Annotated in this window: 111 protein-coding genes, 2 tRNA genes and 8 pseudogenes (1 of these 121 only partly in view); 56 read left to right on the top strand and 65 right to left on the bottom strand. The window is 34.0% G+C overall.

Going from position 1 to position 113,582, the window contains the following annotated elements:
• The first annotated feature begins 3 nt into the window (after window positions 1-3).
• On the top strand, window positions 4-1,032 hold the full coding sequence (gene srlE / locus A9G12_RS10375; RefSeq protein ID WP_065565023.1) for a PTS glucitol/sorbitol transporter subunit IIB: 1,029 nt from the start codon (window positions 4-6) through the stop codon (window positions 1,030-1,032).
• 196 nt (window positions 1,033-1,228) lie between these two features.
• Here the strand turns inward: srlE and A9G12_RS10370 are convergent, their stop codons facing one another.
• From A9G12_RS10370 to rimO, 3 genes are all read right to left on the bottom strand, one after another.
• Complete coding sequence (locus A9G12_RS10370; protein ID WP_065565774.1) at window positions 1,229-2,791, bottom strand: phosphoethanolamine transferase; 1,563 nt, start codon at window positions 2,789-2,791, stop codon at window positions 1,229-1,231.
• Between the two features lie 179 nt (window positions 2,792-2,970).
• Complete coding sequence (locus tag A9G12_RS10365) at window positions 2,971-4,353, bottom strand: MATE family efflux transporter (RefSeq protein ID WP_065565786.1); 1,383 nt, start codon at window positions 4,351-4,353, stop codon at window positions 2,971-2,973.
• A gap of 15 nt (window positions 4,354-4,368) precedes the next feature.
• Entirely contained in the window at window positions 4,369-5,685 is a 1,317-nt protein-coding gene (gene rimO / locus A9G12_RS10360; RefSeq protein WP_218056633.1) for a 30S ribosomal protein S12 methylthiotransferase RimO, read from the bottom strand.
• A 203-nt stretch (window positions 5,686-5,888) separates the two neighbouring features.
• On the opposite strand from rimO, the gene A9G12_RS10355 reads away from it, so the two are divergent.
• Window positions 5,889-6,974 carry an SEL1-like repeat protein gene (locus A9G12_RS10355; protein ID WP_065565772.1) on the top strand — a complete coding sequence of 362 codons (1,086 nt, stop codon included), beginning with the start codon at window positions 5,889-5,891 and terminating at the stop codon, window positions 6,972-6,974.
• A gap of 92 nt (window positions 6,975-7,066) precedes the next feature.
• On the opposite strand, the gene A9G12_RS10350 is transcribed toward A9G12_RS10355, so the two are convergent.
• Window positions 7,067-7,993, bottom strand: coding sequence for a siderophore ABC transporter substrate-binding protein (locus A9G12_RS10350; RefSeq protein WP_065565771.1), 927 nt, complete (start codon window positions 7,991-7,993; stop codon window positions 7,067-7,069).
• A gap of 172 nt (window positions 7,994-8,165) precedes the next feature.
• Between A9G12_RS10350 and A9G12_RS10345 the strand changes: the two genes are divergently transcribed.
• Window positions 8,166-10,139, top strand: a complete 1,974-nt coding sequence (locus A9G12_RS10345) for a TonB-dependent receptor domain-containing protein (RefSeq protein WP_065565770.1) — start codon at window positions 8,166-8,168, stop codon at window positions 10,137-10,139.
• Between the two features lie 859 nt (window positions 10,140-10,998).
• Window positions 10,999-11,736 (top strand): GntR family transcriptional regulator, encoded by a 738-nt coding sequence (locus A9G12_RS10340; RefSeq protein WP_065565769.1) that lies wholly within the window; start codon window positions 10,999-11,001, stop codon window positions 11,734-11,736.
• 236 nt (window positions 11,737-11,972) lie between these two features.
• Here A9G12_RS10340 and A9G12_RS10335 read toward each other — a convergent pair whose 3' ends face one another.
• From A9G12_RS10335 to A9G12_RS10320, 4 genes are all read right to left on the bottom strand, one after another.
• Complete coding sequence (locus A9G12_RS10335; protein ID WP_065565768.1) at window positions 11,973-12,947, bottom strand: PfkB family carbohydrate kinase; 975 nt, start codon at window positions 12,945-12,947, stop codon at window positions 11,973-11,975.
• Window positions 12,925-13,959 carry an ADP-ribosylglycohydrolase family protein gene (locus A9G12_RS10330; protein ID WP_065565767.1) on the bottom strand — a complete coding sequence of 345 codons (1,035 nt, stop codon included), beginning with the start codon at window positions 13,957-13,959 and terminating at the stop codon, window positions 12,925-12,927. The genes A9G12_RS10335 and A9G12_RS10330 overlap by 23 nt, the downstream gene beginning before the upstream one ends.
• Window positions 13,960-14,041: 82 nt before the next feature.
• Window positions 14,042-15,286, bottom strand: coding sequence for a nucleoside permease (locus tag A9G12_RS10325; RefSeq protein ID WP_065565766.1), 1,245 nt, complete (start codon window positions 15,284-15,286; stop codon window positions 14,042-14,044).
• 273 nt (window positions 15,287-15,559) lie between these two features.
• A tRNA-Val gene (locus tag A9G12_RS10320) sits at window positions 15,560-15,636 on the bottom strand.
• Window positions 15,637-15,923: 287 nt separating this feature from the next.
• Between A9G12_RS10320 and recQ the strand changes: the two genes are divergently transcribed.
• The 9 genes from recQ to ruvB all read left to right on the top strand — a co-directional run bounded on the left by recQ (window position 15,924) and on the right by ruvB (window position 27,517).
• Complete coding sequence (recQ, locus tag A9G12_RS10315) at window positions 15,924-17,753, top strand: DNA helicase RecQ (protein ID WP_065565765.1); 1,830 nt, start codon at window positions 15,924-15,926, stop codon at window positions 17,751-17,753.
• A 116-nt stretch (window positions 17,754-17,869) separates the two neighbouring features.
• Entirely contained in the window at window positions 17,870-19,102 is a 1,233-nt protein-coding gene (locus A9G12_RS10310; RefSeq protein WP_065565785.1) for a hypothetical protein, read from the top strand.
• 39 nt (window positions 19,103-19,141) lie between these two features.
• Window positions 19,142-20,320, top strand: a complete 1,179-nt coding sequence (locus A9G12_RS10305; protein WP_065565764.1) for a M20 family metallopeptidase — start codon at window positions 19,142-19,144, stop codon at window positions 20,318-20,320.
• A 370-nt stretch (window positions 20,321-20,690) separates the two neighbouring features.
• Window positions 20,691-22,283: a hypothetical protein gene (locus A9G12_RS10300; protein WP_065565763.1), complete on the top strand. Its 1,593-nt coding sequence runs from the start codon at window positions 20,691-20,693 to the stop codon at window positions 22,281-22,283.
• A 168-nt stretch (window positions 22,284-22,451) separates the two neighbouring features.
• Window positions 22,452-22,946: a hypothetical protein gene (locus A9G12_RS10295; protein ID WP_065565762.1), complete on the top strand. Its 495-nt coding sequence runs from the start codon at window positions 22,452-22,454 to the stop codon at window positions 22,944-22,946.
• Window positions 22,947-23,156: 210 nt separating this feature from the next.
• A complete protein-coding gene (gene dnaX / locus A9G12_RS10290; protein ID WP_065565761.1) occupies window positions 23,157-25,259 on the top strand; it encodes a DNA polymerase III subunit gamma/tau in 2,103 nt (700 codons plus the stop codon).
• A 33-nt stretch (window positions 25,260-25,292) separates the two neighbouring features.
• Window positions 25,293-25,631 (top strand): YbaB/EbfC family nucleoid-associated protein, encoded by a 339-nt coding sequence (locus A9G12_RS10285; RefSeq protein WP_065565760.1) that lies wholly within the window; start codon window positions 25,293-25,295, stop codon window positions 25,629-25,631.
• 258 nt (window positions 25,632-25,889) lie between these two features.
• Complete coding sequence (gene ruvA / locus A9G12_RS10280; protein WP_065565759.1) at window positions 25,890-26,495, top strand: Holliday junction branch migration protein RuvA; 606 nt, start codon at window positions 25,890-25,892, stop codon at window positions 26,493-26,495.
• Window positions 26,496-26,509: 14 nt separating this feature from the next.
• Complete coding sequence (gene ruvB / locus A9G12_RS10275) at window positions 26,510-27,517, top strand: Holliday junction branch migration DNA helicase RuvB (RefSeq protein ID WP_065565758.1); 1,008 nt, start codon at window positions 26,510-26,512, stop codon at window positions 27,515-27,517.
• Between the two features lie 270 nt (window positions 27,518-27,787).
• Here ruvB and A9G12_RS10270 read toward each other — a convergent pair whose 3' ends face one another.
• The 34 genes and pseudogenes from A9G12_RS10270 to yfbV all read right to left on the bottom strand — a co-directional run bounded on the left by A9G12_RS10270 (window position 27,788) and on the right by yfbV (window position 44,644).
• Window positions 27,788-28,108 (bottom strand): hypothetical protein, encoded by a 321-nt coding sequence (locus A9G12_RS10270; RefSeq protein WP_065565757.1) that lies wholly within the window; start codon window positions 28,106-28,108, stop codon window positions 27,788-27,790.
• Window positions 28,109-28,565: 457 nt separating this feature from the next.
• Window positions 28,566-28,847, bottom strand: a complete 282-nt coding sequence (locus A9G12_RS10265; protein ID WP_065565756.1) for a hypothetical protein — start codon at window positions 28,845-28,847, stop codon at window positions 28,566-28,568.
• A 136-nt stretch (window positions 28,848-28,983) separates the two neighbouring features.
• Window positions 28,984-29,079: pseudogene (locus A9G12_RS12740) on the bottom strand (RHS repeat-associated core domain-containing protein); the annotation flags it as partial.
• A 163-nt stretch (window positions 29,080-29,242) separates the two neighbouring features.
• Window positions 29,243-29,635, bottom strand: coding sequence for a hypothetical protein (locus tag A9G12_RS10260; RefSeq protein ID WP_065565755.1), 393 nt, complete (start codon window positions 29,633-29,635; stop codon window positions 29,243-29,245).
• 230 nt (window positions 29,636-29,865) lie between these two features.
• Window positions 29,866-30,339 carry a hypothetical protein gene (locus A9G12_RS10255; RefSeq protein WP_065565754.1) on the bottom strand — a complete coding sequence of 158 codons (474 nt, stop codon included), beginning with the start codon at window positions 30,337-30,339 and terminating at the stop codon, window positions 29,866-29,868.
• Window positions 30,340-30,459: 120 nt separating this feature from the next.
• Window positions 30,460-30,582, bottom strand: a complete 123-nt coding sequence (locus tag A9G12_RS12145; protein ID WP_081299745.1) for a hypothetical protein — start codon at window positions 30,580-30,582, stop codon at window positions 30,460-30,462.
• Window positions 30,583-30,657: 75 nt separating this feature from the next.
• Entirely contained in the window at window positions 30,658-30,753 is a 96-nt protein-coding gene (locus tag A9G12_RS12735) for a hypothetical protein (protein WP_141674152.1), read from the bottom strand.
• Between the two features lie 67 nt (window positions 30,754-30,820).
• Window positions 30,821-31,204, bottom strand: coding sequence for an Imm50 family immunity protein (locus A9G12_RS10250; protein WP_065565753.1), 384 nt, complete (start codon window positions 31,202-31,204; stop codon window positions 30,821-30,823).
• A 12-nt stretch (window positions 31,205-31,216) separates the two neighbouring features.
• Window positions 31,217-31,441 carry an HNH/endonuclease VII fold putative polymorphic toxin gene (locus A9G12_RS12730; RefSeq protein WP_081299744.1) on the bottom strand — a complete coding sequence of 75 codons (225 nt, stop codon included), beginning with the start codon at window positions 31,439-31,441 and terminating at the stop codon, window positions 31,217-31,219.
• A 93-nt stretch (window positions 31,442-31,534) separates the two neighbouring features.
• Window positions 31,535-31,684 carry a hypothetical protein gene (locus tag A9G12_RS12365; protein ID WP_176701760.1) on the bottom strand — a complete coding sequence of 50 codons (150 nt, stop codon included), beginning with the start codon at window positions 31,682-31,684 and terminating at the stop codon, window positions 31,535-31,537.
• Between the two features lie 182 nt (window positions 31,685-31,866).
• Window positions 31,867-32,097: a hypothetical protein gene (locus A9G12_RS10245; protein ID WP_065565752.1), complete on the bottom strand. Its 231-nt coding sequence runs from the start codon at window positions 32,095-32,097 to the stop codon at window positions 31,867-31,869.
• Between the two features lie 315 nt (window positions 32,098-32,412).
• Window positions 32,413-32,889: a hypothetical protein gene (locus A9G12_RS10240; RefSeq protein ID WP_065565751.1), complete on the bottom strand. Its 477-nt coding sequence runs from the start codon at window positions 32,887-32,889 to the stop codon at window positions 32,413-32,415.
• 20 nt (window positions 32,890-32,909) lie between these two features.
• Window positions 32,910-33,065: a deaminase domain-containing protein gene (locus A9G12_RS12725; protein WP_442903485.1), complete on the bottom strand. Its 156-nt coding sequence runs from the start codon at window positions 33,063-33,065 to the stop codon at window positions 32,910-32,912.
• Between the two features lie 64 nt (window positions 33,066-33,129).
• Window positions 33,130-33,276, bottom strand: a pseudogene (locus A9G12_RS12720) (RHS repeat-associated core domain-containing protein); the annotation flags it as partial.
• A 90-nt stretch (window positions 33,277-33,366) separates the two neighbouring features.
• On the bottom strand, window positions 33,367-33,705 hold the full coding sequence (locus A9G12_RS10235; RefSeq protein WP_065565750.1) for a hypothetical protein: 339 nt from the start codon (window positions 33,703-33,705) through the stop codon (window positions 33,367-33,369).
• Window positions 33,706-34,051: 346 nt separating this feature from the next.
• The gene (locus tag A9G12_RS10230) at window positions 34,052-34,519 is read right to left on the bottom strand and encodes a hypothetical protein (RefSeq protein WP_065565749.1); all 468 of its coding nucleotides are present in this window, start codon (window positions 34,517-34,519) and stop codon (window positions 34,052-34,054) included.
• Between the two features lie 322 nt (window positions 34,520-34,841).
• Window positions 34,842-35,090, bottom strand: a pseudogene (locus A9G12_RS12715) (RHS repeat-associated core domain-containing protein); the annotation flags it as partial.
• 169 nt (window positions 35,091-35,259) lie between these two features.
• Window positions 35,260-35,553 (bottom strand): hypothetical protein, encoded by a 294-nt coding sequence (locus A9G12_RS10225; RefSeq protein ID WP_065565748.1) that lies wholly within the window; start codon window positions 35,551-35,553, stop codon window positions 35,260-35,262.
• 403 nt (window positions 35,554-35,956) lie between these two features.
• Window positions 35,957-36,373 (bottom strand): annotated as a pseudogene (locus tag A9G12_RS12710) (RHS repeat-associated core domain-containing protein); the annotation flags it as partial.
• Between the two features lie 236 nt (window positions 36,374-36,609).
• On the bottom strand, window positions 36,610-36,744 hold the full coding sequence (locus A9G12_RS12540; RefSeq protein ID WP_255306627.1) for a hypothetical protein: 135 nt from the start codon (window positions 36,742-36,744) through the stop codon (window positions 36,610-36,612).
• A gap of 221 nt (window positions 36,745-36,965) precedes the next feature.
• Window positions 36,966-37,526, bottom strand: a complete 561-nt coding sequence (locus tag A9G12_RS10220; protein WP_065565747.1) for a hypothetical protein — start codon at window positions 37,524-37,526, stop codon at window positions 36,966-36,968.
• Between the two features lie 353 nt (window positions 37,527-37,879).
• Window positions 37,880-38,145: pseudogene (locus A9G12_RS12705) on the bottom strand (RHS repeat-associated core domain-containing protein); the annotation flags it as partial.
• 109 nt (window positions 38,146-38,254) lie between these two features.
• Window positions 38,255-38,395: pseudogene (locus A9G12_RS12700) on the bottom strand (DUF7660 family protein); the annotation flags it as partial.
• Window positions 38,396-38,856: 461 nt separating this feature from the next.
• Window positions 38,857-39,342: a hypothetical protein gene (locus A9G12_RS10205; protein WP_065565746.1), complete on the bottom strand. Its 486-nt coding sequence runs from the start codon at window positions 39,340-39,342 to the stop codon at window positions 38,857-38,859.
• Between the two features lie 353 nt (window positions 39,343-39,695).
• Window positions 39,696-39,857, bottom strand: a pseudogene (locus tag A9G12_RS12695) (RHS repeat-associated core domain-containing protein); the annotation flags it as partial.
• 23 nt (window positions 39,858-39,880) lie between these two features.
• Entirely contained in the window at window positions 39,881-40,096 is a 216-nt protein-coding gene (locus A9G12_RS10195) for a hypothetical protein (protein WP_065565744.1), read from the bottom strand.
• A gap of 169 nt (window positions 40,097-40,265) precedes the next feature.
• Entirely contained in the window at window positions 40,266-40,667 is a 402-nt protein-coding gene (locus A9G12_RS10190) for a hypothetical protein (RefSeq protein ID WP_065565743.1), read from the bottom strand.
• A 4-nt stretch (window positions 40,668-40,671) separates the two neighbouring features.
• Window positions 40,672-41,001, bottom strand: a complete 330-nt coding sequence (locus A9G12_RS12535; RefSeq protein ID WP_065565784.1) for a hypothetical protein — start codon at window positions 40,999-41,001, stop codon at window positions 40,672-40,674.
• Window positions 40,993-41,181, bottom strand: a pseudogene (locus A9G12_RS12530) (RHS repeat-associated core domain-containing protein); the annotation flags it as partial. The gene A9G12_RS12535 and the pseudogene A9G12_RS12530, both read right to left, overlap by 9 nt.
• A 100-nt stretch (window positions 41,182-41,281) precedes the next feature.
• Window positions 41,282-41,743 (bottom strand): hypothetical protein, encoded by a 462-nt coding sequence (locus A9G12_RS12110; protein ID WP_081299742.1) that lies wholly within the window; start codon window positions 41,741-41,743, stop codon window positions 41,282-41,284.
• Between the two features lie 14 nt (window positions 41,744-41,757).
• Window positions 41,758-42,003: a hypothetical protein gene (locus A9G12_RS12525; protein ID WP_065565742.1), complete on the bottom strand. Its 246-nt coding sequence runs from the start codon at window positions 42,001-42,003 to the stop codon at window positions 41,758-41,760.
• 478 nt (window positions 42,004-42,481) lie between these two features.
• Window positions 42,482-43,447 (bottom strand): cysteine synthase A, encoded by a 966-nt coding sequence (gene cysK, locus A9G12_RS10170; RefSeq protein ID WP_065565741.1) that lies wholly within the window; start codon window positions 43,445-43,447, stop codon window positions 42,482-42,484.
• Between the two features lie 208 nt (window positions 43,448-43,655).
• A complete protein-coding gene (gene priC / locus A9G12_RS10165) occupies window positions 43,656-44,174 on the bottom strand; it encodes a primosomal replication protein PriC (RefSeq protein ID WP_065565740.1) in 519 nt (172 codons plus the stop codon).
• A 5-nt stretch (window positions 44,175-44,179) separates the two neighbouring features.
• On the bottom strand, window positions 44,180-44,644 hold the full coding sequence (yfbV, locus tag A9G12_RS10160) for a terminus macrodomain insulation protein YfbV (RefSeq protein ID WP_065565739.1): 465 nt from the start codon (window positions 44,642-44,644) through the stop codon (window positions 44,180-44,182).
• A gap of 194 nt (window positions 44,645-44,838) precedes the next feature.
• On the opposite strand from yfbV, the gene A9G12_RS10155 reads away from it, so the two are divergent.
• The 6 genes from A9G12_RS10155 (at window position 44,839) to A9G12_RS10130 (ending at window position 51,355) form a co-directional block, all read left to right on the top strand.
• Complete coding sequence (locus tag A9G12_RS10155) at window positions 44,839-46,044, top strand: acetate kinase (protein WP_065565738.1); 1,206 nt, start codon at window positions 44,839-44,841, stop codon at window positions 46,042-46,044.
• Window positions 46,045-46,111: 67 nt separating this feature from the next.
• Window positions 46,112-48,262, top strand: coding sequence for a phosphate acetyltransferase (gene pta / locus A9G12_RS10150; RefSeq protein ID WP_065565737.1), 2,151 nt, complete (start codon window positions 46,112-46,114; stop codon window positions 48,260-48,262).
• Window positions 48,263-48,350: 88 nt separating this feature from the next.
• Window positions 48,351-49,934: a glutamine-hydrolyzing GMP synthase gene (gene guaA, locus A9G12_RS10145; RefSeq protein WP_065565736.1), complete on the top strand. Its 1,584-nt coding sequence runs from the start codon at window positions 48,351-48,353 to the stop codon at window positions 49,932-49,934.
• A gap of 164 nt (window positions 49,935-50,098) precedes the next feature.
• Complete coding sequence (locus A9G12_RS10140; RefSeq protein ID WP_065565735.1) at window positions 50,099-50,563, top strand: hypothetical protein; 465 nt, start codon at window positions 50,099-50,101, stop codon at window positions 50,561-50,563.
• A gap of 64 nt (window positions 50,564-50,627) precedes the next feature.
• Window positions 50,628-50,936, top strand: a complete 309-nt coding sequence (locus A9G12_RS10135; RefSeq protein ID WP_065565734.1) for a DUF6694 family lipoprotein — start codon at window positions 50,628-50,630, stop codon at window positions 50,934-50,936.
• Window positions 50,937-51,142: 206 nt separating this feature from the next.
• Window positions 51,143-51,355: a hypothetical protein gene (locus A9G12_RS10130; protein WP_065565733.1), complete on the top strand. Its 213-nt coding sequence runs from the start codon at window positions 51,143-51,145 to the stop codon at window positions 51,353-51,355.
• Here the strand turns inward: A9G12_RS10130 and A9G12_RS10125 are convergent, their stop codons facing one another.
• The 4 genes from A9G12_RS10125 to crcB form a co-directional block, all read right to left on the bottom strand.
• Window positions 51,356-51,814, bottom strand: a complete 459-nt coding sequence (locus A9G12_RS10125; protein WP_065565732.1) for a MarR family winged helix-turn-helix transcriptional regulator — start codon at window positions 51,812-51,814, stop codon at window positions 51,356-51,358.
• A gap of 3 nt (window positions 51,815-51,817) precedes the next feature.
• Entirely contained in the window at window positions 51,818-52,249 is a 432-nt protein-coding gene (locus A9G12_RS10120; protein WP_065565731.1) for a hypothetical protein, read from the bottom strand.
• Between the two features lie 506 nt (window positions 52,250-52,755).
• On the bottom strand, window positions 52,756-53,145 hold the full coding sequence (locus A9G12_RS10115) for a cell division inhibitor SulA (RefSeq protein WP_065555964.1): 390 nt from the start codon (window positions 53,143-53,145) through the stop codon (window positions 52,756-52,758).
• Between the two features lie 106 nt (window positions 53,146-53,251).
• Window positions 53,252-53,629, bottom strand: a complete 378-nt coding sequence (gene crcB / locus A9G12_RS10110; protein ID WP_065565730.1) for a fluoride efflux transporter CrcB — start codon at window positions 53,627-53,629, stop codon at window positions 53,252-53,254.
• A 296-nt stretch (window positions 53,630-53,925) separates the two neighbouring features.
• On the opposite strand from crcB, the gene A9G12_RS10105 reads away from it, so the two are divergent.
• From A9G12_RS10105 to A9G12_RS10095, 3 genes are all read left to right on the top strand, one after another.
• Window positions 53,926-54,537: a riboflavin synthase gene (locus tag A9G12_RS10105; protein WP_065565729.1), complete on the top strand. Its 612-nt coding sequence runs from the start codon at window positions 53,926-53,928 to the stop codon at window positions 54,535-54,537.
• 94 nt (window positions 54,538-54,631) lie between these two features.
• A complete protein-coding gene (locus tag A9G12_RS10100; RefSeq protein ID WP_081299739.1) occupies window positions 54,632-55,192 on the top strand; it encodes a YbhB/YbcL family Raf kinase inhibitor-like protein in 561 nt (186 codons plus the stop codon).
• 31 nt (window positions 55,193-55,223) lie between these two features.
• On the top strand, window positions 55,224-56,021 hold the full coding sequence (locus A9G12_RS10095; protein ID WP_065565728.1) for an AraC family transcriptional regulator: 798 nt from the start codon (window positions 55,224-55,226) through the stop codon (window positions 56,019-56,021).
• Window positions 56,022-56,491: 470 nt separating this feature from the next.
• On the opposite strand, the gene mmuM is transcribed toward A9G12_RS10095, so the two are convergent.
• The 6 genes from mmuM to mfd form a co-directional block, all read right to left on the bottom strand.
• Window positions 56,492-57,436 (bottom strand): homocysteine S-methyltransferase, encoded by a 945-nt coding sequence (gene mmuM / locus A9G12_RS10090; protein ID WP_065565727.1) that lies wholly within the window; start codon window positions 57,434-57,436, stop codon window positions 56,492-56,494.
• Window positions 57,423-58,829 carry an S-methylmethionine permease gene (gene mmuP / locus A9G12_RS10085; RefSeq protein ID WP_065565726.1) on the bottom strand — a complete coding sequence of 469 codons (1,407 nt, stop codon included), beginning with the start codon at window positions 58,827-58,829 and terminating at the stop codon, window positions 57,423-57,425. Before mmuP ends, mmuM begins: the two co-directional genes overlap by 14 nt.
• Window positions 58,830-58,923: 94 nt before the next feature.
• Entirely contained in the window at window positions 58,924-60,441 is a 1,518-nt protein-coding gene (locus tag A9G12_RS10080; RefSeq protein ID WP_065565725.1) for a YdgA family protein, read from the bottom strand.
• Window positions 60,442-60,841: 400 nt separating this feature from the next.
• Window positions 60,842-62,356: a YdgA family protein gene (locus A9G12_RS10075; RefSeq protein WP_065565724.1), complete on the bottom strand. Its 1,515-nt coding sequence runs from the start codon at window positions 62,354-62,356 to the stop codon at window positions 60,842-60,844.
• A gap of 358 nt (window positions 62,357-62,714) precedes the next feature.
• Window positions 62,715-64,214, bottom strand: coding sequence for a YdgA family protein (locus A9G12_RS10070; protein ID WP_065565723.1), 1,500 nt, complete (start codon window positions 64,212-64,214; stop codon window positions 62,715-62,717).
• A 33-nt stretch (window positions 64,215-64,247) separates the two neighbouring features.
• Entirely contained in the window at window positions 64,248-67,709 is a 3,462-nt protein-coding gene (gene mfd / locus A9G12_RS10065) for a transcription-repair coupling factor (RefSeq protein WP_065565722.1), read from the bottom strand.
• A gap of 160 nt (window positions 67,710-67,869) precedes the next feature.
• Here mfd and lolC point away from each other — a divergent pair, with 160 nt between their 5' ends.
• From lolC to cfa, 4 genes are all read left to right on the top strand, one after another.
• Complete coding sequence (gene lolC, locus A9G12_RS10060; protein WP_065565781.1) at window positions 67,870-69,072, top strand: lipoprotein-releasing ABC transporter permease subunit LolC; 1,203 nt, start codon at window positions 67,870-67,872, stop codon at window positions 69,070-69,072.
• Entirely contained in the window at window positions 69,065-69,781 is a 717-nt protein-coding gene (gene lolD / locus A9G12_RS10055; protein ID WP_065565721.1) for a lipoprotein-releasing ABC transporter ATP-binding protein LolD, read from the top strand. Before lolC ends, lolD begins: the two co-directional genes overlap by 8 nt.
• A gap of 1 nt (window position 69,782) precedes the next feature.
• Window positions 69,783-71,021, top strand: a complete 1,239-nt coding sequence (gene lolE / locus A9G12_RS10050) for a lipoprotein-releasing ABC transporter permease subunit LolE (protein WP_218056628.1) — start codon at window positions 69,783-69,785, stop codon at window positions 71,019-71,021.
• Between the two features lie 147 nt (window positions 71,022-71,168).
• On the top strand, window positions 71,169-72,278 hold the full coding sequence (cfa, locus tag A9G12_RS10045) for a cyclopropane fatty acyl phospholipid synthase (protein WP_065565719.1): 1,110 nt from the start codon (window positions 71,169-71,171) through the stop codon (window positions 72,276-72,278).
• Between the two features lie 24 nt (window positions 72,279-72,302).
• Here the strand turns inward: cfa and A9G12_RS10040 are convergent, their stop codons facing one another.
• Together A9G12_RS10040 and A9G12_RS10035 are read right to left on the bottom strand one after the other, a co-directional pair.
• The gene (locus A9G12_RS10040; RefSeq protein ID WP_065565718.1) at window positions 72,303-72,797 is read right to left on the bottom strand and encodes a GNAT family N-acetyltransferase; all 495 of its coding nucleotides are present in this window, start codon (window positions 72,795-72,797) and stop codon (window positions 72,303-72,305) included.
• Window positions 72,798-72,925: 128 nt separating this feature from the next.
• Window positions 72,926-73,507, bottom strand: a complete 582-nt coding sequence (locus A9G12_RS10035) for an IMPACT family protein (RefSeq protein ID WP_065565717.1) — start codon at window positions 73,505-73,507, stop codon at window positions 72,926-72,928.
• Window positions 73,508-73,561: 54 nt separating this feature from the next.
• On the opposite strand from A9G12_RS10035, the gene nfi reads away from it, so the two are divergent.
• Together nfi and A9G12_RS10025 are read left to right on the top strand one after the other, a co-directional pair.
• Window positions 73,562-74,233, top strand: coding sequence for a deoxyribonuclease V (gene nfi, locus A9G12_RS10030; protein ID WP_065565716.1), 672 nt, complete (start codon window positions 73,562-73,564; stop codon window positions 74,231-74,233).
• Window positions 74,223-74,969 (top strand): tRNA1(Val) (adenine(37)-N6)-methyltransferase, encoded by a 747-nt coding sequence (locus A9G12_RS10025; protein ID WP_065565715.1) that lies wholly within the window; start codon window positions 74,223-74,225, stop codon window positions 74,967-74,969. The genes nfi and A9G12_RS10025 overlap by 11 nt, the downstream gene beginning before the upstream one ends.
• A 77-nt stretch (window positions 74,970-75,046) precedes the next feature.
• On the opposite strand, the gene apt is transcribed toward A9G12_RS10025, so the two are convergent.
• Window positions 75,047-75,598, bottom strand: coding sequence for an adenine phosphoribosyltransferase (gene apt / locus A9G12_RS10020; RefSeq protein WP_065565714.1), 552 nt, complete (start codon window positions 75,596-75,598; stop codon window positions 75,047-75,049).
• A 301-nt stretch (window positions 75,599-75,899) separates the two neighbouring features.
• Here apt and A9G12_RS10015 point away from each other — a divergent pair, with 301 nt between their 5' ends.
• The 5 genes from A9G12_RS10015 to A9G12_RS09995 all read left to right on the top strand — a co-directional run bounded on the left by A9G12_RS10015 (window position 75,900) and on the right by A9G12_RS09995 (window position 81,178).
• A complete protein-coding gene (locus tag A9G12_RS10015; protein ID WP_065565713.1) occupies window positions 75,900-77,243 on the top strand; it encodes a vWA domain-containing protein in 1,344 nt (447 codons plus the stop codon).
• A gap of 3 nt (window positions 77,244-77,246) precedes the next feature.
• The gene (locus A9G12_RS12260; protein WP_065565712.1) at window positions 77,247-78,692 is read left to right on the top strand and encodes a sensor histidine kinase; all 1,446 of its coding nucleotides are present in this window, start codon (window positions 77,247-77,249) and stop codon (window positions 78,690-78,692) included.
• 3 nt (window positions 78,693-78,695) lie between these two features.
• A complete protein-coding gene (locus A9G12_RS10005) occupies window positions 78,696-79,379 on the top strand; it encodes a response regulator transcription factor (RefSeq protein ID WP_065565711.1) in 684 nt (227 codons plus the stop codon).
• A 228-nt stretch (window positions 79,380-79,607) separates the two neighbouring features.
• Window positions 79,608-80,375, top strand: a complete 768-nt coding sequence (locus A9G12_RS10000) for a transporter substrate-binding domain-containing protein (protein WP_065565710.1) — start codon at window positions 79,608-79,610, stop codon at window positions 80,373-80,375.
• 155 nt (window positions 80,376-80,530) lie between these two features.
• On the top strand, window positions 80,531-81,178 hold the full coding sequence (locus tag A9G12_RS09995; RefSeq protein WP_065565709.1) for a DUF421 domain-containing protein: 648 nt from the start codon (window positions 80,531-80,533) through the stop codon (window positions 81,176-81,178).
• A gap of 93 nt (window positions 81,179-81,271) precedes the next feature.
• On the opposite strand, the gene ispE is transcribed toward A9G12_RS09995, so the two are convergent.
• Together ispE and lolB are read right to left on the bottom strand one after the other, a co-directional pair.
• Window positions 81,272-82,111 carry a 4-(cytidine 5'-diphospho)-2-C-methyl-D-erythritol kinase gene (gene ispE / locus A9G12_RS09990; RefSeq protein WP_065565708.1) on the bottom strand — a complete coding sequence of 280 codons (840 nt, stop codon included), beginning with the start codon at window positions 82,109-82,111 and terminating at the stop codon, window positions 81,272-81,274.
• Window positions 82,112-82,123: 12 nt separating this feature from the next.
• The gene (gene lolB / locus A9G12_RS09985) at window positions 82,124-82,744 is read right to left on the bottom strand and encodes a lipoprotein insertase outer membrane protein LolB (protein WP_065565707.1); all 621 of its coding nucleotides are present in this window, start codon (window positions 82,742-82,744) and stop codon (window positions 82,124-82,126) included.
• Between the two features lie 176 nt (window positions 82,745-82,920).
• Between lolB and hemA the strand changes: the two genes are divergently transcribed.
• The 6 genes from hemA (at window position 82,921) to A9G12_RS09955 (ending at window position 88,541) form a co-directional block, all read left to right on the top strand.
• Window positions 82,921-84,192 (top strand): glutamyl-tRNA reductase, encoded by a 1,272-nt coding sequence (hemA, locus tag A9G12_RS09980; protein WP_065565706.1) that lies wholly within the window; start codon window positions 82,921-82,923, stop codon window positions 84,190-84,192.
• Window positions 84,193-84,226: 34 nt separating this feature from the next.
• Window positions 84,227-84,478 carry a DUF1289 domain-containing protein gene (locus A9G12_RS09975; RefSeq protein ID WP_065565705.1) on the top strand — a complete coding sequence of 84 codons (252 nt, stop codon included), beginning with the start codon at window positions 84,227-84,229 and terminating at the stop codon, window positions 84,476-84,478.
• A gap of 154 nt (window positions 84,479-84,632) precedes the next feature.
• Window positions 84,633-84,875, top strand: coding sequence for a zinc ribbon domain-containing protein (locus A9G12_RS09970; protein WP_065565704.1), 243 nt, complete (start codon window positions 84,633-84,635; stop codon window positions 84,873-84,875).
• A 98-nt stretch (window positions 84,876-84,973) separates the two neighbouring features.
• Window positions 84,974-85,060 (top strand) — tRNA-Leu (locus tag A9G12_RS09965).
• 522 nt (window positions 85,061-85,582) lie between these two features.
• Entirely contained in the window at window positions 85,583-86,452 is an 870-nt protein-coding gene (locus A9G12_RS09960; protein ID WP_065565703.1) for a hypothetical protein, read from the top strand.
• A gap of 550 nt (window positions 86,453-87,002) precedes the next feature.
• Window positions 87,003-88,541 (top strand): hypothetical protein, encoded by a 1,539-nt coding sequence (locus A9G12_RS09955; RefSeq protein ID WP_065565702.1) that lies wholly within the window; start codon window positions 87,003-87,005, stop codon window positions 88,539-88,541.
• A 216-nt stretch (window positions 88,542-88,757) separates the two neighbouring features.
• On the opposite strand, the gene A9G12_RS09950 is transcribed toward A9G12_RS09955, so the two are convergent.
• Both A9G12_RS09950 and A9G12_RS09945 read right to left on the bottom strand, forming a co-directional pair.
• Window positions 88,758-89,540 carry a hypothetical protein gene (locus A9G12_RS09950; RefSeq protein ID WP_065565701.1) on the bottom strand — a complete coding sequence of 261 codons (783 nt, stop codon included), beginning with the start codon at window positions 89,538-89,540 and terminating at the stop codon, window positions 88,758-88,760.
• Window positions 89,541-89,554: 14 nt separating this feature from the next.
• Entirely contained in the window at window positions 89,555-90,322 is a 768-nt protein-coding gene (locus A9G12_RS09945; protein WP_065565700.1) for a hypothetical protein, read from the bottom strand.
• A gap of 385 nt (window positions 90,323-90,707) precedes the next feature.
• On the opposite strand from A9G12_RS09945, the gene A9G12_RS09940 reads away from it, so the two are divergent.
• The 5 genes from A9G12_RS09940 to prfH all read left to right on the top strand — a co-directional run bounded on the left by A9G12_RS09940 (window position 90,708) and on the right by prfH (window position 95,862).
• A complete protein-coding gene (locus tag A9G12_RS09940; protein WP_141674150.1) occupies window positions 90,708-91,499 on the top strand; it encodes an acid phosphatase in 792 nt (263 codons plus the stop codon).
• 365 nt (window positions 91,500-91,864) lie between these two features.
• The gene (locus A9G12_RS09935) at window positions 91,865-92,695 is read left to right on the top strand and encodes a MetQ/NlpA family ABC transporter substrate-binding protein (protein ID WP_065565699.1); all 831 of its coding nucleotides are present in this window, start codon (window positions 91,865-91,867) and stop codon (window positions 92,693-92,695) included.
• Window positions 92,696-92,888: 193 nt separating this feature from the next.
• Window positions 92,889-93,545 (top strand): hypothetical protein, encoded by a 657-nt coding sequence (locus tag A9G12_RS09930; protein WP_065565698.1) that lies wholly within the window; start codon window positions 92,889-92,891, stop codon window positions 93,543-93,545.
• Between the two features lie 608 nt (window positions 93,546-94,153).
• Window positions 94,154-95,242 (top strand): RNA ligase RtcB family protein, encoded by a 1,089-nt coding sequence (locus A9G12_RS09925; protein ID WP_065565697.1) that lies wholly within the window; start codon window positions 94,154-94,156, stop codon window positions 95,240-95,242.
• Window positions 95,242-95,862 (top strand): peptide chain release factor H, encoded by a 621-nt coding sequence (gene prfH / locus A9G12_RS09920; RefSeq protein ID WP_065565696.1) that lies wholly within the window; start codon window positions 95,242-95,244, stop codon window positions 95,860-95,862. The genes A9G12_RS09925 and prfH overlap by 1 nt, the downstream gene beginning before the upstream one ends.
• Window positions 95,863-95,880: 18 nt before the next feature.
• Here prfH and clcA read toward each other — a convergent pair whose 3' ends face one another.
• On the bottom strand, window positions 95,881-97,263 hold the full coding sequence (gene clcA, locus A9G12_RS09915; RefSeq protein ID WP_065565695.1) for a H(+)/Cl(-) exchange transporter ClcA: 1,383 nt from the start codon (window positions 97,261-97,263) through the stop codon (window positions 95,881-95,883).
• Window positions 97,264-97,351: 88 nt separating this feature from the next.
• Between clcA and A9G12_RS09910 the strand changes: the two genes are divergently transcribed.
• The 7 genes from A9G12_RS09910 to A9G12_RS09880 all read left to right on the top strand — a co-directional run bounded on the left by A9G12_RS09910 (window position 97,352) and on the right by A9G12_RS09880 (window position 104,648).
• Window positions 97,352-97,705 (top strand): hypothetical protein, encoded by a 354-nt coding sequence (locus tag A9G12_RS09910; protein ID WP_065565694.1) that lies wholly within the window; start codon window positions 97,352-97,354, stop codon window positions 97,703-97,705.
• Between the two features lie 207 nt (window positions 97,706-97,912).
• Window positions 97,913-100,240 carry a TonB-dependent hemoglobin/transferrin/lactoferrin family receptor gene (locus A9G12_RS09905; RefSeq protein WP_065565693.1) on the top strand — a complete coding sequence of 776 codons (2,328 nt, stop codon included), beginning with the start codon at window positions 97,913-97,915 and terminating at the stop codon, window positions 100,238-100,240.
• Window positions 100,241-100,359: 119 nt separating this feature from the next.
• On the top strand, window positions 100,360-100,809 hold the full coding sequence (locus A9G12_RS09900; protein ID WP_065565692.1) for a DUF4234 domain-containing protein: 450 nt from the start codon (window positions 100,360-100,362) through the stop codon (window positions 100,807-100,809).
• A 236-nt stretch (window positions 100,810-101,045) separates the two neighbouring features.
• A complete protein-coding gene (locus A9G12_RS09895) occupies window positions 101,046-102,377 on the top strand; it encodes a DEAD/DEAH box helicase (protein WP_065565691.1) in 1,332 nt (443 codons plus the stop codon).
• A 15-nt stretch (window positions 102,378-102,392) separates the two neighbouring features.
• Window positions 102,393-102,731, top strand: coding sequence for a YggL family protein (locus tag A9G12_RS09890; RefSeq protein ID WP_141674149.1), 339 nt, complete (start codon window positions 102,393-102,395; stop codon window positions 102,729-102,731).
• Between the two features lie 303 nt (window positions 102,732-103,034).
• Window positions 103,035-103,709: a hypothetical protein gene (locus tag A9G12_RS09885; RefSeq protein WP_065565689.1), complete on the top strand. Its 675-nt coding sequence runs from the start codon at window positions 103,035-103,037 to the stop codon at window positions 103,707-103,709.
• A gap of 78 nt (window positions 103,710-103,787) precedes the next feature.
• Window positions 103,788-104,648: a carboxylate/amino acid/amine transporter gene (locus tag A9G12_RS09880; protein ID WP_065565688.1), complete on the top strand. Its 861-nt coding sequence runs from the start codon at window positions 103,788-103,790 to the stop codon at window positions 104,646-104,648.
• 3 nt (window positions 104,649-104,651) lie between these two features.
• Here A9G12_RS09880 and A9G12_RS09875 read toward each other — a convergent pair whose 3' ends face one another.
• The gene (locus A9G12_RS09875; protein ID WP_065565687.1) at window positions 104,652-105,617 is read right to left on the bottom strand and encodes an AEC family transporter; all 966 of its coding nucleotides are present in this window, start codon (window positions 105,615-105,617) and stop codon (window positions 104,652-104,654) included.
• 19 nt (window positions 105,618-105,636) lie between these two features.
• Window positions 105,637-106,407 carry a peroxide stress protein YaaA gene (gene yaaA / locus A9G12_RS09870; RefSeq protein WP_065565686.1) on the bottom strand — a complete coding sequence of 257 codons (771 nt, stop codon included), beginning with the start codon at window positions 106,405-106,407 and terminating at the stop codon, window positions 105,637-105,639.
• A 75-nt stretch (window positions 106,408-106,482) separates the two neighbouring features.
• On the opposite strand from yaaA, the gene A9G12_RS09865 reads away from it, so the two are divergent.
• Window positions 106,483-106,710 (top strand): YccJ family protein, encoded by a 228-nt coding sequence (locus A9G12_RS09865; RefSeq protein ID WP_065565685.1) that lies wholly within the window; start codon window positions 106,483-106,485, stop codon window positions 106,708-106,710.
• A gap of 6 nt (window positions 106,711-106,716) precedes the next feature.
• The gene (rnz, locus tag A9G12_RS09860; RefSeq protein ID WP_065565684.1) at window positions 106,717-107,634 is read left to right on the top strand and encodes a ribonuclease Z; all 918 of its coding nucleotides are present in this window, start codon (window positions 106,717-106,719) and stop codon (window positions 107,632-107,634) included.
• 39 nt (window positions 107,635-107,673) lie between these two features.
• Here the strand turns inward: rnz and argE are convergent, their stop codons facing one another.
• Window positions 107,674-108,831 carry an acetylornithine deacetylase gene (argE, locus tag A9G12_RS09855; protein ID WP_065565683.1) on the bottom strand — a complete coding sequence of 386 codons (1,158 nt, stop codon included), beginning with the start codon at window positions 108,829-108,831 and terminating at the stop codon, window positions 107,674-107,676.
• Between the two features lie 204 nt (window positions 108,832-109,035).
• On the opposite strand from argE, the gene A9G12_RS09850 reads away from it, so the two are divergent.
• Window positions 109,036-109,440, top strand: coding sequence for a hypothetical protein (locus tag A9G12_RS09850; RefSeq protein WP_065565682.1), 405 nt, complete (start codon window positions 109,036-109,038; stop codon window positions 109,438-109,440).
• Between the two features lie 63 nt (window positions 109,441-109,503).
• On the opposite strand, the gene A9G12_RS09845 is transcribed toward A9G12_RS09850, so the two are convergent.
• Both A9G12_RS09845 and A9G12_RS09840 read right to left on the bottom strand, forming a co-directional pair.
• A complete protein-coding gene (locus A9G12_RS09845; protein WP_065565681.1) occupies window positions 109,504-110,769 on the bottom strand; it encodes a Y-family DNA polymerase in 1,266 nt (421 codons plus the stop codon).
• 8 nt (window positions 110,770-110,777) lie between these two features.
• Window positions 110,778-111,212 (bottom strand): LexA family protein, encoded by a 435-nt coding sequence (locus A9G12_RS09840; RefSeq protein WP_065565680.1) that lies wholly within the window; start codon window positions 111,210-111,212, stop codon window positions 110,778-110,780.
• A 393-nt stretch (window positions 111,213-111,605) separates the two neighbouring features.
• Here A9G12_RS09840 and A9G12_RS09835 point away from each other — a divergent pair, with 393 nt between their 5' ends.
• Together A9G12_RS09835 and rbbA are read left to right on the top strand one after the other, a co-directional pair.
• Entirely contained in the window at window positions 111,606-112,679 is a 1,074-nt protein-coding gene (locus A9G12_RS09835; RefSeq protein WP_065565679.1) for an HlyD family secretion protein, read from the top strand.
• 13 nt (window positions 112,680-112,692) lie between these two features.
• Window positions 112,693-113,582, top strand: partial view of a ribosome-associated ATPase/putative transporter RbbA gene (rbbA, locus tag A9G12_RS09830; RefSeq protein ID WP_081299735.1) — the 5' end (the start) only. It continues 1,909 nt past the right edge of the window; only the first 890 of its 2,799 coding nucleotides appear in the window; the start codon lies at window positions 112,693-112,695; its stop codon lies beyond the right edge, outside the window.

Raw genomic sequence — 113,582 nt, 5'->3', positions numbered from 1 at the left:
ATTATGTATAAAACAATTTTTATTGAAAAAGGTCAAGGTGGCTGGGGTACGGGTTTTAGATTAACACCGACAACAGAAAGACATAAAGTTCTGTCAGTGACAGGTGGAGGGATCCATCCGGTAGCCAGTAAAATAGCTGAATTGTCTGGAGGTGAAGCGGTAGATGGATTTAAAAATGCCATTCCAGAAAATGAAATTATGTGTGCTATTATCGATTGTGGTGGTACAGCTAGAATTGGTGTTTATCCAATGAAAAAAATTCCGACTATTGATGTTATTCCGTCAGCACCAAGTGGACCATTAGCAAAACATATTACAGAAGATATATTTGTTTCTGGTGTAAAACCGGAAAATATTACACTTATTGAAGATAATAATGAACAATCAGCAACATATTCGCAAAGTGACGAACAACCGACACAGGCGGTTGAAGATCCACTTTTGGATCGTCAAAAATTCAAAGAAAAATATGCGCAAATAAAGGAAGAACATAAAGCAAATCAAAAAGAAGGATTTTTAATTAAATTATCCCGAGGCATAGGTAAGGCGATGGGGATTTTTTATCAAGCGGGCCGAGATTCAACCGATATGTTGATAAAAAATATAATTCCATTTATGGCCTTTATTAGTATGTTAATAGGTATTATTAACTATACAGGGATAGGAAATATTATCGCGACAACATTATCCCCTTTAGCCGGTTCATTATGGGGAATGATGATAATAGCCTTTATTTGTAGCTTACCATTTTTATCACCGATATTAGGTCCGGGAGCAGTTATTGCCCAAGTAATAGGCGTATTGATTGGTTCTCAAATTGCGATAGGGGCGATTCCGGTAGCTTATGCATTACCGGCTTTATTTGCGATAAATGCTCAAGCAGGGTGTGATTTTATACCGGTAGGTTTATCTTTGGGTGAGGCCAAACCAAAAACCGTGCAGTATGGAGTTCCGGCGGTATTATATAGTCGCATGATAACAGGGATATTAGCCGTTATTATTGCCTGGTTATTTAGTTTTGGAATGTATTAGTTAATCAAAGGAGTAGTCGAATATGGCTAAAAGTATAATTACTGAAATTGGTTCAATTGTTCCAGAATTCTAATCAGACATCAAAGCGGGTGATAATATTTGTTTTTAGATTTATAAAAATCAATCATTCCCTAAGGTTTTTAGGGAATGATTGTAATAATCACCTAATTCTTTATCTGATAACTAATAATCGTCCTTAAAAAGGATTAGGATCATCCTTCAATTTATCAAATAGAAATAACTCATTACGCCAATCTTTTACTTTTATATCTTTTTGCTCAGTTATATCATTGAGTTCATGTTGCATGTAATCATGCTTCACATCTAATTCAATTCCCATCCAATGACTTAATAAATATACTAATTGAAATCCAGATATTTGCTTATTTATTTTTTGTTGTTCTGTATTATTAGAATCGAAAAAGATAAAAGGAACTTGATAGCTATTTTGATATTCCCAATTATGTCTCAAGTCTTGGTATTGCTCAATATGCGCCAGCCCATGATCAGCAAAATATACAAGTGAATAATCTTGGTGGTGCTTTTGTAATATATTGATAGCTGAGCTCATAAGATCATCAGTTTCTTTAATACTACTCACATAACATGAAATATTTTCATTATTAAGATCAAATTGAACATCAAATTGTAATCTTTTACAAAAATGTGGGTGAGATCCAATAAGATGCATTACAATAAGTCTAGGTTTATCAGATTGTAAAGATACTATATTTTCTAATTCAGGAAGTAATAAAGTATCATTTTTATCTCGGGTCGATTTACCATTGTATTCTCCTTTCTTCGTATAAAAGGAGTTTTGAGCATAAGAAGCTATACGTGGTATGGTTATCTCCATTTTGCCTAATTTTCCTTGATTTGATAACCAATAAGTCTCAAATCCAGCTTCATTAGCAATACTAATAATATTATTATTTAATTGTGCATTAACAAGTTTGTTGTCTTCTGTAAAAATAGATTGACTAATCAAATGAGGAATCGATGCTTGAGTATTAGATGCTGGAGCAATTAAACCATCCCAAATGATACTAGCATATTGCTTGGTAAACGGAGTATTATCATATTTGAATCCATAAACACTCATATAATCTTTACGCACGCTTTCACCAATAATAATGAGGAAAGTTTTATGTTTTGGTTTAACTTTAACTATTGGAATATTATTTAATTGTTGTGCTTGTTTTTGTTGTTCTTGCTTTTCAGTAAGATAAATTTTGTTACTTGTATATAAATCAAAATAAAATTCAAAAAATGGGTATTTAAAACTATCTACTAAAATGTAAGGTATATTACTAAAATTACTTTTAATAATTATTTTGGCTGGTTTGTAGCAACTTACTATTAATGCACAAATTATTAGATATTTATTATTAATTTTTGGGAAATTACATTTGGAAAAAATGAAGATAAAACCTATAACTAATAATATAGTTATAACATAAAGATAAATCGGTAATTGGGTTAGATATTCACTGATCTCGTCAGTATCAGTTTCAGCGATAGAACTGATCACTGCAATATTTGGTGAACCATAATAGAAAGAAGTTGGGAAGTATAAAGCAGCTACAATAAATGATATACAAAATATCATGCGGCAAATAGTAAATCGTGCTAAAAAAATTAGTGAAAAATAGGTTAATAATATGCGATCAAATCTTTGCGGATAACCTAATAAATAGACCACTAATACTGATAAACCAAGGCAGATGAAATGTGATAGTAAATTTTCTTTTTTTATCATTGAATATTATTTTTATAGTATAATTATTATTTTAAAATAATTATAAAGTTAGCTAGATTATAAGCAATTAATTTTTTTGTATTTGTATACAGCATATCAATGTGGCTTCTATTTTACCTATTAGTCCATACTAAAACACTAGTCTGACCTGAAACATCTTTACAAAATATAAAAATATATTATTTCGAGGCACGTTTTAATATGGTGTTAGTTGGTTGTTTTTGTATATAGATCATACGGCTAATTAGTAGTAATGCCGCAATAGATAATCCCGTAATAAATCCAACCCAGAAACCGGCTACACCAATAGGTTTAATAATAATGTCTGTTAATCCAAGTATGTAACCAACAGGTAATCCGACAATCCAGTAAGACAGTAACGTAATAAACAAAATACTTTGAGTGTCTTTATAACCTCGAAGTACATTACTAGCAACGACCTGTAAGTAATCTGAGACCTGATAAATTGCCAGTAGAATGATAAGTTGTATGCAGATGGTAATTACGGGACTTTCACTGGTAAATAATCCAATTATAGGTGATTTAAAAACTACTAATATTAAGGCCACAATTACAGCCAAAGTTAAAGAAATTGCTAAACTAATATAAGCTGTTTGTTTGGCTAGAATTGGTTTGTTATTACCTAATGAGTAACCAACACGAATGCTGGTTGCTACCCCTAGTGATAATGGAATAGCAAAAGTCATGCTGCTAATGGTAAAAATAATTTGATGGGCTGCAACTGTGGTTTGCCCCAGAGGTGAAATTAATAAAGCAACTATAGCAAATAGGCTAACCTCAAAAAAGTAAGCTAGAGCAAGTGGTATACCTAATACAATTATTTTTTTGATGATAATAAAATTGATAAATTTGGTTACTGGTGTTTTACGCACATCACGTTGGCTGGCTGCAGTTAAAGTGTATAGTCTCATTAAAATAAACATTAACCAGAAAATAATTGCTGCGGTAATCCCACATCCCACACCACCAAAAGCGGGCAAACCTAATTTACCGTAAATGGTAATATAGTTAATAGGAATATTCGCTAGTAAGGCAATGAACATAATTACCATTGCTGGCTTGGTATTAGATAAACCTTCACACTGATTACGATAGACGAAAAATAACAAGAAAGCTGGCACTCCCCACATAATGGCGCGTAAAAAAGATACCGCGACGGCAACCATATCCGGATCAATTGGATGCTCAGCAGTACTTCTTAAGGTAATTAATATATCTGCATGATACAAAAACAGCATCATAATAGCCGATAAAATAACTGCTATTACTACCCCTTGCCGGGTATGTTCAGCTATTTGTTCTCGCTTAGCTGCGCCATTTAGGTTAGCAATAATCGGGGTTAAAACTGTAAGCAATCCTTGCCCAAATAAAATAGTAGGTAACCAGATTGATACCGCGATAGCCACTCCCGATAAAGCTGTAGCACTATAGTGCCCAGCCATCATGGTGTCGACAAAGGTAATTGCTGTCTGTGATATCTGAGCAATTAACACTGGTATAGCTAATTTAATAATGTTTTTAACTTCACGCCGATAATGCATTTTCATTAATTTTGTTTACTGTTGCACAGTACCCCATAAATCATATTCATCTGAATGTTCAATGTTGACTGGAACGATATCACCAACATTAACATTTTTTTCATCATTTAAATAAACTACTCCATCAATTTCAGGAGCATCGGCCATACTACGACCAATAGCTCCTTCTTCATCAACTTCATCAATAATCACATCTAAGGTTTGTCCAATTTTAGCTTGTAATTTTTGGGTAGAAATAGTTTGCTGTAATTGCATAAACCGATCAAAACGTTGTTGTTTGACTGCATCCGGTATTTGGTTAGCTAGTTCATTGGCTGCTGCGCCTTCAACTGGACTATATGGGAAACAACCAACTCGATCTAATTGTGCTTGCATTAAAAAGTCGAGTAATATTTCAAAATCCTTTTCAGTTTCACCTGGATAACCCACAATAAAGGTGGAGCGCAGGGTTATATCCGGGCAAATATCTCGCCATTTATGGATGCGTTCTAGGGTTTTATCAATTGTACCTGGGCGTTTCATTGATTTTAATACTGAAGGACTAGCATGTTGTAGTGGCACATCTAAATAAGGCAGAATTTTACCATCCGTCATTAAAGGTATTAAATCATCAACACTTGGGTATGGGTACATATAATGTAATCTTATCCAAATACCTAAACTAGCTAATTGTTCACACAAGGTTTGTATGTTAGTTTTTAATGGCATACCATTCCAAAAGTTGGTGCGATTGTTAATATCAACACCATAAGCAGAAGTATCTTGGGCAATAACTAATAGTTCTTTCACGCCACTGTCAGCTAAGCGTTTAGCTTCATCTAGCACATTACCGATAGGACGACTAGACATATCACCACGAAGTGAGGGAATAATACAGAAAGTACAACGATGATTGCAACCTTCGGAGATTTTTAAATAGGCATAGTGTTTTGGCGTTAATTTAACTCCTTGCTCGGGCACCAAACTAGTAAAAGGATTATATGCAGGTTTAGGTGCATATTTATTTACATGCGTAAGCACCGCTTCATAGCTGTGAGGCCCAGAAATTTCAAGCACTTTGGGATGTACTTTACGGATTTGATCTTGCTTAGCACCAAGACAGCCAGTCACAATTACTTTACCATTTTCATGTAATGCTTCGCCAATTGCTTCTAGCGATTCTTGTACGGCACTATCGATAAAACCGCAAGTATTAACAATGACTAGATCTGCATTGTCATAACTTGGTACTACTTGATAACCTTGAGTCCGAAGTTCAGTTAAAATACGCTCAGAGTCTACTAAATTTTTAGGACAACCAAGGCTCACAAATCCAATTGTTGGTGATGACATATTCATATTATTTATAATAGTGTTTTATTGTTATTGAGGTATTATTTGAGAAATCAATATAATTTATTCAGTTAAGATGTTAAATTAACAGAAATATTTTATCACATTTAAAATTAGATAAGATATAGATTTTGTATTTCTTTCCTTGTGAAATATGACTTTTACTCATTAACATTTTAATTCATCTACAATTAATTATTTTTATGATGCGACAGATTATTTATGCTATTCAGAAGTGTAAGGAAATTTATACTAACTTTGTACAACAATTAGTTAAATCAAAAAACAATAAAATATTATCACATGTAGATTTGGCTGATGATTATGTAAAAAAAAATAATTATCAATTAGCCTTTAAATATTATGATAAAGCAGCTAGAAAGGGCAATATTTATTCCCAAGTCCAATTAGGGCATTTCTATTACGATGGTAATAGTGCTATCGCAAAAGATTTTGATTTAGCTATTTATTGGTATAAAAAAGCTGCTGAGCAAGATGATATTGGAGCTCAAATTAATTTAGTCGATCTTTATCGTCATAAAAATCAACCTATAGATTCGGCTTATTGGTGTTTAAAAGTAGCAAATAAGGGGAATATTGATTTTCAATATAAAATGGCATGCTTTTTCGAGGAAGGCTATGGTGTTGATAAAAATATCGAAAAGTCATTTTATTGGAAAGAAGTGAGTGCTGAAAGAGGGAATGTTGATGCGCAAATTGATCTCGGAATACTATATTGGGATGGAAATGATTTTTTAGAACCTGATTTAACAAAAGCATTTTATTGGTTTGAACAAGCAGCACAACAAAATAGTTCTCAAGCACAGTTTTTATTGGGAGCAAATTTTTATGCAAAGGGACTTGGTGGTATTAATATAAATATAAAAATGGCTATTTATTGGATAAAACAATCAGCCAACAATGGTAATTCGTTAGCACAGTGTTATTTATCTCGTTCTTATATGATTGGTCATGGTGTTGAAGAAAATGCGGAACAAGCATTATATTGGGCAAAACTTGCAGCAGAACAAGGTGATAAAAAAGGGCAATTATATTTAGCTGAAGTTTATTATCATTGCTTTGAAGACTTTACTCAAGCATTTAATATCTTTAAAGAGTTGGCTCAACAAGGTGATGTTGAATCTCAGAGTTGGTTGGGTTATTTATATTTAAATGGTGAAGGTGTCGCTAAAGATATTGAACAAGCAAATTATTGGTATAAACTTGCAGCAGAACAAGGTAACGAAGAAGCAATTGAATATCTATCAGAGGTTTCTGAAAATTTCTAACAATTTAGTTTCAAATTCGGATGATAATAATAAAAGCCCTTATTAATAAGGGCAAAAATAGGAATTTATAATTTTATATTGTAACAACTAAGCTATTTTAAAGAACTAATCACTTCATCAATTTGGAGATCTAAACTTTCAGCTCCCCCTCCAGATAAATACCAAAGATCTGGTGTTAAATAAACTACATGTGTTTTATTTTTCTTTAACAGTTTTTGATCAAAATAATTAGTAGCCATAGCTTGCTGACCAATGGCCTTGCTACGGTCAACAACATAAATAATATCAGGTTTAACTTTACTGATAAATTGGCTATCAATGAACACTGGTTTAGGTCTTACTTTTGGATCAGGATTTGTTGTTGCTACTACTGGTACAGCCCGTTTTACTTTTAAAACATCATGAATAAGTGTCGCTGAAGAACTAGTATTAATCAGGATCATCTTGCCATCATTATGAATAGCGACAATTGCTTTTTTATGACTTGCCTGAGTAACAGATTGAGCATTATTGATCTTAGTATCAAGTGATTGAATCAAATTAGAAGCAGTTTTCTCTGTTCCTGTGATATTTGCCAACACATTAATATGATTTTTAGTTGATTCAAGATAATTTTTTCCATCAACACTTAAATTAATTACTGGAGCAATTTTAGAAAATTCTTCTGCTCTTTTGGCTTGTCGACCATCAATAATAATTAATTCAGGTTTAGCTTGTTTTATGGCATCAATATTAGGTTCTTTCATGTTCCCTGTATCGGTAATATGAGCATTACTATATTGCTGTAAATATGAAGGAATAACAGATAATGGAGTACCTACAACTATCGAGCCTTTTCCTAATGCATCTAACGTATCCAATGCACCATAGTTCATGACGACAACTTTTTTCGGCGATTTTGGTACTACAACGGTTTGACTTTCTGTGGTTACTGTCAGCGTATTAGTTGACTGGCATCCAGTTAAAACCAATATCAGTGCAGCAACGCCAGTTAACAGTAATTTTCTCTGTTTATTCATCTTTTACCCTCTATTCGCTATTAAGAATGATAATTATTATTATTTAACTTTTAATGTTTGTCTATAAATAAATAATATTCCGTAAAGATATTGATAATTATTCTCATATAGTGTACTGTTCTTCAGCCCATTAATTTGATAAATATCAATATAAATAATAAGGTTATAGGAAATGATACAAAATAGAAAATTAAAATTAGCAAAACATATGCTTAATTCAAGCATTCTACTTTCGTTATCTACGACAGCGATGGCTGCAACTAATCCCGATATTGATACCATGGTAGTAACTGCTTCAGGATTTTCACAACAAATTAAAGAAGCTCCGGCTACAATTTCAGTAATTACCCCAGAAGAAATTAGCAATAAGCCTTATCGGGATGTGACTGATGCACTAAAAGATATACCTGGTGTGACTATTACTGGTGGTGGTGATGCAACAGATATTAGTATTCGAGGTATGGATGCTAAATATACAATGATTTTAGTAGATGGCAAAAAAATTAGTACTCGTGAAACTCGCCCAAATGGCGATAATTCAGGATTTGAACAAGGTTGGTTACCGCCTTTGACAGCGATAGAGCGTATTGAAGTGGTGCGAGGACCAATGTCATCTTTATATGGATCAGATGCGATGGGCGGGGTTATTAATATCATCACCAAAAAAGTATCAAACAATTGGCATGCAGGATTACGACTAGAATCGGTAATGCCTTATCACTCTGACGAAAAAAATACTTATACTAGCAGTTTTTCAACGATGGGCCCAATTATAGATGATATTTTAGGTATTCAACTTTATGGGCAATATTCTAATCGTCACGAAGATAGGTTTTTGAACGGTCATGCAGAACAAAAATTGCGCAGTTTAAATGGTAAATTAACGTTAAATGCCACAGAAACACAAACATTTGATTTTGACTTCGGACGCGCTCTGCAAAATAGTAAGGCTAGCCCGAATAAAACACGTACAGTTAAGCAAGGAGTTTTCGAGCGTGATAATCATCGTAATTCATTTGCTTTAACGCATAATGGGTTATTTAACGATGTGTCTACTACCTCCTTTGTTGCATATGAGGAAAATAATAATCCAGACCGTAAAATGAAGATTAGAAATACTGATTTAGATAGCCGAGTAACCATTCCATTTAGTATCAATATGCTTACTGTTGGGGGAAAATATAATTATCAAGAATTACATGATAAAGGTAATAAACTGGAAGGTGGTATAACTAAAATTGATCGTTGGAACTATGCATTATTTAGCGAAGATGAATTGAGTATTTTGGAAAATTGGAATTTGACTTTAGGTTTACGTTATAACAAAGATGAAAATTATGGAAGTAACTGGAATCCAAGAGTTTATAGTGTATGGAATATCGATGATAACTTTACTTTAAAAGGTGGTTACTCAACTGGTTATGCGACGCCAAATTTACGTTCAGTAGTATCAGATTGGGGCCAAGGTACTGGGGGATGGAAGTATGATGGTATAGTTCTGGGAAATCCAAATTTAAAACCAGAAAAATCTAATAATTTCGAAATAGGTATTGGTTATACTAATGACTATGGTATTGATGCTTCTGCTACCGCATTTTATACTAAATATAAGGATAAAATTCAAACTCAAACAATTTGTCAGGGTGATGCTGGCAGTAAAAAATGTGGAATTGCAGGTGTTAAAAGAAAATATGATTTAGTTCAAACCCGAGAAAATGTCGATAAAGCCGATCTTAAAGGTCTTGAACTTTCATTCAAAACTCCTTTATTTACCAATTTTTCATTAAGTTCTAATTATTCATGGACTAAGACTGAACAAAAAAGTGGAGTTAATAAAGGTAAACCTTTAAATCGCACCCCTAAGCAAAAGTTCAATACTCAACTTGATTGGTATATTACTAACCAATGGGATTTATGGACGAAAGTGGCTTATTATGGTATAGAAACAACAACCAACCGTGATGGCAAAAAAACAGAGTATCCGGGCTATACTTTCTGGGATGTAGGTGCATCTTATAATATTAATAAGCAGGCAAAAATTTATGCAGGTGTTTATAACTTATTTGACAAAGATGTAAGTAACGAGGATTTTGGTAAAACCCTTGAAGGTCGGCGTTACTTTGTCGGTACTGAAATTAATTTCTAATCATTTTGGCTTTAACGTTTAATTATAATTAATTAAAGGTATTGTTTTTTTAGTTAAGGTGATAGTTACAACTGTTACCTTTTTTATAATTTGGTTATTAATTTAGATACTTACTTATGGTAATATTTAAGTCCTTTAAAATTGGAAAAGAATATAAATCAGATAATCATTATCAATTTCATATTAGGATATTTTTTGAATATTCCAAACATTTTAAAATATAGCTATTTGAACTCAAAAATCTATAGGAAGTAATTGATAGATGACTACGATTTTATGATGAAAACCGATTTTTAGAATGGTACATCAGGGTGGATTCGAACCACTGATCCCCACCTAAATTACGATTTGAGCGTGAGGCACATATACCCTTTAGTATAAACTTTAGTTGATTCTTCATAAATGAGCAGATAATGTAAGTATTTCGTGAAAGGTTGGTCGGTATTCAATCAGAAAATTACTCATGATACCTATTTCATCCCTGATAGCAGAAAAGACTTACTTAAATAACCGGCATCAACTTGTGTAAAGTGAACGACGCTTTTATTCTGCTTAGTCGCTTTTTCCGGTATTCTGTGAACAATATATGGGCTTAAAACATGATCACGACTATCTTGCCTCTCTTCATACTAATAATATTTTATTATCTTAATTATCATAAATATAATGTCAGTTTTCTTTAAAAAAACGCTGTAATATCACTATGGTAGATTATCACTAATGTAAAATGGTGTTTATAGCTTTTATTCGTTTTCATCTGTATGATAATACCTATCTAAGACCGGTTATTCTGATAGTAAAAAATCACTGATAAAAAAACAAAAATATAAATAAGTGTTATAAAGGTATTGAGAACAAAATGAGTAATAATTTAATTTCTTGTTTACAAAGACATTTAGACAAAAATACTAAATTGCCCTTGTACCAACAATTTGTTGATATTATTAAAAAACAAATCACTATAGGTATCTTAAAGAAAGGAGACTTTTTGCCAAGTGAAAGAGAATTTACTGAACAACTAGATATTTCACGTATTACTATTCGTAAAGCATTAGCACAATTAGAAAAGGAAAGTGTTATAGTCCGAACTCGAGGTTATGGTACATATGTTAAAGGTTCATTTGAATACTCACTTAAAACCCTTAAAGGATTTTCTCAGCAAATTCATATACGTGGACAAAAGCCTAATACTATATGGGTCAATAAACAGTTGATTAAAGCTTCTCCAGAAGTGGCAAAGTATCTTAATATTCGTAGTAATGAAGATGTTTTTATGTTAAAGCGTATTCGTTATATTGACGATTATCCGGTATCGATAGAGGAATCATTTGTACCTAAAACGTTTATTGATAATATTGATGATATTCAATTATCTCTGTATAGCTTCTTTCACAGCCGAAACATTATTCCCATGCATGCTAAAAACTGGGTATGTGCGAGTATGCCCGATGACGAATTTAAACAAGTTATGTCATTAAAAGAGTTAGTTCCTGTTTTGGTTATAAAACAACAAGTATTTGATGTAAATAATAATCCTATTGAATATAGTATCAATCATTGTCGTAGCGATATGTATGTATTCACATCGGAAGAATAAAGATAGTTATTAGTGTTATTGTAATATGAATTTTCTAATTAGCTGATTAAGACAATACTAATGTTTTTTATAGCTAGTTGAAAGAAGAAATAATAGAATAGATAAGGTGAATTGATTGCAAAATAGTGATATTAAAAGGGGGAATCCCCCCCTTTGGTTTAGGATTGTCGTGTTTAGTAATAAATGAATAACTTCTTTTAAATATAATTATAAATAATGTACTACAATTAAATAGATTAATGTCTAATGTGTTTAATCAGTTGTTCTTTAGTTGGTGAACAATCAGCACCTGATTGACCGACGACGTAAGAGGCTACAGCGTTACCTAATAATACCGCATCCGCTAGAGACCAATTAGCAGATAATGCAGCTAAAACACCACCTGCATGGTTATCTCCTGCGCCTATAGTATCGATCACTTTGACAGGAAATATATCGGTCCATGTTTGTTCTTCTTTTTCATAGCAATAGGCACCTAAACAATCTAATCGAACTATGATTGGAGTTTCATACATATCGAACCACATTTTAGCAAAATTTTGTACAGAAAGTTTAAGATCTGATGATTGAGTATTTAATCCAAGAAATTGAGCTTCCTGGCGATTAACCGATAAAATAGGTTTAAATGCGAATAATCGAGTTAATATTTCTTTATTTAGCTTGGAGATTCTTGGCCCAAAATCAATAAATAATGTAAAAGGTATCGTTAATGATTCTAACCAATCTAGAATGGTTTCGCCCGTATTACTAGTTAACTGATAACCAGATAAATAGATTAGAGCATCTTTTTCAATTTTAAGTTGATTAAGTATTTCCCAATTCCATGTATTTTCAACTCCTTCTATTGTTAAAAATGTTCTTTCGCCAGAAGGCTCTACTAAAGCCAGACACCAACCATTATCACCATCAGGATTAGATAAAACGGATGATATATTATGATATCCCATCATTTGACTCACTTCATTTGCCCAAACACCATTACCAATTGGTAATGCGTTATATGAATTCAACTCTAGCCTTTTTAACATTAAAGCAATATTAAAAGCACATCCACCGATATGTCTTTCATGTTGAGACAATGAAATATCTTCACCTGAGTGAGGTAATCTTGGTGTTTTCATGACTAAATCGATAATGGCAGCACCAAGAACGCAAATTTGCCTTTTAGTTTGTAATGCACCAATTTGACTAATCAGTTGACGGGTGATCATCAGTTAACTCCTTTAGCTGTCTTAATCGAGAAAGTTGTTTGCTGTAATGAGTAAAATCAAGTTGATTAGCCTCGTCTAATTGTTTTTTCCAGTGTGGATTGATACTTTCAATTCCATTTAAAGCTCCGCAAATTGCTGTTGCCATTGCACCAATAGTGTCGGTATCTCCACCTAAGTTAGCACACAATATTGCGCATTGATTAGGATCAGTTTGTGCAATTTCAACCATAGCTATTGCAGCAGGTACAGACTCTATCGTATTTGTTCCTGCTCCAATAATGTTATAAATGTCGGATAAACGAGATTCAATACCAATCGGCTTTTGAGCTATATCTAATCCAAGTTGGATTCGTGATGACATAGAAGGACTAAATGTTGTGATTTTTTGCTGTTGAGCAATATTAGCAACAGTTGAAATACCTAATTTAATTTGTTGCCAAGTACAATTATCAATAGCTTTAGAAATGGCCCATGCAATTGCTACAGCACCTGCAATGGCGATGTCTGATTTATGGGTAGGGCTTGAAGCTAGAGCTATTTGTTTAATAAAATGATCCAAATTCTTAGTTGATAGAAGACAACCTAATGGTGAAACACGCATCGCTGCACCATTAGTTGTTCCATTATTTTCCAATGATTCAATTGATCTACCTTTTATTATTTCATTAAGTGCAATTTTAGAGGTTGGACCTAGAACATTCTTATTAAAAGCATCGAATTCTTGCGCCCATTTCATTATATTTCGAGCAATGATGGTGGGGGAAATTTCACCATTACATTCGATAACCGCATCAGCTAAAGCGAGAGCCATTGAAGTGTCATCGGTAAATTCGGCCTGTTTGAAATAACATGCAGCGTTATTTTCTTTAGGTCCTGGCAAAAAAGTTTCAATCCAACCGAAATAGGATTGGACCTTAGCTCTTGGCCATAACTCTGACGGCATTCCCATTGCGTCGCCAAGCGCTTGTCCATATAACGTACCTAATATTCGATCTTCTTTTGAAATTGACATGATATCCTCTTGTTTCGTAATCTATATAAAAAGTGTTTAAATTAGTTTAATTTTGGTTTGAATCTACTAATTATTAATATTATTAATTATTATTTTTTATAGGTTCAATGTCGCGTTTTTCTCTAAAGAAAAGTAAGAAAATTAAGGTGATGATAACAATCATTATTGCACCAAATCCCCACATTCCGCCCCAATTGAAAGTCAAACCTTTTTGTGGTGTGTCATATTTAAAGAAATATTCCATCATGGTTCCACCTAGATTATATCCAACTAAACTACCGAAACCTTGACAGCAAAGTGTAATTAAACCTTGAGCCGCCGTTCTAATTTCTGGTGGTGCTTTTTTATCAACATAGACATAAGCTGTGACAAAGTAAAAATCGTAGCTAACACCGTGCAGTAAAATCCCAATGAATAAAAGGCTATAGATAAAGTAATTATCAACACCACCATAGATAAAGAATCCATAACGAATTGCTGCGGTGGTTAATCCGAGTAATAATACATTTTTTATTCCATATCGTTTCATAAATAACGGTAAACAAAGCATAAATAATATTTCGGAAACCTGACCTAGTGATAGCCATCCAGTCGCATTTTTCATTCCAATCTCAGAAAGATAGCCATTAGAAAAGGTATAATAAAAAGCTAATGGAATGCAAAATAGGAATGAACAAAAAGCAAAGGTTCGAAAGTTTTTGTCTTTAAGTAGGATAATAGCATCTAAACCTAAAATCACTTTTAAGCTAATTTTTCCTGTACTTTTTGGAGGTGTATTTGGCAAACATAATGCAAATATGCCTAGCAATGCTGAACTTAACGCGGTAATAATGAGTGGAATATTGGAGGCAGATATATCGCCAAAACCAAGCCAACCAGGTAAAAAACCACACGCAATCCCTGATGCGATCCAACCAATTGTACCTAATACTCGGATACGAGGAAAATAACGTTCTACATCACTCACATTTGAAAATGCTATTGTGTTAGTTAAAGCGATTGTTGGCATATAAGTTAAAGTATATAACAGCAACAGAGGGAAAAAGAGTGTAAATGTTGTTTGTTGAGCAGCAATGTACATAAACAGAGCACCAACTAGACATAACACTGAGAGTACTTTTTGTGCTGCAAAATAACGGTCTGTAATTGACCCAACAATAATGGGAGAAAAGATAGCTGCGATGGCAGTACTTGCATAACATAAACCTATTTGTGATGCAGAAAAGTTATGAAAACTTAAAAATTGCCATAAAGGGACAAACCATGCTCCCCAAATAAACCATTCTATAAACATCATAGAAGAAAGTTTGATATTTATTTTATTCATATAACCCTCATTTGTTTGTTATAGTTATATATAGGTTATATAAAGGTATTATGTTTGCAATGAAATTAATGCAAGAATGTGATCTAAGTAACATTTCTTAGATGATTTAATGACCTGAAAGTTTGCCAACAAAAAATATTTTGCATCATCGAAAATCGTGGATATTTTTTTGAATATTCCAAACATTTTAAAACATAGCTATTTGAATTTAAAAATCTATAGGAAGTAATTGATAGATGATTATGATTTTATGATGAAAACCGATTTTTAGAATGGTACGCCCGGGTGGACTCGAACCACTGACCCCCACCATGTCAAGGTGATGCTCTAACCAACTGAGCTACGGGCGTATATTTGAAACACGCAAATATTAGCTGTCAAATGATATTCTATCAAGTAAAAAAATCAAAAATAGCCTGTTTTTTAATCTGTCGCACAAAATTGATTACAAAATAAACATTATGGGGAGTAAAAATTAGTTGTATTTTATTATTACCTTCCATCTTTATGAATAATTGTAGCTTAAGTGCATTATATTTTTATTTAGAATATAAAATAAATATACGCTCACAGTGGTTTGTTAGGGGTAATTTAGCTATACTCACCGCTTACATTGAGAGTTACGTGTTAGGTAGGTATGTCAATAAAAGATCAGATTGACGATGTTTTGCATAATGTTTTTGGTTATAAATCATTTCGTAACCAACAAAAGGAAATTATAGAAGCCATCATTGATGGTCACGATACATTAACGATTATTCCCACAGGAGGAGGTAAGTCATTATGTTATCAAATTCCTGCAGTTTTATTGCCTAAAACAGCACTAGTAATATCACCACTAATTTCATTAATGAAAGATCAGGTTGATCAATTATTGGCTAATGGTATAACTGCTGCTTACCTTAATGGAACTCAGTCACCATCTCAACAACAACAAGTTATTGAACAATACTTAGATCATAGTATCAAGCTTCTATATATTTCACCGGAACGATTAGCTGTTTCATCTTTCTTTAAATTAATTGAACAGACGCCACCTTCACTAATTGCCATTGATGAAGCCCATTGCATTTCACAATGGGGGCACGATTTTAGGCCTGATTATCGCCAACTAGGGCAACTTTCTACTCGTTTCCCTAATGTTCCTATTGTTGCCTTAACCGCCACCGCCGATAAAATGACTCAGGCTGATATTATTACTCAACTAAACTTAGTTGATCCTTTAGTCGTAGTCCGTAGTTTTGATCGTCCCAATATTCGTTATACCGTGGTGGAAAAATTCAATCTTACTGAGCAAGTGGTATCTTTTATTGAAACTCAAAAAGGTAATAGTGGTATTGTGTATTGTTCAAGTCGTTCTAAAGTTGAAGATATGACTACCCGATTAGCTGCACGGGGATTTTCGGTAATCGCATATCATGCCGGATTAACCATTAATGAACGTCAGCAAGCACAGGAAGCATTTTTAAAAGATAATATTCAAATTATTGTTGCAACAGTGGCTTTCGGCATGGGAATTAATAAACCTAATGTTCGTTTTGTTATTCATGCTGATTGCCCGCGCACTATTGAAGCTTATTATCAAGAAACCGGGCGAGCAGGGCGTGATGGTGTGCCAGCTGAAGCTGTATTATTGTTTAATAGCAAAGATCTTAATTGGTATCATCGGCAAATAGACAACAAAATCGAAAGTAATCATAAACAAGTTGAATTGCATAAGATTAATGCCATGGAAGCATTTGCACAAAGCTTAACGTGTAGACGTATAGTATTACTTAATTATTTCGGTGAAAATCACACCGAACCTTGTAATAACTGTGATATTTGTCTTTATCCTCCTGAATATTACGATGGTTTGGTTGATGCCCAAAAAGTTTTGTCATGTATTTACCGGGTAGAACAACGCTATGGCTCGCAATATATTGTCGATGTTTTACGTGGTTCCTCACGTTCACAAATTAAAGAGAATGGTCATAATAAATTATCTGTTTATGGTATTGGTAAACAACATGCAACTGATTACTGGCTCAGTGTAATAAGGCAATTGATTCATTTAGGTTATATAAGTCAAAATATATCAACATACACTACGTTGCAATTAACAGAAAAAGCTCGACCATTGCTTAGAGGAGAGATCTCTTTATCACTTTCTAAACCACGTTTGGAAATTGTCAAAAAGAGCCGCTTAAATCGTTATGCAAGGGCAATTAATATGACCACCATATTATCTTACGAGGAACGTATCTTATTTAATAATCTAAAACGATTACGTAAAGATATTGCAGATGTAGAAGATGTAGCCCCGTATATTATCTTTAGTGATGCGACTCTCCTTGAAATGGTGCAAACCATGCCAGAAAACAAAAAAGAATTACTTAATGTTACAGGTATTGGTACGAAAAAACTCGAAAAATATGGCACCTTATTTTTAGATGAAATTAATAATTTCATGATTAAAAATAGTTAATTTCAAAAAAATAATCTAAAACATTAGCTTTTGTAAGCAAAATAGTATAATTTTTTAAGTCCACAAATAATTAACAATTATAAATATGGAGTTTTTTTATGTCACCAATGACCGACATGCCACAAATGCTAGCATTAGTTATACTACTAATTATCCTCTTTCTTGGCGATGTTGTATCTACTCGTACTAAAGCTTGGATCCCATCAATGTTTGTGTGTGCGGTGCTCTTCCTTTTTGGGTACTGGACTTTTTTCCCAAAAGATATTGTAGCTAGATCAGGTATTCCCGACGTTGTAGCTGTGATGTTTATGTATTTATTAATTGTTAACATGGGGACTTTGTTATCAGTAAAAGAGTTATTGCGTCAATGGAAGACTATTTTAATATCATTAATGGGTATTATTGGCATAATTTTGATAACGATTGTCATTGGTTATTTATTCTTTGATTATAATATGGTGATTGTGGCTATTCCACCGTTAGTTGGTGGTATTGTTTCGGCAATTATTATGGCTCAAGGTGCAACTGATGCTGGATTAAATAATTTGGCAGTGTTTGCAATTATTATCTACGTAATGCAAGGATTTATTGGCTACCCACTAACTTCAATAATGCTGAAGCGTGAAGGTCGTAAAGTGCTGCAAAAATACCGTGCCGGTACTTGGTCATCAGCTGAGGATGACCAAGCTAATATAAAAAGCAAAGCAGAAGTTGTAACTGACGAAAACCCGATGCCACAGTTATTTGCTAAAATTCCTGCTAGTTATAACTCAACATATTTTATTTTTTTACGCATTGCAATTATGGGATTTTTAGCCTATTTATGCTCAACAATTCTAAAACCAATTGTAAATATTAGTCCATTTGTATTGTGCTTATTATTCGGGGTAATTGCCTCATCAGTTGGTTTTTTGGAACGGCATCCGTTGAAGAAAGCTGGTGGTTTTGGTATTGCGGTCATGGGACTAATGCTCTTTGTTTTTAATACTCTTAGCAAAGCAACACCACAAATGGTTGTTGAACTTATTATTCCACTAATTGTATTTATTTTAGCCGCTGTGGTGGGGATGTTTATTTTTTCTGTTATAGTAGGAATGGCTCTGAAAGTAAGTAAAGAAATGGCATTTTCCATTGCTTTGACTGCATTATATGGATTCCCTGCCGATTATATTATTACCACTGAAGTCATTAATAATTTAACCAAAGATCAGGCTGAAAAAGAGGTACTTACCAGCCACATGTTACCGCCAATGTTGATTGGTGGATTCATCTCAGTAACCATTGTATCGGTAGTGCTTGCTGGGATAATGGTTAATATGATTGTCGGTCCTTTAACACCAGTTCATTAAATGGATGATTTCGCCAATTAGAATTAAAAAGGTATTAAAATGATAAATCAAAATATTAAAACACTAATTAAGCAGAATATTGCTGATATGGTTACTTTTCGTCGTGACTTACATCGTCACCCTGAATTACCATGGGAAGAGTTTAGAACCACAGATAAAATCGCTGAACAACTAGATAAAATTGGGATTCCTTATCGTCGTACAGAACCCACTGGTCTTATTGCTGAAATTCAAGGTGGTAAACCAGGTAAAAGAATATTATTACGTGCTGATATTGACGCATTACCAGTACAAGAATTAAATAATAATATAGATTACAAATCCACGATTGATGGCAAAATGCATGCTTGTGGACATGACACCCATGCCTCAATGTTACTCACTGCAGCGAAAGCGTTATATGCTATTCGTGACCAATTAAAAGGTAATGTTAGATTAGTGTTCCAACCCGCAGAAGAAATCGCGCAAGGAGCCAAAGGCATGATCAAGCAAGGTGTGCTTGAAGGTGTTGATAGTGCTTTTGGTATGCATATTTGGTCGTTAATGCCAGTTGGCAAAGTTTCTTGTGTGGTTGGATCTAGTTTTGCTTCCGCTGACTTATTAACTGTGCGCTTTAAAGGTAAGGGCGGTCATGGTTCAATGCCGCATGATACTATTGATGCCGTAATGGTTGCATCCGCGTTTGTAATGAACGTACAAGCGATCGTCTCTCGCGAAATTGCTCCCCTTGATCCAGCCGTTGTTACTATTGGACGCATGGATGTAGGAACTCGTTTTAATGTTATTGCGGAAAATGCAGTTCTTGAAGGCACAGTGCGTTGTTTTAATGTTGCTGTCCGTGACAAAATCGAAGCTGCAATTCGTCGTTATGCGAATCAAGTTGCTTCAATGTATCGTGCTACTGCCGAAGTTGAATATATTTATGGTACTTTACCGGTACTAAATGATAAAGAAAGCGCTTTATTAGCTCAAAAAGTAATTGTTGAATCCTTTGGTGAAGATACTCTTTATTTTGAACCTCCGACTACTGGTGGTGAGGATTTTAGTTACTACACTGAAAACATTCCCGGTGCATTTGCGTTAGTGGGTTCGGGTAATCCAGATAAAGACACCCAATGGCCTCATCATCATGGTTGTTTTAATGTTGATGAAGATGGCATGAGTTTAGGTGCCGAATTATATGCACAATATGCGTGGGCTTATTTAAATCAAGATTAACTATTAATTAGGCTACGTTATAAGCAATACAACTAACCTCATTTTATGTTACAATGTCGCATGATTTATGTGATGTTGTAACAATAGTTTACTAGAATAGTGTCAAGTTATAAGCAAAAATTTTATTAGTTGCAATACTATAATAATATACTTAATTTAAAATACTTAATCTACAAGCCTCTAAAGTTAATGCTAAATAAAAATACTATGCATTACCGTTAATTCTTTACATTTCTTAACAAATTTCCATAAGCTTATATTTGCATAATCTACTTAATTTATTTATACTTTTCAAAAATTCGAGTTAAATTTTTTTACAATAAAACAATCATATATCAAGACAAAGGACTGATAATATGTTAAAATACAATTGTTTAGAGGCCAGCCAGCCAGCCAGCCAGCCAGCCAGCCAGCCAGCCAGCCAGCCAGCCATAAATTAGGGATAATTTCCAGACAAAATTTTTTAAAAATATTCATTAACTATTTAAGGTTTCTTTGTGATTTAGTACCCAATTCAATTTTAAGTACCAAGTTTTTAAAATCATTATTGACCGTAAATTTATTTTTCGTAGCAGGTTATGCATACGGTTTAAATGCTCATACCGCCAATATAATTTATGGTACAGTCCCATTTTTAACTTTTGACGGTGGTCTTACCGAATCAAATAGCGTTACACCTTTGTTATCAATTACTTTGCCAGATGGTCAACAACTGGACTCATCAACAGATACTTCAAGTAAATCAGATCCTGTTAATATTGCTAATACCACTCCGGTCAAATTTTCAGATATCAAAACATATGTACAATTACCATCCTCAAATAAAAATTACCCGGAAAGGTCATTAAATGATACCGTTGTAAGCGAGAGTTTTTGGCAAGATCTAGACGGGGATCATACTCCTACAATAACAGGGAAGTTAACAGTAAAATGGCAGGATGTCGAGAATACTGACATAACTAAAGAAGTAAAAGAAGATGAGGATAAAAAACTCAATGGTTGTAACGCACCTTATCAAATAACGGTTGAAGCGACAGGGGGAACGTTATCGACGAAGTATGGCATACCGAATAAAACAGACTTTACTGGTGGTAAACACACCTATAATATCAATCCCAAAATAGAGCCAGCAGAGTTGTGTTATGCAAAACCGAACCTAGTCTATGAAAGCCAAGAAGGTGTTACTAAGGATGAGACTGAATGGAATAAAGATAAGGGTTTTTATAAAATTGATTTAGAACATCCGGAAAAAAACTTTCCTACGACGGGCTCAAATAATTTGTTTTTCGATATGAAAATAGTAGGCAAGACGCCAAAGGATATTATTCGTATTAATGGTGAACGAGTGGTCGCGGTAAGTGGTGTTGGCGTAGAGCTTGCATTAAGTGAGCATGACGGCTCGCTAAGAGTTACTTTAAAAGGCCCCTCATCTGCAACGTCAGGTGGTGATTTTAGTCCGTCAACTTTTAGACTGTATAGCGATGAAAATAAAAAGCAGTTACTTTATGGTTTTATAATTCAGCGTTGGTACATAGCCCAGGGTGGTACGGCAAGTCTACCTGTTGCAGACAATTATTGTCGCAACACCCTTAAGGGTAATTATCAAGTGCCACGTCGTGCAGATTATACTAACAGCAACTATTGGCTTGCAGGGACACCCGGTGCAGGTAGGGCAGCTATGCATAAAATTAGTTATAAACAAGAAAATGAATGGATAGGGGGATTATTTAATGAATGGGGCGCTGTAACTAAAGGTTTTTATCCGGATTCTGACTGGACACGCTTTGCGTCGGTGGCTCCGGGATGGATTAGTGAACCAAACGTAACTTTCTATTGGACACGAGAGTATCATGAAAGTAAATGGTTTAAAGAGCATTATTTTGTTGTTGCAGCGAATTCAGGTGCCATAGGTGATGGTCCTTCTGATAATGGTACCTATGGAATAGCCTGTGTTAGTGAATAAAATTATTATAAGTAAATTTAAAATTAGCTTGTAGTGCAAGGCACAGCAAGCGCAGGTTATTTGAATGCGTGAACCTTATTGTGCAAAGCACGGTAAGGTTCACGCATTTTAATCGAACAAAAAATAATCAAAAATAAATTTGAAGTACAATACAGATATAAAATAGCAATGGATACTTACCAAAAGATACAATTAACAAAAAATACTTCCGGAATTTGTTTTATAAAAGATAGTGGATTTTTTTGTCGGCTCTATAATCAATCAGCTTACATTGTTACGAAGTTATTTAACCATCCATTAAAATTACATGTAAAAACAATCAAAAAATTAAATAATGAAATTATTATTAACTGTGGTTTACCCGTAAAAAGCGTTTTAACTTACTTCCCTAATGCATTAGAAACTGAATGGGGTTTTGTATTAAATGGTAAGTTTGATTTAACTGATTACTTGATTTGGCGAACTCACATTATAAATAATGCGAAACAAATGGAATATTATTATATTGATCTAGCTAAACACTTCCATTTAACCCCAAAACAAATAGCATTTTTATTAACATGGGAACAAGCAAGTTCCCATATTAAAACTGATAATGATTTTTTAGCAGAATTGGCTTTTAATATAAAAAAATTTAAAGTTGGTTATCCGAAATCTATTTAAATTGGTTTTATTTCATTTGGAATAAAATAAAAACATGGGCGTGTAAAGATGTTTCAGGAGTGCTATACGTTTAAGTATATTCATATGGATAATTTATTTATTTAATTGTCAATATATTTAAGTTAAGTAGCTTATATGCGGTTTAAAGACTATTAAACCAGTTTATGATATGATTACTAGCAAATTGATTAGTAATATGTAATGGCGAATATGAGTTATCAAGTTCTGGCGCGCAAATGGCGGCCAAAATCATTTTCTGAAGTTGTTGGGCAAGAGCATGTCCTAAAAATTCTATCCAATGCGCTTTCACTTGGGCGAGTTCATCATGCTTATTTATTTTCTGGCACCCGTGGTGTCGGCAAAACTTCAATAGCGCGTTTATTAGCAAAAGGGCTCAATTGTGAAAGCGGTATTACTGCTACACCCTGTGGCGAGTGTGATAATTGCCGTGATATTGAGCAAGGTCGGTTTGTTGATTTACTCGAAATTGATGCGGCTTCACGCACTAAAGTTGAAGACACGCGGGAAATTCTCGACAATATTCAATACTTGCCAACTAAAGGTCGCTTTAAAGTTTACCTTATTGATGAAGTACATATGTTGTCACGGAGTAGTTTTAATGCATTGCTAAAAACATTAGAAGAACCACCAGAACATGTTAAATTTTTACTTGCCACGACTGATCCGCAAAAATTACCTATCACGATTTTATCGCGTTGTTTACATTTGCACTTAAATGTTTTGGACGCATCATTGATTAGTCAACAGCTGACTAATATTTTACAAATCGAACAAGTAGACAGCGAAGCTAAAGCCATCCAACTATTAGCTAAAGCGGCTAACGGTAGTATGCGCGATGCATTAAGTCTTACTGATCAAGCAATCGCCCTAGGTAATGGCAAAGTCGATACGGCCTCGGTAGCGGTGATGTTAGGTACGTTGGATAGTGCTATCCCGTTTTCATTGATTGAAGCACTTCATCAAGGAAATGGCAATGCACTTATGCAACAAATTGAGATGGCTGCTAAACAAGGAGCCGATTGGGATAATTTACTTGGTCAAACCATTACCTTATTGCATCAAATCGCTTTATTGCAAGTGGTACCTACGGCTATAGGGGATTACACTGATAATGAAGAACGTATCCGTTCTTTAGCACAGTATATGGCACCAAATGATGTTCAGTTATTCTATCAAATTCTATTAATGGGTCGTAAAGAACTGGCATTTGTACCAGATAAAAAAATCGGGGTGGAGATGAGTTTTTTACGCGCCTTAGCTTTTATACCCAAAAACATCGATTCAGTTACTCCGCCATCGGCACCACAAATAAAGTCTCCATTACCACAGGGGCAAGGGGCAAAAACGCATTCAATAGTAAGCAATGCTTCAACTTGTGATAAAACGTCTGTTGCACCCCGGTTAAAGCCAGCTGAACCAATTTCAATGCCAATCAATGCCACTGACTCCGAGGTTAAAGCAGTAGCGCAACCAATACCTGCTGTTAATCAAGCACAACAATCCGACCAAACACTAATGTTGGCCAGCGATGCAACTGTTGATAATCCAACAATACAAGTTCCTGATGATGCATCATCGCTAACCAAAAACATATTAGAAATGCGCATGCAATTGCTACAAGGGGAACACAATCCAAAAAAGTCTGAAGCGGTTGTTCATAATCAACCAAAAATCCCCACAGTAAGCGCAAAATTAGCACCTAAAACCGATTTGGATATGGTTAATAAGGTAGCTGAAGTAAGTAATGATGAAGAGGAAGAAATAACAGCCGAAAATTATCAATGGCAATCTTTGGGTTTGGTTGACGTTAAAAAAGATGAATTAATCATTGATACTAAGACTTTTCGAGAATCATTAAATGGTGATAAAACGCCGGAAATGACTCAAAAATTAATTGCTGAAATGGCGGAAAAAGATCCATGGTGTGCCGAAATTGAACAACTGAATTTAGCACCATTAATTAAACAAATCGCTATTAATTCTTTTATTGAACAGGTTGATGCTGAAAACCTAGTGCTACATATGCGATCGCCACTAAAGCACTTAATTAAGTCATCTATTAATTGCAATAAATTAGAGAGCGCCTTAGCCAATCATCGGCAACAATCGTTGAAACTACAAATTATTATCGATGATGATCAAAGTAATAAAACGCCATTAGAAATGCGTGAGCAACTATACCAACAAAAACTGGAACAGGCTAAGCAAATTATTAATGCAGATCCTAAGGTCGCGATGATTTGTCAATCTTTTGAAGCTAAGATTGATGAAGCTAGTATTCGTCCTGTATAATGACGAGTTAAATATTATTAACGAGGAATAATTATGTTTTCAGGTGGAAAAGGCGGTTTGGGCAACTTAATGAAACAAGCCCAACAAATGCAAGCAAAAATGCAACAAGCTCAGGAAGAGATCGCCAAATTAGAAGTAACCGGTGAATCAGGTGCTGGTTTAGTTAAGGTTACAGTCAATGGTGCGCATAGTTGTAAACGCGTTGAAATTGATCCTTCTTTAGTCACTGATGATGATAAAGAAATGTTAGAAGATTTGATTGCCGCAGCATTTAATGATGCAACTCGTCGTTTAGAAGATGCACAAAAAGAAAGAATGGCACAAGTAACTGGTGGTATGCAATTACCACCTGGTTTTAAAATGCCATTTTAAGTTAATTTTCTTTCCTATCCTAGATTTTGCCGATTTAGTCGGCAAAATCCCTTGATTATTGCCTGTCTATTTATACAGTTTTTCTTTATTATTTGTTAGCTATCAGGTAAACTACTGCTAATTATAATCTTAATATATCTTCATTAGTAACTGCATATTTGTTAATTATATTTAGTAGTTGCTTAGTTATTGATATTAGGTAATTGCTGGTCAAGACAATTTTCTTTTGATATAGCGCTAATAAATTAAGGATGAATTGTGATAGGTCGTTTACGTGGAACCATTATTGAAAAACAACCGCCAAAAGTGTTAATTGAAGTTGGTGGTGTTGGTTATGAAGTTTTTATGCCGATGACCTGTTTTTATGAATTACCCGACAATAATCAAGAAGTAATTGTATTAACTCATTTTGTGGTGCGCGAAGATGCACAAATCCTTTATGGCTTTAATCATGAGCAAGAGCGGGAATTATTTCGCGAGCTGATTAAAGTTAATGGTGTTGGTCCTAAATTGGCATTAGCTATCTTGTCGGGAATGTCAGCACAACAATTTATTAATGCAGTAGAACAGGGCGAAATCAAAACCTTGGTTAAATTGCCAGGTGTAGGTACTAAAACAGCCGAACGTTTAATTGTGGAAATGAAAGATCGTGTTAAACGTTTTGGTGAAGAACTAACCAGTACTAATGTTGTGATAACTGGTAATGTTAAAAAATCATCCAATCAGATTGAAAGTGAGGCTGTGGCGGCATTAATTGCTTTAGGTTATAAACCACAAGAAGCCAGCCGCATCATCAGTAAAGTCATTAAACCTGAGATGGATAGTGAAACGCTCATTCGTGAAGCATTAAAATCGGCATTGTAGAATAGGGATTAGTTATGATTGAAGCTGATCGTTTGATTGCACCTCAAGTTCAAAAAGAAGAAGAGTCATTAGATCGGGCTATTCGTCCTAAATGTTTAGATGAGTATGTTGGGCAAGCCCAAGTCCGTGAACAGATGAAAATCTTTATTCAAGCAGCTAAACAGCGTAATGATGCCTTAGATCATGTGTTGATCTTTGGCCCTCCGGGTTTAGGTAAAACTACTTTAGCTAATATTGTTGCTAATGAACTTAATGTTAATTTGCGCACTACCTCGGGGCCAGTACTAGAAAAAGCTGGTGATTTGGCCGCCATGTTAACTAATTTAGAACCTAATGATGTGCTTTTTATTGATGAGATCCATCGTTTGTCACCAGTAGTTGAGGAAATTTTATACCCAGCTATGGAAGATTATCAATTAGATATTATGATTGGTGAAGGTCCGGCTGCGCGATCAATCAAAATCGATCTACCTCCATTTACTTTAATTGGAGCGACTACTCGAGCAGGCTCGTTAACGTCGCCATTACGTGATCGTTTTGGCATCGTGCAACGTTTGGAATTTTATCGAGTTGAAGATCTTGAATATATTGTCAGTCGTAGTGCTAAGTTTTTGGGCTTGGATTTATCCGATGAAGGTGCGCATTTAATCGCTAAACGTTCACGCGGAACCCCGCGAATTGCCAATCGATTATTACGTCGCGTTAGAGATTATGCCGATGTTAAATCTAAAGGTATAATTGATAAAAAAATTGCTACCCAAGCTTTAGATATGCTCGATGTTGATACCGAAGGTTTCGATTTTATGGATCGCAAATTATTGTTGGCAATTATTGAAAAATTTATGGGTGGGCCAGTAGGGCTGGATAATATTGCCGCAGCTATTGGTGAAGAACGCGAAACTATTGAAGATGTGTTAGAGCCGTTTTTGATTCAACAAGGCTATATTCAACGAACCCCACGCGGACGCATTGCCACACCACATGCTTATCGGCATTTTGGTATTATTCAGGATAATAATTAGTTTGTTTAAGTTTTCAAGTCCTATGCTAATTGTTTTATACACAAGATAACATCAATTAAAAGTTCCTGATACGGGATCTATGGCGGTTTACATAGACCTGATAAATGAAGGTGTAAGTCATGCTATAATTGATCAACAATTAGGTTTTTAAGAAATTTCTTAGTTTGTCGGTGTAGAAATTTTTTTAAGCAAATAGATATTATGCAACCAGCAGCTTTGAAGTAATGAAATTTGATATAACTCTTTTAAAATAAATGAAATCCTTAATAATTAATTGAAATATGTTAACGCAGCTTCAATACTAGGATCATTGATTTTTAATCGCTCTAACTCGTTTGAATCTTTAACCAACTTCAACTCAATATTATCATTTTCATCTATCTGAAAAGTTATAACCTCTTTGTTTTTAGAAAAAAGAACACCATATTGTATTCCATCCTCACCTTCCATATATGAAATAAAATGTGTTGTTGTTAAATCTATATGATTAGACTCCAATAATTTTTTCATATCAAGCCATTCAGTATTAAGTAACTTTTCAAGTTCTTCAAATTGAAGAACATATAAATCAAATGTTTTTTTATCCATCATAATCTATACTTTTATGTTTTGAAGGTAGTAACAATTGTTTCTCTTTTTCCTGCTTCTGTAAATACTCTTTGTTAACAATGACACATTGAACTAATTGCACTAATTGCACTAATTTCCAAAATTTCAGTACGTTGTGATCTTGCCTCATGTAGTATATTTGGTAATGCTTTCATTTAGATAAAGTTTACAGATAATAATAAATTAATCTAAGAACTAATAATTTAACTAATTTATTATAAATAGAGGATATTTATTATTTCTTTTTATTAAAATAGTTGGTAAATCTCAAGCTGGTTTTTAATTCAGACAGATAAGTATCAAATATCAAATATCAAAACCAATCTTGCATAGCAGTTAGAAAAACTTCATCATCTTGGTCAAAATAAATACAAACATTACTATCAGTAATTAAAATTTTTTGTTGATCTTTGCTTTCCTCGCGAAAAGAAACATTAGCTTAATTTAAATAATTTTTAAATTGTATATAAGTAGTGTTGGCATCAATAAAGTGATCATTAAAAACTAAGTTGATAGTTCTATCAACCTCATACTGAATTAAATATAACTTATTATCATCAAATAATAATTCTATGCCATTAGAAAAAACGCTATATTGTCCTACATCTTTATCAATAGGGCATACTTTACAGTTAACTAGCCTACTAATAACTTCATCTATATGCTCACCAAATTTAAAATCTAGTAAACCTTTTCTTATAAATAAATCAAAATCTATCATTTAATAAGATCCAACATAGATATCAGCATGAAGTCATTTAGTCATTACATCATTTCGATAAGGTTGTTTTTTAGTTTGATCAAACTATCTCCAAGGATCAACCCATCCAATAATCCTCTTGGGTCTTTAGTAATAAAATAAATCGTCCTACTTGGGGATCATAATACCTAAAAGTATTATAGTGAAGTTCTGTTTCTTCATCAAAGTATTGACCTTGATATCCTAAATTCTGTTAGAAGTTGGATTTCTTGTTATACCATTACTGCAGTGCATTTTCATATATCCCATACTCTGCTTGCCTAATAGTGTTTCTTACTTTGTCTGTTAGTTATTCGGGAAAATCTTCTATATTGGTATACAGGTAATTAATTTTAATTTGACGGTATTTTTTTAAACTATAAAACTTCCCATTCTAAAGTTTTATCAAAATCTTTATTTTCATAAAAATAAATGGCTGCTTGCATAGCCATTTCTTTATCGACACAATACTTAATTTCAAAGTCACCTAATTGTCCACCTGTCACAATTTGAATATAGCCTTCTTTATTAATATTATTTATGTTGATTAAGTTATAAATTTCACCTTTTTTTTCACCAACAACAGAATATCTACACTCATTTCCTCCTCCTACAATCAAATAGGTTTCTTCATCAATTGTTAAAGCAACAGATGTTTTATTTTTACCATTAAGTTCCATGATACAATGTAAAAGAAAATCAATAGTTGTCAGTTCAAAATTTTCTTCATTGCTGAAAACACCTTTCCAATTGTCGATTGAAATGATCATTTATTTAATCCTTCTTGATGCTAGTATATGATAATTCTAGCTTCCACTGGGTGTATGCACATTTATTGATTCAAGTTTTAACCATGACACAAGTGATCCAACACCATTAGATAAACCACATGATCTACCCACTCTTTCGCCCAGTCTCAACATACTCTTTACAGTTTTGTATATTGAGGATTATTAGATCGATCTCCAGATATTGTTAAAATAAAGTTGTTACTTCTTTTTTAGTATTTACTAGTACTACTGTATAAGAGTCTATATTCAACTAATTTCTTTTGATCAATAACAAACTTCAATTTACTCATTAAGCCATCATATGTCTGTCTAACTTTTTCCAGATTTTCATCAAAAATAATTAGATTACCAAGACATAATGAATTCAACATGTTTTTTACAATGTACTCATAATTTCCTCTTAAATCTATTCTGAAATAGATTTCAACAATGAGTTTATTCATGTTGTCATAACTTATTGCAATGGAATTACTATCATAATCACCCAAAAAAATAGTATCTTTATTCCAATGTTGGTTTTCCGTAAGATAATCTATCGAGTTTAGAAAACTCTCTGATGAGTAATTAATAAACCAATCTACAGAATTAAAATCTTCTTCTGTAATTTTGTTTGGGATGTTTGAATATTTATCTAAAAGACTTTTTTTAGGTATTGCCCAAAATGAAAACTGCCAATAAGCCATAAACCACCTTTTGTAAATACTTTCAAAATCCTGGCAATCTATATGTAGGTATTAGATCACTTACTGTTTGATAACCTAAATGAGGCAAATCAACAACCTTAATAGGCACATTTTCAATTCCTAGCTTCTAGCAGCATAAAACCTATGATAACCATTTACTATTAATTTTTGTTCATTATGCTCAATTACTTTAATCACTTCTTTGATACCATTTTCTTTAATATCTGCAAGTAACGTGCTCATCTGAGTCCTTGATCTTGTTATCCCTTGTGTTGGTATTAACTTTGATCTATTTATAGTATTATTATCACACCATCATCATGGTTCAATCCACTCAATAGGATTAAGAACATAAGTATAAAGATTAAACCCATCCAATAATCCTATCGGATCTAGGGTCGTAAATTGCCCCACGCTTTGTAGTTAGCCTGCTATGCAATAGCATCCTGTTGGTTGGTTACTCACTCATTATTTAATAACATTATAGAATATATGTATTGCATTCTTGAAATGTAAGCCCACTACAAGTAATACTTACAGAACTATTTTCTTCTTTTGAACTTATAATATAGCGATTATTTTTATAAAAAAAGTTTACTGCTGAAAACTTATTGGCCACCCAATTGGTAATATGCATTTCACTAAGCCCGCTACATAATATTTTTATCACTATAACATTATAATCTTTGTTCCATGTACCCCATTTTGAAATTTCTATATGGGGTTTTTGAAGAGTGTGTATGTCAACAAGTAGATTACCATCTAGCCTTAAATCTAAATTACCGATTAACAAATTATTATCCAACCCATTTGGAAAAACTTTTTCTAGAAACATATTACGTTCAATCTGATCAATAATATTCATAGTATTTCTCTGCTAAAAATTATAATGCCCATGTGTACCAGATACACTTCCGGTTCTAGTATTTTCAATCGGCCTGACATTAAAATGGGGATCTGCTCCATGTCCAGATGTAGCTACAGGATGCCCAATGCTATGTTCTTGGATAACTATATGCTCACCACTTCTGTTAGTATAATGGTACTCTCTCGTCAGTATTGGCTCACCATTTTCGATAAAATCGCAATATTCATTTCTCATAAAACATAAAGTGAAATTTTATCAAGACAATAAATTGATGTAATCAATTTATCTATTTAAACAGATAAGCCTGTGCCTACAAAAAAACATATTTTATTCGAATTTTTCAAAATTAATAGTTATAGTTGGATATCTTTCATCTTTCGCATAATACTCAATAGTAATTTCTCTTTTTGAGAAATCAAAATATAATTGATATAAATCTAAAGTCACTTCTTTCTCTTCATTTTTAGAAATATTCAAAACTATTCTTTCTTAATCTCTATAGGTGTCCTATCGGAAAAGTCTTTAATAGTATTATTAATATCTGCTTCATTCATAAATTAGAAATTGGGAATGCTGTTCGTATGCAAACTTTTCCATCAAAAAATATCTAAATAACCAATATGTTGATTTTTATTAAATTCATTTAATTTTTTACTTTGCTATTTCATGAACTGGTCTATAAGTTTGTCATAATTTAGAATAGGCCTTTCCAAGGCTTCCATATAGAGTAATAGATCTTTTTTTAATTCTTCTAATGAGTCGCCTCTAGGTGAAACCGCATTATTACTAAAGTAGTTTATATTCCCATCTTCATCATAATAGACTTCATATATACCTAACCCATTTAAATGACTATCCATTACACGATAGTTCCATGCATTTCTTCTCATTAATTTTATCTTCCATTAATGATAATCAACAATTTCATGTATATTTATTGCTTCATCTTTGGTTTCTACCAGGTTTTCCTTGAGCTAAAATATCTTTTGCTTCTTCATATGCCTTGAACTGTTGAGGATTGAGTTTTTCTGTTGGTGCTACAACTTTCTCGTCTTTTATTATGGTCTTCTATGGCTGATTATTACCACACCAACCTAAGGATCAATCCAACATATAGGATTAGTTGTATAACTATATAGATTAAAACCAGCCTCTAATCCAATAGAATCTTAGGTTATATGTCGACCTATTAATCATCATTATAATTATTTTATTAACCCTCTATTACAACTTGATATATGCTTTTCTATTCCATTGACTTTTATCACGCTAAATTTACCATGTTTCTTAATTTGCTCTCCTTCTTCATAATTATAAATAATAGGATCCTCTTCTAATTCACTTAAAATAAAAAAAGAACCAACATAACCTTGATGGAGAGTAATTGCGAATAGATTATCAGGTGCAGAGATATTATTTTCCTTTAATAAATCTAACATTCCCATAGTAATAGAATGAGATGCAACTAAATCTTTATAAAATGCTTTTGTACCTTTTAAATAACTACCTGCTTCAATACCGAAATAGCCAAGATATATTTTATAAAATTCAGGTAATTTACTACCATATATATTTTCAATATTTTCAATTTGTTGGGGGGAACATCCTTTTACAATATTATCAGTATCAGTTAATAATAGACTAAATTTCTTTAACCTATCTATGAATTCTTGTTTATACATAAATTTCTTTCCTTAACTTACTATCTAGATGTTACATTAACTATAATATTAGGGAATCTTTGCATAAACTGATCAATTACACCAGAACTAGATTTACAAATATGAAGTTCAGAATGTAAATTTATAGTGCCTGATGTGTTTGGTGCCCCAGTAATTCTAGAACCGATATCCTCCAGTTTTTTCCCCTTGCGTTTGTCTATATTGATCTGCTCTAGTTTTGGAATTTACAGAATCACCACACCAACTCCAAGGATCAATCCAAGCAATAGGATTAGGGGCATACTGATAAAGATTAAAGCTATCTTTTAATCCTATATGATCTTAAGTAGTAAACCGTCCTATTGGCGGATCATAAAACCTAAAAGTATTATAGTGAAGTACTGTTTTTTCATGAAATACTGATGCTGTTACCTTATTTTTTAATATTTAACTATTAAAAATACATAAAAATTATGATAATTATTTAGTCTTAATTTATTACTCTAAACTCAAGAAAGCTTTTTCTCCGTCTTTCAACCAAACATAAATGTAAGTTAATGGTATTTGACTAGTAACTTTAATAAAAAAATTTCCTTTAGGAATGAAAATAAATTGGTCTTTTTGAATTTTTATAATGTCATTATTTTCATATTTTAATTCACATTCTCCAGTTTGAACAAACATATAACGCTCTTGACCATAGCTTAAAAAGTTATCCCCTAAATGATGAGTTTTCTCTGATATTCTATGAATATTATTAAATAAACTTCTTACCTTATTTAGAGACATAGGGATATTTGATAATTTTGACCAGTTATAACAGTTTAATTGTTTCATTAAAAATTAATTCCCATTACTGAAAAGGCGTATCTCGCTCTATTTATAACAGTTGCATTTAATTCTGTTGAAGCACCATTCATATAATGCCACTATGAGTAGATATATCTAATCCAAAATCCCCAAGAGCGTTAATTTCTGCTATTTTAGCTTGTCTTACTACTAAAACAGATTTTATTTGTGATAAAACTATATGAGAAATTTCTTGTCTATTCACTGAGTGAGACCAAATAAGTAACTTTCCATCTCAGGTAACAACATATTTTAAAGTACCATTATTAATAATAGAATGCGAGTTGCATTGCTTGCTATCCGTGAAGAATAATAGTGATGGTTAAGTTGTCTGCTATATTAAGGTTTGTTTTAGTTTTAACATATCTGATTCTAACAAACCTTTATACTCTTCATCTATATTTGTATGGCAAATAAACTCTTTTTCTCTTGTAATTGCAGCATAGTAACCATCGGCCATTACAGGATTAAATAAATCTGGAGGGTCTTCAAAATATCCATCTAGACTACACCAGCTTAAAATAGCTTTGTTCTCAAGAAAAAATAAAAAAGTTTGTTTGACTAAATGTAACCAATTTATTGGGATTGTCGAAAACTTAACATCCCATACCCATACAACCCAATGATCTCCAAACAACTTATAATTTTTAGCCTCTGTATGACTAGGCCATAACTCAAAAGGAAATTTATTAGAAAGAAAACTAATATCATTACTAAAAATATAAAATGATTGTCCAGCTACTTCTCCGTAAACATTATTCCAATAAACTTTTAAAATTTCTTTTGTTATTAAATTACCCATGTATTATAGCCCCCAATTTATAACCTGTTGTGGCGTTGGTATAACAGAAGTTGCTATTTGTCCTTGACAAGGACGCGCTTTATATATAAAAAGGACAACTTTTTGTCCATTGATGATACCCAAAAAAAACTTTCACAGCATCTTGTCATAAAACATAAGCAAAGGTATGTGTAGGATTCTCCAGAATATCAGCTCCTAGTTTTTAAAATAACTCTCCAGTTTATTTATTCCATTTGGGTAATAAACCACCATCAATCAGACGCCTAGATGCTTGCTGTAATCGTTTTGAAGTAAAGGCACTTTTAACCTATTGGACACCATCCCAAGGGTCAACCCATGTAATAGGATTAAGTGCATAATTATATAAATTAAATCCATCCAATAATCCTATAGGATCTTGAGTAGTAAATCTACCTACCTGCGGATCATAAAACCTAAAAGTATTGTAATGTAAATCCGTTTCTTCATCAAAATATTGGCCTTGGTATCGTAGGTTTTGTTCAACTTCATTAATCCTACAGCTTTATATTTCTCCCCATGCTTTGTAGTTAGCCTGCCATACTATACTGCCTTATTGGTTGTGAACTCTATGAGGCTTGAGTGGTAAGTCACAAAGTTTTAGGACTAAATCAGCTATATTTTCTAAAGCAGTATGAGCTCCTATTTGATTCTTTATAGAGCTTTGCATATAGTGAATGAACATCTTTAATTATAAGTAAATAGTTTCAAAGGAATCATCATTATCCTAATAATATTTTTTCAAGGTACAGTTCTAGCTGAGAATTCAAATTTGATATTCTTATCTTATTTTCACCAGAGTAATAATTAAGAGAACCTATTAAATTATCACGTACAGTTATTAGATTAAATATAATAGATTTAGAAATATTTGTTGATTTTGAATATTGCTGATAAATCTCTTCGAGTAGTTCAACAAAATATTCAGATAACGTTTCATTTATGCCGTTAGCTAAACGTAAACTCTCAACAATTTGAATAGAGCAATTTTCAATTGCTACCAATAATTTTTTCATATATCAACTCCTATTATAAAACTTTGATAGCTCAAGAAGTTATTGGACTATCAAATAATACTTCAGATGAACCTCTTGCTAAATTTCTAGCAAACTGATTACCTAATAGATCTAGTTCTTTATTTGATGATACATCTATGGCTCCTTGAGAAACCTTACTTAAATCTATCTCAACTATTCTATTTCCTGTAGCTTCTGCCCATTTTTTTGCAATACTTAGATCTTTAGTTGCAGATATGAACTGAGATTCAGAGCGACTTCCAGATGTAATATGACCAGCAACTGACTTTATATTATTAGGATCTTTTGGAAATAGACTGTAGGATTTTCATCAGGTCTAATTACTCTATATACTTTATACTTTCCCATTATTTAGACGATCAAAACTACTAACAGGAGCACACGCGATACCAAGAGAATCAATCCAGCTATTTGGATTAATAGTGTAGCGATATAAATTAAACCCACCCAATAACCCTATAGGATCTTGCGTAGTAAACCGTCCTACTTGCGGATCATAATAGATAAAAGTATTATAGTGAAGTTCTGTTTCTTCATCAAAGTATTAACCTTGGTATCGTAGGTTCTGTTCAATTTCATTGATCCTATAGCTCTCTATTTCTCCCCATGCTTTGTAGTTCGCCTGCCATACAATAGTGCCTTGTTGATTAGTTAACTCTAGGGGTGTACCTATTTGATCGGTATGATAATAGTATATATCTGTTGTACCATTAGACATTGTATCTAGCCGTGCTAATGGCACATAGTTGTTAGGTTCGTATATATAAAGTTGTTTAAGTTGTTCTGTTTGTTCTTCTATATGGACATTTGATAAAGCATCTCTGATCTATCTTTTCTCAATAATTATTTAAAATAATTTTGATATTCATCCATGTATAAAACATCTCCAAAGTATTTACAACACCATTTACAAGGTGTTTTATTAAGAAAATCAGGATGTATAACAATATGTCCTTCAGCAAAAACATAATCCATATTACCAAACTCATACTCACCAATATCCATATATTAGTATATATAATCGTGATATTTTAATTAGATATTTACTCCTTTAAAGTTTTTTACACAATCGGTTTTTGAGATGCCAACACCCTTACAGCCATCGTTAAAATCCATTTGTTCCTTATCAATATCTGCAAAAACTCGTTCTTCTAATTTTACATTTTTCATATAATTAACATCCCTCTGATACTGACTTCTTCAATGAACCGATCACTTGAATCATAATGAAACTGGTACGTTTCATTGTTTTCGTTTAGTAGTGTGGTTAAACGTTGAGCTACATGATACTGATAAGTAATGGTTTTATCCTTAGGATCATAACGTTTGATTAATAATCTCCTTGGATTTCGTGAGAGATAAGTGGTGTGCCTTTTTTCATTCTATTACTACTATTTCCCTATGAAATAGGGTGATGATTTTTGTGGAGTTGGAGGCGTTACATGAGGAAATAAAAACTTTTTAGATTCATCCCAATTTATACCAGTTTCATAAAAATTAAGAATACGTTTTTGAATTTGTTCAGAATTTCCGTGCATTCCAGCTAACTCTATTGTATGAATAATTTCTAAGTGATCTTTTACTATTAACTTAGGAATCAAAATCTTATTATCTACACTATCACACCTATCATCCATTTCGACTAGACCTTTTGTGCCAGCTAAAATATCCGTTGTTGCAATAATTTTTGATTGCATAGGCCGTAAATTTTTTAATACATTATCATCTTGCAAAGAAACTAATAACTCTTTGAGGCTGTGAGCAGCAACACTATATGTAAACAAGACATCAATCTTATTAAGGTCTATTCCATCCCACTCATCTTTCTCATTAAAGATATTAAAAAACTCCATCCAATGATTTTTTCTTGATTGTGCTAACGAATATAATCCCTCTCTTATATAGACACCAAACACTGAGTTTTCTTGACTACGTTGTTTCTTTGTTAACATTTGTTACCACCTGTTTTGTCATTTAAGTGTTTATCAGCTGCATCTAAGTACTCTTGTCGCCTTGCATTATTCTGCCCTACAGGGTTTTGCCTATTGGATGTTCCATCTAATCCCCCTCTAGCTTCAAAGGTTCTTTGTTCCAGTCCTCTTGCTGTTGCTTTTCCATCAACGCCTTCTCCACGATAGAATGGCTCTGGTTTAACATCAAATATATCAAAGTTATTGTTATAACGATAATTTAATACATCTTGTGCTGAATGTCCCAAACCTGGTTTGCTAGCATAACCAATATATGGTTTACCATTTTTTACTCCCTCGTAGGTGATATGAGTATAGCCTTCGCCCGTTGTCCATCCCCACGGAGCACTCCATGCAATAGGATTAAGCACATAAGTATAAAGATTAAACCCACCCAATAATCCTATAGGGTCTTGAGTCGTAAATCTCCCACCGGTGGATCATAATATCTAAAAGTATTGTAATGTAACTCAGTCTCTTCATCAAAGTATTGACCTTGGTATCGTAGGTTCTGTTCAATTTCATTGATCCTACAGCTATCTATTTCTCCCCATGCTTTGTAGTTCGCCAGCCATACAATACTGCCTTGTTGATTAGTTAACTAGAAGAGTATAAATGTTTAATTGGTATAATAAGAGGGTACTTACTTCTTCAAGTGATCTATCACTGTCATCATGGTTAAATGGTATGCTTCATTTTTTTAATTCTCATCACTCATATATTCTAGCCGCTAACATGATGTCGGCAAAAACTTCCCAGCTAATATTTGTTGGTATAGGCTTGTGTTGATTTGAATAAAAACCATCCATATCCTCTATCCATGACGCCATTGCTTCCAAAAAGCTGGGTAAATCTCTGTTTTCCTAATCTTTAGGGTTATATTTTACATCTTGGGCTAAAGAAGATAATAGTTGAATAAAATCCTCTTTGGTTTTTACTTTATTTTGCATAATACTTTTACCTAGATAATTTTTTAATTCCATTACTTAATTTCAGAATAATAGACTCACTGCCTGTTTTTGTGGTCATTTCCCACAGTTGACTAACCACTTCTTAAACTGATACCCACTAGAAAGGAACGCTTTCCAATCCAGTAATCATCTATATCTGTTATAGAAATATCGTACTGTCTCGGATTAATTATGAATATTTCTGCATTATGCATAGGTTACGAAGCAGAAAATTCATACTGCTTTATTTATAATAGCCATCAGATCAATTAGATACTAATCCAAGTTGTTCCACTTTAATTGGAGATATATCTTTAAAAATTATAACTGTATACAAATCAATCTGACAGTTTAAACATTTACTATAGCAACGCTCTTTTTAATGACTCTAATTGAGTATTATTTAGGTTTTTAAATTCATCTTCCAAGTTAGAGTTAACAAGTAGTCCTAGGTGCTTCATATAGGCAGCATAAATATCACCATCATCAGTAATTTGATCCATTGATGGTGAGCCCATCTCATCACTACACCATACGATTTCTGCTCCAACACTAACTATATATGATGAAGTTTTTTCGAGACAAGCCAGCCATTTATCAGTAGATGGCCATTTTTTAATATGAATGTCTATAGAATAATCACAATTTTCTTCACCTTCCCACTTTATAAGTTTTTGCTCAATATCTGCGCCATATTTTTTCCATATGAGATCTATATTTTTTAGTTGTAATTCAGTCAACACCCATTCTATCTTTGAATACGCAAATAATATTATTCCTGGGACATTCAATGTCTCTCCTAATATTCGATCTTTCCACATAATTCCTAAGTGTTTCTTTGTAATCATGGTAATCTCCAATTTGCCATTTGGTTTGCGCTTGGTTTGATAGCAGTAACAATATCTTCAATAGCTACTTTATTGCCAATAGGCTCTTTAGCTATAAATACAACTATATCATGACCATCTATTTGTCTATAAAATCCATCTACTTTTGTTCCGCCTTGTACCATCGTATGACTAAAATGCTTCGTTGGATCGGATAAAACATCTGTGGCTATATCCACGAATTGTTTACAAGCAGCTTTTGAAGCTGCATTATGGGTAATAATACCATCATCTATGAGGTGCCTAGCCGGATGATGGTCAACACGTCCAACTTTGGATGTTGCCGTTTTTATTTCAGAAGGTGATAAACCGTATAGTCCCCAAGGGTCAATCCAAATAATAGTGTTAATTGGATACGAATAAAGATTCCTTCCACCCAATAAACCTATTGGGTCTTTAGTAGTAAACCGTCCTACCTGCGGATCATAATATCTAAAAGTGTTATAATATAATTCAATTTCCTCTTCAAAATATTGGTCGTAGTTTTTTTATTTCTTATTTATAACCATTCAATTAGCCAGTTTGATTCCATAAAATACCCTTCTAAGCTTCTTTTATCTTTCACCCAATTATCAAATCCTTTTTTCATATCTATGTCTGGAGATGTTAATATTAAAAAGCTACCTGTATTATCTAAATCATCAATAATTTTTATATAATACCCTTTTTCATCGCCTTGTAATATTTTACCTAATCTATTAATCTGAATATTCATACATAAATCTCTTAATCAAAAAGAATGTTTCAAAGAAATGGACTATGACTATTCAAAACTGACGCGATACCATGAATTGGTTTATGATCAAGTTTGATGAGCGTATCAACTCTCACCTTTGAATCAATCTGCCCGGCAATACACAAATTTTAGGATAGGCTCACATATTTTAAATAATTTGTTTGAGTTTTTTTTGTTCATTGATTAAATCCATCATTACAGCATCACTTTTTGAAATGGAAACATTTTTTAAAATGTAAATGGACTTAGTAATTAAATTAAATAGCTCTAATATTAAAGACTCAAATGGTATTTTCTCAATTAGTAAATCATTTACAAAAAAGTGTTCTTTTTTTTCGTTAAAAAAGAATTTGATATTTGATGAAAAAATATACTGTTTTTTTTGTCGGATATTAAAAACAAAATCACTTACTGAAATAAATATCATTTGCAAATCATTACTTTTATAATTTTCTTTTGAATAACGATTACAATTACCAAAAAATTCTAGCCCACCTAAATCAAAAGAAGACTCAACTTTATCATTGGCTATGAATATATCAATTTTCATGATATTAGTGCCCTCCTAACATTGGGAACATTGTGATTATTCGATTTCCGTCGACAGAGTCAACTATAAGTTTATAGTTTGCTCTTAGTCCATTAATATTGAGTTTCTTTGTAAAGGTTTGTATTATTTTTGATGGATCCGATTGTCTTGTGCCACTTCGAATTATCTCTGCTGCATATTTTTCAATATCAGCTCTGGTTGTTCCAGCAGCAAATAAGTCACCAGCGCCATTAGGGTGGCTTCCAGTTATATGTCTTGCTTCAATATGTTGCCAACCTTCTTTTAAATTACCATTTTCTAATCTAGGCTGTCCTCTGTTTAAGCATAACCCCATAGGATCAATCCAACTAGTAGGATTGATCGCATACGTATAAAGATTAATCCCACCCAATAATCCTATCGGATCTTGCGTAGTAAATCTACCTATTTGAGGGTCATAGTACCTAAAAGTATTATAGTGTAGTTCGGTTTCTTCATCAAAGTATTGTCCTTGGTAGCGTAGATTTTGTTCTATTTCGTTAATTCTGCAACTTACAATTTCTCTATATGTTAGTAGTTAGTGTTGTAGCAAAATTTCATCTTTCCATGATGGCAATATATTATTATATTGCTTACTATTTAAACTCTAAAAAGCTTTTTATTTCTTTAGCATATTTCTTTGCTTGGGGGATACGAGATTTTTTTAAATACTCTTCAAGCTCTTGATTTCCTCTCTTCACCAAACTATATTCAATAAGATTCATTAAAAGAAATCCTTTAGAATATCCTGTGTATTTTATATTAGTTGGCCTTTCTTCAACTTCTTCTCCAATGGGATAATCTTCAATTTCTTCGTTAATGTATGTCATTTTATACTTATTAATTGAATAGTTAATCAATTCATCCTTATTATTTATCAAAGTATTTTGTAATTCTTTGATTGACAAGTTTGAGTTTACAATTCTTTGTATGTCTAAATTTGCCATAGTATCTGAATAATCCGAAATTATGGTTATCGGAATAGCTTTCGCGATAGCCAAACAAATACTATGGTATAATGGAGATGATACAAATTCCTGCATATCGAATATATTCATAAATTACCTTTTTTCTAAAATACATCTATGTCTTTAATCACGTTTAATAAATCTGATCCTACATGCCTATAAGTATCAGTAGCCTCATGCAGCCAAGATGTAAAAATATAGAGATTTGAGGGGTTACGGACATCTATGCCTTCGACTCTCTGAGGAATATTTGTATGGTGATGCTCCATAGAAATCGTTCTTGTACTTGTAACACCTGTTTTTCTACTAATTACTTCTACACTCATCTGTGGAGCTTTACCTTGTTGCATTCTTACAGTACTCCAACATATCCACCTCCACGGATCAACCCACTTCAACGGATTAAGTACATACTGATAAAGGTTAACCCCACTCAATAATCCTGTAGGATCTTGAGTCGTAAATCTCCCTACCAGTGGATCATAATACCTAAACGTATTATAGTTAAGTTCTGTTTCTTCATCAAAGCATTAGCCATGATATCTTAGGTTCTGTTCTATTTTATTAATACGTAAATTTTCTATTTCTCCCCATGATTTGTAGTTCGCCTGCCATATAATAGTATACTTTGTTTATTTGCCGGCTTTAGTGATCTGACAATCTGGTTGGTATGGTAGTAGTTGTGTACGGTGTGCTTTATTTACTTCGGCAAGTAGCCATTAACTGTGAGGTTGGTAGATAGAAGTAACTTTAATTACCAAACTACTACCATGAGGAAGTAGTTTAGTATTAGTTACATTGGCTTAAATTAAATTTTGTAATTTATGTTTAGCCTAATTCTTTTTCAGTAAAAATCCCACTAAATAAGTCAGTACTCAAGTAACGTTCACCGGATGAAGGTAAAATGACTACAATAGTTTTATTTTTGTTTTCAGGTAATTTAGCTAATTTATCGGCGGCAAAAACAGCGGCACCGGATGAAATGCCTACCAAAATACCTTCTTTTTCCATTACTTCTCTTGCGGTTTTAATTGCTTGATCATCCGATACTTTTTCAACCAGATCAATTAAACTTAAATCCAAATTTTTAGGAATAAAACCAGCACCAATACCTTGAATTTTATGTGGACCAGGTTTTATTGGTTCGCCAGCTAGGGCTTGGGTAATAACAGGGGAATTGGTAGGTTCTACTGCAACAGCAGTAATATTTTTGCCTTGATTTTTTTTAATATAGTTGACCACACCGGTAAAAGTACCACCAGTACCCACTCCGGCAATGAAAATGTCTACTTTACCATCGGTATCTTGCCAAATCTCAGGGCCTGTGGTTTTTTCGTGAATTTCGGGGTTAGCTGGGTTACTAAATTGTTGTAACATGATATTGCGTTTTGGGTTACTGGCGACAATTTCTTCAGCTTTTTCAATAGCACCTTTCATGCCTTTGGCTGCCGGTGTTAGAACTAAATTGGCACCAAGTGCCTTTAATAATTTACGACGTTCAATGCTCATACTTTCTGGCATAGTTAAAGTTAATTTATAACCACGGGCAGCAGCAACGGCGGCTAAGGCAATACCAGTATTCCCACTGGTAGGTTCGATGAGTTCAACATCTGAGGTTAATAAACCACGTTTTTCAGCGTCCCAAATCATATTCGATGCGATACGACATTTTATGCTGAAGCTGGGATTACGTGACTCGACTTTTGCTAAAATATTGCCATTGCCAAAATGTTTTAATCGCACCAACGGTGTATGGCCTATAGTTTGGGAATTATCATCAAATATTTTACTCATAACAGAATCCTTATCATTTATAACTATTATTGATCAAATAAAGTAGCTAACACTTTTATTATTAAATAATGGTTATTATAGGTGTTAGTTAAAAAGATGGTACTATTTAATTGTTATAATATTATGCATTTTTGCTATAAGTAAGCGATCGGTAAGAGGACAGTAGGATTGTTAGTATAGTTATCGATAGAAACTTGTAAAAATTGGTTTAGCATAGATCTATGTGTAAGCTATCATTTTCTAAGTCATTTTCAATTTTTTTTATTGCTTGCTCACAGCGATAGATACGATTGTCCAGTGTGGCTATTTTTTTATAATCCATCCCCTCGGGTGAAAGTTCTAATTCGTATTTCATTTCTTGCAAACGACGCAAATAATCTAAGTGGCGTGAATGTTTTTCAGCTAGGGTTTCTTCAATAATTGTTTTAGTTTTATTCTGGCGTAATTTATGAGTAGCAATTTCCCGAGTAAGGGCCGTAATTTGATTGACCAGAACCTCAGATAAAAAAGTAATCTGTTCTATATTTTGTAATCTAACATTTTCAGCTAATGCTTGGTAAGTTTGCTTTATTTTTTCAAGATAAAAGTTCTTATCTTCGATTATTTTATTACTGAAAAACAATTGTTCATCAAAATAATATTCTTGATAATCAGCAAAATCAACGACCTTAATAGTTTGTTCAAGTACTTCAATTTGCTGTTGTAAGGTAGTTAATAATTTTGACATGGTTATTATTCTTTAATTGAAGGTGATGACGAATCATCACATTGCCCAAAGTAACTACCCAAATGGATTTTAGCTAAATTTATTAATTTCATAAATTCTTCAAAGGTTAATTTATTACTTAGGTTTTTGTCTTTAGATAAAATCTTTTTTTCGATTAATTGTGCTTTTATATGATTGTAACAGTCAACTAAGTTAAGTGGTAAGGGGGATTGTGCCCGCTTACCTAACCATAAAATACCTTGTAATGGCAAAGTTAGTGCAAATAATACTGTAATTGTAGTTACTGCTATTTGCGCATGCATGTAATATTGCCAAACCATTATAGCAATAATTAACGGCGGTAAATATTTGCTGGCGGTTTTTATGTAACTAATGATTTTTAATTCTGGAAAAGAGTGCGACAGCTCTTTGTCTTTTGGACAAAGTTGCATGTAGGCCTGACCAGACTTAAATATTTGCATTAATTTCATAATTTGTTGATACCTCGACATTCACACTTTATTGGCTTAAAATAGGCCATCGAAATTGGCGGTGTTGTCTATTTTATCTCAAAAAATGAAATAGCAGAAGTCGCCTTAGCATGATTATACAGGTTGTTAAATCATGTGTTTAGTTACCAATTTTTGTTGGTGTATGTCTCTTTTTTCAAAAAATAGGAATTACTATGTCATCAAGTAATAACGCACTTGTTCTTAATTGTGGAAGTTCATCATTAAAGTTTGCCATCATAAACCCTGAAAATGGTGATGAATTTTTGTCTGGTTTAGCTGAATGTTTTAATCTTCCTGATGCCCGTATTAAATGGAAACTTGATGGTGAAAAACATGAAGCATCTTTAGGAGCTGGAGCAGCACATAGTCAAGCAATTAAGTTTATTGTTGATAAAATCTTCCCACAAAAACCAGAATTATTAGATAGCATCAAGTCTATTGGCCATCGAATTGTTCATGGTGGTGAAAAATATACTCATTCAGTAGTTATTGATGATTCAGTATTAAAAGGTATTGAAGAAGCAGCTGCATTTGCACCTTTACATAATCCTGCCCACTTAATTGGTATTCGAGAAGCTTTTGCTGAATTTCCGCATTTAAAAGACAAAAATGTGGCGGTATTTGATACTGCTTTTCATACTACAATGCCAAAAGAGGCATATTTGTATGCCATTCCTAATGAACTTTATACTAAGCATGGTATTCGTCGTTATGGTGCACATGGTACTAGCCATTATTATGTAAGTCGTGAAGCTGCTAAAGTATTAAATAAACCTGTTGAACAAACTAATGTTATTACTTGCCACTTGGGTAATGGTGCTTCAATTACTGCAGTTAAAAATGGTAAATGTGTAGAAACTTCAATGGGATTAACACCACTTGAAGGGTTAGTAATGGGTACCCGTAGTGGTGATATTGATCCTGCTATCATGTTCTTCTTACACGATAACTTAAAAATGTCCGTGGCGGATATTAATAATCTATTAAACAAAAAATCAGGGTTATTAGGCTTAACAGGTGTTAGTAGCGATTGTCGTTATGTAACTGAACATTATAGTAAAGATGAAAATGCCAAAAATGCATTAGATGTATTTGTGCACCGATTAGTTAAATATATTGGTGGTTATGCGATGTTATTAGATGGTCGTTTAGATGCCATTGTATTCACTGGTGGTATTGGTGAGAATTCTGATGAAGTACGCCGATTAACAATGGAAAAATTAACTATTCTTGGTTTTGAACTTGATCATGATCGTAATTTAGCAGCTCGTTTTGGTAATGGTGGCATAATTACTAAAGATGGTTCAACTGTAGCAATGGTTATTCCAACTAATGAAGAACTTGTCATTGCTCAAGATGCTGCGCGTCTTACTGCGTAATTAACAATCAAAACCGCCTACATGGCGGTTTGTTTTTATTTAATAAAGAATTCAGAGGAAATAAATTATGTCTCGTACAATTATGCTAATTCCAACCGGTACCAATGTTGGTCTAACAGGTGTGAGTCTTGGTGTTATTCGAGCGATGGAGCGTCAAGGTATTAATCTTAATGTTTTTAAACCAGTAGCGCAACCAAGAGCTGGTGGCGATGCACCAGACAATACTACATTACTAATCAGTCATAACACTAAAATTCCAGCGTTAACACCGCTTAAAATGAGCCATGTTGAAAACCTTTTAAGTTTAAATCAATTAGATGTTTTAATGGAAGAAATTGTGGCACGTTATGCTGAAAATACTAAAGGTGCTGATGTAGTTTTAGTTGAAGGTATTGTACCAACCACTGATTATCCATTTGCTAACGAACTTAATAATAATATCGCCAAAACATTAGGTGCTGAGATTATTTTTGTGGTAAATATGGGAACTGATTCACCAGAACAATTAAAAGATCGTATTGAAATTGCACGTTCAAATTTTGGTGGTATCAAAAATGAAAAAATCATGGGTGTAATTGTTAATAAAGTCAATGCTCCAGTAGAAGAACAAAGTCTTGCTCGTCCAGATGTTGCCGAAATCTATCATACGCCAAAATTTGATAATAAAAATATCACAATCGCAGATTTAAATGCTAATAGTCCATTACCGGTGCTTGGTTGTATTCCATGGAATATCGATCTTAGTGCTTGCCGAACTATTGATATTGCAAATCATATTAAAGCTAAAATCATAAATGAAGGTAATATCAAAAATCGCCGAATTAAACATATTTCATTCTGCTCACGAAGTGTACCTAATATTATCAACCATTTACAACCAGATGCTTTACTAGTGACTTCAGCTGATCGTGCCGATGTTTTAGTAACTATCTGTTTAGCAGTGATGAATGGCGTTTCTATTGGTGGGGTATTATTAACAGGTGGCTATGATATAGATGAAAAAATCTATAAATTATGTCAACCGGCATTTGATAGAGGTTTACCAGTATTTACTGTGCAAACTAATACTTTCCAAACATCCATAAATTTACAGCATTTTAATTTGGAAATTCCAGTTGACGATAAAGAACGTATGGAAAACACCCAAAATTATGTAGCTGATCATATTGATTCTAAATGGATCAAAACTTTAAAAGAAGTAGTAAGTTCAATTCGTAGATTATCGCCACCAGCGTTCCGTTATCAATTAACAGAACTAGCGCGTAATGCTAAAAAAATAGTGGTATTACCTGAAGGAGATGAACCTAGAACCATTAAAGCTGCAGCAATTTGTGCGGAACGTGATATTGCTAAATGTGTGCTAATTGGTAATCCTGATGAAGTACGTAAAGTAGCAGCGACACAAGGTGTAACCTTAGGTAAAGGAATTGAGATTGTTGATCCTGAAGCAATTCGTGAAAAATATGTCCCGCGTTTAGTTGAGTTACGTAAAAATAAAGGTATGACTGAAGTTATCGCTCGCGAACAGCTAGCTGATAATGTGGTACTTGGTACCATGATGTTAGAAGCTAATGAAGTTGATGGCTTAGTTTCAGGTGCAGTTCATACCACCGCCAATACTATTCGCCCACCATTACAGTTAATTAAAACAGCTCCAGGTAGCTCATTAGTATCGTCAGTGTTCTTTATGTTGATGCCAGATCAAGTATACATTTATGGTGACTGTGCAATTAATCCAGATCCAAATGCACAAGAATTAGCTGAGATTGCTATTCAATCAGCAGACACCGCCATTGCCTTTGGTATTGAACCTCGGGTAGCAATGATCTCATACTCAACAGGTAGCTCAGGTCAAGGTGCTGACGTTGAAAAAGTGAAAGAAGCAACTAAAATTGCTCAAGAAAAACGCCCAGATCTTATGATTGATGGTCCATTACAATATGATGCTGCGGTAATGCCAGATGTTGCTAAATCTAAAGCACCAAATTCTAAAGTAGCGGGTAGAGCAACAGTATTTATCTTCCCTGATCTTAATACAGGTAATACCACTTATAAAGCAGTACAACGTTCTGCTGATCTGGTATCTATTGGACCGATGTTACAAGGTATGCGTAAACCTGTTAATGACTTGTCTCGTGGAGCATTAGTTGATGACATCGTCTATACTATTGCATTAACAGCAATTCAATCTGCACAAGAACAAACCACTGCAAAATAAACTTAGCAGTAAGTTCAAACTATAGATAAGAGGTGATACAATATCACCTCTTATTTTTTATATTATTTCATAAGTTAGGTATAAATTAATGAAAACAGACATCCATCAACAGCGCATATTAATTCTTGATTTTGGTTCGCAAGTGACTCAGTTAATTGCTCGTAGAGTACGTGAAATCGGCGTGTACTGTGAACTTTGGCCGTGGGATGTGTCTGAAGAAAAAATTAAACAGTTTAATCCTAAAGGAATTATTTTATCCGGTAGTCCCGAAAGTACTACTGAAGCCAATAGTCCTAGAGCACCAGAATATGTATTTGATGCAGGTGTGCCGGTACTAGGTATTTGCTATGGCATGCAAACCATGGCTATTCAAGTTGGAAACAATGGTAAAGTTACCGGATCTAATCAACGTGAATTTGGCTATGCAAAAGTAGATATTGTAGGTTCATCTAAATTAACTGATGGCATTTTAGATAGCACTACTCAAGACGGCATCAATCAATTAGATGTATGGATGAGTCATGGCGATAAAGTAACTGCCATTCCTGATAGTTTCAAAGTAGTTGGTCAAACGGAAAGTTGTCCATTCGCGATAATGGCTAACGATGATAAACATTTTTATGGTGTACAGTTTCATCCAGAAGTTACCCATACGGTTAAAGGGTTTGAATTACTTCAACGATTTGTGATTGATATCTGTCATTGTGAAAAATTATGGACACCATCATCAATTATTACTGATGCCATAGCACGAATTAAACAACAAGTTGGTAATGACAAAGTGTTATTAGGTTTATCAGGCGGAGTGGATTCATCAGTAACTGCATTATTATTGCATCAAGCAATTGGTGATCAACTTACGTGTGTATTTGTTGATCATGGATTATTACGCTTAAATGAAGCGCAACAAGTTATGGATATGTTTGGCAACAAATTTGGATTAAATATTATTGCTGTGAACGCTGAAGACCGTTTCTTAACCGCTCTCAAAGGTGAAGCTGATCCAGAAGCCAAACGCAAAATTATTGGTCGTGAATTTGTGGCTGTTTTTGATGAAGAAGCCGCTAAACTTAAAGATGTAAAATGGCTAGCTCAAGGGACGATTTACCCAGATGTAATTGAATCTGCTGCGGCTGACACAGGTAAAGCTCACGTGATCAAATCTCACCATAATGTTGGTGGTTTACCCGAAGACATGAAAATGGGCTTAGTTGAACCATTACGGGAATTATTTAAAGATGAAGTGCGTAAAGTTGGTCTGGAACTTGGCTTGCCTTATGACATGCTATATCGCCACCCATTCCCTGGTCCTGGTTTAGGTGTACGCGTTCTTGGTGAAGTGAAAAAAGATTATTGTGATCTATTGCGTCAAGCTGATGCAATTTTCATTGAAGAACTCTACAAAGCAGAGCTTTACCACAAAGTCAGCCAAGCTTTTACGGTATTTTTACCAGTACGCTCAGTTGGGGTAATGGGGGATGGACGTAGATACGATTGGGTAGTCTCATTGCGAGCAGTCGAAACTATCGACTTTATGACTGCTCATTGGGCTCATTTACCTTATGATTTCCTAGGTCGAGTTTCGAATCGCATCATCAACGAAGTCAACGGTATTTCCCGAGTAGTTTACGATATTAGCGGCAAACCCCCAGCAACGATTGAGTGGGAGTAGTTCAAACTCAATTACCCAAGAATTGACTAAAAGCCTTGCTTAGCAAGGTTTTTTTGTTTGTATATGTTTATGACTATTGGATATTAATATATAAAACTAAGTTTTTCATTGCTCTAATTTTATAAATTTTGTACTATTAGTTCACTTAATTATATGGAAATAAGATGAAGAAAACTCTATTAATGAGTATTATCGGTTTTGTTTTATTTGGATGTGAAAAAAAACAAGTAACCGAAGATATGCTGATTGGTGATTGGAAATGTATGTATAAAATGGATACTTGGAAAAATGGTGTTCATTCCGATAAAATCGACACTTGGGTATATAATCGGTTTATTGATGATAGTATCCGTCAGGCTGACAATATAAATATGAAATTTTTTAAAAAAGATGGTCGGATTTATCGAAATATAGGTGGGGAATCAAAAGTATTTGATTTAGCTATCTATTATGATCAACCAGAGGAAACGGAATCCTATACAATTGCCCATACAAAAACGATAAGAGCTATTGATTATTTATCTGATGATAAATTTAAAATCAACCTTATTCGAGAAATCCATTCTGATATTGAAAAAGATTTTACTAAATTTCAAATGGCAATAACTTGCGATCGTAAAACAGAATAAATTTACTTTATTCTGTTTAATTATATTAATACAATAAACTCAAAACGTTGAAAGGAAGATAAAAATGAAAAAACTAATGATTATTTTAATATCACTTACGTTATTAACCGCGTGTGGTGAAAAAAAAATAGATGCCAGTACTACAGAATCTTTGCAAAATTCTGTACAAGAAATATCTAAAAGTTTAAATGGAGATGAGCTAAAAGCATTTCAGCAAGCTATTGTTAAAATTTCCGTAGCAACAGCTTTTGAAACTAAAGGTGATGAAGTTAAAACTCAGGAAGCTATTAAAAATAAATTAGATGGTAAAACAGTAGCTGAAGTTCTAGAAATTGCTGAAAAGGTCGAAAATCCTCTTAATAAATTAGATTGATAAAAACAACTAAACATCTAATATAATTTAATGTATTAAAACATTGCTAACCACCTTCGGGTGGTTTTTTATTGTCTATTATATAATCTCAGCGATAACATGATAAAATTAAACAAATTAGATTATTAAAAATCATGATTAATGGTGAATTTTTCGGGAATATAATGAAATTATTTAAATATCTATTGATTCTTATAGGATTCTTGATGGGTTTATTTATGGCATTTATTGAGTTTGGACCAATGCCTTCATTAAATGACAACTTTGAGCCGGTAGTGAATTTAAATTACGATATCGTTCTTTATATTATTTTCCCTTATGGCACTGTTTATGGAGTAATCGGTGCTGGTTGTGGCTTTTGCTTATGGTTAATTTTTGCTTTTGTTTATAAACAGATTAAAGGCAGAGTTAATAGATAATTAGTTACCTTGTAATAACGTCAAAAGCATCTTATTGAATTGTTTAGCATCTTTACCTAGACTTGCAAAAAATTGTTTATCTATTTGCTCGACTAATGGCACGGTTTTATTGGCCATATCTAAACCACTTTGGGTCAAGGTAATGCATTTAGCACGACTATCTTTTAACGATGTAGTGCGAGTTATAAAGGCTTTTTTCTCTAAATTTTCCAGAATTTGTGAAATTGTCATTACATCAATATTGGTTTTATTAGCTACAATAACCTGAGTTATTTCATCTGGTTGTTGTGATAAATAGGCTAGTGTAGCCAATACTACAAATTGGGGATGCGTAATCGACTGCTGTTTCAGGCACTTTTTTATGCTAGTTTGCCAAGACGAATAAGTTCTCATAAATAAAAAACCGACTGAATCAGCATCGTTTTGGAATTTGGATAAAAACTTAACTTTTTTAGTCATAATTTATCTTTCAATAAGATTTTTCAATAAATAGGCTTTATCAATAATATCATCGGAGATTTGTTTTATAAAATCATAACATGATTTATCATCCATTTGATTATCAGGTTGTAAAGCTATTTCTGCTTTCAGTGCATATTGATTAGGGGCAACTGTTATTATTTGATGGGAAAAATATATCTTGCCGATATTATCGATATTAAATTCTTCTGTAAATTCCTGATTAACAATTACTTTAGATAAAGTTACTTCCATTGGTGGCATGTTTTGTAGTTTGAATAGACCTTTTACTCCAGTTTTAAGTTCACCTTGAAGACTAAATTCCTCAAGATCGGTTTCCCATAATTTTCGTAAAGGCATATTGGTATAGTATTGCCAAACCTTTTCTGGATTAGCGCTAGTTGGTACAGTAAAAGTAATGGATATAGGTGTCATTGTTGGCTCCTTACTATAATAAGTATACTTATTATAATATTGCTTATTATTTTTACAGTCAATATTATTTATATAATAAATCAGAATTAACTAGTAGGTATTATTGACTAAAGGTTATTTCAACTTTGAAGGAGGGAGCACTGAGGAGATAGCATTAACACATATTGGTGTAAAATAATAAATGGGATAAGATTTTCACTAATATTAATAAAATGAGCATCGATAAAAAGGCTATTTAAATGCAAAAAAACAGTTTTCACCATATTGCTTATTCATGAAACCATTCTACTAGCTATTATTGGTTAATAATATTAGTTACTGACATTAGCGATTATTTCAATGTACCTATACTATGCATAGATCTCCTATTGATGTTTATTTTATTTTTTTATATTAAAAAAAAGCTTACTACTAAATCATTTAGTACAACTGAGTTAGTCAGCTAAAATTAAACTCCATATCACCAAGTAGGATTCCAATCTAGTATCCTACTTAATTTTATAGACTTAATGATATTGTATTGGTTGATCATCCTGTACTAAAAGCAAACAGGTATCACTGGCTAAAACTGCTTGTTGAATGCGTTGTTTATCTTGTTCATTAAGATGATTTATGCAAGCAACAACATAACTGCAAGTCTGACTACGTAAAGCCTTTTCAATAGTTGAAATCAAATTTTCGTTATTAAGATTAGCTAAATGAACTACTTTTTGTTTATCCAGACCGGCAATATTTACCCATGAACGTTTTAGCATTGGGCGGTCGGATAACCATAATTGCCATTTTTTAGCTTTATTAAAAGAACGTAATAAAGGTCGTTGTTGCTGTAAAACTTGTTGGAATGGTGATTCAAAGTTAACAGTCATAAATTGTTGTGGTGAATGTTCAATAAGCATAATAACCTCGACTACTGTTTGTATATACAGTGTATATTAATACAGTATTTCTTGCTTGTAAACAATTTTTTTGATCGTTTTAGCAGCAAACTGGTTAATTAATGTTTTAAGAACGTAACCATTGATATGACCAAATACCCAAGAAAGTCATCAGTACTGAACCAATCACATGAATAGCTATGCTTACTAGTCCCCAAGTAATTCGGCCTTCTTGCAAAAAGTTAACAATTTCGGCGGAAAAAGTAGAAAAAGTAGATAAACCGCCACAAAAACCAGTTATAACCAGTAACCGCCATTCTGGAGAGAGACTTGAATGATTAAAAAAGGCAATAGCAAAACCTATAATATAGCCAGCAATTAAATTTGATAGTAGCGTGCCTAAAGGAATAGCAAAGGCAATAATATTGAGCTTTAATGATAAAAACCATCGCAATAATCCACCGGCAACAGATCCAATTGAAATCGCAATTATGAGTTTCAACATAAAATGATCCTTAATTAATAAAATGTACTTAAACTAATAGGTTGCAGTTATAAATTAGTCTAAGAAATATTATTTAAGATTTGGCAAAATAAATGTAATCATAACAGCAGACAAATAAAATGCCTATGTTTTTAAAATGAATATAATTAACTGATAACTTAATTATTGGCGCTTTACAAAGGTTGATTAAAGGACTCGGATTAAATTTAAAGCTAATAAATTATGTGAATGGCATTAAATTTTTGTCAATTTAGGCTAGAATAGTACATCTATTGGTTATTAATCTAAGGAATATTATGTACACGGGCATTGTGCAGGGCATTGGTCAAATTATTGAAATTGCCGATCAAGATAAATTACGCACTTATAAAATCAAATTACCACATAAATTAACCAATAATATTGAAATTGGTGCCTCAATTGCCAATGATGGTTGTTGTTTGACAGTAACCGATTTTGCTGATGATTGGGTCACTTTTGATATTATGGAAGAAACCTTAGCCTTAACCACCTTAGGTGATAAAAAGCTGCATGATTACGTTAATATTGAACGTAGTGCCAAATATGGTGATGAAATAGGTGGTCATGTCATGTCCGGGCATGTTTCCTGCACCGCCACTATTGTTGATATTCAAAAAACTTCCACTAATTGCGCCATGACGTTAGCCATGCCGGCACAATTTATGAAATATGTTCTGTACAAGGGTTTTATTGGCATTGATGGTGCTAGTTTAACCATCGGTGAGGTTAAAGGTGATCAGTTTGAAATTCATCTTATTCCGGAAACCCTTGCTATTACAACCTTGGACACTAAAAAAGTTGGCGATAAAGTGAATATCGAAATTGATTCACAAACTCGAGCGATTGTTGATACCGTTGAACGTGTTGTACTGGCTACAAAAAAGTAGATTCAGCGAATTTGTACCTAATTTCGGCGAATCTGTGCTGAATTTCTGAAATGAATGGTTTATTGTATTTTTAAAGTAATTATAAGGAATAAAAATGCACAAATTCAATTTAAATAAACTTAGGTCAATTTTTTTGGGTACATTGTTGCTAAGTTCAGCTAATTGTATTGCCGAACCATTGGAATTAACGATCCCTGATTTGGAACAACACGGATTTACAGCAAAATTTGTTGCTAATCAGTTTGGGTGCCAAGGTGAAAATATATCACCACAGATTTTATGGGAGAATTTACCGGAACATGCAAAAAGTCTGGTTTTAACTATGTTCGATCCTGATGCACCAACAGGATCTGGATGGTGGCATTGGGTAATAGTGAATATTCCAGTATCAACGCAATCTATAGTGCAGTCTGCGGGTAATCATACTGAGTTGTTACCCAATGGTAGTCAATTGATTCGTAATGATTTTGGAGTGAGTCTTTATGGTGGTCCTTGCCCTCCAGAAAAGACTAATCACCGCTATCAATTTACGCTTTATGCACTAGATATTGATCATATAGAAATAAATGATCAAACTACACCAGCATTAATAGGGTTTATTGCTAATTCACATCAAATCGCTAAAGCGGCAGTAAGCTATAATTATTCACGCTGAGTAAAGGCATAACTAATTAAGTATTGATATTGTGAATTTTACATCAATCGGACAAATTAATCACATTATGCAATGTTGTAATCAAAAGCTTAAGCAGATTGAGAACAGTGATGCAATGATGGTATTTGTGCTAAATGGTGAAAAACATGTCGAATGTAGTGGGGAGCATTTTATCGTAAAAGCAGGGCAGTTAATAGTTATTCCGGCCAACATGCTAATTAATGTAACTAACTTATCAATTAATGAACAACAGTATCAAGCGCTTTGTTTTACTTGGTGTAGTGAGTTATTGCATCAGTTTGCGCTCTCTCAGTTACCGCCTAAAACTATCATGCTGAATAAAATTAGTGTACAAACCCAATTAACAACTACGTTTATTGATCGATTGAAGCAAATTAAAAATGAACTTTTGACCGAAGATTTTAATAATTCATCATGTGATTTAACCTTGGTTAAACACTTTTTTTATGAGTTACTTATTCGATTGTCAACTATGCACATTGCTTTTATGCCCCCCAATCCTGACAAACTTAGCCAAAAAATTCGGCGAGTTATTGGTATGCAACCTAGTAAAAAGTGGTATGCTAGTGAATTGGCTAAACAATTTGCTTTGAGTGAATCGACATTACGAAGACATTTAGCGCTTGAAGGATATAACTTATCACAAATTATATTAGATGTAAGGCTCAGTCATGGATTGATGTTGTTACAAACAAGCCAAAAATCTATACTACAAATCTCACAAGCAATAGGCTATGAATCAGGTTCCCGCTTTGCCTTTTATTTTAAAAAACGCTTTGGTTTTTCACCTAAACAGTTGCGTCGATAATTTAATTACTGTTTTTCTCTTTAAAATAAAAAGATGATGTTTTGAGAGTACTTTACCTCATTGATATTAATTGTAAATTAATCCATACGGTTTTAATCATATTGTAGTAATTAATGGATATTATAGGTGTTTTAGCAATCCAGTTCTTTGCTATTCAATCATGATTACATTTCATTCCATATTAATCTGGAAAAAATGTAACCGTCATATTTATCTAATTATACTTTAAATCACGAGTTATGAATGAGTTGTCGCAAGATATAAAAAAGGCGTTTAGTAATGAATAGACAAGCGGTTGAAAATCGGTTAAATCATTGAAAGAAAAAGGTTCGAGTATAAAACACTTTATGAGGCCTTTTACTAACTCAATTTCAATTAGCACTTAAATATTGAATATAGGTAGTTTTTTAATCTAAAACGTATGACTGACCTGAAACATTGTCAGTCATTTCATTATCTTACCAATAATATTATTTTTTAGTTGCTAATAAGTGATTAATTTCTACTATATCGGCAGGTGTGGTTTGGCAGCAGCCACCAATCAATTTTGCTCCTAACTTGGTCCAAGTAGCTACTTGGTTAGTAAAAGTACAATCATGTTGATGGTTGTGACGCCATTGTTTAGTGCTCGGATCATATTGTTCACCGGAATTTGGATAAACAATAAGAGGCTTAGAGGTCAACTGATGCAATGTTGTTAGTGCGGCGGTGACTTTTTCCAGAGCAATACAATTAACGCCAATACTGACGATTTGATTAACCTTATTTAAATGCTCAATCACTAAGGATAATGGTGTGCCATCACTAAGATACTTAGCATCTTTTAACGTCATCGAAAACCAGCAAGTCATATGAGGGAATTGTTGTAATAGTTTAGTTAATGCTCTGATTTCAGCAAAGGAAGGCATGGTTTCACAAGCTAACAGATCAACCTTGGCTTCGATAAGGGCTTGCATACGAACACGATGAAAATCAATAAATTCAGATTCCGAAAGCTGATAATCTCCAGTATATTCCGAACCATTAGCTAAATAGGCGCCATAAGGCCCCACAGAACCGGCAATTAACAGCAGTTTATTTTGTGGTATTTCAGCTAAATAACGTTGTTTGGCTTGCTGCGCAAGTTCGACACTTTTTTTGATTAAAGCAATTGCTTCAATTTCATTAATTCCTTTTTGAGCAAATCCAAGAGGAGTTGCTTGATAACTTGCGGTTATGGCACAATCAGCACCCGCTTTAAAATAATCATAATGCACTTGACTAATGAGTTGTGGGTGTTCAATTAATACCTTGGCAGACCATAAACTGTCATTAAGATCACATCCTCGGTGTTGTAATTCACTGGCAAGAGCACCATCAATAACAATGTATTTTTTATATTTTAATAAGTTAGCAATCTGGTTATCGATTTTCATTAGTAGAATCTCGTTTTTTAAAGACTTGAGTAAAATAATGAGCAATGTAGCAAACCGCAACAAAAGGAATACCACAATAAAGTGCAATTCGCTGTTCCGGATCGAAAGCCAGCCCAATACAGGCAACTGAGCATAAAATAATGCCTAAAATAGACACTAAGGGGTACCATGGAGCTTTATATTTTAATGTACTTAGTTGTGTTGTGGTTAATTGTTGTCTAAAAAAGTAATGAGAAACACAAATACTAAGCCAAACGGCAACCACAGCAAAGCCAGAAATAGCCGTTAATGCCACAAAAACAGTATCTGGCGCAATTACACAAGTAAATAAGGCTAATAGTCCACCAAGCATGCTAATACTGATAGCAATTGCTGGAACGCCTTGTTTAGTTAATTTACCAAAACACTTTGGTAAAGTGCCTTGGTTAGATAGTGACCATAACATTCGACCTGAAGCATAGAGCCCAGAATTCGCTGCCGATAAAATGGCGGTTAAAATCACATAATTAAAAAAGTCAGCGGCATAAGGTACCCCAATATTGTCAAATACCATAACAAAAGGACTTCTTATTACCCCAGCTTGATCCATGGGGAGTAGTGCAGCTAATACGAAAATAGTCCCAATAAAGAAAATGATTAATCGCAAAATAGTAGCTTTGATTGCTAATGGAATGGTTTTTTCTGGATTTTGTGCTTCTCCAGCTGCAATACCGATTAATTCAGTACCGGAAAAGGCAAAGTTAACCGAAACCATGGTCATAATGATTGGTGTAATGCCATTTGGGAACCAACCAGAAGCAGTAATATTGTGTAGAAATGGTGCTGGCATATCGTATTTCATCGGGATAAAACCAAATATAGCGCCGCAACCTGCAATAATAAAAATGATAATGGTAATAACTTTTATAATTGAAAACCAAAATTCACTTTCAGCAAAAAATGCCGTAGTGAAGATATTTAACCCAAAAATCATAGCACAAAAAATTAAACACCAAACCCAAACAGGTATCCATGGGAACCAATATTGTGCACATAAACTAGCTGCAATTAAACTCGAACCTAAAGCAACAGTCCAAGTGAGCCAATAAAGCCAAGCAACCGTATATCCCGTTCCAGGGCTGATAAAACGAGTGGCGTAAGTATGAAAAGCTCCAGTTTCTGGCATAGCAACAGCTAGTTCACCTAGACATAACATCACTAAATACACAACTAATGCACCAATTAAGTAAGCAATAATCGTACCTACAGCACCCGCAGTAGCGATGATATAACCAGTATTAAAAAATAATCCAGTACCAATAACACCACCTAAAGATAGCATAATGAGATGCCGGGTTTTCATAGTACGTTTAAATTGATTTTCGTTATTTTGATTTGCTGAATTTGTGTTCATAGTCAATCTTAGGATTAGTTGATTTGAAATTTATTTCGCCATTTAAATGAGCGGAATAAGTAATATTTGCTCTATAATTTAAAACTATTATGGCTCAAAAGGCATCAAATAGTTCTTCTCTAAGCATTTTTTCGCCGTTAACTTTTATCATAATATTTTCTTTTGAATATTCAACGTCCGAGAAAAAACCCGAAATATTATTTCTTTTGAAAGTAAGAAATTTGGCATCACTAAAAAACCTTTCGCAAAGATCTTCTAGAGATTTTATCCTTTCATCGATAACGGCTTGAGATATTTCATTCTCTTGTTTCTTGGCTGCTTCTATTTGTGCAAACATATAAGCCAATACTTTAAAAGGAACATCGATTTTTAAATTAAAGTTTTCAATTTGCTCAAAACCATATGTGTCCGGGGCTTCTTTCATATCGACCCATTTAGCATCAGCGCTGATATTAACATCACCCCCAATATTGTGCCAATTGAATTGATTTAATGAAAGTTTAATATTAGACATATCGATTTCATCCACGTCATCATAGAAATCATCTTCACTATCATAAGAGAATAATTTCTTATCCAGTCCTTGGAAAGCAAAATCCAAAGTTCCATAACCAAGGTTTTGTTGCCCATAACTAACTGATTCAACATTAAGTTGAAAAAAACCATCAACGGTATCTGATGTATTTAGGGCATTTTTTTGGTTTAAAACCAGTTTGTTAAATTCAATTGGTTGGGTTGGTTCCTGACTTATTTGCTTAAATATCAATTTATCTATGCTATTTTGCACGTTTAAATCATGGTTTTTATAATTGAAACTACCTTGTGTTTTGCAATTATCTACTGTAGCTTCTAATGGTAAATGCGAATAACGATAATCACCATCTTGTACATTAAGATGACCAACATTTATGTCAAAGTCGACAATAGTTTTATTGTTATTTGGTTTGGTGGATATATTTAAATTATCTAATGTCAATGAATTATTTGCGTTTTCAATATACTTTAATTTATCTAAATGGGCATTAACCTGTATATTTGCAAAATCAACATTACTTTCAAAAGAATAATCACCTTCGGAAATAACAAATAAGCCATCAAGATATTTTAAATTATCTGGTGTAGCCGATAGCGCTTTGTTGGTTACTTTTACTCGCAGATTATTTTGATAACTTATACCTGCATGGGCACTTATGAATGGTTGGTTATCTAATAGTTTCCACAAATCAGGATCTGTGTGTTCAGACATCTGGTATTCTATCCATGCCATTTGTGGTGAAAATGTACCTTTAGCTATGGCTGCCATTGGGAATGGACCATGATGGATTATGATATCATCATCAAATAATTTCCTTGGTTGAGAATCAATGCCATAATTATCTATAGGTGACAACGTCACAGTTAAATGAAAGGTGGTAGAAAAGATGTTTTTTTCTAACTTGCTGTAACTTATGTCTACTTTAAATTTGTCCTGATAATCATTAATTTTCTGATTGATTTCTTTAAGCTCACTATCAATATTATTTTCAATAATATTGCCTGTATACCATGCGGTACCAACGTAACCGATCCCTAGTACTGCAATAATACCAATAGCTAGTGTAGTTTTTTTCATGTTTATTAATTCCTTATATAACATCTATAGTTATTATTCTTTCTGATGCTGAGAGAAGGTGGTCAATAGAATTTAAATATATTCAATGTGATCGACATGTGTATAGCACAGATTTTATTAATTTTAATCTATTTGAACTTGCTAAGCGATAATTTTTTGGTCCTGTTTTGAATAGTGAGATTAAATAATCATTAGTAATTGCTAATAAAAATAATATGGCATCGATATTTGTTCGAATTGGTTAGGTGTTTTGATTTAAATATAAGTTAATAGGTTTGAATTAGTTTACACGCCTTTGGGTGATAAGTAATTGATGTGCATAAGTAAGTCGTGAGATGGATTAATTTGGACTTATTCCGCCAGTTAAACCGGCGGAATTATAATTTTCAATTATTGTTACTTAAAGATCTTCTAAAAATACCTCTTTAGGTATATCTTGACCATTAACTTTTATCATATCATTTTCCCGTGAATATTCAACATCTGAGAATATCCCTTGAATACCATCTTTCTTAAAGGTTAAGAATTTAAGATTACCTAAGAACATTTGAGACATCATTCCTAGTGATTGTTTTGCTTTCTCTATTTGCTGAGGTGAAATATCATCTGAACCTTTTTCAACAGCTTCTATTTGTGCTCCAATGTTAGCTAACACATCAAAAGGTGCATCAAGTTTTAAATTAAAACTTTCAAGTTTATCTATATCATGAGCATCCGGAACTTTATTGATATCAACAGTTTTTACATTGGCACTTATATTGATATCACCCGCCACATTATGCCAATTGAATTTATTTAATGAAAGTTTAATATTAGATGTTTCGGTATGGTCGATTTTTTCACTCACATTACCATATAAACCATCTAACTCATTGTAAGAAAATAATCTTTTATCAAGCCCTTGGTAATCAAAATCTAAAGTTCCTGAACCTAAATTTTGTTGTCCATATTTGAAAGAATCAATACTAGCTTGTAACAAACCATCAACGGTATCAGATTCATTTAATGTGTTTTTTTGATTTAAAGTAAGCTTATTTATTTCGACTGATTTTGTTTGTTCAGGGTCAATTGGCTTAAATACAAGTTTATCTACGCTATTTTGTACTTCTAAATCACTATTTTGGTAATTAGCACTGCCTTTCAATTTTAAATTATTCACTGTAGCGTCTATATCTGAATAGCCATCTATTATCTGTAGATTGCCAATATTTAGATCAAAGTCAACAATGGTTTTTTCTATATTTGGCTTGGCTGATAAAGTTAAATTACTTAATAAAAATAAATTATCATTGGTGTCAACATAATTTAATTTATCTAAATGAGTGTTAACCTGTAAATTTACAAAATCAGCATCGCTTTCAAAACTATAATTCCCTTCAGAAATATCGAGTTTAGCATTAAGGTAATTCAAATCCTCAGGTTTTACTGAAAGAGCCTTATTAGTTAATTTTACGCGCAGATAATTTTGATAACTTAAGCTTGCATGACCACTTATAAATGGTTGGTTACCTGATAGTTTCCATAGATCCGGAGCTGCTTGCTCTGTCATTTGGTATTCAACCCATGCCATCTGCGGGGAAAATGTGCCTTTAGCTAAGGCTGCCATTGGGAATGGGCCATGATGAATTATAATATCATCATCAAATAATTTTTTGGGTTGGATATCTGCTTCAACCGCATCTTTAGGTGACAACGTCACTGTTAAATGTAATTTAGTGGAAAAGATGTTTTTTTCTAGATTACTGTGAGTTATGGCTACATTATATGCTTCTTGATAATGATTAATTTGTTGATTAATTTCTTTAAGCTCATTATCAATATTATTTTCAATAATGTTACCTGTGTACCATGCCGTACCTACGTAACCAATTCCTAATACTGCAACAATGCCGATAGCTAGTGGGGTTTTTTTCATGTTTATTAATTCCTTGTAAAATATCTAATACTGTTATTTTTCCTGATGCTGAAAAAGGTGTTCAAAAGATTGTTAATATATTCAATGCGATCGACACGTTGTAGCTCAGATTTTACCAATTTTAATCTATTTGAACTTTCTAAGCGATAATTTTTTGGCTCTTTTTGCCTTATAGAGATTAAATAGTTAATGGTAAAGGTAATGTTAATATCAAACGTGATAATATTAACTATTTAATTAAATTAACTTTTTTAAGTAATGAATTAATGATTGTATACGTGGTAGAAATTAGCTGGGTGAAAACTTTTCGTCATCTTACAGCGAAATTAGTACCAAGCTATAACTAGTAGCTTATGCTTTAAAAGCGATTAAAAAATTCTTTTTTACTATATAGTTCACCGTTAACTTTAATTTTAGCACCGTACTCTTTGGTATAATCAATGTCAGAATATATTCCTTTCTGATCCCCTTTACTGAAAGTAAACGCTTTATTTTGTTGTAGTAACATTTCAATTATTATTTGTAAGCTCAGGTCAGCTTTGTTGATTTCTTCCGATGTTATATTTGATTTTTTCGAATTGGCCATTTGCGCTTGAATACGAGCCAAAACATTATATGGTGCTTCAAGTTTTAGTTTGAGTGTATCAAGTTCATCCAAATCGAAAAATGTTTGTGCTTTATCAGTTAATTTTATAGAAGTACTCAAAGTGATATCACCATCAACATTATGCCAATTAAATTTATTCAACGAAAAATAAACATTGGCAAACTGTGATTCGTTAAATTTATTCTCAGAATTTAAAAATAATTTCTTATCAAGGTTTTGAAAGTCGAGATCAGCTATTATCGAGCCTAAATTTTGTTTGTTGAATATGATGGATTCAATATTTGCTTTTAACGCACCATTAACAGAATCATATTCATTTAACTTTTTGGTCTGATTAAAAATAATTTTATTGAATTCTAGCGAGTTGTTCATATAAGCCGGAATAAATTTTAATTTATCTACAGTACTTTGTAGTTCTAAATCGTTATTTATTTGATCATATGTACCGTTCGCTTTAAAATTATCTATAACAATATCTCCTTTTGATGAATCTCCTTGATTAGTTTCTATATGAATGGAAAAATGACCCAAGCCTAATTCATAGCCAAACTTATTAGTTTCTAGATTTGGTTTTGCTGAGATGGTAAGGTTATTTATTGAAATAGCATGGAAAAAATCTTCAAAATCTTTTTTACTGTAATTAAATTTATCCAAATGAGTATTAATTAACATATTTGAAAAATTTTGATCACTTTCAAAAGTATAATAGCCATCTGAAATATCGAGATTACCGTCAATAAAATTATAATTTTTTTGATTAACCGAAATCGCCTTATTGACAAATTTAACTCTTATATAATTAGAATAACTTAAACCAACATGTCCGGTTATAAAAGGTTGATTACCTGCTAATTTCCAAAGTTCAGGTGATGCTTGTTCCGTCATTTTGTATTCAATCCAGGCCATTTGAGGAATAAATGTCCCAGAAGATAGAGCTACAATCGGGAATGGACCATGATGAATGGTTAATTCATCATCAAATAGTTTTGTCGGCTGTTCTTTTGTGTTAGCAGAACTTTTCCGTGATTGTGTGACAGTAAGGTGTAGTTTAGTTGAAAATAGATTTTTTTGATAATCATGGTAGGTTATTGCAATATTATTTTCTTGATCATGATTATTAATAGCTTCTGTAATTTTATTTAATTCATTATCAAGATTATTAGCAATAATATTACCTGTATACCATGAGGTACCAACGTAGACGATCCCCAGTATAGCTACAACCCCAATAGCTAGTGTAGTTTTTTTCATGTTTATTTATTCCTTATATAATATTTAATATTGCTATTTTTCCTGATGTTGGGAAAAGGTATCCAATAAATTTTTGATATATTCAATGCGATCGACACGTTGTATATCAGATTTAAGCAATTTTAATCTATTTGAACTTTCTAAACGATAATTTTTAGGTTCTTTTTGGATTAAAGAAATTAAATAATCAATGGAGATGGTATTATTAGTACCGAATTCAATAAAACCACCTTTGTCACCAAATTCAATTTTATTAATGCCAAGTTGTTTGGCTTGATAACGGATTTTAGTGGTTTCTAGTAAAAACAATACCGCATCCGGTAATTGACCAAAACGATCGCGCATTTCCACTTGGATTTCGGTTAATTCATCAAGAGTTTCAATACTCGCTATACGTTTATATAGTGATAATCGAGTGTTAACATCAGGAATAAAGTCATCCGGAATTAAAGTTGGTAAGCGTAATTCTATTTCTGTTTGTTGATTATTCAGCAATGATTCCAGTGTCGGATCTTTACCTTCTTTCAATGATTTGACTGCTTCTTCGAGTAGTTCTATATACAGATTAAAACCAATAGTTTCAATTTGGCCACTTTGGTCACTACCCAATAATTCACCCGCACCCCGAATTTCCAAATCGTGCGTTGCTAAAGCAAAACCGGCGCCTAAATCTTCTAATGAAGCAATCGCCTCTAAGCGTTTTTTGGCATCTTTAGTTAATAATTTCGGGTGTGGTGTTAATAAATAGGCATAGGCTTGATGGTAAGAACGTCCAACTCGCCCACGTAATTGATGTAATTGCGCTAAGCCAAATTTGTCGGCTCGTTCAATAATGATGGTATTGGCATTAGGTATATCAATACCGGTTTCCACAATGGTGGTACAAACCAATAGATTAAAACGTTGATGGTGAAAGTCATTCATAACTCGTTCGAGATCACGCTCATGCATTTGCCCATGGCCAATAGCAATACGCGCTTCAGGAACTAGCTCCGCTAATCTTTCTGCAACTTTTTCAATATCGGAAACATCATTATGTAAATAATAAATCTGACCGCCACGTAAAATTTCACGTAATATCGCCTCCCGAATCACCAGATCATCATATTCTCTAACAAAGGTTTTTACTGCTAAACGCCTAGCTGGAGGGGTAGCTATAATAGATAAATCACGCATACCACTCATTGCCATATTCAGCGTACGTGGAATAGGGGTGGCAGTTAAGGTTAATATGTCAATATTAGCCCGCATCGCTTTAATTCGTTCTTTTTGACGCACACCAAAACGATGTTCTTCATCAACAATGAGTAGTCCTAAATCTTTCCATTTGATATCTTCTTGTAATAACTTATGGGTGCCAATAACTATATCTATTTTACCATCAGCCAATGCTTGGATGATCTCTTGTTGTTGCTTGGCTGTTTTAAAACGCGACAGGCTTTCAATACGGATTGGCCAGTTAGCAAAACGATCGCAAAAACTCTCATAATGCTGTTCGGCAAGTAGGGTAGTTGGCACTAAGATGGCGGTTTGTTTATGATTTATTACTGCTAAAAAGGCCGCTCGAATAGCAACTTCGGTTTTACCAAAGCCAACATCGCCACAAACCAGTCTATCCATTGCAAGTGGTGAGCACATATCACCAATTACCGCACCAATAGCATTTTGTTGATCTTCGGTTTCTTCATATGGGAAAGCTTGGCTAAACAGTTCGTATTGTTCACGATCTTGCTTAAACTTAAAGCCAGGTTTGCTCTCGCGTTCGGCGTAAATGTCGAGCAATTCTGCTGCCACATCACGTACTTTTTCCGCCGCTTTTTGCCGAGCTTTGCTCCAGGCATCGGTTCCGAGTTTATTGAGTGGGGCATTTTCTTCATCACCACCAGAATAGCGACTAATCAAATTTAGTGACGAAACCGGTACATATAGTTTGGTGTCATTAGCATAAAGTAAAATAAGATATTCAGCGGTAATGCCACCTGTTTCCAATGTAGTTAATCCGGCATAACGCCCCACACCATGCTCTAAGTGTACTACGGGTTTGCCTGGAGTTAACTCCGCTAAACTACGAATCAGTGAATCAGTATTGATGGATTGTTTGCTGTCTTTTTTACGCCGATTAATACGTCGTCCTAATAACTCATTTTCGGTTATAAAGGCAAAATTATCTTGTCGATTGATAAAACCTTGTTCGCTAGCACCAATCATTAAAGCAAAACGATTATCAAGCGTGTCTAATTCAGTTAATTTCGTGATCGTAGTGGGATGAATACGTATGCGCCCGAGGATTTCTTGTAATGCCTCTTTGCGACCTTCTGATTCAACCGAAAATATAATTTTGCCATTAAAATTATCAATAAACTGTTGAAACAAAGCATATGGATTTTTTTGTTGGATCTCAATCGCCAGTTCCGGCAAAGCAATATAGGGTAGATTAATATTTTTATTAGCTTTAGTGAGTGACTCATTAGCTAAAATGATACGTGGATATAATTTAAAATTAGCAAAAATTTCATCCGTTTTTGACCAGATCACTGCCGGCGCTAAAAGTGGGCGCATTGGATCTACTTTGCGACTTTCATAACGTTGATTAATATCTTGCCAATATTTATTGGCATATTGTTCAATATTAATCGTATTAATGATTAAGGTGTTTGCCTGAAAATAGGTAAACAGCGGTGTTAATGGTTGATCAAAAAATAGTGATTGCCAATACTCGATCCCGGTTGGCAAAATGTTTTTGCTGACTTGTTGATAAATGCTTTCCGGTTCTAACCTAACCGGGAACTTCTCACGCCATTGACTACGGAATAGTTCTATAGCTGTTTTATCGAAAGGGAATTCATGTGCTGGCAGTAATTGAATTTCTTGAATTTCACTAAGCGTGCGCTGACTCTCAACATCAAAAGTGCGAATACTATCAATTTCGTTATCAAAAAAGTCAATTCGATAAGGAGTTTCACTCCCCATAGGGTAAATATCGAAAAGCGCGCCACGGGTGGCATATTCGCCATGTTCCATAACTTGACTAACCGAGCGATAACCAGCATTTTCTAATTGTAACCTTAAGTGTTCGCGGCTTATTTGCATACCTTGGCGCATAAGGAAAACATGCCCACCTAAAAAACTGGGTGGACACACTTTTTGCATTAAAGTATTGATCGGTAAAATCAATGCACCTTTTTGTAAATGTGCCAAGTGATAAAGGCAAGATAAGCGTTCTGACACAATGTCTTGATGTGGTGAAAAACTATCATAAGGCAAAGTTTCCCAGTCGGGAAAAAAAATTGCTGGGGAAGGGGAGAATTGTTTTAATTCATCATGAATGCGGGTGGTTTGTTGCATATCGTCAGTCACAATTACAACTAAACCATCATGGGCATCAATAACTTGCGCACAGATTAGCGATAATGAAGATCCGACAAGTTGCCCCAACTGTTTGACTTCATCTGTTTTTTTAGGAATTAAGGTAGAAATATTCAATGTATTTGACATGATAAATGCTATTAATATCGCTATGAAATTTAGCGACAGATTATAACGTAATTACGTGGTTGTTTTCTATAACAGTTTAATCCTGTATGATAAGCACTTTGCAGTTAATGAGTAAAACTTTGTAAAAAAGTTTCAGGTGTCATATACGTTTATGTCAAAAATATTTCGTCCATTAGTATTTTATATTGGCTTGCGCTATGTTTACGGTCAAAAAAGTGACGGTTTTGGTCGTTTTGTTTCATGGTTATCGATGATTGGGATCATGTTAGGATCGCTAGGGTTGATCGTGGTGTTATCGGTGATGAATGGTTTAGAAGATCAAATGCAAGGTAATATTTTAAAATTTTTACCACAAGCACAAATAACTACCCCTCAAGGCAAAATCGATTTTAATGCCATCCCTGCAGATCGTTTCGCCAATATTAAAGGGGTTAACCGCGTGGCGCCTTTAGTGACTAGCGATGTAGTATTACAAAGTGAACAAAGTATTACCGTAAGTACACTTATGGGCATTAATCCCGGAGATGAAGATCCAATAAATGATTATATATATAGCGGGGCGATTTCTGATCTGCAAGCTGGCCAATATAATATTATTATTGGTCAAAGTTTAGCAGAACAATTAGGGGTAACCATAGGTGATCAAATTCGGTTAATGGTGACCGATGCCAGTCAAATTACGCCAGTAGGGCGCATTCCTTCACAACGGTTATTTAAAATCAGCGGTATTTTTGCCGTTAATCATGATATTAACCAAGCATTAGTTTATGTTAATCAATCAGATGCAAGAAATTTGCTGCGCTATCCAAGCAACACTATTACTAGCTGGCGACTGTTTTTAGATCAACCTTTAGATATCGGCACGATTACCACAACTCCATTACCGGATGGTTTAATTTACAAAGATTGGCGCGAAAAACGCGGCGAATTATTTCAAGCGATTAAAATGGAAAAAAATGTGATGGGCTTGCTGATTAGCTTAATTGTGATTGTGGCGGCCTTTAATATCATCACTTCATTAAGTTTGTTAGTAATGGAAAAACAAGGAGAAGTTGCCATTTTGAAGACTCAAGGTTTATCTCGTTCTAAAATCATGCTGATTTTCATTATTCAAGGCGCGAGTTCTGGTGTTATTGGCACAATTTTAGGCAGTATTTTGGGACTGTTACTGGCCTTTAACTTAAATGCTATTATGCAAATATTAGGTTTATCCTTAGCTGGTATTCATCTACCGACATTGGTTGAACCATCACAAATTGTATTTATTATTATCGGATTGCTTATGTTATCGTTAATTTCAACAATTTATCCGGCTTACCGTGCTGCCAACATTCAACCAGCTGAGGCGTTACGTTATGAATAATTCATCTCAACTTTTATCAGCAAAAAATCTTTATAAGACTTATAAAGAAGGTAACATGGTTACAGAAGTGCTAAAAAATGTCTCTTTTGATATTTACCCAAAATCATTATTGGCGATTATTGGTAGTTCCGGATCAGGTAAAAGCACATTATTGCACTTATTAGGCGGTTTGGATAAACCCACTTCCGGAGAGATTATTTTCAAATCGCAACCGCTAAATCAATTATCTGAACAGCAAAAAGCACGTTTGCGTAATCAGGAGATTGGTTTTGTGTACCAATTTCACCATCTATTGCCTGATTTTTCAGCCTTAGAAAATATTGCCATGCCGTTATTAATTGGTGGCGTGGCTGCTAATGAAGCCAAAAAAAGAGCCTTGGCAATGTTAGAATCGGTTAATTTAGTTAAACGAGCCAATCATCGTCCTTCTGAACTATCAGGTGGGGAACGTCAGCGTGTAGCCATCGGCCGTGCCTTAATAAACAATCCGGCGTTAGTGATGGCGGATGAGCCAACCGGTAACTTAGATAAATCCACCGCTGATGCTATTTTTGATCTGCTAGTAAAATTGAATCAAGAACATGGCACTGCTTTTTTAGTGGTCACCCATGACTTAGCGTTAGCCAAAAAGCTGGATAAACAATTAATTATGAGTGACGGCCAATTAATGGATAGTTCATTATCCAACAGTAGGTTAATGGACAATTAGTATGAATTTATCTTTAATTACAGCTATCAAATTCCGCAAGGGGCGCCGTAAAAGTGGCATGGTATCTTTAATTTCGATTATCTCGACCTTGAGTATCGCTATTGGTATTGCGGCGTTGATTATTGGCTTAAGTGCCATGAATGGTTTTGAACGCGAATTACATAACCGTGTGCTGTCGGTGGTGCCACATGGTCAATTTTATGCACCTTATGGTAATTTAGACGATTGGCGCCAAGTGCAACAACAATTGCAAAAAAATAGTAATATTGTAGCAACGGCACCTTTTGTTAGTTTTACTGGTTTAATTGAAAATGGTAATAAACTCGGTGCCGTTGAAGTGCAAGGTGTTGATCCGCAACAAGAAAATAATATCAGTGCACTACCTAATTATGTATTAAATGATAAATGGCAAAACTTTACCGCGGATAATCAACAGTTAATCATTGGGGCTGGTTTAGCTCAAACTTTAGCGATTAAAGAAGGTAGTTGGGTGAGTTTACTCATCCCGGTTGCCAGTGGTTCGAATCAACTTAAACCACCAAAAAGAGTACGTTTACAGGTTACAGGGATCCTTGAATTAAGTGGTAGTTTAAGTAATAACGTGGCCTTAATTCCGTTGACGGATGCTCAAAAGCTACTAGATATAGGTGACAGTGTCACAGGATTAATGGTTAATGTTAATCAAGTGTATCAAGCCAATCAAATTATCGGTCAAGCCGCATTAAATTTAGAACAAAATCTATTATTTAATAGCTGGGAAAATTCTTTTGGTTTTATGTACCGGGATATTCAAATGATTCGGCAAATCATGTATCTAGCAATGATTGTGGTAATTGGTGTGGCTTGTTTTAATATCGTGTCCACCTTAGTCATAGCTGTGAAAGATAAACAGCGCGATATCGCCATATTGAAAACTTTGGGTGCAACCAATCGCTTAATAAGGCATATTTTTATTTGGTATGGGGTTATTTCTGGCTTAATTGGCAGTTTATTAGGGGTGATTTTAGGCGTGTTATTCTCATGGCAACTTTCCAATATTATGGGCTTTGTAGAGTCAATAATTGGTTATAAATTACTGAATGGTCATATTTATTTTATTGATTTTTTACCATCGGAGATCCATTTACTGGACGTTGTAATTGTGTTTATCACAGCTATGTTATTGAGTTTAATTGCCAGTTATTATCCTGCCAAACGCGCATGTAAAATCGATCCTGCCCGAATTTTAAATAGCTTTTAATTGATTTTAATCAGGAGTATATTAATAAAACAATACATTGACGTTAATTAACTTCACAATTAACGTCTAATTACTTCATCTTGCCGTTATATTATTTCCTTCCCCCACTTGAAGTAATTGGATCATATTTGATACAAAGGCATTGGTATGAGCAATCAAAAAAAATTGATAGAAAAGTTACTGGCCGACACTTCGATTCAAATTAATGGACAGCAGCCTTGGGATATTCAAATCAAAGATAATAGTTTCTATGGACAAATATTAAAACAAGGCTCAATAGGATTTGGTGAATCTTATGTGCAAGGCAAATGGGAGTGTGAACAAATTGATGAATTAATCACGCAAATCTTACTGGCGGAATTAGATAAAAAAGTCCGTACCAAGTTTGATTTATTGACTAAATTACAATTTTTATTTTTTAATTTACAAAATAAAACTCGAGCTTATATTGTTGGGCGTCAGCACTACGATTTAGGCAACGAGCTATTTGAAAAAATGCTCGACCATGGTTTGAATTATTCTTGTGGCTATTGGAAAAATGCCAAAAATCTTGATGAAGCTCAACATGCTAAGTTAGATTTAATCGCTAAAAAATTGGGTTTGGAATCTGGCATGAAAGTACTGGACGTGGGTTGTGGTTGGGGAGGTTTTGCGGAATTTGCCGCGCGGGAATATGGCTGTAAAGTCAAAGGGATTACGATTTCTAAAGAGCAAGCAGAATATGCACAAAAACGTTGTAAAGATCTGCCAGTGGAAATTAGTTTAAAAGACTATCGAGATTTACAAGAACATTACGATCGCATTGTTTCAATTGGTATGTTTGAGCATGTGGGCTATAAAAATTATGCTACCTATTTTAGCAAATTATATGATTTACTCGCTGATGGTGGCTTGTTTTTATTGCATACAATTGGTACTAATACCTCACATTTGGGTAATGATGGCTGGTTAAATAAATATATCTTCCCTAATGGCGTATTACCGTCAATCGCGCAGTTGATTAAAGGTACTGAAGGCAAATTTGTGATGGAAGATTGGCAAAATTTTGGCCCTGATTACGATAAAACCCTCATGGCTTGGTATGCTAATTTTATACAAAGTTGGCCAAGTCTCAAGGCTAAATATTCTGACGAAACATTCCGAATATTCAAATACTATTTACTTTGTTGTGCTGGCACCTTTAGGGCTAGAACTACGCAATTGTGGCAAGTGGTATTTTCTAAAAATCGTAAACAACGTTATGATGCACCAAGGTAAACTGTAACAATAACTAAAAACGGCTCAATTGAGCCGTTTTCCTAAAATAATTAAATCTCGCTGTATGCCATCAAGTTCAGCTACTTTTGGAAATAATCCCCATTGCTGATAATGTATTTTAGTAAATAACTTAATGCTAGGTAGATTATGACCAAATACATAACTTAGTATGGCTTCAATGCCAGCTTTATAAGCAAATTGTTCGATCTCGGTTACTATAAATTGACCAATACCTTTACCACGAAAATCTTGATGGATATATAGGCTAATTTCAACGGTTTTATTGTAAGCCGGACGACCATAAAACGAAGTTAAACTAACCCAACCACAAGGTTGATTTTGATATTTAAGCAACCAAAGGGGACGATTTTGTGGATTATGTTGCTCAAACCATTCTTGCTTACTTGTTACTGAAACTGGCGAGGTATCAGCGGTGACCATCCGGCTAGCAATGGTTGAATTATAAACTTCAACAATAAATGGTAAATCATCTAAGGTAGCGTTGGTATAGGTGATCATAAGTATTTAATCGCAATTAGCTGTAAAATTAATATTGTAATGACTTTGCTTAAAGCAAGCAATGCTTGTTATTTTATACTGAAACGTATGCCGCTCCTGAAACATCTTTACATTATGTGATTTAGATCTTATAGACTTATCAATACTCGTCCACGAGTAATATCACTAAGGCTTTGTTGGAGTGATTGTGCTTGGTTTTGAGTAATCGCTACATTTACGTTAACGCCAGCAGCGTCAAAATCCTGCTTCTCAATCACTGCGTTCAACTCTTTAAGGCGATTTTCAATGATCGGCCATTCATTATAATAACAATGAAATTGTAGTTGAATACGGGCAATCAGTTCGATTAACTCAGCTTGCTGTAAACAATGGCTGGCGGAGCCACCATAGGCGCGGATTAAGCCACCAGTGCCGAGTTTTATACCGCCAAAATAACGGGTGACAACCACCACAACTTGATCGCAGTCTTGGCCTTCAATCGCCGATAAAATAGGGCGACCAGCAGTGCTAGTTGGTTCTCCATCATCATTAAAACGGTATTGCTGACCAATCTTCCAAGCCCAGCAATTATGAGTAGCACTGGGATCGCTCACTTGCGCAATAAAAGCCATTGCTTGTTCAGCAGAGTTAATCGGAGCGGCATTAACAATAAAACGGCTTTTTTTTATTTCTTCAGTCAGATCAATCGGGTTTGCTAATGTATATGGCATGCTAATTCTGGTAAAATCAATTTATTGCGACTAATAATACTGAACAGAATCGAAATGTCTATTAATTTAGCACAATTAAAACAAACTCAATTAACGTTATGCCAACAAGTCAAATTAAGCGATGACTTTAGTCAGTCGGTTCGTTTGATTGGTGGTACCGATGTCGGTTTTGAACAAGAGGGTAGCATTACCCGCGCCGCCATAGTGGTCTTGAGCTATCCTGAGTTTAAAGTTGTTGATTATCAGATCGCCCGTATTGCAACTGAGTTTCCATACATTCCCGGTTATTTATCATTTCGTGAATATCCAGCTCTACTAGCCGCGTGGCAGCACATCCAACAAAAACCGGATTTATTATTGGTGGATGGACAAGGGGTAGCACACCCAAGGCGTTTAGGCATAGCTAGCCATCTTGGTTTGTTACTAAATATACCCACCATTGGCGTAGCGAAAAAACGACTTTGTGGTCAATATGAACCACTAGCTAAAATAGTTGGCGAAGTTACCCCATTAATGGATAAACAAGATCAAATTGGTTGGGTGTTACAAAGCAAAAACAACTGTAATCCCTTATTTGTTTCAGCAGGCCATCGTGTTAGTCAAGCTAGTGCGTTGCAATGGGTAAAGCAGTGTTTGCGTGGCTATCGTTTGCCAGAACCTACTCGGTGGGCTGATGCTATCGCCTCTAATAAACCATTATTTAAGAAGTTTCTCTATGCCCAGTAAATCAATAGAATTAAAAAAAGGTGGTTTTACCTTTAAGCGTTTTTTTGTGGCTCACGACAATAGCCCTATGCGGGTAACCACTGATAGTTGTTTACTGGGAGCTTGGGCGCCTTTAAATTCCAACTCTAAACGCATCTTAGATATAGGTTGTGGTTGTGGGGTGATTGCATTGATGTTAGCACAGCGGCTGGAAAATCAGGATCATAGCGTTGACGCCATTGATATTGATGCACAAGCAGTGAACCAATGTCAGCAAAATATTGCTCAAATCCCTTTTGTTGGGGTACATGCTTACCAGGCAGATATTAAGCAATTTCGTATTAATCAAGCCATGCATTACGATTTCATTGTTACCAATCCCCCTTATTTTGATATAGCAGTGGATTGTCGCAGTTCACAACGGCAATTAGCCCGGTATACTGCCAGTTTGGATCATCAACAATTACTTGATGCGGTTAAGCGATTATTAGCGCCAACCGGAGTATTTTGCTTAGTGTTACCGTATCATTTAGCTTCGCAATTTCAGTTATTATGCCAATCCAATCAGCTGTATTTACAGCAAATAATGCAAGTAAAGTACAATGCTAACAAGGATTTTTCATTAACATTAATGGCATTTTCACGTCAGCAAAGTAATAATCCTCTGGAACAGCAGTTGTGTATGCGTGACGATGATGGTCGTTATTCATCCGCATTTAGGCAGCTATTAGCGGATTTTTATCTGTTTCGTAAATGATTTTGAAAAAGATACATAAATTGGAATGTGCCATTTAGGCGTATAAACAGGGCACCCAATGTGCCCATAACAAAGGGTTATTTACCTTCAAAATCAATTAAAGTAAAGCAATCAATGCCCATCGCAGTAAGTTTGGTTTTACCTTCTAATGCTGGTAAATTAATTACAAAGGCGGCATCTTTAGCTACACCACCAGCTTTATGCACTAAGTTTACGGTTGCTGCAACTGTACCACCGGTTGCCAACAAATCATCAATAATCAGTACTCTTTCCCCTGGTTTGATGGCATCAGTATGAATTTCCAGACTGTCGGTGCCGTATTCAAGTTGATATTCTTCTCTATAGACTTCACGTGGTAATTTTTTGGGTTTTCGCACCGGAACAAAACCAACTCCTAAAGCTAAAGCTATTGGCGCTGCGAAAATAAAACCACGTGCTTCAGTGCCAACTATTTTATCAATTTTTTTATCACGATAATGATCAATTAACAACTCAACAGAAGTTCTAAATGCTACCGGATCTTCCAATAAACTAGTAATGTCCCGAAACAAGATCCCCGGTTTAGGGTAGTCTGGGATAGTAATTATGCTATTTCTGATTAAGGTAAGTTTTTCTTGTAATTGATTCATTTTCAAGGGTCTCAAATTATTTACTATAAGACTGGCAATCTTTCATTATATACTGGCGATCTTGAGTGTTGCAATATGCAAACTACAACATGGTTATAAAAACAGCTAATTGCTTATATTTTAAGTAATAGTATGGTTAACGCTTAAATTGATATTTGCTAAAATAGCGCGGCACTATTTTAGTGATCATTTGAAATAATATTGAGTTTTTTACAAACTTTTACAAATAAATACAATAATTAGACAGTTTAATTGGCAGAAAGAAGATAATTGAATAAACTTCATAAACAAGGATATTGCCATGAAATTTATAAAAACCTTAGCCATAGTTGGGCTATCTTTATTCAGCTTCTTTAGCCAAGCTAAAGTATCAGGACAAATTCAAATTCGTTCGGAATTAGCCTCACCAATTGTTCTTGAAAACAGCCAAGATAAAAACTACCTAAAAATTTCTTTAACTGGCGTTGATTTTGATTCAGCTAAACGGGTACCCATTAATTTAGCTCTAGTTATTGACCGTTCTGGTTCTATGTCCGGTAGTCGCATAGAAAAAGCCCGTGAAGCTGCCATCTTAGCCGTTAATATGCTTAATGAAGATGATACCATCTCGGTAGTGACTTTTGATAATGATGCCGAAATCATCATTCCATCAACTAAAGTGACCAATAAACAAAGACTGATTAGTCAAATAAATAGTAAAGTGACAGCTAGGGGGGGAACGGCACTATTTGCTGGCTTAAGTAAAGGCATTAATCAAGTTAAAAAGCAACTTTCTAAAGACAAAATTAACCGCATTATTTTGCTTTCCGATGGTCAAGCTAATGTTGGTCCATCCTCAGTCGGTGAGTTATCAGAACTAGCTGTCGTAGCCGCCAAAAATAATATTGCCATTACTACTTTAGGTATTGGTTCTGATTACAATGAAGTATTAATGTCAACCATTGCCAGTTATAGTGATGGTAATCATGTTTTTGTTGATAATACCTATGATCTGGAAAACGTGTTTGTACGTGAATTTAAAGATGTAATGTCTGTGGTTGCTCAAGACGTAGTAATTAATATTCAATTAAAAGATGGTGTCAAACCTGTACGTTTATTAGGTCGTGATGGTTCAATAAAAGATAACCAAGTTACCGTTAGAATGAATCAACTATATGCCAATCAAGAAAAATACTTATTATTAGAAGTGATCCCAAGCAAAGGTAAAACCGGCGAAGATAAAACCTTAGCTCAAGTAGAATTAAAGTATGATAACTTACTGGCGAATAAAACTGAAAATCAAAGCCAATTGGTGAAAATTGGTTACACCAATAAACCGCAAGTAGTAAAAGATTCGGTTATTGAGGATGTGGTGGCTGAAACTGAAATCCAAAAAGTAACCTTAGATAACGAAAAAGCCTTAGAAATGTATAATGCCGGCGATAAAGCAGCTGCGCAAAAAATGTTAGAAGATAATAGCAATAGACTTATGAGTATAGGTGCATCAATGAGTGCCGATTCAGCAGAAGTCAGAGGCAGATTAAGTCAACAAGCTAGCAAAATTAAAGCTATGGCAGATGCTATTGAGACAACTGATGAAAAAGTGTATCGTAAACAAGTAACTGAAAAACAATATGAATCTAAACAAGGAACAATTAAGAAATAACTGATGAAAAGAATAACAGCGATTTTATTGATGTTTATATTGGTGGCCACGTTTAGTTATTTAGGCTGGCGCACCATTGAACATGAAGTGCTAATGCAGCAAACTCATGTCAAAATGTTAGCTGAAAGTCGAGCCAACAATATAAAATCGTCGGTGGAATCGCTGTTAAACCAGCGTAGTGTTTATCTTAATAAATTAGCGCAATTTATTAATGACGACCAAGCCAAAGCAGATAACCTACAGCGAACAGAAAGCGATATAAAAAATATATTTATTATTAAAAACCATAAGCTAGCATACCTTACTAACAACAGTGATTCACAATGGTCTAAAATTGTTGATTCAATTCAATATGATAATTCTATTCTAATTAATCATAATACCCAAACGGAACAATATCGCCCCGAATCGGGTTGGTATCAAGTTTATGATCACCTGATCTATTGGTCGACATTTTCCGGAACCATTGTTGGCTTTGAGATCTCGCAACTCAACTTTGCCTTAGACGTAGTTAATTTATTTGATGATCAGCCACTAAACGATGATTTCAACTTGTTCAATAATGACAAATTAATTTATACCCATGGTGCACAAGATGCCACTAGCGTAATGCTTGTGTTTGATTACCCGTTACAAAATTGGCAATTAACCTACTATTATCAACAACCTAGTCTACTTAACTTATATTTATTAGGTGGTGCGATTATTGTATTTTTGGTTATTGTGATTATTAGCCTCATCAGTTATTGGTACCGTGAGTATACAAGGGCATTACGGTTAGCACGGCAACAAGTCAGTTTTGTCGGTCAGGTTTCGCACGAATTTAAAACCCCTTTAACTAACATCTCGCTGTATTCAGAAATGCTCAGAGAACATTTAGAAGATGAACCGCCACCGGTTACTGATTATCTCGACGTGATCAGCAGCGAAAGTAAACGCTTAACGCGACTAGTGCAAAATATACTGAATTTTAATAAACCGGCTAAACTCAACATTAAACCTGTTAATTTAACTCAATTAATCCAACAAATTTATACCACTTTTAAACCGGTGTTAGCAACTAAGTCATTGCAACTTAATTTGTTTTTAGATCAGCAGCATCCTTGCATTATTAACACCGATGCCGATAGTGTTATCCAAATTATCAGTAACTTCCTTAGTAATGCTGAAAAATATGCATCACAGGGTAAGCAAGTTGATTTGTCACTTAAACGCCAAGATCAACAAGTTATTATTAGTGTACGTGACTATGGTAATGGCATCCCTAATCAATTATTGAAACAAATTTTCAAACCATTTTACCGGATTAAATCATCCATCACTGAAGGGGTTTCCGGTACTGGTATTGGCTTAACCATTGCTAATCAATTAGCCGAACAATTACATGGCAGCATTCAAGTGACCAATTATGAACCGGGTGTGGCTTTTTCACTAGTTTTAATGGAGTAAACGATGAAAATTTTAATTGCCGAAGATGATCAAAATATTCGTAAAGGCATGGCAATTTTGCTAGAACAAGAGGGTTATGCAATTATTGAGGCTGAAAATGGCCACATAGCCTTAGAACTATTTGCGCAACATCAGCCCGATTTTATTATCTTAGATATTATGATGCCGGAACTCGATGGCTATAGTGTTTGTCGTGAAATTCGTAAATTAAATGATGATGTGCCGATCTTATTTTTATCCGCCAAAGATGAAGAAATTGATCGTGTAGTCGGGCTCGAACTTGGTGCCGATGATTTTATGAGTAAACCCTTTGGCGTTCACGAACTGCGGGCGCGCATTAAAGCCATCGCCAAACGTTATTTAAAATCCCAAGCAACCAATAAAACAACGGATGAGTTTTTCGTTTTTGGTGATCTCACCATCTATCCGATAGAACTTTGTGCTAAACGCCAAGATCAAGTAATCGAATTATCACTGCGTGAAGTCAAAATCTTGGAGTGTTTGTACCAAAATAAAAACCAAGTAGTAACTCGCGACATGTTATTCGATTATGTGTGGGGCTATGATTATTCCCCCAATAGTCGCACCCTTGATCAGCACATTTCTAAATTACGTAAACAAATTGAAATTGATCCACTCAATCCGGTGCTGATTAAAACCATTCATGGAGTAGGGTATCGCTATTAAATTTCAATATAGCAATCACGCCAACCAAAAAATTGACAACTATTTAGGTTAGGCATTTGCATTTATTTTAATTTACTCATTTTAGTCAAAAATAAATTGCTTATTAGCTCGATATCAAATTAAATATAAGTTGTTTTAAGTAATTAAAGCAGTGACGCTTGAATAAATCACCTTAACATAAAGTAACCTACTTTTAGGTAATAATTGATTAGCAAAAGGAATGGAATAATGAAAAAACTAGCATTATTGGCAATATTACTATTAGGTTCGCAACTTGCGCACGCAAGAACCTATGACGAAATTATCAATTCCGGCGTACTCCGTATTGGAGTGCCAGCAGATTATGCACCACTGGCTTTTTACGATAAACAAGATTTGTTAGTTGGCTTCGACGTGGACATGGCGAAAGATTTAGCCAAACAACTTAAATTAACCCTTATGTTTTATATTACCAGTTGGCCAACTTTATCGCAGGATTTAGTTGATGATAAGTATGACGTAGCTATGGGTGGAGTAACTTATACCAAAGATCGTGCCGCCAAATTCTTATTGTCTAACCAAGTGATACCTAATGGAAAAATTGCGCTGGCCGCGTGTAATGTTGCCGCCAATCTGAGTTCTTTAGACAAAATAAATCAACCTAAAGTCAAAGTAGTGGTTAATCCGGGTGGCACTAATGAAAATTTTGTTAATAATAACATTCACAATGCCCAAATAATCCGGGTGAAAAATAACTTTGATAATATTCAAGCTCTAAGGGATAAAACCGCAGATATGATGGTAACCGATCTTATTGAAGGTCAGTATTATCAATATAAAGAACCACAAGTATTATGTTTGGCAACTACTCAACCATTTAAAGGAACAGAAAGTTATAAAGCCTATATGGTTCAGTCGGATAACCAAAAATTAATCGATATTATTAATAACTGGCTACCAACCTCAAATAAAGAACAATTTGCCGTAAAATGGGGCGTTAAAACTCACTTCAATTAAGTTACAAATTAGTGATTAATTGGCGGTTAACACCGCCATTTTTTATAACAAGACAAACTCATAACAAACAGGTATTATTACTGCCGATTCTTAAATTCCTATTCTTGCCTTTCTTACTAATTAAACATCAATAATATTGTTGGAGTAATACTGAAATGAATTATTACGATTTTTTGGTCATTGCATTGAAATTATTGGTTGTATTTATTTGTATCATTTTATTTTTGAAAATCACCGGTAAAACCTCGCTGTCACAAATGTCGAGCATTGATTTTATTGGTAATATGATTTTAGGTGGTATAGCCGGTGGCATAATTTACAATCCTAAATTAACAGTGTTGGATTTTTTAGTGGTAATAGTTATGTGGACCGTCATTATGTACACTTCGAATTATTTAAAGCAAAAAAGCCAAAATGCCAAGGCTTTTATTGTGGGTAATCCGATCATCTTAATGGATAACGGCAAATTAAAATTGTCAGCTTTCGCTGCGATTAATATGGATATTTCTAGTTTTGCGGTATTACTTAGAATGAAAAATATCTTCACCATCAATGCCGTTGACAAAGCTATACTCGAACCCAATGGTCAATTAACGGTAGTTAAAAAAGGTGATAAAGATATTTCAGTAATCGTCTTAGAAAATGAAAAACCGATCGCCGATGTTTTAGAAAGTTTGGGCAAAGATGAAGATTGGTTAAAGGCGGGCTTGGCAGAACAAGGCTACCATTCTTATGAAGGCTTATATTGTGTCGAATATTACGATCAGCATCTATTTGTTATACCTGGTGATTCAGTTAATTAATATATTTTTATTTATATTTTTCTTAGTAGTAATAGGTTATTGCTTCACGTAGCCAAAATTAGCTAGATGAAATAATAATCGAATATATTGTCTTTACTTTGTATAAAGTGGCGATTCATTTAGTGATTTAGCAATAATACTATGCACTGATAAAGCATCAAGATGTGCTTGAATTTCCATGGCATGTTGCTTGGATTTACATTGAGTAAAAATACAGGCACCAGTCCCCGTTAAACGAGTTGGAGCAAATTGCGAAAGATAAGCAATTATTTTATCAACCTCAGGGTAACGTTTACGGACAATGCTTTCACAATCATTTAAATGCTCGGCAAACGGTAACGCCAGTAAATCATCAATGTTTTTAACTGCTGAGTTGCGAGTAAGCTCAGGATCATTAAAAACATTTGCTGTTGAGATTTCAATATTAGGGCAGGTGACTAAATACCAATGTTCAGGAATCGTTAATGCTTGAAATTGATCACCAATACCTTGTGCGAAAGAAGCATGTCCATATATAAAAATAGGTACATCAGCACCAATTCCTCTGCCAATATCCATTAATACTTGTGTTGACAGATTAAGTTGCCATAACTGATTAAGTGCTACTAAAACGGTCGCAGCATCGGATGATGCTCCACCAAGGCCCCCTCCCATGGGGATGTTTTTTTCAATAGCAATATCAACTCCCAAATCGGGGTGATTGATAAAGGCTTTTAATTTTTGCGCCGCTATTACAATTAAATTTTTATGGCTAGGAATGTGTGCAAACTCAGTTAATAGATTGATTTGACCATCTTGACGAACCTTAAATGTCAACTGATCACAATAATCAATGAATTGAAACAGCGTTTGTAAATTATGATAATTATCGGCACGACGACCAGTAATGTATAAAAATAAATTTAATTTAGCAGGAGCTAACCATTGTTTCATGACTAATTCCTATTAACGTAATACCCAGTTATCAATTTTTAAACGTACGCGTTGGTCACCATGAGTCAGTTCAATTAGAGCCGGTAAGTCAATATTTTTGTTTTTATAACTGCGGGTCATATAATTATTAATTTTTAAATTCCATCGATTGTTGTTTTGCATAAATTCAGTAGCCACTAATCTACCGGAATTATCCAATTTGTCGGTATTCATATCATCCGAAAATCCTTTTAACCAATTATGTAATGAATCTAAAGGGATATTGATATTAGAGATTTTCCTCATTAAATCTTCGACGTTCTTATCTGTATAACTTTTGCCATTTTTATCTATAAGTTCCGCATAATTGTTATTAGCTTTCAAGGTCAGAATATTGGTGCCTACAGGAGTGGTTATTTTTATTTCATAATTATTCACCGCTTGTTGCATGATTAAAAAGCGGCCATAGTTGCGTGAGTTATCTCCAAAATAAGCTATACTGCCATTAACTTGAAAAGCCGTTACTTGTTTTAAATCTTGTTGATGAACATGCCATTGCTGTTGTATCGAGGTATTATTTTTTACTTTATTTGTCTGGCAAGCTATAAGTAAAAAAGATAATGTTATTAGAAGAACGTATTTAATTTTATGCATAAGATGACTCTTTAAGTGTTTAAGAACAACTAAGTGGGGCATTATAACTGATAATTAGCAGAATAGAAAAAGTTACTGTAAATTAACCTTATATTATTTTTTTATGTATAATATTTGCAATTGGATACTTAATAGAATCATCATGCCAAATTAAATTTTTAATAAGAAGCAGTGCAATGTCAATATCAATATTAGGTGTTAATTACAAAACTGCGCCAGTGGACATTAGGGAAAAACTAGCTTTCCCTAATGAAGTTCTAACTAAAGCGCTGTATAGTTTATCTCAACATCCTTTAGTGGATGGTTGTGTTATTTTGTCTACCTGTAACCGCACTGAAATTTATGTAAGTTATCAACACGCAACTGATTACTTACGGTTGAAACAATCGGTTAACAATTGGTTAGCTCAGTTTCATCATCTTGATCTACAACCTTATCAAGATTGCCTGTATTGGTATGAAGGGCAAATAGCAATCGAACATCTTATGGCCGTTGCTAGTGGTATTGACTCAATGATCATTGGTGAACCGCAAATTTTAGGGCAAGTTAAACAAGCTTACAGCTTAGCACAACACAATAATTGTTTATCAGTTGAACTAGCCAAGCTTTTTCAAACTATTTTTCATGTTGCTAAACAGGTACGAACACAAACTAATATAGGGGCTAATACTGCTTCGGTAGCTTATGCTGCTTGCCTAGTTGCCCGCAACCTGTTTAGTGACGCTAAACAATTAAAGGTCATGCTAGTTGGGGCAGGGGAAACTATTGAACTGATCGCTCGTTACTTAAAACCTCATGGCTTTAAGCATGTCATCGTAGCAAACCGTACTCGTGAAAAAGCTCTAAAATTGGCTACGCTTATTGATGCGGAAATCATTTCTTTACCTGATATTGCAACTCGCCTTAACGAAGTTGATATTGTGATCAGCTCAACCGCTAGCCCACTGCCGATTATTGGTAAAGGTTTGGTGGAGCGAACTATGCAAGCACGAAATAATAAAGAAATGTTATTTATTGATTTAGCAGTACCGCGTGACGTTGAAGCTGAAATTGCTACCTTAGCTAATTTGCATCTGTATACTATTGACGATTTACACCAAACCGTGGCTAATAATCTGGAACAACGAGCCATAGCTGCCAACCAAGCACAATATATCATCCAAGAACAAGCCGAACATTTTATTGATTGGCTTAAATCACGCAATGCTGTGGCTTTTGTTAAACAATATCGTAGTAATGCCGAAAATATCAAACAACAACTTGAACTTAAGGCCCTAAACGCGCTTAAACAAGGCGCCAATGTTGATGAAGTTTTTGCTGAATTTTCCCATAAACTTACTAATAAATTAATTCATGCACCTACGCAAACATTACTGCATGCAGCAACCCATGATTGTGATGAGTGTTTTAGTGTATTAAGTAAAGGATTAGGTTTAAAAAAACACTAAGGTATTAACGGCTATGTAGTAAGGAAAATGCCGAATGGATCAGCTTGAATTTTTTGCTATTCCCAGTCCTTGCCAAGGTATTTGCCAAAGCAATAAACAAGGCTATTGCTTCAAATGCTTTCGCTCTAGAGCAGAAAGATTTAACTGGTTCAGTTTTTCTGATGCCCAAAAACAACAAATATTGCGCCTATGCAAGCAACGACGATTACGACACCATTATTTACTGTGGCAACAACATAAACGATCATTTACTCCTGTATTACAGCAAGGCAAATTTAATTTTTAATTTATAAAATTTTATTAATACACTTATAGTTACTAGCAGCTTGTATTTGCATATAACTCGGAGTAGCATTTCTTATACATTGATTAATGTAGTTAATTAATGTAGTCAATTAAAATATTTAATTGCTGTTACTAATTTATAAGAGAACTCAAATATGAAAATGTGCATTGCATGTGGCATGCCGATGACTGCTATTGGTGATTATCCGTTACATGATATGTCCAAAAATTATTGTAAACATTGTGCTCATAAAGATGGAACAATGAAGACTTTTGATGAAAAATGGCACGAATTATCGTTACATTATGCTAACCATCATAATGTTGATTATGCCATAGCGAAAGAAACAGCATACATTATACTTAAAAAGCTACCGGCTTGGAAACGTAGGTGGTAGTTGAATTTTTAGGCAACTAAAGCACATTATTATAATATCTGTTGCAGATATTTCAGAGCTTAGTATAATGCCAACGTTTACTTATTTACACTTCTAATGCCAGTGTGGCGAAATTGGTAGACGCAGCGGATTCAAAATCCGCCGCCCTTAAAAGCGTGTCGGTTCGAGTCCGACCACTGGCACCAAGTCCACAAATACAATCCAGTTAAGAACTATTTTTTATGTCTAAGGTCTTTTCTGATAAGTTTTTCATTTTGTTTTATGAATCAATAGAGTTCAACTGAAATTAGTCCCAAGCAAATGAAAAATCGGATATATCTGATTCAAAAATGGTTTTATGCTAAAAAAGCTTTAAAGCATTTATTAGTAGTGATTTTGAAGAATTACTTGCCATTATCTTTGAGTTGAGCTACACAAAATTATGAACTTTACCTGTTTAGTACTAATCATGCTGGATTTATTGCGTTGTAATTTTTGTAGGTGCTTGCATGGTGTCTCCTTAATAAATTTTTTTTATTTTAATAATGGAAGCTTTATACCGAAATATAAGGTATCTTTGCTTACAAATAAACCGTTTATATTTTATGGAGCTATCTCAATTTTAATCGGCAACAGATAACTCATTAAAAATAAATTATCTTTTTTATGTTATTATTGCTTAAGTTAAGGTTTTTATTTAGCACTTTGATCCAAGGAACAAAGTAGCTATGAATAAAATTATTCAAATAGTTATCGTATTTATATATATTGTAACAGTACCAAGTTTTGCACAAACAGTAGGTACAAAGGAACAAGCAATGGCTCAACAAAATAATTACTGGACGATGGATTATGCTCGTTCTATGTTAGCTTGTGCTAATCCTTCCTATGGTGTTAAAAATGTAACTATGTTCAATGAGCTAATAGCTCAAAAAGATAAAGGTGACCCTAATGCCTTATATATTTATGCCTATTTATTAAGATATTATAATAATATTAACCATCGGGTTAATCTCAGTTATGAACAATCACAAAATGTGGCATTTAATATTTTTTGGGATCTTTCTGAGGAAGATCATCCTCAATCTTGTAATGAAATAATACAAGAAGATAATCAATCTATTCTAGAGAATAAAAAAATATCACCTGAGACCTTACTTAAAAAACAATTACATTGCATTGATATTACACTAAAAAATAATTTAACTGATTATAGTACTTATGCTGATATTTTACTTTTTGGATTAGATAAAGATGAAGTAGCAAATTTATTATTACCTGACAGTAAAAAATCACCAAATGAAGCAAAGGCAATACAACTTTATGAAAATTGTGCAAAAGTAACAGGTAATAGATATTGTTTAGCAAGAGTAACTGAAGCTTATTATTATGGGATAGGTGTTGCTGCTGATAAACTAAAAGTAACTGCTTGGGCTAAATTAGCTGCTGATAGAAGTGTTGCTAATGATCCATTCAAAACTATTCAATATGCTCATGAATTAAATAATAAATTACAATTGGATAGAGCTATTACTCAATCTACAGCCTATAAAAACTATTACACCGAATTAAAAAAGCTACCTATGTCAATAGAATAAATTATGCATTAAACATACCTAAATAAAAATCTTCTTAAAATAATTAGGTGATAATTCGGGTAGTTTATAAGTAAATTTACTTTTTTATATCAATTTTAAGGCTAAGGAATTTGTGGGGCTCAACACCAAACAAAAACTGCGTATCCATTATCAGGTTACCAAAGAAGCGTCCAGCCATGAGACTGTATAGGTGACCCTATCGCTAAGGCAAAATAATGTCCACTAATAAATGATCTCCTAACGGCGCAGGGGTATAATATTACTTGTAAAAATGAATCATTAATAATAGTCAAGATGTTTCCAAATAGCCATACGTTTCAGTATAAAAAACGATTTGAAACATTTAAATACCATAGAACTAAGAATAAAAAATTGTTACCGCGTGAGTAATGGGGTTAGTATAATTAACATTTCTTTACAAAATTTTTTTTTAAAAAATGTAGTTAAATTTTTTCAAGGAGTTATAATTTTATCACTCAAAATAAGTATTTAAGCAATCAAACATCAAAAGTTTAAATAAAATAAAACTATACCTGATGAAAAGGACGCTATGCAGTACAATAATGAACACTGCCAGTATTTTAACTTAAATTTTCTTAAATACGTATTAGCTAAGCTATTCTTGCTAAGATTTATTTTAGTACCTAACTATCTATCTTTATCGTGGTTACGATTATCATTTATAAGCACAAAATATTTATCTAAAGTAACGTTAGCCTTAATACCTTTATTATTCTTATCCTATTCAATTAATACTCAGGCGTTATTAGCCAGTACAGTCAAGTTTATTAATGGTAGTAGTCCTTATTTAACGTATGATAATGGAGTTACTAAAATCACTACTACTGATGGTCTTTTAGGTATTACTATATCGGACGGTACTAGTAAAACCACTTACACTCCCGCAAACAATATTTCAACCGCTGATAATCCAATAGTGTTACTTAAAGAAAACCAAAGTTTTGCGGATATTGGTATGCTGGTGCCCCCCACTACTGATTCAATCACCTTAAACGCTTTAATTGGTGCCCCGTATAATTATTGGGGCGATGATGATGGTGATGGTCAGGGTACTAATGGTGTTACTGCTACCGGTAATTTAAGTGTTAGTATTACCGATAAAGAAAACAACGCTGTTAGTCGTAATACTGTATTAAGCATTTGTGACGCCCCTTATAAAGTGGTATTAACCAGTACTAATGGTAGTTTAACTACCCAGTATGGAGTACCAAATAGTAGTAATTTCAGCAGTAGTAATGCCACTTATTATATCAGTCCTAAATCTAATCCTAAAATCTGCTATGCCAGACCGAATCTGGATTCCGGCGAAGGTGAGTACGCTGGCCCAGACATCATATGGAACCCAAAAAAAGGCTTTCTAGTGCAATCGACAGAATCATCAAGTTACAGTCGTAACTTTCCGACTACTGGAGCTAATAAAATGTATTTTTATTTAGAAATAGGTGGTATTAATGTTTCGACATTGACTTGGCCAACTGTTACTAGAGGAGACTTTACCGTTACCATGGAGCCATCTAATGATGATTTAAATCCTACTGTTCGTGTTATTCTTACTGGTCCAGTTGTAAATAGTAAAGAGGCTTCAGAGGAGGCAACGCTTGTTAAGCCAATCTTACCACAGACCTTCGAGATAGTAGGTTATGATAATAGTAATAGTGCGGTATTAAAATATGGTTTTGTTTTAAAAGAATGGTTTGTCGCTAGAAAATCTTGGGGCATGGGTTATCAAGATGCAGAGAGATATTGTTCATCTTATGGTTATCGTTTACCAAATTTAAAAGAATTAACCAATTCACTCGATACGTCTAGCTTAGGTTTTGTTGGCGCTACGCCTAGCTCAAATGGTAACTGGTATCAACGTAATATTGGTACTGGTCTGCTTAGCGAATGGGGCGCAACGTATGGATATTATGAGACTGACTCTGATATCACCTATATCAGTAAAAACATCTGGTCAAGTTCCACCAATGAAAACAAGGTTTTTTATGTTTCTCCAGATATCGGTATGGTTGGTAATTCATATTTGGATTGGGTTGAATATTTCGATGCGATTTGCGTTTATCCTTAGTTACTAATCCATAATGTATGTAATATAGAGTAAGCAAAGTAAAATAACAATGTTAACAGTGGTATGAGCAAACAAGCCAACAATAGGTTGGTCAGCCTAGTAAATAGGGAAGTTTGCGCAGTTTATGTTTGTTGGGAATAAAAACAATTATAGAGTCGGATACTAATTAATATTCGTTATCTGTAGTGTTATTAAAATTAACCTCATCTCCAAACATCAATAAGTAATCTCGCGTAATGTAAAATAGGTGTATTTTTGATTAGGTATTAAGCAATAGGATTTAGTCCAATCACCATTTTCATTATAATCATAAAATGAACACTCAATAGTTTGTTCAGAAGATTGATCAATTTCACGGTGATTATTAATTATAATTTTATTAAGGCGATGTTTTTCATCATAATAAAATTGCTTTTCTTGTATAGAGTAAAGTTTTTGTTGATCACTAATATTATAATCTACTTTAGTAGTAATTTTTTGGATTTGCTGTTTATCATAATCAACAGTTATAGTTTCCGTTATAAAATTTGAGTCAGTGGTGTGAGAAACTTTTATTAATCTATTTTTATTGTCATAGCTTGCTAACCAAGTCATAAGAAGATTTAAGCTTTCTAATTTGGAAATATTATTATTGCTGTCAAATTGCATATTAAATTCGGGTAATAATTTGTTATTTTCTCCATCTGTTATTATGGTTTTGGCTGCTTGATAATTGATAATCATTTTTAATTCATCGATATTGTCATCGCCTCCTAATTGAAGCAATTTCGCCGATTCTTTACTTGTTATCAATGTTAATAATCCATCCGGATTAGTATTCAGAATTTTATGTTCACTTCCGGTGATCGTTTGTTCTCTGATTATTTTGGAATGAGGCATATATTCGAAAGCGCCAAAAAACACATAATTATTGATAAGTGAAGTAGGGTATTGGGTTTCACTTCGTTTACATGCTGATAATAGCAATAATAAACAGATAATTAACGTTATTCTTGGCATTTTGGTACACCTTATCAATAATATTCTATTGTGCGTAATTGAAATTTGCTGGTTTTGTTGTTGGCATCAAGACAATATAATTTAGTCCAGTCACCATGTTGGTTATAATCATCATAAACACAGGTTTCTTGTTTATCGGGCTGTTGCTGGTTATCAAGTTCTTGATCTGGCGCCCTCATGTCAGAGTAATAAGTATATTCAATACTTTTATGCAATTGTTTTTGATTATTATAAAAATACTCTGTTTCTCTAAAATTAACTGGGAAAGAAATCGATTCATCCACTTTTTGGCGTATTTCTATGGAACTTTTAGTCAAGAAATTATTTTGATAGAAAAACTTAGTAATCAAAATAATAGGTTCATCGCCCAAAGCTGAATTTTCGACTTTTGTTACTCGCCCATGCTTATCAAAAGTTACTAATAATTTTTTATTAGCTTGAGGATCTTCCATTGATATAATGTTGTTTTGATCATCAAAATTGATTGTATATTGGTAACTCTGGCCCCTAATATTATAGTTATATGTTTGGTTTGCATAATCAACACTAAAACTTAAATCAGCAGAAGTATATGATTGAAAAAGTCCATTAGCATTGCCAATGATTGTATGTAAATTACTCCCTTTTAAAGTCTGTTTTTTTATTGGCTTAGAGTGTGGAGCAGATTTAAAATCAAAAGTAGTTAAATAGTTATTCCTTATAAATGTACTATTTAACGGATTATGGTCACAGCCTGATAATGTCAAAACGATGCCCACTAAAATAATTTTTTTAAATGCCATTGAAGATTACCTTTATTCATTTATATGTCAGCTAGTTTTTTGTCATTATTGCAACTCCTGCATAAAACAATAACGTAAAAGTGCATAAAAGTCTTTATAAAACTTCAGTCATGGAACCGATGATTATTACTGGTTATTTAAGCTCAAAATAAATATGTGACAAAAATCACAATAATTGATATCGAATTTGTTTAACTAAAATTCAAGTAGTAGTATTAAAAAAACTAGTTACTTTTTTATTATTAAAGCTGAATCGATTCATTGTATTAATTGTTTGATTTATTGGAGGAGTTTATTAATCAATTATTAAAAACAGGAAGTATCAACCTGTAAAACTACAGGTTCAATTAATTATTCAATCATAATTTGATAGTAAGGAAATAAAATGAACAAAAAAAGAAATACACTAAAAATGGCAGGGATAACCGTTGCTGTATGCTCATTATTTATGTCATCATCTTTGTTAGCCTTTCAAAAAGGCTCTACTGAAGATTTTCTAGGGCATGAAGTTGGGCCTACTTACCATACTGCAGCCGAAGCTGTTAGTAGTAATGATTACCTTCCAGGGCCACCAAAAGACAATTCCCCAGTATTTGAAGCTGATAAACTTGCTTATCAAGAAGGATATAAACTTAAAGATACTGAACGTTGGAAACAAGCGACAATGGATGCTGATTTGCATACAACTAATATGGCAAAAATATTTTCAGTACCGATGGGGATTACTATTTCACCAGAAACAACACCAACTCTTTATAAAATGTTAGGTGACCTTCTTGTTGATTCTGCAGATAATGCTACTAAAACAGCTAAAGAAGCCTATATGCGCAAACGCCCATTCGTATTCTTTGGTAACCATACTTGCCAACCGGTAGCAGAAGAAGATCGTTTACGTCAAAATGGTTCATACCCATCTGGTCACACTTCATATGGTTGGACTGTAGCATTGGTGTTAGCACAAATGGCTCCTTCACATGCTGAAGCTATTATCAAACGTGGATATGAGTTTGGCCAAAGCCGTATGATTTGTGGCGCTCACTGGCAAAGTGATGTTGATGCAGGACGTATTGTTGGTGCTGTTGAATACTCTCGCTTAATGACTTTACCTAAATTTCAGGAAGATCTTCGTAAAGCAACAGCTGAAGTTCAACATCAATATAGTTTAGCTAAAAAATAATAATAATTTGTTAGACTAATTTTTACCCCTCTAAAAATAATTGGAGGGGTAATATAATTTTACAACTTTCAATAAATTAATAATAATTTTATACTAATTTTTACCATAATCATTTAGTAAAAGCATTAAACAATCATAATTTAACATTGACTAGCGTTATTTGTATATGGTTATAATTTATTTGAATTAGAGTCTATTTGTTAAATACCTATTTTCTACTGGTCGCAACCTTTATATGACTAATTATAATATCCATATAATTTTTTTATATTTGCTGATCGCCGTTCCATCTTTATAATGAAACAATCATAAATATCTATTAATTTGCTTACACCTTACCAACACTTAAGTATCAAGGAGAAATAATGAAAAAATACTTTAATCTTGTGGTTCTTATGCTTTTGGGGTTAACTTTGGTTGCCTGCGAGCAAAAATCTACTTCTTCGCCGGCAGAACAAGTACAGAAAAAAGAAATTATTGTGGGTATGCCACCGAGCATGCATAACATTTTAATGGAGCGAGTGGTTAAACCTGAGTTAGAAAAGAAGGGTTATGGTGTTAAACTGGTTAACTTTAGTTCTTTAAGGGATGCAAATACAGCTTTAGTTGAAGGTAGTATCGATATGAATGCGGCGCAACATCAAGCTTATTTGGATGTATATAATAAAGAAACCAATAATGATTTAGTTTCGCTAGTTCATATTCCATCGATTTCAGCAGCTTTATTCTCGCAATCTCACCATTCAATTGATGAAGTTGCACAAGGACAAACCATTGTGATTCCTAAAGATCCTTCCAATACCGCACGATCATTATTGTTATTACAAAAATTACATTGGATCACTTTAAAACCGCAAGCTCAGTCAGGTACGGTAGGTATAGATGATATTGCTGAAAACAAATATAACTTACAATTTAAAACCGTTTTATCCGAACTTATCCCTCGGGTATTAAGCGAAGTTGATTATGCAGTTATGCCAGGTGGGGTGGCATGGTTAAGTAAAGTGCCAGCCGAAAATGCTTTAGTTCAAGAACAGTTATCACCAAATTTAGAACTCATGGTGGTGTTAAAAAAACAGAATTTAGATACTCAATGGGCTAAAGACGTTAAACAACTTTATCAATCCGCACAACTGAAAAATTTTATTAATGAAGATCCTGATGCTAAAGGTCGATTTATTTGGCCGCAGGAGTAAGTAAATCTATTACAATTGTTACCCTAATTATCCCGATTAGGGTATTTATACTCGGTTAGTTTTAGTTAGCTGCTTATAACCCTTTGAGGGTGGTGAAGACTATTAACCGTATAATTATTAATCATAAATTACAATTTGATTACAAATATGTTAGAATTCGCGTCCTTTTTAATTTTTATAATAAAAGAATGTGATGAAAAAAATAAAATATTTTTTACTACTAATTTGTAGCTTTGCTTTGGTCGGTTGTTTTGAATCTAAATCCATTGAATATTGGATTGACAATCCTACTGCAACTGAAATTAAAATTGCAATTGATGGTAAGAAATTAGCAATACCAGCAAAATCAGGCGCCAATTATAAATTTGAATCTGGTAAACATAACTTGTCTTATAATAATGACACGGTTAATTTTAATATTGAACCAATAAAATCTTTTGCAATTATTAATCCTACTTTAAGTAACTATGTAATTTATAAAATAGAATATAAAAAAGATTCTCTTTTGGGCGCTATAAGTGACACGATTAAAAGTGGTTCTGGCAAAAAAGATGATATAAATTATACAACTCAAGCAATTATCGATGGCGAATTACAAGAGATAGAAGCTCCATTTATGCCAGTTAATAGTTTATTTATTAATAAAGATGAGTATAAATGGGATTATTTCCTGGATGAACCAATTCCTGATAGCGTAAAACTCAAAAAATTTAAATCTAAAGCTGTTAAGACCAAAATATTTAGCGAAGATGATTTTTTCAAACATATGCAAGACGCAGGTTTGAAAACAAAAATTAGTTTCCTGGCTAATACCAAGAAACTAAGTGATTATTCTGACTCTGAAAATTAATGTGATTAATACACAATCAAAAATAACATGTGCTTTTGATTGTGTATGATTTAAATATCCTAATAGTTTTATTGGGATATTTATTACTTCCCTCCCACAAATCCTAATTTTGTTTTTCACCACTAATTTATCTAAATTTTTAATAATAGTTACTAATTCAAATTTAAAGGCAATGGTAAATCCAAAAATAACATTTTACTTATAATGTAATGAAAAATAATCGAAACAAACTATTTACAATTATGACAAAGCTGACTATTATACGCACCGTTGTTAACTGTAAAGGAGAATTAATTATGATTTATTTAACTAATCTTTGCAGGCTTATCGCACAATAGTTGAGTATTTATTCCTCTCAATTTTTATTTCAATTCATTCTGCTGATCTTAGCCTGCCAATCTATCTACACTTTTTATGTAAAAACGACTTTATCTGTTGATGCGAATCATATGATTTGGTTTAGGTAATATATAGTCATATTGTAACTACTAAATTTTATTTAATATTTGAATATTATTATTTTGTAGATTTCAAATTATTCAAATATCGATCTTTTTACATAAATTGGGTAACACAAAAACAATAATATTTATTAAATGGATTGGTATATGGACAATTCTATTAAAGCGCTATCTGAAAAAACATTTTGGATAGCGTCAAAAAATACTTGGATTGATGGCTTGGCTATCGAACAATTACAAGCAACGGCAGATTTACCAAATATGATCAAAGTTGTTGGAATGCCAGATTTACATCCGGGGCAAGGTTACCCTATCGGAGCAGCATATTTAAGTCATGGACTTATTTATCCGGTGTTGATAGGGAGTGATATCGGTTGTGGAATGGCTTTTTGGCAAACCGATATTAATTTAGCGAAATTAAGTATCGATAAACTTGAACGCCGTATTGGTAATATCGATCAGCCTGATAGCCGTCATAACTATAATCTTGGTACGATTGGCGGTGGCAATCATTTTGCTGAGCTGCAAAAAGTAAGCCAAGTTTATAATGAACAACTTTTTAATCATTACCAGCTTAATGCTAAGAAGTTGTTTTTATTGGTGCATTCGGGTTCCAGAGGACTCGGGCATGCTATTTTACAAAAGCAATTAGCGCGCTTTGGTTATCAAGGTTTAGTTGAAAATAGTCCTGAAGCACTAGATTATTTAGCTAAACATGATAATGCGGTAAATTTTGCCATATTAAATCGGCAAATTGTGGCGCAAAGGCTCATGACAAACCTTAATACTCAAGGGCATGAAGTACTTAATGTCTGTCATAATTTTTTGCAAAAAGTTACTTTAGCTGAGCAAGATTATTGGTTACACCGTAAAGGTGCATCATCAGCCATGGACGAAATTGTGATTGTACCGGGTTCACGCGGTGATTACAGCTATTTAGTCAAGCCAATACCGAGTGAAGATCTGTTACTTTCATTAGCGCACGGTGCCGGGCGTAAATGGCGACGTGCTGATTGTAAGGGTAAACTAGAAAATCGCTATAGTGTAAATGATATGATGCGTACTAAACTAGGTAGTCGCGTTATTTGTGCTGATAATAGTTTAATTTTTGAAGAAGCACCCCAAGCATATAAATCAATCGATAGTGTGATTGAGTCAATGCAACAAGCCAATATTATTACTGTTATTGCCCAACTTACCCCTATATTGACCTATAAAACGCAGGGGGAAAATTGATGACATTATTATATTTTTCTGCGGCAAAAGGTCCGGATGAGTGCACTTTAGCGGTGGCTAAGGCAGTAAATCAATTTATGCAAGAAGCGTTAGCATTAAATGTGTCTGCAGATATATTGGAAGCGGTGCCGAGTGAAAAATCCGGCACCTTTCGCTCAGTACTCATTGCAATAGAAGGGGAGCAAAAAGATCAATTGAGTGCGCGTTGGCAAGGCACTTTACAATGGGTTTGCCAAAGCCCCTATCGACCTAAGCATAAACGTAAAAATTGGTTTATTGGTGTAACTTGCTTACCTAATCCTGTACCAATCACGGATAGTGCAATTGAATTTTCGACTATGAAATCATCGGGTGCTGGGGGGCAGCATGTAAACAAAACCGAATCAGCGGTGCGGGCAACCCATATTGCAACCGGTATAAGTGTCAAAGTACAAACGGAACGCAGCCAACATGCCAATAAACGATTAGCTAAATTATTACTGTTACATAAACTCTGCCAATATAAGGCCAATCAACAGCAGCAACAAAAAACAGCCTTACATCAATTTCACCAGTCTATTCCACGCGGTGGTAGTGGCTTGATGTTCTATGGTGAAGGATTTGGTGAACAAAAGGGTTAATTAAAAGACCAAAACGAATTACGTTTGTTCTGTTTTTTCAGCTTCAACTGACTTACTTCTTAATAAAATCCGCTCTAATATAGCCGAGTAGAGCGGTACTCCACCTAATGCTTGGGCAATTAGGGTTGCGCCTAAACAAGTAATAATCATTGGTAATATTAGCTGATAGTTATCTGACATTTCCATCACCAATACAATGCCAGTTAATGGAGCCCGCACGGTGGCGGCAAATAAACCTCCCATGCCGATAATAGCGCAAGCTCCTAGTTCAATACGATAATTGGGGAAAATTTGTTGAGTGAATAACCCAAAAACAATCCCAATTGTGGTACCGAGAGCTAAAGTTGGTGCAAAAATGCCACCGGGTGCACCGGAACTGAAACATAAAACTGTGGTAATAAAACGCATCAATAAGATCAAAAATAACGTACCAATAGCATATTTACCAAAAGTTGCGTCAGGAATAAAATCAAATCCGCTACCAGTTATTTCTGGCAAAATGAAGCTAGTTACGCCAAAAATACCCGCCAGCAGAAAGCCAGTGGCTAAAAAATTATATGATTTGCGTTGATAAAATTGTCGATAACGGTCTTGCATCAGTAATATACATTTATTAGAAATTACTCCAATACCGCCAAATAGTGCTCCTAAAATTAAATACAGCCATAATGATTGAATCGGTACGGCATTAAAATGACCAATTTGAAACACGGAGGTTTGATTAAATAGAAATTGGTACATAATGCTTGCCATAATCACACCGACAAATATGGCTTTAATGGAGGTTAAACTATAACGAAATTGTGGCCGCATTTCTTCAATAATAAATAAAATACCAGCGAGGGGAGCATTAAAGGCGGCAGTGATCCCGGCGGCAGCACCCGTGGCTAAAAAAGTATGTCGATAAGCAATATTTTTAATTTTAAGAAGATCACAAATCATGGCGCCAACATTACCACCAATTTGCACAGTTGGGCCTTCACGCCCTAACACCATACCCGAACCTAAAGCCCCGAGTCCGCCTATAAATTTAACCGGCAATACATAACGCCAGCGTACTGGGCGTAAGTTCATTAAGGCACCTTCAATTTCCGGAATACCTGAACCACCCGATTCCGGTGCCCAGCGTTCAACTAAATAGTAGGCAAATAGCCCCATAGCTCCGGTTATGCAAAAAATGGCTAAGTAAGTTAACCAAATATTATCAAATAAATGTAGTATTAATAATTTGCGGATGCTGATAACCCAATTGACAGCATATTGAAACATTACCCCAATAATACCGGTAATGGTTCCTATAACCCCAGCAATAATTAGCACCATCAAAGGCGCTTTTTCTTGGATACGTTTAATCTTATGAAAAAGATGCAGGTGTTTTTTTATGGATGAATAACTAGGCACAGTGCATAATGGTTTAAGAAATAATTGGGAATTTTACTATTATAATTGAGAAAAACAAGGTACCGAATTTACCTTTAAGGAATTTAACATGAGAAAGATATGGTATTTGGTACTGTTATCAACCTCTTTTTTTGCCACTGCTACCGATTGTGAATTATTAAATCAACAAGCTACAGAAAATAGTGTGATGATTTCTCCTCTCGAAACCTACCAACTAAAAAACAACAATGGTGAAAAGGATTACTTATATTCAGCCCCTAATGAAGCTTGTCGAACCGATACGTTGTTGCGATCTGATGAAATTTCTACGCTAATTGTATATTCTGATTATGGTAATTTTTATTATGCTATATACTTTTTAAAAGACCATCCTGAAGATATATCGGGTTGGGTGAAAAAAGATAGCATACAATCAGCCGGTTATCGCCTAAGTCCACAATAGATATTATTATTTGATTTATAATTAATTAATTTTTGATATCTCTGATACTAAATATTTAAATCTATATTTCCCTTTCTATTTGTAACCAAAGTAAATATAATCACGCTCCTAAAAAAGATAATGATTATCATTATCTTTTTTAGGGTTAATGGTCAATCTTTTATTAATATTCAAATAATTTAAAAAGTTACATGAAAGGAATTAAGTATGGATTATAAGAAGGCAGGTATATTATTATTTTTTCTAAGTACTTCTCTACAAGCTGAACAATTGGCTAGAGATAATATGGATACTAAAAAAGTAAATGGACAAGAGCATTTACAACAAAGCAACAAAAATAAAACTAATACAAATACAAATGAAGATATTGATGATGTCATTACCGTTACAGCTAGATCAAATTCCCAAAATGAATTAAAAAAAATAAATAGTGTTATTGCTGGCCGTTCTACAGTATCTTCAGGTCTAATAGAACAAAAACAGGCCGATAATGTTGCTGAATTATTGAACACTTTACCTGGTGTTAGTGCTTCAGGATCAATTAGGCCTGGAGGTCAAACATTAAACATTTGGGGATTTGAAAAAGTTGAAGATGTAAAAATAATTGTTGATGGTGCACAAAAAGGATTTCAAAAATATCGACAAGGATCAGTTTTTGTGGAACCAGAGTTACTTAAAAATATTGAAGTAAACAAAGGTCCTCATGATGTCAAATTTGGTAATGGTGGATTTGGTGGTGCAATTAGAATGGAAACTAAAGATGCTACTGACTTATTAGATCCAAATCAACTTGTTGGGGCATTAGTTAAATATGGTTTCCATTCTAATAATCATCAAAATATGGTTACAGGTGCTGTTTATGGAAAAACTGAGGATGATATGTTTGATGCTCTTTTTTACTACAATAATCGCGATAGTGGTAATTTTAAACGAGCTGATGGTTCTCGCTTTGTATTTTCTGAAGATGATATGGATACTTATATGGGGAAATTCAACTTTAGGCCCAATGAAGAACATACTTTTACCGTATCAGGCATTCGCTCTAAACGTGATTCATGGCAACCGTGGGCATCAAAATATGTTGAAAAAATGAATCCTCCTACTCCAGCTCAAATTAAAAAATATGGTTATAAAGGTGCTTGGTTAAGAAAATTGGTTAATCGTGATCAAACTGACGATTCGGCTCAATTTAAATGGAATTATCAACCTACTTATAATCCATTAATTAATTTAACTTTACAGGCAACATATTCAAAAACTAAACAACACGATACCCGTCCAGCTAAATATGATGCGATTGCATCACTAGGTACCATGGGGAATGAAAGTTGGGTCAGTTATACTGATAAAACTGTAGAATTAGAAAATATTAGTATTTTTACTACGGGTCCAATTGATCATGCACTTAAAATTGGTACACAAGCTCATTTACACGATCGCGATACTCTAATGTATTTAAATTCTTATAAGAAGAAAGCGAGCCATAATTACGGTTACTTCCAACCAGCCTATATGCCCTCAGGTAAGCAACAGAATTATAGTTTTTATATCCAAGATGAACAATCCATAAGTGATTTTGTATTAACACCAAGTCTTAGATATGATTATGTACGCAATCATGGTAAAAAGAATTATGCTCCTGCTTATAGTGATCCAGATCCTCGCTTTGGACATAACTATTCACCAGTTACTTATACTGGTTGGACTCCTAGATTTGGTACTTATTGGCAAGCAACGCAAAATGTTGGCTTTTTTGGCGATGTTAGTTATGCATGGCAAGCTCCAACCATTGATGAAAGTTATGAAGTCCAATTTACTCCTAAATACGGCGGTTCAGGTAAAATTTCAGCAACAAGTCGAAATTTGAAAAAAGAACGTAATATGTCAATTAGAGCTGGTAATATTTTAGATTTTAAAAATCTTTTATTTGATGCGGATAAACTACAAGTTAGAAGTACATTTTTTAGGCAACAAGTAAAAAATGAGATATTTATAACTCGTGGATATGATAATTCTATTTGTGGTCCGGGTAAATATTGTCCTTTAGGACTATCAAATTATCATAATGTTCCAGGAAAAATGGTGATAAAAGGATTTGAATTAGAAAGTTATTATGATAGTAAATATTGGTTTGCTAGTGGGACTTATTCAATTCAAAAAGGTACTAGAGACCATGTTCCGCAATCACTATGGATGAATAAAAAAACCGAAGTCGCAACAATTGCACCTACAACAGCTACACTAACTACAGGTTTTAAAATTCCAGAATGGAATATAAGAGCTGGCTGGAATGGACAATTTGTTAGAAAACAAGACCGAACAGGCCGCAAATATCTCAAGTCTTATGCATTAGGAGAATCATCAGGTTATTCATTACACAACTTATTTGCTAGTTGGCAACCAACTTTTTTACCTAAAGCCGAAGTTAAATTAGCTGTTGATAATTTATTTAACAAAGATTACAGGCTTTATCTAGGTGAAAACACTTATGGTTTAGGTCGTAACTTTAAAGCTAGTGTATCGTATAGATTCTAGTTTTTGATTTCTATTTAAATAAATTCTATCAGTTAAACTGGTAGAATTTATTTTTATCTATATTATGTTTGATAACATCATATCTTTTAATTAATGATATAAAAGTTATATAAGGCAAAATGAAAACAATTGTTGAATTAAAAAAAGAAAATAACTTAAGCACTTTTAAATTTATTATATGGTCACTAATTACTATTGGTATTTACCAGTTAGTGTGGGTTTATAGAGTTAATAAATCAATAAAAAAATTGCTGGGCGTTGAGGTAAAAAGTAATGCTTATATTGAAACAATAATTATTTTGTACTTCGCACCGTTTTTTATTGCTTTAATCGGTGTTATAACAGCGATTTTTTATTTAAAAAACCTAAATAACATTATTGATTATATTGGTCTGTTTATGTGGATTGAATGGGCAAATTTTGCCAGATATGTATTAACTTATTATTGTTTGGGTGAGTACAACATCAAATTAAAAACAAAATCCTTTTACGTTATTATTTTTAATGTTTTTTATATTAATTACCTTATTAACTATTTAGGCGATGAAAAACGCTTTAGTGCTAACTAATTGGATTAGTACGCTTATCGGTCGTTTTTATGAATCACTCAAGAGACAATTTGTTAGCCATTAATTGTGGTTAAGCTAAATCACTTAAAATCGGCTACCTCCTAGACTAAATAGAAGATAAAATGACTATTAGTCATTATTTCCCCAAACAGACACACAAAATATTGAAATAATTAGAAAAAATTAGCGAATTAATTTATAATGTTAACTGATTGTTTTTCATTTAGGAACATTGCATGTCATTTGACTCTCTTGGCTTAGACGCTAAGATTTTACAAGCTATTCAAGAACAAAACTATACGGCACCAACCCCCATTCAACAACAAGCCATTCCTGTTATTTTATCCGGTAAAGATTTAATAGCCAGTGCCCAAACTGGCACCGGCAAAACCGCTGGCTTTGGTTTGCCAATTTTACAAAAATTGCTAGATCAACAAAACAACACCGCCAGTAAACCTGAGACTAAAAAAGGGAAACGACCATTATATACACTCATTTTAGCCCCTACTCGGGAACTGGCAGCACAAATAGGTGACAATATTCGTGATTATAGTCGTTATTTGCCAATTCGTTCATTGGTGGTGTTTGGCGGCGTTAGTATTAATCCACAAATGATGAAGTTACGGGGCGGAGTGGACATCTTGATTGCCACACCGGGGCGATTATTGGATTTAGTGCAACAAAATGCCGTTGATTTAGCTACTGTTAAAATATTAGTGTTGGATGAAGCTGATCGTATGTTGGATATGGGGTTTATTCATGATATTCGCCGAGTGATTGCCAAGTTACCTAAAAAACGCCAAAACCTGATGTTTTCGGCCACTTTTTCGGATGACATTAAAGTTCTAGCCAAATCTATTTTACAAAATCCTGAGTCAATTGCGGTGGCTAAAACTAACAGTGCCTCAGAGCAAATCACCCAATATGTTCATCGAGTAGATAAATGGCGAAAACGCGAACTGCTGTCTTATTTAATTGGCAAAAATCAATGGCAACAAGTGTTGATTTTTACCCGCACTAAGTATGGCGCTAACCATTTAGCTGAGCAATTAACTAAAGATGGCATTAAAGCCGCAGCTATTCATGGCAATAAAAGTCAAGGTGCGCGCACCAAAGCCTTAGCCGATTTTAAAAACGGTCAAATTAGGGCTTTAGTTGCGACCGATATTGCGGCACGAGGGTTGGATATTGAATTATTACCTTATGTGGTTAACTATGAACTACCACAAGTGGCCGAGGATTATGTGCACCGCATTGGCCGCACCGGTCGGGCGCAAAACCAAGGGCAGGCCATTTCGTTAGTTTGTATTGATGAGTTGCCACAACTAAAAGCCATTGAAAAGTTAATTAAAATGCCGCTCCCGGAATTAACCACTCAAGGCTTTGCCGTTGATCCAACTATCAAAGCTGAACCGGCAAAAAAAACGCCACCGCGCCGGGCAGCAAATAAATCGCGGTCAGCCAATAATCGCGCTATACCAGCAAATAAAAGTAATGGCAAAGCAAATAATGGTAAACTAGCTAATAGGCAAGCTACTTCTAAACATAAATCAAGTTATACTCAATAAAGAAAAGGAACGCAAATTATGGTAAATCGCAGTCGACGTTTACGTAAAAAATTACATATTGATGAATTCAAAGAATTAGGTTTCACCATTAATTGGTCATTTGCCGAAGGTACTGATGAAGCCACTTTGGACAAAGTTGTAGATCTGTTTATCCGTGAAGTCATTGAACCTAATGGTTTAGCTTATGAAGGTTGCGGTTATTTAAATTGGCAAGGGATTATTTGTACACAAAAATTAGGTAATTGTACCGAAGAACATCGTACTTTGGTGACTAGTTGGCTAGAAAGCCATGGGTTAACCAATGTCGAAGCTAGTCCACTTATCGATATTTGGTGGGATGAATTGGATTTTTAATCGTGCCCAAAATCAGCGCATAAAATCTAGCCACTAATGTGGCTATTTTTATGGCAATAACCCTTTATATAAAATACAATACTATGACAAAAGCAGTGTAGCCGTAGTTCATTGTGTGCTTATTGATGGTGTAAATGGAGATATTTTATATCAAAAAGAGCGTTGTAATGGTCCTAGACTAAAGGTACTGACTATATATGAAGAATATCTTAAGTTTATATAAATAATTGATACCGTTTTTATTAACTCTTTTCTTTATACATTCCTAATGGATTTTGCAGTGGGAGATAATGCAACAATATGATGTTTAAAAGAAAACTAGTATATATAATTCTTCAGTGTCTTTTTATACAAATATCTATTAGTGTCTTAATTATTAGTAGTAATGCTTATGCAGAAACGGTTAAAAGCGACAATAAGGATCATTTTGATGTGGTAGGATTCAATAAAAATAAAGATACTAGTAGTAACGAATGGAGTTATACTTTAGATGATGGAACTTACATTAGAAAATTTAAAAGTACAGATGGCTATATAGAACAAATAAGTAAAGCTACCTCCCCTTATAATGTTGTTAGAGCATACAACGAGAAAGGAGATCTTGTTGAAAAACTAACCCAATTTTATAGTATGAAAATAAAGTTAGAACAATATAAGAATAGCAAAATAATAAAGCTAGATGATTATAGTTCTTTTAAAGTATCTATTGATGATTTAAGAATACTAATAGAACAAAAATTTAATATAGATATTATGAATCCTAAACAAATAGCGAGATTAAACAGGTATATTCTTCCAAGAGTTAATAGCCCTGTATATGAATTACAATATTATGCTAAAAGCAGTGTAGACATAGTTCATTGTGTGCTTATTGATGGTGTAAATGGGGATATTTTATATCAAACAGAGCGTTCTAATGGGTCTAGACAAAAGGAATTAACTATCTATGATGAATATCTTCAGTCTATAAAAAAATGATAGCTACTTTTGATAAAAGTAAAAATTTCAGATGATTATATTGAGCAAACTATTATTTATAACAACCATTAATAACCTATGTTTTATCTTATTTTAGTGACCATTGTATGGTCGTTTTCATTTAGTTTTATCGGCGTTTATTTAAGTGGGCAGGTGGACACTTGGTTTGCGGTGGTCATGCGAGTACTATTGGCTTTTATAACCTTTGTTCCATTTCTACGCTTTAAACATATCCCACTAAAAGCTATGTTACTGTTGATGGGCGTTGGTGCTTGTCAATTAGGCATTATGTACTTTTTTTATTATAACTCTTTTCAATATATCTCTGTTCCTGAGGTGCTGTTATTTACTATTACCACGCCAATTTATGTAACAATTATTTATGATTTATTACAATGCCACCCGTTAAGGCTTAGTTATCTTTTTACAGCTGTTATTGCCGTGATCGGTGCTGCCATTATTCGTTATGATCATATAAGTACCGATTTTATGATTGGCTTTTTATTGATTCAAGCAGCTAATATGGTATTTGCCTTGGGGCAAGTAGGTTATAAACGTGTTATGGAGCTATACCCATTACCACAACATCAGGCTTTTGCTTGGGTTTATGTTGGAGCAGTAATTGTCGCCGCTATCGGCTGGCTGTTATTTGGTAACTCACAAAAATTACCAACCACCAATGTCCAATGGTTAGTTATTGTGTGGTTAGGTATTGTTGCTTCCGGCTTGTGCTATTTTTTATGGAATTATGGTGCCACGAAAGTTGATTCTGGAACGTTAGCTATTATGAATAATGTAGTTATTCCCACCGGGATTTTAGTAAATGTGGTGTTTTGGCACCAATCTATCGATTGGTTACGGTTTTTGCTAGGCAGTGCGGTTATTGTTGCTGCTTTAATGCTACATTACCGATTTAAACGCCACCGTTTAAATCAGTAAAAATTAGGATAAAGTAAACGGTAACTGCATCATAATCGATAAAATCAATGGGGTAGTGATTGAGGACAATGCGGTTGAAATAAGTAAACTCGAAGCAATCGGTCCCTGTAAAACCTCAAACTGCCTTGCCATCATGTAACAATTGATGGCAATGGATACCGAACTTAATACTACCATCACTTGTAATTCTAATAACGGCAAACCTAATAGCTTACCTAAAATATAAGTCACCATTGGCAATATGAACAATTTTAATAGACAAATTGCCGAGGTGATCACTAAGTCGTCGCGGATTTTATATTCAGCAAGCCCCATACCTAGCACGATTAATGACAGTGGTGCAGTCATATCACTGACCATCTTGGTTGATTGATTAATAAATGTTGGTAATGGCAAGCCAATATAATTAACTAACATGCCGACAAAAATGCCAATAATAATTGGATTTTTAGACACATTTTTAAATGCCTTGATGATACTGTGATATGAAAGTTTACCTATTTGTACAAATTCGATGGACACTGTAGCAAGTGTCCATAAAATCAAAGCATTAAAGATCACAATAATAGCCACAATCGGTATGGCATTATCGCCTAATAACATTTTAATAATCGGAATTCCTACAAACACCGTATTCGTGTAAATGCCGCCCATGGCAAATAGAGTACTTTCAGAACCATTCAATTTAAATATTTTGGAGGCAATTAAGCAACCAATAGCAAAGACAATAAAACTACCGCCAAAAAAAACTAATAATAACCTTGTATCTATATGCGAATGTTCAGAAAAATGGCTCATAATCTGAAATAGCATAATTGGAAAGGCAATATAAAAGGTAAATTTAGTTAAACTATCAGTGATGGTTTTTTGCCATCGCCCAATTTTAACCGCAAGATAACCGAGTAATATCAATACAAACAACGGTAAAGTAGCTAAAAATTGTAACCATAAAGTAGAAAGGAATTCCATCTTAATATGTATTATTCTATTAATGATTGCGAATGAAGAACCATTCTAATTCAGTTGAACGGTGTTGATCAAATAGATAGCCTTCCAAATTAAAACTTTTAATATCATGACTATTATTAATGTTATTTTTTATGATGAAGCGACTCATCAGTCCTCGAGCTTTTTTAGCAAAAAAACTAATGACTTTGTATTCATCTTTACTTTTATCTAAGAAAATGGGTTGAATAATCTTAGCTTTTAATTGTTTGGGTTTGATTGCCTTAAAATATTCATTGGAGGCTAAATTAATCAAAGTTGGATTGCTTGATTGGCTTAGTTCATCGTTGAGGTATTCAGTTAATTGATCACCCCAAAATTGATATAAATTTGTATAATTACCATTTTTCAAGCGAATGCCCATCTCTAAGCGGTAGGGTTGGATTAAGTCGAGAGGCCTTAAAACTCCATACAAACCTGACAGAATCCGTAAATGTGCCTGCGCAAATTGCAAATCACTGGTACTAAAGTCTTCAACATGCAGTCCGGTATATACATCACCTTTAAAGGTTAATATTGCTTGTCTAGCATTGTTGAGATTGAAATTAGCATGCCATTTTTTAAATCGTTCATAATTAATTTCCGCTAATTTGGGGCTAATGGACATTAATTTGGTTAACTCATTGACGCTCAATTTTTGGCAATTTTTAATTAGCTGTTTAGTGGTATTGATAAATCGTGGCAGGGTATGTTGTTGGGTGATTAATGGGCTTTGATAATCAAGCGTTTTTGCCGGAGAAATAACAGTTAACATAAAGTTGTTGACCTATTGTAATTTGCCTAATTTAGGTTTATTTTACACGTTATCTTGCAAATGAGGAGTAATAATATGAATTCTACCAAAAAAGATATACATGATATTCGATCTTGGGCTAATGTTCGTGAAACTTCTATCGAAATTGCAGAAGCTATTTTTGAAGTCGCCAACCATGATGAAGCGTTAGCTGAACAAATTTGGCAAGAAGGGAGTGATGAAGTCTTACAACTCGCTTTTTCTAAAACCAAAGCCAACAAATTATTTTGGGGTGAACAAACTGTTGAGCGTAAAAACGTCTAGCTTAACATGAATCTTACTTTTCTTGGTACCAGCGCCGGTTGTCCAACTGCGGAACGTAATGTTAGTGCAATTATTTTAGATCTTCTTCAAGAACGTGGTCGCTTATGGCTTTTTGATTGTGGTGAAGCTACACAAATGCAAATGCAAAAAGCTAAATTTAGTCTGGCTAAACTTGAAATGATCTTTTTAACTCACTTACATGGTGATCATCTGTTTGGGCTACCTGGCGTGTTAACAACTCGATCATTAATGCAAAATCAATCACCGCTAACTTTAATTGCCCCCAAAGGTATTAAACAGTTTATCGAAACTGTGACTAATATTAGTTATTCGTGGTTGACTTACCCGCTTAATATTATTGAACTTGAACAGGATGGTACGGTATTTGAAGATGAGCAATTTTATATTGAAGCCAAACAGTTACAGCACCGCGTACCTTGCTTTGGTTATCGAATTATTGAAAAAGATCGTCTGGCTAGCCTTAATATGGATAAATTAAAACAAGATAATATTAATATTGGCCCACTGTATGCTCTGCTTAAACAAGGTAAAACCGTGACACTTAATGATGGACGTAGGATTAATGGCAATGACTATTTAGGTAACGTTAAAGCAGGGCGCAAGTTAGCTATTTTAGGCGATACCATTCCCTGCCAAGCCTCGATTGATTTGGCAAAAAATGTGGATGTTATGGTGCACGAAGCTACCCAAGAACATGTCCTTGAAGCTAAAGCCAGCGATCGCGGTCATTCCACTACCGTGCAAGCCGCTACCATCGCTAAACAAGCGCATGCTAAACGGCTCATTATTACCCACATCAGCCCTAGGTATAGCTTAAAAGATAGCACTAAATTAGTGAATGAAGCGAAAACTGTATTTGCTAATACTGAAATTGCTTATGACTTAGCTAAATTCGAACTTTAACTGCTATGCGCCGACGAAGTCGGCGCATGAGTTTCTCGATTATAGACAAAAATCTTTAATCAAGCGTTCGATGGTCACTTTAGTTGGTTTTAAAAAGTCCATCGAGATAAATTCATCTGGTTGATGTGCTTGCTCAATAGAACCCGGCCCTAATACAATGGTTGGCGCTATTTGATTTAAATAAGGGGCTTCAGTACTGTAATTTACCGTTTGGGCAGTGTGACCAACCAACTTTTCAATATGCTGCAATGCAGGGTGATCTTTTTTACATTCATACCCCGGGATTGGTGCTACTTCATATTCCACAGCAATACGGTTAGGATATTTATCCATGACTGGTTGTAAAGCTTCACACAAGGCATTATAAAGTGAATCTACGTCATTATCCGGCAATACGCGAATATCAATTACCAATTCACAGCACCCACAAATACGATTGGCTGCATCTCCACCATGGATCACACCCAAATTCAAAGTCGGGTAGGGAACAGTAAAGCCATCATTATGGTATTGTTCTTTAAATTTCTGTTTTAATTTTAATAAACGCTCAATAACTAAATGCATAATTTCAATCGCATTAACGCCTTTATCGGGATCGCTAGAATGACCTGACTTACCAATGACTTTAATCGAATTGGATAAAAAGCCTTTATGGGCTCGGATAGGAATTAATGATGTTGGTTCACCAATAATGGTACAATCGGGTTGCAGTTGGGTTTGTTTAGCAAAAAATGAAGCACCCGCCATTGAAGTTTCTTCATCTGCGGTGGCCAGTACATAAATAGGTTTAGTAAGTTTTTTGAGATCAATATCCCGCAATGCATCTAAAATAAAAGCAAAAAAGCCTTTCATATCTGCGGTACCAAGTCCATATAATTTGTTATTTTCTTCGGTTAACTTAAAGGGATCTTTAGTCCACTGCCCATCGTCAAATGGAACGGTATCACTATGGCCACTTAGTAATAATCCACCTTTGGTTTTATTTTGACTATTGGAATAGGTGGCGAGTAGATTAAATTTATGACGAGTATTAGGCACCGGTTGAATGTCCACCGTAAAACCTAAATCAGTAAACCAAGTCGCTAATTTATCAATAAGCGGTTGGTTGGAATAATCTAATTTTTCATTGGTGACATTGCTGATAGTTGGAGTAGAAATAAGTTCATTATATAGAGTCAAAAACGAAGGGAGAGTCATAAAAAGCACCTTTATAAAATAGCCAAACACAAGTTCAATAATCAGATTATAAGCATAGCACTTACTATGTTATTTGCCTAATAGGATATTTTGTTACAATGTCACTTATGTTGATTTACATATACTTTTTATAATTCTATGGTGACATTTAATATGTTGATTATTTATAATTGATATCATATTAAATAAAGAGAATATAAATTTATGATAAAAAATTCTATTAAGGTATTATCTGTTTTTTTATTGCTAGCTATTCCTGCAATATCTTTTGCTCAAATTAAAACTTTTGTTGAACAGCATTATGGTGATGGTGAAATTGAAGGTTTAGCTTATATCAATAATAAAGCTAAACAATTTATTAGTGAGTATAACCAGCAACATCAAACCAATTTGCAGTCACTTGAACTTAATGCCAAAGTTTTTGTGCCTAAATGTGCAGTGCCGTTAAAGGCCAAATGGAAAAAGATTAAATTACTGGATGATAAAATTTACCATGAATATGTTATTGCTGTTTATTGTGAAAAAACACGTGATTCTAATCAAGACAAATGGGATGTATGGGTTCCGGTAAGTGATGAACACAATAAGCTGACAACTTCGCACAAATAGTGAATTTAAACAAATAAGTTAAACAAAGAGTTATCGATGTTATTATTAGCTTTAGTGGCTAATTTATTTAACCAAGGGCAACTCGTCCCAACGAGTGGTGTAACGTTGGCTGAGTAGTTGGCGTTTTATTTGCCAAGGTGCTTGTGGCTGTGTTCCTCCTAGTTGGATAGTGTTTTTGCCCATCTTGCGATTAATGTTATCTATTGTTTGCATTAATCGGTCATTTTGTTGTTGCCATGTAACTATTGATTCATTGGTGAATAAATCGTACTGCGAATTACTGTTTTTGGCTTTTAGATCCAATAACATTACTCCGGCTTTCATAAATAGATATCCTTTTTTATAAATTGATTGCAAGCCTTTTTGGGCAGCGTGAACGATTAACCGCGAGTCATCAGTAGCAACCGCAAGAGGGACGACTATCGATGGGTAGTATTGGTTTAAATCTTTACGAAAATGATTGGTCTTTAAAAAAACTGCCACTGCATTGGCGACGGATTGTTGATGGCGGAGTTTTTCTGCACCTCGGCAGGCGTGAATACGGATCGCTTCTTGCAAGTCAAATAATTCACCGGTTAAACGCCCAAAACTGCGCGAAGTCATGATGTTTTTTTTGGGTGTTGCTAAATCGTCTAATTCAATGCAGGCAATGCCACGTAATTCTAAGACAGTTCGCTCCAGAACTACGGAAAATTGTTGCCTAATTTGTTTTAGATCGGCTTGGTGTAAATCCCAGGCACTGTGTATACCTAAAGTTTGCAATTTTTCGGCAATGCGACGACCAACACCCCAAACTTCATCAATGGCATGGGCTTTTAAAGTGTCAATAAATGATGTTGCATTGGTTGCCAAGCAGTAAACACCTTGATGAATAACTTGTTTTTTGGCGATATGATTAGCTAATTTTGCCAAAGTTCGCGTGACGGCAACGCCAATACTAACGGGGATCCCGGTGTCGCGTTTAACTATTGTCCTTAATTTTTGACAATGATCGGGAATGTCGCTAAATCCGTCTAATTGTATAAAGGCTTCATCAATCGAGTAGGGCTCAATGTTGGCCGTATAGTTGCGCACGGTGTCAAATACCCGTTGGCTCATGTCACCATAGAGTTCATAATTGGAACTGAGTAAGGTAATTTGTTTGCGAATTTTGGGTTGAATTTGATATGCAGGCATCCCCATTGGTACTAATGGTTTTAACTCGTTAGAACGGGCTATGACGCAACCATCATTGTTGGATAAAATACCAATGGGTTTACCTTCTAATGTGGGATTAAATACCCGTTCGCAAGAAGCATAAAAGTTATTACAATCAATTAAGCCTATCATTAAAATCCTCACTTGCGTAAAGAATGAATGGTATGGATGACGACTCCCCAAATATGGACTTGTTTACCAACTAATGAAATTGGCGCATAGAGGGCATTACCGGCAAGCAAATGATGTTGTCCCTCAATTATTCCCAAGCATTTGCAGGTTAGTTCACCATCAACCGCGGCAATCACAATATCGTCTATTTTGGGGGTTAATGAGCGATCGACTACTAATAAGTCACCGCTGTAAATGCCATAATCAATCATTGAATCACCCATAGTTTTAATGTAATAGGTCGCACTGGGATGTTTAATTAAATGCTCGGTTAAATCCAATTTAGCTTCTAAATAGTCATCCGCAGGTGAGGGGAATCCTGCTCTAACAGGTGTATCAACCAAAGGTAAGTAATTTTTAATAGTAACATCAACAAATCCAAGTACTATACAATTGTTATTCAAGCAAATTCTCCTTAAATTGACCAAAAAATTACCGTTTCAATAGTAATCTTCGTGGTAAAATCTATTAAACTGTATAAATATACAGTATAAAGATTTAAGTTCAATAAAAATACTGTAAAAAAATAGTTATGAGGTGGAAAAATGTTAACTGCTGTTTGGTGTTATTAAAGTTGCCATAATTATTAATATTGGGATTTGTTTGTGGGTGTAAGTTGCGTGATTTAATGTTATTAGTGCTAAATTTTAGCTTTTCTTGCGTTTGTTTTATGAGTTGATTTTATTTATAAAAAACATTTGCTATTATTTAAACAGTAGTAATTAAATAACTTAGCAAAAAATAAATTCGCGCGAATTTATATTATAAATTAATCAATTTGAGACAAGGCGTAAGGGATGAAACAATTAAGCAAAAAGTGGGTTATCGTTGCGGTTATTGTAGTTGGTATTGGTTTTGTAGTGTGGCAATTAATGACAAAAGATGGCTATGGGCCAGATTTTACCAGTGGTAATGGCCGCATTGAGGCTACCGAAATAAATATTGCGGCTAAACTAGCCGGAAAGATTGAAAAAATTAATGTGGATGAAGGTGATTTTGTTGAAGCTAATCAACCATTGGTGATTATGCAAACCGACACCTTACAAGCACAATTAAAAGAAGCACAAGCACAATATAACCAGGCAATTAGTAATGAAGTAAATGCCAAAGCTCAAGTTGCGTTAAAGATGAGTGATAAGGTTGCTGCCCAAGCAGGGGTTGCACAAAAAGCCAGTGATTTGGATATTGCTCTGAAACACCTTAATCGAACCACTTCTCTTTATCAAAAAGGAGCCTTGTCTGTTCAACAATACGATGATGATACCGCAAAAGTAAATAGTGCTAAAGCAGCGTTAGATTCAGCTAAATCTCAAGTTGTTACTGCTGATGCAGCGATTGAAGCTGCACAAGCCAGTGTTGACAGTGCGACTGCAGCAATTAATGTGGCCAAAGCTAATATTAGTCAAATCCAAGCTGATATCAATGATAGTACTCTTTCCGCACCAGTTGCTGGCCGGATTCAATACCGCATTGCCCAAACCGGTGAAGTGTTACCTTCAGGTGGTAAAGTCTTAAATTTGGTTAATCTATCCGATGTGTATTTGACCTTCTTTTTGCCGGAAACGATTGCCGGTCGAGTTGCTATAGACGATGAAGTTAGATTAATTCTTGATGCCTTACCCAATAAAGCCATTTCGGCAAAAGTTTCGTTTGTATCGAGTGTAGCCCAATTTACCCCTAAAACTGTGGAAACTAAAGATGAACGTCAAAAACTGATGTTTAGAGTAAAAGCACAGTTAAGCCCGGAATTGTTAAAATGTTATATTAAACAAGTTAAAACAGGTCTACCCGGCGTTGCTTGGGTTAGGCTAGATCCTAAAACACCTTGGCCAGCCGATTTATCTGATGTTGCAAAGTGTCCAAGTAAATAGTTGGAGTTAGCATATGTCAGAAGCCGACAATAAGGATTTAGCTTTACTAGCTGAAGATAAATCGATTGATGATGCAGTGGTAAAAATTAGTAATGTAACACTACATTATAAAAAAAACTGCGCGCTCAATGATATCAATTTGAATTTCCCGCCACGCTGTATGATTGGTTTAATCGGCCCTGATGGGGTGGGGAAATCGAGTTTGTTGTCACTTATCGCGGGTGCTCATGTTATTCAAGAAGGTTTAGTTTATGTGTTAGATGGGGATATGAAGGATAAAACCCATCGCAAATCGGTATGTACGCGCATTGCATATATGCCCCAAGGGTTAGGTAAAAACTTGTATCCAACTTTGTCGGTTGAGGAAAATCTGCAATTTTTTGCGCGCCTTTTTGGTAATAATGCCGCCGAACGCCGTCGCCGTATTGATGAATTAACGCGTAGTACCGGACTTTACCCTTTCTTATCCCGAGCAGCAGGGCGGTTGTCCGGTGGTATGAAGCAAAAAGTCAGTTTGTGTTCGGCTTTGATTCACGATCCAGATCTATTAATCTTAGATGAACCTACTACTGGGGTGGATCCGCTGTCACGAGCACAATTTTGGCAATTAATTAATAAGATTCGTGAACAACGCCCTCAAATGAGTGTTATTGTGGCCACTGCGTATATGGATGAGGCGCAAAACTTTGATTGGTTAGTTGCTATGTATGGCGGTAAAATCCTTGAAACTGGCACTCCGCAGGCCTTATTAACCAAAACTGGTAAAGATAATTTGGATGCGGCGTTTATTGAATTAATGCCGGATGATGCCAAACAAGGTTATCAAGCCGTTACCATTCCACCTTTAGATATTAATCAACAAACACAAATTGCCATAGAAGCTAAAGGGCTAACTAAACAATT

This window comes from Gilliamella sp. wkB112 (assembly GCF_001690685.1).
GTDB classification, from domain to species: Bacteria; Pseudomonadota; Gammaproteobacteria; order Enterobacterales; family Orbaceae; genus Gilliamella; species Gilliamella apicola_J.
The sequence above is the reverse complement of the archived record's forward strand: the minus strand, read 5'-3'. Positions and strand labels throughout refer to the sequence as shown.

Bases quoted from the DNA above. Each gene is read 5' to 3' on its own strand.
- A9G12_RS10115 (WP_065555964.1), bottom strand. From the start codon at position 53,145: ATGCTTATTGAACATTCACCACAACAATTTATGACTGTTAACTTTGAA.
- A9G12_RS12525 (WP_065565742.1), bottom strand. From the start codon at position 42,003: ATGCAACAAGGTAAAGCTCCACAGATGAGTGTAGAAGTAATTAGTAGA.
- A9G12_RS09955 (WP_065565702.1), top strand. From the start codon at position 87,003: ATGCAGTACAATAATGAACACTGCCAGTATTTTAACTTAAATTTTCTT.
- A9G12_RS10205 (WP_065565746.1), bottom strand. From the start codon at position 39,342: ATGATTACAAAGAAACACTTAGGAATTATGTGGAAAGATCGAATATTA.
- crcB (WP_065565730.1), bottom strand. From the start codon at position 53,629: ATGTTGAAACTCATAATTGCGATTTCAATTGGATCTGTTGCCGGTGGA.
- A9G12_RS10040 (WP_065565718.1), bottom strand. From the start codon at position 72,797: ATGATCACCTATACCAACGCTACCTTAGATGATTTACCATTTATTGTT.
- A9G12_RS10235 (WP_065565750.1), bottom strand. From the start codon at position 33,705: ATGAAACAATTAAACTGTTATAACTGGTCAAAATTATCAAATATCCCT.
- A9G12_RS10080 (WP_065565725.1), bottom strand. From the start codon at position 60,441: ATGAAAAAAACTACACTAGCTATTGGTATTATTGCAGTACTAGGGATC.
- A9G12_RS10135 (WP_065565734.1), top strand. From the start codon at position 50,628: ATGAAAAAACTAATGATTATTTTAATATCACTTACGTTATTAACCGCG.
- A9G12_RS09925 (WP_065565697.1), top strand. From the start codon at position 94,154: ATGGACAATTCTATTAAAGCGCTATCTGAAAAAACATTTTGGATAGCG.
- A9G12_RS10310 (WP_065565785.1), top strand. From the start codon at position 17,870: ATGCCACAAATGCTAGCATTAGTTATACTACTAATTATCCTCTTTCTT.
- dnaX (WP_065565761.1), top strand. From the start codon at position 23,157: ATGAGTTATCAAGTTCTGGCGCGCAAATGGCGGCCAAAATCATTTTCT.
- A9G12_RS10345 (WP_065565770.1), top strand. From the start codon at position 8,166: ATGATACAAAATAGAAAATTAAAATTAGCAAAACATATGCTTAATTCA.
- A9G12_RS12260 (WP_065565712.1), top strand. From the start codon at position 77,247: ATGAAAAGAATAACAGCGATTTTATTGATGTTTATATTGGTGGCCACG.
- A9G12_RS12110 (WP_081299742.1), bottom strand. From the start codon at position 41,743: ATGAATATATTCGATATGCAGGAATTTGTATCATCTCCATTATACCAT.
- A9G12_RS10350 (WP_065565771.1), bottom strand. From the start codon at position 7,993: ATGAATAAACAGAGAAAATTACTGTTAACTGGCGTTGCTGCACTGATA.
- A9G12_RS10285 (WP_065565760.1), top strand. From the start codon at position 25,293: ATGTTTTCAGGTGGAAAAGGCGGTTTGGGCAACTTAATGAAACAAGCC.
- A9G12_RS09895 (WP_065565691.1), top strand. From the start codon at position 101,046: ATGTCATTTGACTCTCTTGGCTTAGACGCTAAGATTTTACAAGCTATT.
- lolE (WP_218056628.1), top strand. From the start codon at position 69,783: ATGAATTTATCTTTAATTACAGCTATCAAATTCCGCAAGGGGCGCCGT.
- cysK (WP_065565741.1), bottom strand. From the start codon at position 43,447: ATGAGTAAAATATTTGATGATAATTCCCAAACTATAGGCCATACACCG.
- A9G12_RS10120 (WP_065565731.1), bottom strand. From the start codon at position 52,249: ATGACACCTATATCCATTACTTTTACTGTACCAACTAGCGCTAATCCA.
- A9G12_RS09845 (WP_065565681.1), bottom strand. From the start codon at position 110,769: ATGATAGGCTTAATTGATTGTAATAACTTTTATGCTTCTTGCGAACGG.
- A9G12_RS09940 (WP_141674150.1), top strand. From the start codon at position 90,708: ATGAACAAAAAAAGAAATACACTAAAAATGGCAGGGATAACCGTTGCT.
- mmuP (WP_065565726.1), bottom strand. From the start codon at position 58,829: ATGAACACAAATTCAGCAAATCAAAATAACGAAAATCAATTTAAACGT.
- yaaA (WP_065565686.1), bottom strand. From the start codon at position 106,407: ATGTTAACTGTTATTTCTCCGGCAAAAACGCTTGATTATCAAAGCCCA.
- ruvB (WP_065565758.1), top strand. From the start codon at position 26,510: ATGATTGAAGCTGATCGTTTGATTGCACCTCAAGTTCAAAAAGAAGAA.
- lolB (WP_065565707.1), bottom strand. From the start codon at position 82,744: ATGCATAAAATTAAATACGTTCTTCTAATAACATTATCTTTTTTACTT.
- hemA (WP_065565706.1), top strand. From the start codon at position 82,921: ATGTCAATATCAATATTAGGTGTTAATTACAAAACTGCGCCAGTGGAC.
- A9G12_RS10125 (WP_065565732.1), bottom strand. From the start codon at position 51,814: ATGACTAAAAAAGTTAAGTTTTTATCCAAATTCCAAAACGATGCTGAT.
- A9G12_RS12540 (WP_255306627.1), bottom strand. From the start codon at position 36,744: ATGAAAAATGTAAAATTAGAAGAACGAGTTTTTGCAGATATTGATAAG.
- rimO (WP_218056633.1), bottom strand. From the start codon at position 5,685: ATGTCATCACCAACAATTGGATTTGTGAGCCTTGGTTGTCCTAAAAAT.
- A9G12_RS10035 (WP_065565717.1), bottom strand. From the start codon at position 73,507: ATGCCATATACATTAGCAAACCCGATTGATCTGACTGAAGAAATAAAA.
- A9G12_RS09875 (WP_065565687.1), bottom strand. From the start codon at position 105,617: ATGGAATTCCTTTCTACTTTATGGTTACAATTTTTAGCTACTTTACCG.
- mmuM (WP_065565727.1), bottom strand. From the start codon at position 57,436: ATGAAAATCGATAACCAGATTGCTAACTTATTAAAATATAAAAAATAC.
- A9G12_RS09850 (WP_065565682.1), top strand. From the start codon at position 109,036: ATGATAAAAAATTCTATTAAGGTATTATCTGTTTTTTTATTGCTAGCT.
- A9G12_RS10325 (WP_065565766.1), bottom strand. From the start codon at position 15,286: ATGAATAAAATAAATATCAAACTTTCTTCTATGATGTTTATAGAATGG.
- A9G12_RS10075 (WP_065565724.1), bottom strand. From the start codon at position 62,356: ATGAAAAAAACCCCACTAGCTATCGGCATTGTTGCAGTATTAGGAATT.
- A9G12_RS10245 (WP_065565752.1), bottom strand. From the start codon at position 32,097: ATGAGAAGAAATGCATGGAACTATCGTGTAATGGATAGTCATTTAAAT.
- lolD (WP_065565721.1), top strand. From the start codon at position 69,065: ATGAATAATTCATCTCAACTTTTATCAGCAAAAAATCTTTATAAGACT.
- A9G12_RS12145 (WP_081299745.1), bottom strand. From the start codon at position 30,582: ATGAGCACGTTACTTGCAGATATTAAAGAAAATGGTATCAAAGAAGTG.
- A9G12_RS10155 (WP_065565738.1), top strand. From the start codon at position 44,839: ATGTCATCAAGTAATAACGCACTTGTTCTTAATTGTGGAAGTTCATCA.
- A9G12_RS09885 (WP_065565689.1), top strand. From the start codon at position 103,035: ATGTTTAAAAGAAAACTAGTATATATAATTCTTCAGTGTCTTTTTATA.
- rnz (WP_065565684.1), top strand. From the start codon at position 106,717: ATGAATCTTACTTTTCTTGGTACCAGCGCCGGTTGTCCAACTGCGGAA.
- A9G12_RS09945 (WP_065565700.1), bottom strand. From the start codon at position 90,322: ATGGCATTTAAAAAAATTATTTTAGTGGGCATCGTTTTGACATTATCA.
- A9G12_RS10100 (WP_081299739.1), top strand. From the start codon at position 54,632: ATGCACAAATTCAATTTAAATAAACTTAGGTCAATTTTTTTGGGTACA.
- A9G12_RS10140 (WP_065565735.1), top strand. From the start codon at position 50,099: ATGAAGAAAACTCTATTAATGAGTATTATCGGTTTTGTTTTATTTGGA.
- priC (WP_065565740.1), bottom strand. From the start codon at position 44,174: ATGTCAAAATTATTAACTACCTTACAACAGCAAATTGAAGTACTTGAA.
- prfH (WP_065565696.1), top strand. From the start codon at position 95,242: ATGACATTATTATATTTTTCTGCGGCAAAAGGTCCGGATGAGTGCACT.
- A9G12_RS10220 (WP_065565747.1), bottom strand. From the start codon at position 37,526: ATGTTAACAAAGAAACAACGTAGTCAAGAAAACTCAGTGTTTGGTGTC.
- apt (WP_065565714.1), bottom strand. From the start codon at position 75,598: ATGAATCAATTACAAGAAAAACTTACCTTAATCAGAAATAGCATAATT.
- A9G12_RS10025 (WP_065565715.1), top strand. From the start codon at position 74,223: ATGCCCAGTAAATCAATAGAATTAAAAAAAGGTGGTTTTACCTTTAAG.
- A9G12_RS10000 (WP_065565710.1), top strand. From the start codon at position 79,608: ATGAAAAAACTAGCATTATTGGCAATATTACTATTAGGTTCGCAACTT.
- A9G12_RS09900 (WP_065565692.1), top strand. From the start codon at position 100,360: ATGAAAACAATTGTTGAATTAAAAAAAGAAAATAACTTAAGCACTTTT.
- A9G12_RS10305 (WP_065565764.1), top strand. From the start codon at position 19,142: ATGATAAATCAAAATATTAAAACACTAATTAAGCAGAATATTGCTGAT.
- A9G12_RS09880 (WP_065565688.1), top strand. From the start codon at position 103,788: ATGTTTTATCTTATTTTAGTGACCATTGTATGGTCGTTTTCATTTAGT.
- A9G12_RS09865 (WP_065565685.1), top strand. From the start codon at position 106,483: ATGAATTCTACCAAAAAAGATATACATGATATTCGATCTTGGGCTAAT.
- A9G12_RS10240 (WP_065565751.1), bottom strand. From the start codon at position 32,889: ATGTATAAACAAGAATTCATAGATAGGTTAAAGAAATTTAGTCTATTA.
- mfd (WP_065565722.1), bottom strand. From the start codon at position 67,709: ATGTCAAATACATTGAATATTTCTACCTTAATTCCTAAAAAAACAGAT.
- A9G12_RS10225 (WP_065565748.1), bottom strand. From the start codon at position 35,553: ATGAAAAAATTATTGGTAGCAATTGAAAATTGCTCTATTCAAATTGTT.
- A9G12_RS10255 (WP_065565754.1), bottom strand. From the start codon at position 30,339: ATGGCTTATTGGCAGTTTTCATTTTGGGCAATACCTAAAAAAAGTCTT.
- A9G12_RS09970 (WP_065565704.1), top strand. From the start codon at position 84,633: ATGAAAATGTGCATTGCATGTGGCATGCCGATGACTGCTATTGGTGAT.
- A9G12_RS09835 (WP_065565679.1), top strand. From the start codon at position 111,606: ATGAAACAATTAAGCAAAAAGTGGGTTATCGTTGCGGTTATTGTAGTT.
- A9G12_RS10230 (WP_065565749.1), bottom strand. From the start codon at position 34,519: ATGGGTAATTTAATAACAAAAGAAATTTTAAAAGTTTATTGGAATAAT.
- recQ (WP_065565765.1), top strand. From the start codon at position 15,924: ATGTCAATAAAAGATCAGATTGACGATGTTTTGCATAATGTTTTTGGT.
- A9G12_RS10340 (WP_065565769.1), top strand. From the start codon at position 10,999: ATGAGTAATAATTTAATTTCTTGTTTACAAAGACATTTAGACAAAAAT.
- A9G12_RS10005 (WP_065565711.1), top strand. From the start codon at position 78,696: ATGAAAATTTTAATTGCCGAAGATGATCAAAATATTCGTAAAGGCATG.
- A9G12_RS12730 (WP_081299744.1), bottom strand. From the start codon at position 31,441: ATGAGAAATGAATATTGCGATTTTATCGAAAATGGTGAGCCAATACTG.
- A9G12_RS09975 (WP_065565705.1), top strand. From the start codon at position 84,227: ATGGATCAGCTTGAATTTTTTGCTATTCCCAGTCCTTGCCAAGGTATT.
- A9G12_RS09950 (WP_065565701.1), bottom strand. From the start codon at position 89,540: ATGCCAAGAATAACGTTAATTATCTGTTTATTATTGCTATTATCAGCA.
- A9G12_RS10330 (WP_065565767.1), bottom strand. From the start codon at position 13,959: ATGTCAATTTCAAAAGAAGATCGAATATTAGGTACGTTATATGGACAA.
- A9G12_RS10105 (WP_065565729.1), top strand. From the start codon at position 53,926: ATGTACACGGGCATTGTGCAGGGCATTGGTCAAATTATTGAAATTGCC.
- pta (WP_065565737.1), top strand. From the start codon at position 46,112: ATGTCTCGTACAATTATGCTAATTCCAACCGGTACCAATGTTGGTCTA.
- A9G12_RS12535 (WP_065565784.1), bottom strand. From the start codon at position 41,001: ATGGGGTTATGCTTAAACAGAGGACAGCCTAGATTAGAAAATGGTAAT.
- cfa (WP_065565719.1), top strand. From the start codon at position 71,169: ATGAGCAATCAAAAAAAATTGATAGAAAAGTTACTGGCCGACACTTCG.
- A9G12_RS10195 (WP_065565744.1), bottom strand. From the start codon at position 40,096: ATGAATATTCAGATTAATAGATTAGGTAAAATATTACAAGGCGATGAA.
- argE (WP_065565683.1), bottom strand. From the start codon at position 108,831: ATGACTCTCCCTTCGTTTTTGACTCTATATAATGAACTTATTTCTACT.
- A9G12_RS10295 (WP_065565762.1), top strand. From the start codon at position 22,452: ATGGATACTTACCAAAAGATACAATTAACAAAAAATACTTCCGGAATT.
- A9G12_RS10265 (WP_065565756.1), bottom strand. From the start codon at position 28,847: ATGATAGATTTTGATTTATTTATAAGAAAAGGTTTACTAGATTTTAAA.
- guaA (WP_065565736.1), top strand. From the start codon at position 48,351: ATGAAAACAGACATCCATCAACAGCGCATATTAATTCTTGATTTTGGT.
- A9G12_RS10335 (WP_065565768.1), bottom strand. From the start codon at position 12,947: ATGATCACCCGTCAACTGATTAGTCAAATTGGTGCATTACAAACTAAA.
- A9G12_RS10250 (WP_065565753.1), bottom strand. From the start codon at position 31,204: ATGAATATTATTGATCAGATTGAACGTAATATGTTTCTAGAAAAAGTT.
- A9G12_RS10355 (WP_065565772.1), top strand. From the start codon at position 5,889: ATGATGCGACAGATTATTTATGCTATTCAGAAGTGTAAGGAAATTTAT.
- nfi (WP_065565716.1), top strand. From the start codon at position 73,562: ATGTCTATTAATTTAGCACAATTAAAACAAACTCAATTAACGTTATGC.
- A9G12_RS10015 (WP_065565713.1), top strand. From the start codon at position 75,900: ATGAAATTTATAAAAACCTTAGCCATAGTTGGGCTATCTTTATTCAGC.
- A9G12_RS10070 (WP_065565723.1), bottom strand. From the start codon at position 64,214: ATGAAAAAAACTACACTAGCTATTGGGGTTGTAGCTATACTGGGGATC.
- srlE (WP_065565023.1), top strand. From the start codon at position 4: ATGTATAAAACAATTTTTATTGAAAAAGGTCAAGGTGGCTGGGGTACG.
- A9G12_RS10260 (WP_065565755.1), bottom strand. From the start codon at position 29,635: ATGATCATTTCAATCGACAATTGGAAAGGTGTTTTCAGCAATGAAGAA.
- A9G12_RS10365 (WP_065565786.1), bottom strand. From the start codon at position 4,353: ATGCATTATCGGCGTGAAGTTAAAAACATTATTAAATTAGCTATACCA.
- A9G12_RS09960 (WP_065565703.1), top strand. From the start codon at position 85,583: ATGAATAAAATTATTCAAATAGTTATCGTATTTATATATATTGTAACA.
- A9G12_RS10190 (WP_065565743.1), bottom strand. From the start codon at position 40,667: ATGAAAATTGATATATTCATAGCCAATGATAAAGTTGAGTCTTCTTTT.
- A9G12_RS09935 (WP_065565699.1), top strand. From the start codon at position 91,865: ATGAAAAAATACTTTAATCTTGTGGTTCTTATGCTTTTGGGGTTAACT.
- A9G12_RS10130 (WP_065565733.1), top strand. From the start codon at position 51,143: ATGGGTTTATTTATGGCATTTATTGAGTTTGGACCAATGCCTTCATTA.
- A9G12_RS10270 (WP_065565757.1), bottom strand. From the start codon at position 28,108: ATGATGGATAAAAAAACATTTGATTTATATGTTCTTCAATTTGAAGAA.
- ispE (WP_065565708.1), bottom strand. From the start codon at position 82,111: ATGAAACAATGGTTAGCTCCTGCTAAATTAAATTTATTTTTATACATT.
- A9G12_RS09995 (WP_065565709.1), top strand. From the start codon at position 80,531: ATGAATTATTACGATTTTTTGGTCATTGCATTGAAATTATTGGTTGTA.
- yfbV (WP_065565739.1), bottom strand. From the start codon at position 44,644: ATGAAATTAATGCAAATATTTAAGTCTGGTCAGGCCTACATGCAACTT.
- A9G12_RS09905 (WP_065565693.1), top strand. From the start codon at position 97,913: ATGGATTATAAGAAGGCAGGTATATTATTATTTTTTCTAAGTACTTCT.
- A9G12_RS09930 (WP_065565698.1), top strand. From the start codon at position 92,889: ATGAAAAAAATAAAATATTTTTTACTACTAATTTGTAGCTTTGCTTTG.
- A9G12_RS09910 (WP_065565694.1), top strand. From the start codon at position 97,352: ATGAGAAAGATATGGTATTTGGTACTGTTATCAACCTCTTTTTTTGCC.
- A9G12_RS10370 (WP_065565774.1), bottom strand. From the start codon at position 2,791: ATGATAAAAAAAGAAAATTTACTATCACATTTCATCTGCCTTGGTTTA.